General features: G+C 71.2%; 112 protein-coding genes and 2 pseudogenes (2 of these 114 cut by a window edge). 58 read left to right on the forward strand and 56 right to left on the reverse strand.

The window, feature by feature from the left end:
- Both H7827_RS12495 and mshD read right to left on the reverse strand, forming a co-directional pair.
- Nucleotides 1–50, reverse strand: the 5' end (the start) of a protein-coding gene (locus H7827_RS12495) for an RNA degradosome polyphosphate kinase (RefSeq protein ID WP_432745013.1). It extends 2,350 nt beyond the left edge of the window; the window shows 50 of its 2,400 coding nt (coding positions 1–50); the start codon lies at nt 48–50; its stop codon lies beyond the left edge, outside the window.
- A 72-nt stretch (nt 51–122) separates the two neighbouring features.
- Nucleotides 123–1,019 carry a mycothiol synthase gene (gene mshD, locus H7827_RS12500; RefSeq protein ID WP_386535786.1) on the reverse strand — a complete coding sequence of 299 codons (897 nt, stop codon included), beginning with the start codon at nt 1,017–1,019 and terminating at the stop codon, nt 123–125.
- Between the two features lie 220 nt (nt 1,020–1,239).
- Here mshD and H7827_RS12505 point away from each other — a divergent pair, with 220 nt between their 5' ends.
- Nucleotides 1,240–3,060 (forward strand): bifunctional metallophosphatase/5'-nucleotidase, encoded by a 1,821-nt coding sequence (locus H7827_RS12505; protein ID WP_432745017.1) that lies wholly within the window; start codon nt 1,240–1,242, stop codon nt 3,058–3,060.
- Nucleotides 3,061–3,085: 25 nt separating this feature from the next.
- On the opposite strand, the gene H7827_RS12510 is transcribed toward H7827_RS12505, so the two are convergent.
- Both H7827_RS12510 and H7827_RS12515 read right to left on the reverse strand, forming a co-directional pair.
- On the reverse strand, nt 3,086–3,754 hold the full coding sequence (locus tag H7827_RS12510) for a 4'-phosphopantetheinyl transferase family protein (RefSeq protein ID WP_432745019.1): 669 nt from the start codon (nt 3,752–3,754) through the stop codon (nt 3,086–3,088).
- Nucleotides 3,751–4,572: a metallophosphoesterase family protein gene (locus tag H7827_RS12515; RefSeq protein ID WP_386535794.1), complete on the reverse strand. Its 822-nt coding sequence runs from the start codon at nt 4,570–4,572 to the stop codon at nt 3,751–3,753. Before H7827_RS12515 ends, H7827_RS12510 begins: the two co-directional genes overlap by 4 nt.
- Before the next feature lie 69 nt (nt 4,573–4,641).
- On the opposite strand from H7827_RS12515, the gene soxR reads away from it, so the two are divergent.
- On the forward strand, nt 4,642–5,139 hold the full coding sequence (gene soxR / locus H7827_RS12520; protein WP_386535873.1) for a redox-sensitive transcriptional activator SoxR: 498 nt from the start codon (nt 4,642–4,644) through the stop codon (nt 5,137–5,139).
- On the opposite strand, the gene H7827_RS12525 is transcribed toward soxR, so the two are convergent.
- The 6 genes from H7827_RS12525 to H7827_RS12550 all read right to left on the reverse strand — a co-directional run bounded on the left by H7827_RS12525 (nt 5,136) and on the right by H7827_RS12550 (nt 10,937).
- The gene (locus H7827_RS12525) at nt 5,136–6,569 is read right to left on the reverse strand and encodes a HAMP domain-containing sensor histidine kinase (protein WP_432745021.1); all 1,434 of its coding nucleotides are present in this window, start codon (nt 6,567–6,569) and stop codon (nt 5,136–5,138) included. The two genes, soxR and H7827_RS12525, sit on opposite strands and share 4 nt — an antisense overlap.
- Nucleotides 6,566–7,303 carry a response regulator transcription factor gene (locus H7827_RS12530; protein WP_046724408.1) on the reverse strand — a complete coding sequence of 246 codons (738 nt, stop codon included), beginning with the start codon at nt 7,301–7,303 and terminating at the stop codon, nt 6,566–6,568. The genes H7827_RS12525 and H7827_RS12530 overlap by 4 nt, the downstream gene beginning before the upstream one ends.
- A 16-nt stretch (nt 7,304–7,319) precedes the next feature.
- On the reverse strand, nt 7,320–8,291 hold the full coding sequence (locus H7827_RS12535) for a S1C family serine protease (protein WP_432745024.1): 972 nt from the start codon (nt 8,289–8,291) through the stop codon (nt 7,320–7,322).
- Nucleotides 8,292–8,355: 64 nt separating this feature from the next.
- Nucleotides 8,356–8,868, reverse strand: coding sequence for a Uma2 family endonuclease (locus tag H7827_RS12540; protein WP_432745027.1), 513 nt, complete (start codon nt 8,866–8,868; stop codon nt 8,356–8,358).
- Nucleotides 8,869–9,073: 205 nt separating this feature from the next.
- Complete coding sequence (locus H7827_RS12545; RefSeq protein ID WP_030729699.1) at nt 9,074–10,099, reverse strand: LacI family DNA-binding transcriptional regulator; 1,026 nt, start codon at nt 10,097–10,099, stop codon at nt 9,074–9,076.
- Between the two features lie 85 nt (nt 10,100–10,184).
- On the reverse strand, nt 10,185–10,937 hold the full coding sequence (locus tag H7827_RS12550; RefSeq protein WP_364245453.1) for a winged helix-turn-helix transcriptional regulator: 753 nt from the start codon (nt 10,935–10,937) through the stop codon (nt 10,185–10,187).
- Between the two features lie 224 nt (nt 10,938–11,161).
- Here H7827_RS12550 and H7827_RS12555 point away from each other — a divergent pair, with 224 nt between their 5' ends.
- The 8 genes from H7827_RS12555 (at nt 11,162) to H7827_RS12590 (ending at nt 16,679) form a co-directional block, all read left to right on the forward strand.
- Nucleotides 11,162–11,428 carry a MoaD/ThiS family protein gene (locus H7827_RS12555; RefSeq protein ID WP_030729705.1) on the forward strand — a complete coding sequence of 89 codons (267 nt, stop codon included), beginning with the start codon at nt 11,162–11,164 and terminating at the stop codon, nt 11,426–11,428.
- A gap of 86 nt (nt 11,429–11,514) precedes the next feature.
- Nucleotides 11,515–12,318: a hypothetical protein gene (locus tag H7827_RS12560; protein WP_432745032.1), complete on the forward strand. Its 804-nt coding sequence runs from the start codon at nt 11,515–11,517 to the stop codon at nt 12,316–12,318.
- Nucleotides 12,319–12,427: 109 nt separating this feature from the next.
- A complete protein-coding gene (locus tag H7827_RS12565; protein WP_432745035.1) occupies nt 12,428–13,159 on the forward strand; it encodes an LmeA family phospholipid-binding protein in 732 nt (243 codons plus the stop codon).
- Between the two features lie 104 nt (nt 13,160–13,263).
- The gene (locus H7827_RS12570) at nt 13,264–13,362 is read left to right on the forward strand and encodes a putative leader peptide (protein ID WP_367889587.1); all 99 of its coding nucleotides are present in this window, start codon (nt 13,264–13,266) and stop codon (nt 13,360–13,362) included.
- A 160-nt stretch (nt 13,363–13,522) separates the two neighbouring features.
- Nucleotides 13,523–14,362 carry a sulfurtransferase gene (locus tag H7827_RS12575; protein ID WP_030729714.1) on the forward strand — a complete coding sequence of 280 codons (840 nt, stop codon included), beginning with the start codon at nt 13,523–13,525 and terminating at the stop codon, nt 14,360–14,362.
- A gap of 17 nt (nt 14,363–14,379) precedes the next feature.
- A complete protein-coding gene (locus tag H7827_RS12580; protein WP_030729716.1) occupies nt 14,380–14,667 on the forward strand; it encodes a DUF1416 domain-containing protein in 288 nt (95 codons plus the stop codon).
- Between the two features lie 554 nt (nt 14,668–15,221).
- Nucleotides 15,222–15,785, forward strand: a complete 564-nt coding sequence (locus H7827_RS12585) for an FABP family protein (protein ID WP_386535816.1) — start codon at nt 15,222–15,224, stop codon at nt 15,783–15,785.
- 522 nt (nt 15,786–16,307) lie between these two features.
- Nucleotides 16,308–16,679, forward strand: a complete 372-nt coding sequence (locus H7827_RS12590) for a hypothetical protein (protein WP_432745040.1) — start codon at nt 16,308–16,310, stop codon at nt 16,677–16,679.
- A gap of 64 nt (nt 16,680–16,743) precedes the next feature.
- On the opposite strand, the gene H7827_RS12595 is transcribed toward H7827_RS12590, so the two are convergent.
- Nucleotides 16,744–17,523 carry an SDR family oxidoreductase gene (locus tag H7827_RS12595; RefSeq protein WP_386535820.1) on the reverse strand — a complete coding sequence of 260 codons (780 nt, stop codon included), beginning with the start codon at nt 17,521–17,523 and terminating at the stop codon, nt 16,744–16,746.
- A gap of 176 nt (nt 17,524–17,699) precedes the next feature.
- Between H7827_RS12595 and H7827_RS12600 the strand changes: the two genes are divergently transcribed.
- Both H7827_RS12600 and H7827_RS12605 read left to right on the forward strand, forming a co-directional pair.
- On the forward strand, nt 17,700–18,140 hold the full coding sequence (locus H7827_RS12600) for a Fur family transcriptional regulator (RefSeq protein ID WP_386535823.1): 441 nt from the start codon (nt 17,700–17,702) through the stop codon (nt 18,138–18,140).
- A 9-nt stretch (nt 18,141–18,149) separates the two neighbouring features.
- Nucleotides 18,150–19,121: a YgfZ/GcvT domain-containing protein gene (locus H7827_RS12605; protein ID WP_386535826.1), complete on the forward strand. Its 972-nt coding sequence runs from the start codon at nt 18,150–18,152 to the stop codon at nt 19,119–19,121.
- A gap of 36 nt (nt 19,122–19,157) precedes the next feature.
- Here the strand turns inward: H7827_RS12605 and H7827_RS12610 are convergent, their stop codons facing one another.
- Both H7827_RS12610 and dtd read right to left on the reverse strand, forming a co-directional pair.
- A complete protein-coding gene (locus H7827_RS12610; protein ID WP_432745043.1) occupies nt 19,158–19,781 on the reverse strand; it encodes a DUF4232 domain-containing protein in 624 nt (207 codons plus the stop codon).
- Nucleotides 19,781–20,206: a D-aminoacyl-tRNA deacylase gene (gene dtd, locus H7827_RS12615; RefSeq protein ID WP_043177174.1), complete on the reverse strand. Its 426-nt coding sequence runs from the start codon at nt 20,204–20,206 to the stop codon at nt 19,781–19,783. Before dtd ends, H7827_RS12610 begins: the two co-directional genes overlap by 1 nt.
- A 152-nt stretch (nt 20,207–20,358) precedes the next feature.
- Between dtd and H7827_RS12620 the strand changes: the two genes are divergently transcribed.
- Together H7827_RS12620 and H7827_RS12625 are read left to right on the forward strand one after the other, a co-directional pair.
- On the forward strand, nt 20,359–20,964 hold the full coding sequence (locus H7827_RS12620; protein ID WP_432745046.1) for an ABC transporter substrate-binding protein: 606 nt from the start codon (nt 20,359–20,361) through the stop codon (nt 20,962–20,964).
- Between the two features lie 189 nt (nt 20,965–21,153).
- Nucleotides 21,154–22,401 carry a GNAT family N-acetyltransferase gene (locus H7827_RS12625; RefSeq protein WP_432745049.1) on the forward strand — a complete coding sequence of 416 codons (1,248 nt, stop codon included), beginning with the start codon at nt 21,154–21,156 and terminating at the stop codon, nt 22,399–22,401.
- Between the two features lie 51 nt (nt 22,402–22,452).
- Here the strand turns inward: H7827_RS12625 and H7827_RS12630 are convergent, their stop codons facing one another.
- A complete protein-coding gene (locus H7827_RS12630) occupies nt 22,453–22,638 on the reverse strand; it encodes a hypothetical protein (RefSeq protein WP_030729756.1) in 186 nt (61 codons plus the stop codon).
- Between the two features lie 164 nt (nt 22,639–22,802).
- Here H7827_RS12630 and H7827_RS12635 point away from each other — a divergent pair, with 164 nt between their 5' ends.
- The 3 genes from H7827_RS12635 (at nt 22,803) to H7827_RS12645 (ending at nt 25,576) form a co-directional block, all read left to right on the forward strand.
- Entirely contained in the window at nt 22,803–23,651 is an 849-nt protein-coding gene (locus tag H7827_RS12635; protein ID WP_234306806.1) for a winged helix-turn-helix domain-containing protein, read from the forward strand.
- Nucleotides 23,652–24,344 carry an HAD family hydrolase gene (locus tag H7827_RS12640; protein ID WP_030729762.1) on the forward strand — a complete coding sequence of 231 codons (693 nt, stop codon included), beginning with the start codon at nt 23,652–23,654 and terminating at the stop codon, nt 24,342–24,344.
- 83 nt (nt 24,345–24,427) lie between these two features.
- A complete protein-coding gene (locus H7827_RS12645; protein WP_432745054.1) occupies nt 24,428–25,576 on the forward strand; it encodes a phosphotransferase family protein in 1,149 nt (382 codons plus the stop codon).
- Here the strand turns inward: H7827_RS12645 and H7827_RS12650 are convergent.
- From H7827_RS12650 to H7827_RS12665, 4 genes are all read right to left on the reverse strand, one after another.
- Entirely contained in the window at nt 25,461–27,602 is a 2,142-nt protein-coding gene (locus H7827_RS12650) for an MMPL family transporter (protein WP_432745057.1), read from the reverse strand. The genes H7827_RS12645 and H7827_RS12650 overlap by 116 nt on opposite strands.
- 151 nt (nt 27,603–27,753) lie before the next feature.
- Complete coding sequence (locus H7827_RS12655) at nt 27,754–28,215, reverse strand: hypothetical protein (protein WP_432745059.1); 462 nt, start codon at nt 28,213–28,215, stop codon at nt 27,754–27,756.
- 118 nt (nt 28,216–28,333) lie between these two features.
- Nucleotides 28,334–29,035 (reverse strand): response regulator, encoded by a 702-nt coding sequence (locus H7827_RS12660; RefSeq protein WP_386535846.1) that lies wholly within the window; start codon nt 29,033–29,035, stop codon nt 28,334–28,336.
- Between the two features lie 161 nt (nt 29,036–29,196).
- A complete protein-coding gene (locus H7827_RS12665) occupies nt 29,197–30,039 on the reverse strand; it encodes a helix-turn-helix transcriptional regulator (protein ID WP_432745063.1) in 843 nt (280 codons plus the stop codon).
- Nucleotides 30,040–30,141: 102 nt separating this feature from the next.
- Between H7827_RS12665 and H7827_RS12670 the strand changes: the two genes are divergently transcribed.
- Entirely contained in the window at nt 30,142–31,026 is an 885-nt protein-coding gene (locus H7827_RS12670; RefSeq protein WP_432745066.1) for an oxidoreductase, read from the forward strand.
- A 154-nt stretch (nt 31,027–31,180) separates the two neighbouring features.
- Here the strand turns inward: H7827_RS12670 and H7827_RS12675 are convergent, their stop codons facing one another.
- The gene (locus H7827_RS12675; RefSeq protein WP_432745069.1) at nt 31,181–32,395 is read right to left on the reverse strand and encodes a sensor histidine kinase; all 1,215 of its coding nucleotides are present in this window, start codon (nt 32,393–32,395) and stop codon (nt 31,181–31,183) included.
- Between the two features lie 53 nt (nt 32,396–32,448).
- Here H7827_RS12675 and H7827_RS12680 point away from each other — a divergent pair, with 53 nt between their 5' ends.
- Nucleotides 32,449–32,862, forward strand: a complete 414-nt coding sequence (locus H7827_RS12680) for an ankyrin repeat domain-containing protein (RefSeq protein WP_030729783.1) — start codon at nt 32,449–32,451, stop codon at nt 32,860–32,862.
- A 111-nt stretch (nt 32,863–32,973) separates the two neighbouring features.
- On the opposite strand, the pseudogene H7827_RS12685 reads toward H7827_RS12680, so the two are convergent.
- A pseudogene (locus H7827_RS12685) lies at nt 32,974–33,180 on the reverse strand (MerR family transcriptional regulator); the annotation flags it as partial.
- 111 nt (nt 33,181–33,291) lie between these two features.
- Nucleotides 33,292–35,334 (reverse strand): NAD(+) synthase, encoded by a 2,043-nt coding sequence (locus tag H7827_RS12690; protein ID WP_432745073.1) that lies wholly within the window; start codon nt 35,332–35,334, stop codon nt 33,292–33,294.
- A 135-nt stretch (nt 35,335–35,469) separates the two neighbouring features.
- Here H7827_RS12690 and H7827_RS12695 point away from each other — a divergent pair, with 135 nt between their 5' ends.
- From H7827_RS12695 to H7827_RS12720, 6 genes are all read left to right on the forward strand, one after another.
- Nucleotides 35,470–35,832, forward strand: coding sequence for a helix-turn-helix domain-containing protein (locus tag H7827_RS12695; RefSeq protein ID WP_030729793.1), 363 nt, complete (start codon nt 35,470–35,472; stop codon nt 35,830–35,832).
- A complete protein-coding gene (locus H7827_RS12700) occupies nt 35,829–36,200 on the forward strand; it encodes a hypothetical protein (RefSeq protein WP_386535862.1) in 372 nt (123 codons plus the stop codon). Before H7827_RS12695 ends, H7827_RS12700 begins: the two co-directional genes overlap by 4 nt.
- A gap of 93 nt (nt 36,201–36,293) precedes the next feature.
- Entirely contained in the window at nt 36,294–36,644 is a 351-nt protein-coding gene (locus tag H7827_RS12705; protein ID WP_432745077.1) for a DUF2516 family protein, read from the forward strand.
- Between the two features lie 104 nt (nt 36,645–36,748).
- On the forward strand, nt 36,749–37,369 hold the full coding sequence (locus H7827_RS12710; protein WP_030729801.1) for a DUF47 domain-containing protein: 621 nt from the start codon (nt 36,749–36,751) through the stop codon (nt 37,367–37,369).
- A gap of 5 nt (nt 37,370–37,374) precedes the next feature.
- The gene (locus H7827_RS12715) at nt 37,375–38,373 is read left to right on the forward strand and encodes an inorganic phosphate transporter (RefSeq protein ID WP_262833438.1); all 999 of its coding nucleotides are present in this window, start codon (nt 37,375–37,377) and stop codon (nt 38,371–38,373) included.
- A gap of 226 nt (nt 38,374–38,599) precedes the next feature.
- Nucleotides 38,600–41,860, forward strand: coding sequence for a S8 family peptidase (locus tag H7827_RS12720; protein WP_432745080.1), 3,261 nt, complete (start codon nt 38,600–38,602; stop codon nt 41,858–41,860).
- A gap of 271 nt (nt 41,861–42,131) precedes the next feature.
- On the opposite strand, the gene pstB is transcribed toward H7827_RS12720, so the two are convergent.
- From pstB to pstS, 4 genes are all read right to left on the reverse strand, one after another.
- Nucleotides 42,132–42,908: a phosphate ABC transporter ATP-binding protein PstB gene (gene pstB / locus H7827_RS12725; protein ID WP_030729812.1), complete on the reverse strand. Its 777-nt coding sequence runs from the start codon at nt 42,906–42,908 to the stop codon at nt 42,132–42,134.
- Between the two features lie 30 nt (nt 42,909–42,938).
- A complete protein-coding gene (pstA, locus tag H7827_RS12730; protein ID WP_386534973.1) occupies nt 42,939–44,024 on the reverse strand; it encodes a phosphate ABC transporter permease PstA in 1,086 nt (361 codons plus the stop codon).
- Nucleotides 44,025–44,138: 114 nt separating this feature from the next.
- Nucleotides 44,139–45,095 (reverse strand): phosphate ABC transporter permease subunit PstC, encoded by a 957-nt coding sequence (gene pstC, locus H7827_RS12735; protein WP_386534970.1) that lies wholly within the window; start codon nt 45,093–45,095, stop codon nt 44,139–44,141.
- 114 nt (nt 45,096–45,209) lie between these two features.
- Nucleotides 45,210–46,310 (reverse strand): phosphate ABC transporter substrate-binding protein PstS, encoded by a 1,101-nt coding sequence (pstS, locus tag H7827_RS12740; RefSeq protein WP_432745083.1) that lies wholly within the window; start codon nt 46,308–46,310, stop codon nt 45,210–45,212.
- A gap of 218 nt (nt 46,311–46,528) precedes the next feature.
- Here pstS and H7827_RS12745 point away from each other — a divergent pair, with 218 nt between their 5' ends.
- On the forward strand, nt 46,529–46,852 hold the full coding sequence (locus tag H7827_RS12745) for a metal-sensitive transcriptional regulator (RefSeq protein ID WP_386534965.1): 324 nt from the start codon (nt 46,529–46,531) through the stop codon (nt 46,850–46,852).
- Between the two features lie 194 nt (nt 46,853–47,046).
- On the opposite strand, the gene H7827_RS12750 is transcribed toward H7827_RS12745, so the two are convergent.
- Nucleotides 47,047–47,847 carry a hypothetical protein gene (locus H7827_RS12750; RefSeq protein WP_432745085.1) on the reverse strand — a complete coding sequence of 267 codons (801 nt, stop codon included), beginning with the start codon at nt 47,845–47,847 and terminating at the stop codon, nt 47,047–47,049.
- A 43-nt stretch (nt 47,848–47,890) separates the two neighbouring features.
- Here H7827_RS12750 and H7827_RS12755 point away from each other — a divergent pair, with 43 nt between their 5' ends.
- The gene (locus tag H7827_RS12755; RefSeq protein WP_168222771.1) at nt 47,891–48,061 is read left to right on the forward strand and encodes a hypothetical protein; all 171 of its coding nucleotides are present in this window, start codon (nt 47,891–47,893) and stop codon (nt 48,059–48,061) included.
- Nucleotides 48,062–48,117: 56 nt separating this feature from the next.
- Here the strand turns inward: H7827_RS12755 and H7827_RS12760 are convergent, their stop codons facing one another.
- Complete coding sequence (locus H7827_RS12760; protein WP_386534957.1) at nt 48,118–48,858, reverse strand: phosphatase PAP2 family protein; 741 nt, start codon at nt 48,856–48,858, stop codon at nt 48,118–48,120.
- 170 nt (nt 48,859–49,028) lie between these two features.
- Entirely contained in the window at nt 49,029–50,012 is a 984-nt protein-coding gene (locus H7827_RS12765) for an NlpC/P60 family protein (RefSeq protein ID WP_030729826.1), read from the reverse strand.
- Between the two features lie 152 nt (nt 50,013–50,164).
- On the opposite strand from H7827_RS12765, the gene H7827_RS12770 reads away from it, so the two are divergent.
- Together H7827_RS12770 and H7827_RS12775 are read left to right on the forward strand one after the other, a co-directional pair.
- Nucleotides 50,165–50,473 carry a hypothetical protein gene (locus tag H7827_RS12770; protein ID WP_030729828.1) on the forward strand — a complete coding sequence of 103 codons (309 nt, stop codon included), beginning with the start codon at nt 50,165–50,167 and terminating at the stop codon, nt 50,471–50,473.
- A gap of 5 nt (nt 50,474–50,478) precedes the next feature.
- The gene (locus H7827_RS12775) at nt 50,479–51,498 is read left to right on the forward strand and encodes a PQQ-dependent sugar dehydrogenase (protein WP_432745089.1); all 1,020 of its coding nucleotides are present in this window, start codon (nt 50,479–50,481) and stop codon (nt 51,496–51,498) included.
- Nucleotides 51,499–51,516: 18 nt separating this feature from the next.
- On the opposite strand, the gene H7827_RS12780 is transcribed toward H7827_RS12775, so the two are convergent.
- Genes H7827_RS12780 through H7827_RS12795 form a run of 4 tightly spaced genes read right to left on the reverse strand, consistent with a single transcriptional unit; the run spans nt 51,517 to nt 57,044 of the window.
- Nucleotides 51,517–52,707 carry an MFS transporter gene (locus tag H7827_RS12780; RefSeq protein ID WP_432745091.1) on the reverse strand — a complete coding sequence of 397 codons (1,191 nt, stop codon included), beginning with the start codon at nt 52,705–52,707 and terminating at the stop codon, nt 51,517–51,519.
- 8 nt (nt 52,708–52,715) lie between these two features.
- Entirely contained in the window at nt 52,716–54,674 is a 1,959-nt protein-coding gene (locus tag H7827_RS12785) for a primary-amine oxidase (RefSeq protein ID WP_432745093.1), read from the reverse strand.
- 4 nt (nt 54,675–54,678) lie between these two features.
- Complete coding sequence (gene speB, locus H7827_RS12790; RefSeq protein WP_386534946.1) at nt 54,679–55,869, reverse strand: agmatinase; 1,191 nt, start codon at nt 55,867–55,869, stop codon at nt 54,679–54,681.
- Nucleotides 55,866–57,044, reverse strand: a complete 1,179-nt coding sequence (locus tag H7827_RS12795; protein WP_432745096.1) for an agmatinase family protein — start codon at nt 57,042–57,044, stop codon at nt 55,866–55,868. Before H7827_RS12795 ends, speB begins: the two co-directional genes overlap by 4 nt.
- 497 nt (nt 57,045–57,541) lie before the next feature.
- On the opposite strand from H7827_RS12795, the gene H7827_RS12800 reads away from it, so the two are divergent.
- From H7827_RS12800 to fabI, 10 genes are all read left to right on the forward strand, one after another.
- A complete protein-coding gene (locus tag H7827_RS12800) occupies nt 57,542–60,193 on the forward strand; it encodes an aldehyde dehydrogenase family protein (RefSeq protein WP_432745099.1) in 2,652 nt (883 codons plus the stop codon).
- Nucleotides 60,190–61,887, forward strand: a complete 1,698-nt coding sequence (locus H7827_RS12805) for a thiamine pyrophosphate-binding protein (protein WP_432745101.1) — start codon at nt 60,190–60,192, stop codon at nt 61,885–61,887. The genes H7827_RS12800 and H7827_RS12805 overlap by 4 nt, the downstream gene beginning before the upstream one ends.
- Nucleotides 61,884–63,140 (forward strand): beta-ketoacyl-ACP synthase II, encoded by a 1,257-nt coding sequence (fabF, locus tag H7827_RS12810; RefSeq protein ID WP_432745103.1) that lies wholly within the window; start codon nt 61,884–61,886, stop codon nt 63,138–63,140. The genes H7827_RS12805 and fabF overlap by 4 nt, the downstream gene beginning before the upstream one ends.
- Before the next feature lie 69 nt (nt 63,141–63,209).
- Nucleotides 63,210–63,449 (forward strand): acyl carrier protein, encoded by a 240-nt coding sequence (locus tag H7827_RS12815; RefSeq protein ID WP_030729854.1) that lies wholly within the window; start codon nt 63,210–63,212, stop codon nt 63,447–63,449.
- Between the two features lie 96 nt (nt 63,450–63,545).
- Nucleotides 63,546–64,784, forward strand: a complete 1,239-nt coding sequence (locus H7827_RS12820) for an aminotransferase class I/II-fold pyridoxal phosphate-dependent enzyme (RefSeq protein ID WP_432745106.1) — start codon at nt 63,546–63,548, stop codon at nt 64,782–64,784.
- A gap of 101 nt (nt 64,785–64,885) precedes the next feature.
- Nucleotides 64,886–65,353: a MaoC/PaaZ C-terminal domain-containing protein gene (locus H7827_RS12825; RefSeq protein ID WP_262833447.1), complete on the forward strand. Its 468-nt coding sequence runs from the start codon at nt 64,886–64,888 to the stop codon at nt 65,351–65,353.
- 32 nt (nt 65,354–65,385) lie between these two features.
- Nucleotides 65,386–66,141 (forward strand): SDR family NAD(P)-dependent oxidoreductase, encoded by a 756-nt coding sequence (locus tag H7827_RS12830; protein ID WP_432745110.1) that lies wholly within the window; start codon nt 65,386–65,388, stop codon nt 66,139–66,141.
- An 84-nt stretch (nt 66,142–66,225) separates the two neighbouring features.
- A complete protein-coding gene (locus tag H7827_RS12835; RefSeq protein ID WP_432745112.1) occupies nt 66,226–67,014 on the forward strand; it encodes a GNAT family N-acetyltransferase in 789 nt (262 codons plus the stop codon).
- 39 nt (nt 67,015–67,053) lie between these two features.
- Nucleotides 67,054–67,758, forward strand: coding sequence for a 3-oxoacyl-ACP reductase FabG (gene fabG / locus H7827_RS12840; RefSeq protein ID WP_432745114.1), 705 nt, complete (start codon nt 67,054–67,056; stop codon nt 67,756–67,758).
- A gap of 19 nt (nt 67,759–67,777) precedes the next feature.
- Entirely contained in the window at nt 67,778–68,545 is a 768-nt protein-coding gene (gene fabI, locus H7827_RS12845) for an enoyl-ACP reductase FabI (RefSeq protein ID WP_432745116.1), read from the forward strand.
- A 60-nt stretch (nt 68,546–68,605) separates the two neighbouring features.
- On the opposite strand, the gene H7827_RS12850 is transcribed toward fabI, so the two are convergent.
- A complete protein-coding gene (locus tag H7827_RS12850) occupies nt 68,606–69,286 on the reverse strand; it encodes a sigma-70 family RNA polymerase sigma factor (protein ID WP_432745118.1) in 681 nt (226 codons plus the stop codon).
- A gap of 580 nt (nt 69,287–69,866) precedes the next feature.
- Between H7827_RS12850 and H7827_RS12855 the strand changes: the two genes are divergently transcribed.
- From H7827_RS12855 to H7827_RS12870, 4 genes are all read left to right on the forward strand, one after another.
- Nucleotides 69,867–71,825, forward strand: coding sequence for a BTAD domain-containing putative transcriptional regulator (locus tag H7827_RS12855; RefSeq protein WP_432745120.1), 1,959 nt, complete (start codon nt 69,867–69,869; stop codon nt 71,823–71,825).
- A 217-nt stretch (nt 71,826–72,042) separates the two neighbouring features.
- Entirely contained in the window at nt 72,043–72,456 is a 414-nt protein-coding gene (locus H7827_RS12860; RefSeq protein WP_432745122.1) for a hypothetical protein, read from the forward strand.
- Nucleotides 72,456–74,048 carry an alpha/beta hydrolase gene (locus H7827_RS12865; RefSeq protein WP_432745125.1) on the forward strand — a complete coding sequence of 531 codons (1,593 nt, stop codon included), beginning with the start codon at nt 72,456–72,458 and terminating at the stop codon, nt 74,046–74,048. Before H7827_RS12860 ends, H7827_RS12865 begins: the two co-directional genes overlap by 1 nt.
- A 101-nt stretch (nt 74,049–74,149) precedes the next feature.
- Entirely contained in the window at nt 74,150–74,572 is a 423-nt protein-coding gene (locus H7827_RS12870) for a hypothetical protein (protein ID WP_432745127.1), read from the forward strand.
- 89 nt (nt 74,573–74,661) lie between these two features.
- Here the strand turns inward: H7827_RS12870 and H7827_RS12875 are convergent, their stop codons facing one another.
- The 3 genes from H7827_RS12875 to H7827_RS12885 all read right to left on the reverse strand — a co-directional run bounded on the left by H7827_RS12875 (nt 74,662) and on the right by H7827_RS12885 (nt 79,674).
- On the reverse strand, nt 74,662–75,861 hold the full coding sequence (locus H7827_RS12875) for a S8 family serine peptidase (protein ID WP_432745130.1): 1,200 nt from the start codon (nt 75,859–75,861) through the stop codon (nt 74,662–74,664).
- Between the two features lie 63 nt (nt 75,862–75,924).
- The gene (locus tag H7827_RS12880) at nt 75,925–77,124 is read right to left on the reverse strand and encodes a S8 family serine peptidase (protein ID WP_432745132.1); all 1,200 of its coding nucleotides are present in this window, start codon (nt 77,122–77,124) and stop codon (nt 75,925–75,927) included.
- Between the two features lie 1,638 nt (nt 77,125–78,762).
- Complete coding sequence (locus H7827_RS12885) at nt 78,763–79,674, reverse strand: SDR family oxidoreductase (protein WP_432745135.1); 912 nt, start codon at nt 79,672–79,674, stop codon at nt 78,763–78,765.
- A 101-nt stretch (nt 79,675–79,775) separates the two neighbouring features.
- Here H7827_RS12885 and H7827_RS12890 point away from each other — a divergent pair, with 101 nt between their 5' ends.
- Nucleotides 79,776–80,624 (forward strand): helix-turn-helix transcriptional regulator, encoded by an 849-nt coding sequence (locus H7827_RS12890; protein WP_432745137.1) that lies wholly within the window; start codon nt 79,776–79,778, stop codon nt 80,622–80,624.
- Between the two features lie 142 nt (nt 80,625–80,766).
- Here H7827_RS12890 and H7827_RS12895 read toward each other — a convergent pair whose 3' ends face one another.
- The gene (locus H7827_RS12895; RefSeq protein WP_432745140.1) at nt 80,767–81,477 is read right to left on the reverse strand and encodes a helix-turn-helix domain-containing protein; all 711 of its coding nucleotides are present in this window, start codon (nt 81,475–81,477) and stop codon (nt 80,767–80,769) included.
- 63 nt (nt 81,478–81,540) lie between these two features.
- Between H7827_RS12895 and H7827_RS12900 the strand changes: the two genes are divergently transcribed.
- Nucleotides 81,541–82,347 (forward strand): NAD(P)H-binding protein, encoded by an 807-nt coding sequence (locus H7827_RS12900; RefSeq protein WP_432745142.1) that lies wholly within the window; start codon nt 81,541–81,543, stop codon nt 82,345–82,347.
- 13 nt (nt 82,348–82,360) lie between these two features.
- Here the strand turns inward: H7827_RS12900 and H7827_RS12905 are convergent, their stop codons facing one another.
- The 3 genes from H7827_RS12905 to H7827_RS12915 all read right to left on the reverse strand — a co-directional run bounded on the left by H7827_RS12905 (nt 82,361) and on the right by H7827_RS12915 (nt 83,414).
- A complete protein-coding gene (locus H7827_RS12905) occupies nt 82,361–82,705 on the reverse strand; it encodes a hypothetical protein (protein ID WP_386534892.1) in 345 nt (114 codons plus the stop codon).
- A 107-nt stretch (nt 82,706–82,812) separates the two neighbouring features.
- Nucleotides 82,813–83,025, reverse strand: coding sequence for a hypothetical protein (locus tag H7827_RS12910; RefSeq protein ID WP_386534889.1), 213 nt, complete (start codon nt 83,023–83,025; stop codon nt 82,813–82,815).
- Nucleotides 83,022–83,414: a hypothetical protein gene (locus tag H7827_RS12915; protein WP_432745145.1), complete on the reverse strand. Its 393-nt coding sequence runs from the start codon at nt 83,412–83,414 to the stop codon at nt 83,022–83,024. Before H7827_RS12915 ends, H7827_RS12910 begins: the two co-directional genes overlap by 4 nt.
- Nucleotides 83,415–83,520: 106 nt before the next feature.
- Between H7827_RS12915 and H7827_RS12920 the strand changes: the two genes are divergently transcribed.
- On the forward strand, nt 83,521–84,357 hold the full coding sequence (locus H7827_RS12920) for a helix-turn-helix domain-containing protein (RefSeq protein WP_364245327.1): 837 nt from the start codon (nt 83,521–83,523) through the stop codon (nt 84,355–84,357).
- Nucleotides 84,354–84,548 carry a DUF397 domain-containing protein gene (locus tag H7827_RS12925; RefSeq protein ID WP_400013394.1) on the forward strand — a complete coding sequence of 65 codons (195 nt, stop codon included), beginning with the start codon at nt 84,354–84,356 and terminating at the stop codon, nt 84,546–84,548. Before H7827_RS12920 ends, H7827_RS12925 begins: the two co-directional genes overlap by 4 nt.
- 57 nt (nt 84,549–84,605) lie before the next feature.
- On the opposite strand, the gene H7827_RS12930 is transcribed toward H7827_RS12925, so the two are convergent.
- On the reverse strand, nt 84,606–85,760 hold the full coding sequence (locus tag H7827_RS12930; RefSeq protein ID WP_432745148.1) for an oxygenase MpaB family protein: 1,155 nt from the start codon (nt 85,758–85,760) through the stop codon (nt 84,606–84,608).
- A gap of 237 nt (nt 85,761–85,997) precedes the next feature.
- Here H7827_RS12930 and H7827_RS12935 point away from each other — a divergent pair, with 237 nt between their 5' ends.
- The 3 genes from H7827_RS12935 to H7827_RS12945 all read left to right on the forward strand — a co-directional run bounded on the left by H7827_RS12935 (nt 85,998) and on the right by H7827_RS12945 (nt 87,665).
- Nucleotides 85,998–86,231: a DUF397 domain-containing protein gene (locus H7827_RS12935; protein ID WP_046724357.1), complete on the forward strand. Its 234-nt coding sequence runs from the start codon at nt 85,998–86,000 to the stop codon at nt 86,229–86,231.
- A gap of 83 nt (nt 86,232–86,314) precedes the next feature.
- Nucleotides 86,315–86,851: a VOC family protein gene (locus H7827_RS12940; protein WP_432745150.1), complete on the forward strand. Its 537-nt coding sequence runs from the start codon at nt 86,315–86,317 to the stop codon at nt 86,849–86,851.
- Nucleotides 86,844–87,665, forward strand: a complete 822-nt coding sequence (locus tag H7827_RS12945; protein ID WP_432745152.1) for a MerR family transcriptional regulator — start codon at nt 86,844–86,846, stop codon at nt 87,663–87,665. The genes H7827_RS12940 and H7827_RS12945 overlap by 8 nt, the downstream gene beginning before the upstream one ends.
- Nucleotides 87,666–87,708: 43 nt before the next feature.
- Here H7827_RS12945 and mqnP read toward each other — a convergent pair whose 3' ends face one another.
- On the reverse strand, nt 87,709–88,635 hold the full coding sequence (gene mqnP, locus H7827_RS12950; protein WP_030729938.1) for a menaquinone biosynthesis prenyltransferase MqnP: 927 nt from the start codon (nt 88,633–88,635) through the stop codon (nt 87,709–87,711).
- Nucleotides 88,632–90,083: a menaquinone biosynthesis decarboxylase gene (locus H7827_RS12955; protein ID WP_030729942.1), complete on the reverse strand. Its 1,452-nt coding sequence runs from the start codon at nt 90,081–90,083 to the stop codon at nt 88,632–88,634. Before H7827_RS12955 ends, mqnP begins: the two co-directional genes overlap by 4 nt.
- Before the next feature lie 86 nt (nt 90,084–90,169).
- Between H7827_RS12955 and H7827_RS12960 the strand changes: the two genes are divergently transcribed.
- Nucleotides 90,170–90,598, forward strand: a complete 429-nt coding sequence (locus H7827_RS12960) for a PLD nuclease N-terminal domain-containing protein (RefSeq protein WP_432745155.1) — start codon at nt 90,170–90,172, stop codon at nt 90,596–90,598.
- A 37-nt stretch (nt 90,599–90,635) separates the two neighbouring features.
- On the opposite strand, the gene ccsB is transcribed toward H7827_RS12960, so the two are convergent.
- From ccsB to hemL, 6 genes are all read right to left on the reverse strand, one after another.
- Complete coding sequence (gene ccsB, locus H7827_RS12965) at nt 90,636–91,733, reverse strand: c-type cytochrome biogenesis protein CcsB (RefSeq protein ID WP_432745158.1); 1,098 nt, start codon at nt 91,731–91,733, stop codon at nt 90,636–90,638.
- Nucleotides 91,730–93,628: a cytochrome c biogenesis protein ResB gene (gene resB, locus H7827_RS12970; protein ID WP_432745161.1), complete on the reverse strand. Its 1,899-nt coding sequence runs from the start codon at nt 93,626–93,628 to the stop codon at nt 91,730–91,732. Before resB ends, ccsB begins: the two co-directional genes overlap by 4 nt.
- Nucleotides 93,629–93,633: 5 nt before the next feature.
- Nucleotides 93,634–94,404, reverse strand: a complete 771-nt coding sequence (locus H7827_RS12975) for a cytochrome c biogenesis CcdA family protein (RefSeq protein WP_046724349.1) — start codon at nt 94,402–94,404, stop codon at nt 93,634–93,636.
- Between the two features lie 7 nt (nt 94,405–94,411).
- Nucleotides 94,412–95,080: a TlpA family protein disulfide reductase gene (locus H7827_RS12980; protein WP_052385140.1), complete on the reverse strand. Its 669-nt coding sequence runs from the start codon at nt 95,078–95,080 to the stop codon at nt 94,412–94,414.
- A 103-nt stretch (nt 95,081–95,183) separates the two neighbouring features.
- Nucleotides 95,184–95,831 carry a histidine phosphatase family protein gene (locus tag H7827_RS12985; RefSeq protein WP_046725675.1) on the reverse strand — a complete coding sequence of 216 codons (648 nt, stop codon included), beginning with the start codon at nt 95,829–95,831 and terminating at the stop codon, nt 95,184–95,186.
- 84 nt (nt 95,832–95,915) lie between these two features.
- Nucleotides 95,916–97,241, reverse strand: a complete 1,326-nt coding sequence (gene hemL, locus H7827_RS12990; protein WP_046724345.1) for a glutamate-1-semialdehyde 2,1-aminomutase — start codon at nt 97,239–97,241, stop codon at nt 95,916–95,918.
- Between the two features lie 119 nt (nt 97,242–97,360).
- Here hemL and H7827_RS12995 point away from each other — a divergent pair, with 119 nt between their 5' ends.
- On the forward strand, nt 97,361–97,972 hold the full coding sequence (locus H7827_RS12995) for a hypothetical protein (protein ID WP_078846927.1): 612 nt from the start codon (nt 97,361–97,363) through the stop codon (nt 97,970–97,972).
- 46 nt (nt 97,973–98,018) lie between these two features.
- On the opposite strand, the gene H7827_RS13000 is transcribed toward H7827_RS12995, so the two are convergent.
- The gene (locus H7827_RS13000; protein WP_386534861.1) at nt 98,019–98,351 is read right to left on the reverse strand and encodes a rhodanese-like domain-containing protein; all 333 of its coding nucleotides are present in this window, start codon (nt 98,349–98,351) and stop codon (nt 98,019–98,021) included.
- Between the two features lie 395 nt (nt 98,352–98,746).
- On the opposite strand from H7827_RS13000, the gene H7827_RS13005 reads away from it, so the two are divergent.
- From H7827_RS13005 to H7827_RS13015, 3 genes are all read left to right on the forward strand, one after another.
- Entirely contained in the window at nt 98,747–99,586 is an 840-nt protein-coding gene (locus H7827_RS13005) for a DUF3558 domain-containing protein (RefSeq protein WP_432745167.1), read from the forward strand.
- Nucleotides 99,587–99,668: 82 nt separating this feature from the next.
- Complete coding sequence (locus H7827_RS13010) at nt 99,669–100,436, forward strand: DUF3558 domain-containing protein (RefSeq protein ID WP_386534855.1); 768 nt, start codon at nt 99,669–99,671, stop codon at nt 100,434–100,436.
- An 81-nt stretch (nt 100,437–100,517) separates the two neighbouring features.
- Complete coding sequence (locus H7827_RS13015) at nt 100,518–101,789, forward strand: DUF2637 domain-containing protein (protein WP_432745171.1); 1,272 nt, start codon at nt 100,518–100,520, stop codon at nt 101,787–101,789.
- Between the two features lie 72 nt (nt 101,790–101,861).
- Here the strand turns inward: H7827_RS13015 and lysS are convergent, their stop codons facing one another.
- Entirely contained in the window at nt 101,862–103,601 is a 1,740-nt protein-coding gene (gene lysS / locus H7827_RS13020; RefSeq protein ID WP_432745174.1) for a lysine--tRNA ligase, read from the reverse strand.
- Between the two features lie 131 nt (nt 103,602–103,732).
- Between lysS and argS the strand changes: the two genes are divergently transcribed.
- Together argS and H7827_RS13030 are read left to right on the forward strand one after the other, a co-directional pair.
- Entirely contained in the window at nt 103,733–105,502 is a 1,770-nt protein-coding gene (gene argS, locus H7827_RS13025) for an arginine--tRNA ligase (protein WP_432745177.1), read from the forward strand.
- Nucleotides 105,503–105,768: 266 nt separating this feature from the next.
- Nucleotides 105,769–106,974, forward strand: a pseudogene (locus H7827_RS13030) (S8 family serine peptidase); the annotation flags it as partial.
- A gap of 156 nt (nt 106,975–107,130) precedes the next feature.
- On the opposite strand, the gene H7827_RS13035 reads toward H7827_RS13030, so the two are convergent.
- Entirely contained in the window at nt 107,131–107,709 is a 579-nt protein-coding gene (locus H7827_RS13035) for a TetR/AcrR family transcriptional regulator (RefSeq protein ID WP_386534843.1), read from the reverse strand.
- A 118-nt stretch (nt 107,710–107,827) separates the two neighbouring features.
- Between H7827_RS13035 and H7827_RS13040 the strand changes: the two genes are divergently transcribed.
- Nucleotides 107,828–108,697, forward strand: a complete 870-nt coding sequence (locus tag H7827_RS13040; RefSeq protein ID WP_432745179.1) for an alpha/beta hydrolase — start codon at nt 107,828–107,830, stop codon at nt 108,695–108,697.
- A gap of 51 nt (nt 108,698–108,748) precedes the next feature.
- Here the strand turns inward: H7827_RS13040 and H7827_RS13045 are convergent, their stop codons facing one another.
- The 4 genes in view from H7827_RS13045 to H7827_RS13060 are tightly spaced (at most 45 nt apart) and all read right to left on the reverse strand, a layout consistent with a single transcriptional unit that may run on beyond the window.
- Nucleotides 108,749–109,786, reverse strand: a complete 1,038-nt coding sequence (locus H7827_RS13045; RefSeq protein ID WP_432745181.1) for a serine hydrolase domain-containing protein — start codon at nt 109,784–109,786, stop codon at nt 108,749–108,751.
- A complete protein-coding gene (locus H7827_RS13050; protein WP_432745184.1) occupies nt 109,786–110,568 on the reverse strand; it encodes an SDR family NAD(P)-dependent oxidoreductase in 783 nt (260 codons plus the stop codon). The genes H7827_RS13045 and H7827_RS13050 overlap by 1 nt, the downstream gene beginning before the upstream one ends.
- 45 nt (nt 110,569–110,613) lie before the next feature.
- Nucleotides 110,614–111,645 carry a porphobilinogen synthase gene (hemB, locus tag H7827_RS13055; protein WP_432747980.1) on the reverse strand — a complete coding sequence of 344 codons (1,032 nt, stop codon included), beginning with the start codon at nt 111,643–111,645 and terminating at the stop codon, nt 110,614–110,616.
- 8 nt (nt 111,646–111,653) lie between these two features.
- A protein-coding gene (locus H7827_RS13060) for a uroporphyrinogen-III synthase (RefSeq protein ID WP_386534828.1) crosses the window boundary here: on the reverse strand, nt 111,654–111,964 show its 3' portion. Its footprint extends 1,357 nt past the window's final position; 311 of the gene's 1,668 nt are visible here — the last part of the coding sequence; the start codon falls outside the window, past its right edge; the stop codon is at nt 111,654–111,656.

Genomic DNA, 111,964 nt, shown 5'->3' on the forward strand with positions numbered 1-111,964 from the left:
GCGTCCGGGCCGACCCGCGCGCTCCGCGCTCCCCGCACCTCAGGACTCATGCCCCCATTCTCCCGCCAAGAGTGCGAACAGAGCACGTCAGCGTCGTGACCGGGAGGTGGCCGGGATGCGGATCAGGTTTCCGTGCGGTACATCAGGTCGGTCTCGTGGGTCTGGAACCCCAGGCCCTCGTACACCCGCAGCGCCGCCACGTTGTCGGCGTCCACGTACAGCATCGCGGTGGGCAGGGCCCGGTCGGCCGCCAGGTAGCGCAGGCCGATCAGGGTGAGCGCCTTGCCGAGCCCCAGGTTCTGGGCGTCCGGCGAGACCCCCACGACGTAGACCTCGCCCAGCGACTCGGCGCTGTGCACCTTCGTCCAGTGGAAGCCGAGCAGGCGGTCGCCGCGCACCGCGAGAAAGAACCCGGATGGGTCGAACCAGGGCTCCTTCTTCCGGGCGTCCAGGTCCACCTGGGTGAGGCCGCCCTGCTCGGGGTGGTGGGCGAAGGCGGCGGCGTTCAGCTCCAGCCAGGCGGCGTCGTCCTGGCCGGGCACGAAGCCGCGCACCGTCACCCCTTCGGGCAGTACGGGGTCGACGTCGCGCAGTCCCCCCAGCGGGCGACGCAGCTGCCGCAGCTCACGGAAGAGGGTCAGCCCCAGGACCTGGGCCAGGTGCCGGGCCGCCGGGTGGCCGCCGTGCGCCCACAGTCGCAGCCGGTGGCCGGACTCGGCGAGCAGCGCCTCGCCCAGCAGCCGGCCGTAGCGCAGGCCGCGGTGGTCGGGGTGCACCACCAGTTCGCCGGAGGGGGCTTCGACCGGGTCGGTGCCGTCCAGCTGTGCGTAGCCCACGAGTTGGCCGTGGTGCCGCATGAGCAGGTGTTTCACGCCGGTGCGCCGGCCGCCGCGCAGCAGCAGCCTGCCCTGTTCCGATACGGCGCTCTGCCCGTCGGTGCGGGCTGCCGCGTCGATCAGCCGCTCGGCCTCACGCAGCTGGGGGCCCGTCACCTCGTCGACCACGATGACGTCACTCATGACGAAGACTCTATGCCCATATCGCCCGGACCCTTCATCCGCTTGTTACCCCCAGCCCCCTGACACGCTACGCGCGTAGCCGTAGGCTGCCGTCGCACTGTCATGTCATCTCCCTGACATCTGTCCCCTTTTGTCCGCTACGGCCGACCGGGATGCCGATCGGGCCGTCGCCCCCTCTTCCTTGCTTGTCCCCTGATTCCACGAGAGGCAATCTCCGCTGATGCGCACCTTGGCCACCCGGCGTTCGCGCCGGTTCAGACTGACGGCGGGCGCGGTCACCCTCGCCGCCGCCGGCGCCCTCGCCGTCGGGGTACCCGCCGCCCAGGCCGGTACCGGCAACGGCAACGGCAACGGCAACGGGAACGGCAACAGCCGCCCCGGCCCCGCCCTCGACCTCCAGATCCTCGCCATCAACGACCTGCACGGCGCCCTGGAACCCCCGGAGGGCTCCAACGGCCAGGTCACCCACCGGCACGAGGACGGCACCACCGAGCAGTTGGCCGCCGGCGGCGTCGAATACCTGGCCACCGGGCTGCGCGACGCCCGCAAGGGCAATCAGCGCTCGGTGACCGTCGCCGCCGGTGACCTCGTCGGCGCCACCCCGCTGCTGTCCGGCCTCTTCCACGACGAGCCGACCATCGAGGCGCTCAACAAGCTGGGCATGGACGTCGCGGGCGTCGGCAACCACGAGTTCGACGAGGGCTGGGAGGAACTCCAGCGCCTCCAGGACGGCGGCTGCCACCCGGTCGACGGCTGCTACGCCGATGACCGCACCTTCGAGGGCTCCGACTTCCCCTACCTCGCCGCCAACGTCGTCCGCGAGGACAGCGGCGAACCGATCCTCGCCCCGTACAGCGTCCAGAACATCAAGGGCGTCAAGGTCGGGTTCATCGGCGTCACCCTGGAGGGCACGGCGAACATCGTCACCCAGGACGGCATCGAGGGCCTGGAGTTCCTCGACGAGGCCGAGACCATCAACCGCTACACCGCCGAGCTGGAGTCCCAGGGTGTCAACGCGATCATCGCGCTGATCCACGAGGGCGGCTACCCGGCCGACCCGGCGTACAACGCCGACTGCGACGCGGGCGCCGACGGCATCTCGGGGCCGATCGTGGAGATCGCCGGGGCCATCGACTCCAACGTGGACGCGCTGATCACCGGCCACACCCACCAGCCGTACGTGTGCACCATCCCCGACCCGGACGGCAACGACCGCCTGGTCACCTCCGCCGCCTCCAACGGCCGGCTGTTCACCGAGCTGAACATGCGGTACGACCCGCGCACCAAGGACATCGTGCGCACCTCGGTCGAGGGCACCAACCGGGTCGTGGACCGCGACCAGAAGCCGGCCCGCGACCTCACCCGGCTGATCGACTACTGGAACGAGCTGGCGGCCCCGGTCGCCAACGCCCCCATCGGCTACATCTCCGAGGACATCCGGGGCCGCGGCGCCGGCACCCCCGAGTTCCCGCTCGGTGACCTGATCGCCGACGCCCAGCTGGCCCACGCGGTCGAGCTGGAGGGCACCGCCGACCTCGCCCTGATGAACCCCGGCGGGGTGCGCGCCGACCTGGTGTACGCCGCCTCGGGCGACGAGGGCGACGGCGTGGTGACGTACGGCGAGGGCTTCACCGTCCAGCCGTTCTCCAACACCGTCAATCTGCTGAGCATCACCGGCGAACAGCTGCTCCAGGTGCTGCGCGAGCAGGTCAGCGGCCCCAACGCCGCCACGCCCAAGATCCTCCAGCCCTCCGAGGGGCTCACCTACACCCTGGACCTGAGCCGCTCCGGCGCCGACCGGATCGTGGCGGACACGGTGCTGCTGAACGGTGAGCCGATCGATGCGGAGCGCGTCTACCGGGTCGCGGTCAACTCCTTCCTGGCGGGCGGCGGCGACGGGTTCCCGACCCTGGCCGAGGGCACCGACCCGCGCGTCGGCAACGACGACATGCGGGTGCTGGCGGACTACCTGCTGGCGCACTCCTCCGCCGACGCCCCGCTGGCGGCGCCGGCGGCCGACCGGATCACGGTCCTTCCGTAACACCCGGCACGATGGCCGGTACGGGTCAGGGGCGCGGCACGGTGATCGCCGTCAGCAGCACCCCATCCCGTACCAGCCACCGTCCGCCGAACCGGCCCACGCGCACCCCGTCCACCACCGGCCCCGGCACCAGCAGTTCGGCCTCGAACGTGCCGGCCCCGGGGTCAAAGGTCACCCGCGCCTGCTCGAAGCCCAGCCACTGCCCGGTCAGCGGGAACCACGCCTTGTACACGCTCTCCTTGGCGCTGAACAGCAGCCGTTCCCAGCGCACCCGCGGATGGCCGGCCGCCAGCTTGGCCAGGTGTTCGCGCTCCCCGGGCAGCGACACCAGCTCCAGCACGCCGTCGTCGCGCAGCGGTTCGTGCGGCTCCGCGTCCAGGCCGATGGACGCCAGCGCCCCGCCGGTGCGGGCCACCGCCGCCGCCCGGTAGCCGGCGCAGTGCGTCATGGAGCCCAGGAACCCCGCCGGCCACCGGGGCGCCCCGCGCTCGCCGGGCAGCAGCGGCACCCGGGGCCCGCCGAGCCGCTCCAGGGCGGTACGGGCGCAGCCGCGCACGGTGGCGAACTCGGTGCGGCGCTTGGCCACCGCCCGCGCCACCACCGCCTCCTCCTCCGGGAACAGCTCGGGCAGCCGTTCCGGGTCCCCGAACATCTCGACCGCGCTCACCGGCGGCGGCAGGAGTTCCCCGATCACGCGCGGATCACCACCGGCCGGCCCGGCGTGCCGCCGCGCGGGCGCCACTCGCGCGGGTAGCCCAGCGACACCTCGTGGTGCGGCACCCCGTCCCGGGTGATGCGCCGCGGGATGTGCAGATGCCCGTACACGACGGCGGCGGCCCGGAACCGTACCGGCCAGTCGTCGGTCGCCTCGGTCCCGCACCACAGCGCGAACTCGGGGTAGCGCAGCACCCGGGTGGGCTGCCGGATGAGCGGGTGGTGGTTGATCAGCACGGTGGGCAGGTCCTCGGGCAGGGCGGCGAGCCGCTCCTCGGTGCTCTCCAGCCGGGCCCGGCACCACGCCTGCCGGCTGGGGTACGGGTCCGGGTGCAGCAGGTACTCGTCGGTGCACACCACCCCGGCCGCCTCCGCCACCGCGAGCGCCTCGGCGGTGGTGCGGGTACCGGGCGGCCGGAAGGTGTAGTCGTACAGCAGGAACAGCGGCGCGATCGCGACCGGTCCGCGCTCACCCTGCCACACGGCGTACGGGTCCTCGGGGGTGAGCACCCCCAGGCCGCGGCACAGCTCCACCAGCCGCTCGTAGCGCCGTTCGCCGCGCAGCTGCACGGGGTCGGCGGCGGGGGTCCACAACTCGTGGTTGCCCGGCGTCCACACCACCTGGGCGAAACGGGAGGCGAGCAGCGTCAGCGCCCACTCGATGTCCGAGAACGTCTCCCCCACGTCGCCCGCCACCAGCAGCCAGTCGTCGTCCGACTCGGGACGTAACTCCTCGGTGATCTTGCGGTTCTCGTCGTAGGCCACGTGCAGATCGCTGATGGCCAGCAGTTTCCCCATGAGCTGTGTCCTCCCACCGGGTGCGGCCGGCGAAACGCGAACCTCAATCAAGATTGAGCTATGCGTACGATGGCGGGCGTGCCTCCCACCATCACCAAGGAACTCACCATCGGACAGCTGGCCGAACGCAGCGGGGTCGCCACCTCGGCGCTGCGCTTCTACGAGGAGCAGCGCCTCATCAGCAGCCGCCGCACCTCGGGCAACCAGCGCCGCTACCACCGCGACACACTGCGCCGGGTGGCGTTCATCAAGGTCTCGCAGAACGTCGGGATGCCGCTGAACGCCATCCGCGACGCCCTGCACGAACTGCCCGAGGGCCGCACCCCCACCAAGCAGGACTGGGCCCGGCTGTCCGAGTTCTGGAAGGCCGATCTCAACGCGCGGATCTGGCAGCTGACCCGGATCAGGGACGATCTGACCGAGTGCATCGGCTGCGGCTGCCTGTCCCTGGAGAGCTGCACGCTGGCCAACCCGTCCGACGTGTGCGGGCAGCGCGGCCCCGGCCCGGTGCGGCTGCTGGAGAACGCCCCCGAGGGCGCCCCCGGCTGCGGAACGGCGTGTTCCTAACGGCCGGCCGGTGTCCGTAAGGAGGCGGGCGGCGGGGTCGGGGCGCCGGGCAGCCGCAGCACCGCCTCCGTACCGCCGCCGGGCGCCGGGTGCAGGGCGATCGCGCCGCCGCTCTCGCGCACGGTGCGGGCCACGATCGACAGGCCGAGCCCGGAGCCCGGCAGCCCGCGCGCGCCCGGGGAGCGCCAGAACCGCTCGAAGACGTGCGGGAGTTCGTCGGGCGGGATGCCGGGGCCGTGGTCGCGGATGCGCAGCAGCCCGCCGCGCAGCGTCACCTCCACCACCTCGCCCTCGCCGCTGAACTTCACCGCGTTGTCCAGGAGATTGACCAGCGCCCGCTCCAGCGCGGACGGTTCGGCGCGCACGAACCACGGATCGAGTTCGGCGTCGATGGCGAGCCCGCGCGCCCGGCCGCGCAGCCGCACCCGGTCCACCGCGCGGCGCGTCACCTCGTGCAGCCCCACCACTTCCAGCCGCCCGCCGCCGGCGGGCCGCTCCGGGCGGGACAGCTCCTGGAGGTCCCCGATCAGCGCGGCCAGTTCGCTCAGCTGATCGGTCACCGACTCCAGCAGCCGCCGCCGGTCATCGGGCGGCAGCGGGCGGCCCGTCTGCTCGCTGCGCACCAGCAGCTCGATGTTGGTGCGCAGCGAGGTGAGCGGGGTGCGCAGCTCGTGCCCGGCGTCGGCGATCAACTGCTGCTGGAGCTCGCGGGAGGAGGCCAGCGCGGCGGTCATGGAGTTGAAGGCGGCGGACAGCCGGGCGATCTCGTCGTCGCCGGCCACCGGGATGCGGGTGGTGAGGTCCTCGGTCCTGGCCACGTGCTCGGCGGCGGCGGTCAGCCGGTCCACGGGCCGCAGCCCGGCCCGGGCCAGGACGACCCCGGCCCCGGCGGCGGTTACCGCGCCGGCCGCGGCGACCAGCGCGAGGACGACGACGAGGGAGCGCAGCGGGTCGGTCACCTCGTCCAGCGGGCGGGCCACGGTGACGGCGCCGTTGGTGGTGGTCTGCAGCGGACGGGTGAGCACCCGGTAGGTGACGCCGTCCGAGCCGGTGGCGTTGTGGAAGGACTCGACGGCCCTGCGGCCCGCGACGGCGGTGTCGGAGGGCGCGACCTCCAGGGTCGCCGCCCCGGAGATGATGCAGCTCGATCCGTCGGAGTTGACCACCTGGATCGTGGAGTCGAACGGCATGGGCACGTTCTGCGGGACGTCGGCCGGTTCCGGGTAGCACTGGCCGTTCTCCCACATGTGGTAGATCACCACCGGGTCGGCCCGGTTGTCCCGCAGGGTGTCGTCGAGGGACCTGATCAGCTGGTCGCGGACCAGGAACCAGGCCGCGATCGCGCAGACCGCGACCGCCGCGGCCACCGCGACGGCCGTCAGCAGGGCGAGCCGGGAGCGCAGCGACAGACCACCGCCGCCGGACGTCACTGGCCGTCCCGCAGCACGTAGCCGACGCCGCGCACGGTGTGCACCAGACGCGGTTCGCCGCCGGCCTCGGTCTTGCGGCGCAGATACATGACGTAGACGTCCAGCGAGTTGGACGACGGCTCGTAGTCGAAGCCCCAGACGGCGTGCAGGATCTGCTCGCGGGTGAGGACCTGGCGGGGGTGGGTGAGGAACAGCTCCAGCAGGGTGTACTCGGTGCGGGTCAGCTCGACGGGGCGGGGGCCGCGCCGCACCTCCCGGGTGGTGGGGTCCATCCGCAGTTCGCCGAAGACCAGCAGCCCGGCGTCCGGGTCGGGGGCGCCGTCGCGGCCGTCCCCGGCGCCGGCGCCGCCCGGGCGGGCGTAGCCGCTGCGGCGCAGCAGCGCCCGCAGCCGGGCGAGCAGCTCATCGAGTTCGAAGGGCTTGACGAGGTAGTCGTCCGCCCCGGCGTCGAGGCCGCTGACCCGGTCGCCGATCGTGTCCCGGGCGGTCAGCATCAGGATCGGCACCCGGTCCCCGGCGGCGCGCAGCCGGCGGGCGGCGGTGAGCCCGTCCATGCGGGGCATGAGCACGTCGAGGACGATCGCGTCCGGGTGGTAGCGCTCGGCCGTGGCGAGAGCGTCCAGGCCGTCGACGGCGGTCTCGGTGGCGTACCCCTCGAAGGCGAGGGAGCGCTGGAGGGCGTCCCGTACGGCCGGCTCGTCGTCGACGATGAGCACGCGCGAACCATCACTCATGCGCGTCAGTCTCGCATCAGACGGTGTGGGAGGAACCGGAGCTTCCGCCGTCGAGCGCGCTGAGCACACTCTTGACGGTGTTGACGGGGATGGCGAAGCCGAGACCGGCGCTGCCGGATGCGGCGGACGCGCTGTACATGGCGGAGTTGATGCCGATGACCTCGCCGTTCATGTTGACGAGGGCGCCGCCGGAGTTCCCGGGGTTGAGGGAGGCGTCGGTCTGGATGGCCTGGTAGGTGGTGGTGGAGTCGCCCGTGTCGCCGTTGTAGCGGCCACCGCCGTACTCGAAGGGCCACTGCTGCTGTGACTGCTGCGGGGAGCTGTCGCCCGTGCTGACGGTGACGTCCCGGTCGAGTGCGGAAACGATCCCGCTGGTGACGGTGCCGGACAGCCCTTCGGGCGAACCGATGGCCACGACCTGGTCGCCCACGGCCACCGCGTCGGAGTCGCCGAGCGTGGCGGCGGTGAGCCCGGAGACGTCCTGGGCCTGGATGACGGCGAGGTCGGTGTCCGGGTCGGAGCCGGTGACGGTCGCGGTGGCGGTGGAGCCGTCCGCGAAGGTGACCCGCACCTGGCCGGCGCCGGAGACGACGTGGTTGTTGGTGAGGATCTCGCCGTCGGAGGAGAGGATCACCCCGGAGCCGGTGGCGCTCCCGGTGGAGATCTCCACGACGGACGGCGACACGGCGGCGGCCACGGAGGCCACGGTGCCGTCGGTGTGGACCGAGACGTTGGTGCCGGTGACGCTGGAGCCGCCCCCGGCGACGGCCGACCCGGCGTCCCCGAGCAGTGCGGCGGTCCCGCCCCCCACCCCGGCCGCGACGACGGCCACGGCGGCCAGCAGCGCCACGGACTTCCCGGCGCGGCGGCGCCCCCGGTGCGAGGCCGGCCGGGCCGGCGGAGCAAGACCTTCAGCTACGGCCTCCGGCGCCTGCCCGGGCTGCGGAGGGTAGGAGTGGAACGGCTGACTCCCCTGGTTTTCGCTCATGCACCGACAGTGGGCCCGGAAGATGAGAAGCGGCTGAGAACGGCCTCAGAGTTCCCCTGTGTTTTCAGCCGGGGAAGTCGCTGGTGTCCAGTGAGGTCTCGAAGGGGGCGGGCAGCGGGACCGGGTCACCGAACTTCCCGGTCCACAGGGTCTGGTACACGCCGCCCTGCGGTTCGCCGAACAGCGTGATGACGGGCCCCATCGGAGGTACGCGATCCACGAGCAGGTAGAGGGGGACACCGGCGCGGGCGTACCCGGCGAGCTTCTCGACACGGTCCCGGCTCGCGTTGCCGGGTGAGGTGACCTCCACGACCAGGGCGGCGTCTCCCGCCTGGGTCTCGGGCACGCCATCCAGCATCAGGGCTTCCGGCAGCACCACCAAGTCGGGCTGGAAGACGCCCGAGCGCAGCGGAATCCGCACGTCGACGTTCTGGTAGACGTCCCAGCCATCGGGAATCGCTGGATGCAGTCGCCATTGCAGCTTGGTCGCGATAAAGGTGTGTGGCTTCGACGGCGCGGGCGACATGACGATGGACCCCTCGATGATCTCCGCCTTCCAGCCCGCGGGGACATCCATCTCCTCCCAGACCCTGACGAGCTCATCCCAGGTCTCTCCCCGGACATACGGGGGTTCAACAGCAGGCACACTCACAGCGGACTCCTTGCATTGCCGACACCCACTCCAGCATGCACGGAGCACCCAAACCAGGTCTACCGACCCACTTCACCCGAACGTATGACCGCAGGCCATCAGGGTGACGCCGGGTGGTGGCCAGCGGGTGTCAGACCGGTTCCGCCGGGCAGCCGCAGGAGCGGCGGACGCGCAGGGAGGCCGGGAACTGGCGGTGCCGCTCCAGGGCCGGGCCGTCCTGGTCGTTGATCGCCAGCTCGACCGCCGCGCGGGCCATCCCCACCCGGTCGGAGCCGACCGTCGTCAGCGGCGGGTCGGTCAGGGCCGCTTCCTTGACGTCGTCGAAGCCCGCCACCGCCAGCTCCTGCGGCACCTCGATGCGCAGCTCGCGGGCCGCCCGCAGCACGCCGATCGCCTGGTCGTCCGTGGCGCACACCAGCGCCGGCGGCCGGTCGGGGCCCGCCAGCAGGTCCAGCGCCACCCGGTAGGCGTCGTACCGGTTGTAGGGGGCCTGGAAGAGCCGGCCCTCCGTCGACAGGCCGGCCTCGTCCATCGCCCGGCGCCAGCCGGTGACGTGGTCGGTGACCGGGTCGCCCGACTCCGGTGTGGAGGCCACGCCGCCCAGGCAGGCCACGTAGGGGTGGCCGTGGTCCAGCAGGTGCCTCGTCAGCCGCTGTGCGCCGGCGATGTCGTCCAGCACCACCGTCACGTCGTCGATCGCGTCGGGCCGCCGGTGCAGCAGCACCACCCGGGCGTCCCAGGCGTCGATCTCGGCCGCGGCGTGCTCGCTGGGGCCCGAGCTGATGAGGATCAGGCCCGAGACCCGCATGCCCAGGAACGCCCGCAGATAGTGGACCTCGCGCTCGTCCCGGTAGTCGGAGTTGCCGACCAGCACCATCTTTCCGCGCTCGGCGGCCGCCTGTTCCACCGCGTGCGCCATCTCCGCGAAGAACGCCTGCCGGGCGTCGGGCACGATCAGACCTATGAGGTCGGTGCGTTGGGAGGCCATCGCCTGCGCCACCCGGTCCGGGCGGTACCCGAGTTCCTTGATCGCGGCGAGCACCCGCTCGCGCGTACCGGCCGCGACGGGGCGCGGTCCGTTGTTGATGACATAGCTCACGACCGCGGTCGACGTACCCGCCAGTCGCGCCACATCGTCCCGCGTCACCTTGGCCACCTCGGCAGTCTACGCGCGCAACCGCCCCCGGAACACAGGTCCCAGGGGCGGAAGACGAAGCGAAGGTGAACGTGTGGTGCGGCGTTCACGCGCGCCGCGCGGCCTCCTTGATCAGCTGCTCGGCCTCGCGGGTCACCGCACGCGCGTGGTCGTCGGCCGGCTTCTCCTTCTCCGGAACGACGAAGCGGTAACCGACGTTGCGCACGGTGCCGATCAGCGACTCGTGCTCGGGGCCCAGTTTGGCGCGCAGCCGCCGCACATGGACGTCCACGGTGCGGGTGCCGCCGAAGTAGTCGTAGCCCCAGACCTCCTGGAGGAGCTGGGCGCGGGTGAAGACCCGGCCCGGGTGCTGCGCCAGGTACTTCAGCAGCTCGAACTCCTTGAAGGTGAGGTCCAGGACCCGGCCCTTGAGCTTGGCGCTGTAGGTGGCCTCGTCGACCGACAGGTCGCCGTTGCGGATCTCCATCGGGCTGTCGTCGCTCACCAGCTGCTGGCGGCCGGTGGCCAGCCGCAGCCGCGCCTCGACCTCGGCGGGACCTGCGGTGTCCAGGACCACGTCGTCCACGCCCCAGTCGGCGGTGACGGCGGCGAGCCCGCCCTCGGTGACGATCAGCAGCAGCGGGCAGCCCGGCCCGGTGGAGCGCAGCAGCTGGCACAGGGAGCGGACCTGGGGGAGGTCCTTGCGGCCGTCGATGAGGATGACGTCGGCGCTGGGGGCGTCGACCAGGGCGGGGCCCTCGGCCGGGGCCACGCGGACGTTGTGCAGCAGCAGTTCGAGGGCGGGGAGCACTTGCGACGACGGCTGGAGGGCGTTGGTCAGCAGAAGCAGGGAACTCATCGGGGGCGTTCCTTCCTCGGTCCTGGCGGCGGGGCTGCTGTGCGACGGGACGATTCGAGCGGCTCTGCCCTGAAAGCACAAAAGGACCCGGTATGGCGCCATCGCCCGGATCCTTTACGTGCCCAGCAGCATAACCGAAACAGTTCATCTTGCGCAGGGGCCGTCTTAAGGAGCGGGACGGACAAGCGCCATCATGGGTGCGACAGCGACGCGGGAGGATTGTGATGGCGAGCGGCACCATCCGGTACTGGGCGGCGGCGAAAGCCGCGGCCGGTACGGCGGAGGAGGGGTACGAGGCCGCCACCCTGGCCGGGGTCCTGGCGGGGGCGCGGGAGCGGCACGCGGCCAGGCCGGAGTTCGCGCGGGTGCTGGCCCGCTGCTCCTTCCTGGTGAACGGCGAGCAGGTGGGCAAGCGCGGCCATGACACGGTGACGCTGCCGGAGGGCGCGACCGTCGAGGTGCTGCCGCCCTTCGCGGGCGGGGCGCGGTGAGCGCCGGGCCCGGTCGCGGGCGCGGCGCGGAGCACCCGGAGGGGGAGGCGGCCCGGCCCGCCGTCCATCCGTACGAAAATAGCGCCGTGAGTGAGATCTCTGACCCCACCCGTAACCCCGGCGACACGCGCGCGGCAGGCGCCTCGCACCGGGCCACCTCGCCGATCATCCCGCCCGGGATCCAGCCCGCCCTGCTGACCGCCGTGCTCGCGGCGCTGTTCGCCGTCACCGCCCCGCACGGGCAGTGGGCGCTGCTGGGGCCGGTCATCGTGCTCCAGGCGGTGACCGCCGCCGGCTGGTTCCGGCTGAACGGGATGTGGCCGGCCCGGCAGGGCATCCTGCTGGCGTTCGCGGGCGGCCTGGCGGCCGACATCGTGCTGCTGTCCACCTCCCGCGAGCACGGCATCACCGCCATGGTCGGCACCCTGGGGGTCTGGTTCCTGCTGGTGGTGCTGCTCCAGCTGCGGCACCGCGGCTCGGGCGACGAGCGCCTGGACTCGCTGACCGCGACGGCTGCCTCCACGCTGCTGACGGTGGTGGCCGCCGGTCATCTTGCGGCGGTGGAGTTCTCCTCCACGGCGGTCGTGGTCGCCTCGGCGGCGGTCGCGGTGGCGGCGGTGGCGCGCGGTCTGGTGACGGCGGCGTTCGTGGCGCCCGTCCTGGCCTTCGTGCTGGCGACGGCCGCCGGGGCCGGGGCCGCGCAGCTGGCCGATCTCGACCTGTGGAAGGGCGCGGCGCTGGGCGCGGCCGCCGGGGCGTGCGCGCTGGCCGGCCTGCGCGTGGCCTCCTACGACTTCCCCTCCCGCTTCGTGCACTTCACCGCGGGGGTCGCACTGCCGCTGACCGCCGCCGCCCCGGCGGTGTATCCGCTGGCCCGGGCGCTGCTGTGAGCCCGCACGTGTAACGGAGCTGCTGCAAGGCTCCGGCCGGACCGCCGCGAAACGGAACCCCGGGTTACGCTCGCGGCAGTCCGGCCACTCCATGGGGGATAGAACCCGAATGCGCGCTCTGCGAATATCACTGATCGTGCTCGTCGTCCTCGGCGTGCTCTTCACCGTGGCCGACCGGCTCTCGGTGTCCTGGGCGGAGAACGAGGTCGCCTCCCGCGCCCAGACCTCCCTGGGTCTGTCGGAGACGCCGGACGTCTCGATCAAGGGTTTCCCCTTCCTCACCCAGATCGCGGGCAAGAACCTCAGCCGGGTCGATGTCGGGGTCAGCTCGTACCCCGCGCAGGTGGACGGCACCGCCGTCACCGTGGAGCAGCTGGACATCGAGCTGCGCGACCTGAAGCTGGGCTCCAACTTCTCCACCGCCACCGCGCGGCACGCGGACGGCACCGGCCTGATCACGTACGAGGAGCTGAGCCGCGCGTACGGCGAGCTGCTCGGCTCGGAGAGCACGGGCCTGGGGGTCTCCTTCGGCCCCGCCGAGGACGGGCGGCTGCTGATCACCCTCCAGGCGTCGGTGATGGGGCAGCGCATCAATGTCGGGGACGTGCCCGGTGACATCACGCTGGGGGGCGACCGGGTGCGGGTCGAGGTGGACACCGAGGCGCTGACGGGGATCCCCGATTCCGTGCTGCCGCAGGTGGAGACCCTGATCCAGGAGCAGGCGGGCGTGGAGCGGACGATCTCCGGGCTGCCCAACGGCCTGGCGCTCTCGTCGGTGACCCCGGGCCCGGAGGGTCTGGAGCTGACGGTCACGGGCAGCGATCTGAGCCTGGTCGGCTGAGCGCGCGCCCCACCCGTCCGCGTTTCATATAGCGGACATCACCGTCTCAGCATCCGGAAGCCCCGTGACAGGGCGGGGACCGTATCCGTACGATCACGGACATGATGCGTCAGGCTGCGGGCACCCCCGCCGGGGGACTCACCAAGCGGCGGGCAGTGGACCTCTGCCGCGTCGCCGCCATGCTCTGTCGCCGCGCCGGCTGACAGCCGCGCCACCCCCCGTACCGCCGTACCACCGCGAACCTCCGCGCCCCTGGCGCGCCCTGCCCCGCTCCGTCTCGGCACGCGTGTACGCCGGTACGTGTCCGGTCATCCCGATCCGGTACGACTCCCCCCCGCTCACCACAGCCGAAGGAGAACGAGCATGAGCCGCAGTGACGTCCTCGTGGACGCCGACTGGGTCCAGCAGCACATCGACGACCCCAAGGTCGTCATCGTCGAGGTGGACGAGGACACCTCCGCCTACGAGAAGAACCACATCAAGAACGCCGTCCGGATCGACTGGAAGCAGGATCTCCAGGACCCGGTGCGCCGTGACTTCGTCGACCGGGCCGGCTTCGAGAAGCTGCTGTCCGCCAAGGGCATCGCCAACGACGACACGGTGGTGCTGTACGGCGGCAACAACAACTGGTTCGCGGCGTACGCGTACTGGTACTTCAAGCTGTACGGCCACGGCGACGTCAAGCTGCTGGACGGCGGCCGCAAGAAGTGGGAGCTGGACTCCCGCGACCTGGTGGCCGAGGTGCCCGAGCGCGCCGCCACCGAGTACCGGGCGCAGGAGCAGGACCTGTCCATCCGCGCCTTCCGCGACGAGGTCGTGGCGGCCATCGGCGCGCAGAACCTGGTGGACGTGCGCTCCCCCGACGAGTTCAGCGGCAAGCTGCTGGCCCCCGCGCACCTGCCGCAGGAGCAGTCGCAGGTGGCCGGGCACGTGCCCTCCGCCCGCAACATCCCGTGGTCGAAGTCCGCGAACGACGACGGCACCTTCCGTTCCGACGAGGAACTGACGGAGCTGTACGAGGGCGAGGGCGTCGACCTGGGCAAGGACACCATCGCGTACTGCCGCATCGGTGAGCGCTCCGCGCACACCTGGTTCGTGCTGCACGAGCTGCTGGGCCAGCAGAACGTCAAGAACTACGACGGTTCGTGGACCGAGTACGGCTCGCTGGTGGGCGTCCCGGTCGAGACCGGCCCGGCCAAGTAAGAGGAGATCGAGGAATCATGTGCGGAGCGAAGTCCGGCGGCCCCGACGCCGCCGCCACGGCGGGCCAGACGACCATCCAGGGCGTCCTCACACGTGACGGGGTCCCGGTGAGCGGGTACGTCCGACTGCTGGACGGCACCGGCGAGTTCACGGCGGAGGTGCCGACCTCGGCGACCGGCCAGTTCCGCTTCTTCGCGGCCGAGGGCACCTGGACCGTCCGCGCGCTGGTCCCCGGCGCGAGTGCGGACCGCACGGTGGTGCTGGCCGAGCGCGGTGCGCTGGCCGAGGTGGCGATCGCGCTGTAACGGCCTTGGCGGTGACGGCGGGGCGACGGTGAACGGCCTGCCCGGCCCGGCCCGCGAATGCCAGACCGCGCCCTTTCCGGTGATCGCCGGAGGGGGCGCGGTCTTCGTGTATCAGGGGGTTCGGATTCCTGGGATTCCTGGTTGGACGGTGTCGTTTCCAAGATCAGCGACTGGGTCGGTCAGCTCACCGTCCCGCAGTTGCCACAGACCCAGTCACCCGCGGGTCCTTGATGCATGTTACCGCCACAGTTCGGACAATTCATGATCACATCCTCTCCACGCCGTTAGACGCACGAGCCGCCGAACCCGTTCAGTCCGGCGTGATCACAAAACGGTCAATGGGCGCGGCAGGCGGGGAAGCCGGCTGGCCTACCTCACTCCGCTTCCCCGCCGGGGGGCCAGCTAGACTCGGCAGAGCACCGTATTTTTCCCGCCGACGCACTAGGAGCACCCGTGCTCGAGGCATTCTTCATCACCCTGATGGTTCTGGTCGGGGTGGGTACCGCCGCGTTCACCGGCCTGGTCGTGAAGAAGCTCTACCAGGGCCAGCGCTGATGATCGAGATCCCCTCAGATCTGCACCCCGACCTGGTACCCCTGGTCTTCCTGCTCGGCGACTGGACCGGCGCCGGCGTGGCCGAGTTCACCGGCGAGGAGTCCATGAACTTCGGCCAGGAAGTCACGTTCTCGCACGACGGCCGGGACTTCCTGGAGTTCTCCTCGCACACCTGGCAGCTGGACGACAAGGGCGAGAAGGTGCGCCCGCTGGAGTCCGAGCACGGCTTCTGGCGGGTCACCGGCGAGCGCAAGGTCGAGGCGGTCCTCATCCGCCAGGACGGCGTCGCCGAGGTCTGGTACGGAGAACTGGCCGAGGGCAAGCCGCGGATCGAGCTGGTCACCGATGCGATCGCGCGTACGCCGTCCGCAGGCGCCTACACCGGCGGCAAGCGGCTGTACGGCTACGTCAACAGCGATCTGATGTGGGTCGGCGAAAAGGCGACCCCCGAGGTGCCGCTGCGCCCCTACATGTCGGCACACCTGAAGAAGGTCGTGGACCCGAGCACCTGGGCCAAGGACCTCAAGGACCTGCCGGACGACGGCATCGCCTTCTTCCGCTGACCGGCGCGCGGGCGGCGGGATCCGGAACGGAACAGCGGAATGCCCCCGGCCGCTCGCGCGGCACCGGGGGCATCCGGTGAAGCCTTGCCTCGGGCGGCATGTCAGTCAGAGGCGGACCCGAGGCTCACTTCTCGAACGTACCACGGGGGGCAGGGCCCGGCGAGGAGACCCGAACACGCATGACCCAGGAGCCACCCGCGCCCCCGGCGTGGATGACCCAAGCTCCCCCAGACTTCGTCCGGGGGTACCCCCATCTCCAGGCCCCGGCTGGCCGGCTGTCTGCGGGCGAGCGGCGGTGATCCCGGGCAGGCCGAACGGCTCTACTGGTGGAACGTCGAGGCCTCGGCCGCGCTGTACGGGCCGCTGCACTGCCTGGAGATCTCCTTACGCAACGCCCTGCGCCAGCAGCTGCGCGCCGCCTACGGGCGGCCCGACTGGTGGCTGGCGGCCCCGCTGAACGAGGGCGGGCGGCGGCTCACCCGCGAGGCGGGCCGCAAGGGCAGGCGGCGCGGGCCGGGGCCGGTGGCCCCGGACCATGTGGTGGCCGAGCTGAACTTCGGCTTCTGGGTCTCGCTGCTCAGCAAGGGCGGCCGGGGTGGGCAGTACGACCGGCAGCTGTGGGTGCCCGCGCTGCACAAGGCGTTCCCGCACTACGCGGGGCGCCGCGACGAGCTGCACGGCGTGCTGGACGCGCTGCGGCTGCTGCGGAACCGGGTCATGCACCACGAGCCGATACACCACCGCGACCTGGCGCTGGACCACCGGATGATCTACCGCGTGCTGGGGTGGATCAGCACGGAGGCGGCCAAGGAGATACAGGTCCTGGACCGCTTCCCCGCCGTCCTGACGCACCGCGCCGCCACCTGCGGCGGCGGCCGCAGCCCGCGCTTCTGACCGCGTGTGCCCCTCCCTTGCGGCCTCTGCCGCAGGAGGGGCCACGGGCCGCCGCGCGGGAGCGTCAGATCGCCCGCAGGGAGCCGCCGTCCACCGCGATGACCGAGCCGGTGATGTACGAGGCCGCCGGGGAGAGCAGGAAGGCGGCGGCGCGGCCGAACTCGGCGGGCTCGCCGTAGCGGCCCAGCGGGATGCCCGCCACGGCCGCCGCGCGGGCGTCGGGGAACGCCGCGTCCAGCTGGGTCATCCGGTCGGTGGCGATCCGGCCGGGCAGCAGGCCCAGCACCCGCACCCCGCGCGGGCCGAACTCGTCCGCCATGTCCTTGGCCACCATCGCCAGCCCCGGGCGCAGCCCGTTGGAGATGCCCAGGCCCCCGACCGGCTGGCGCACCGAGGTGGACAGCACCATGCCGATCGCGCCGTCACCGGTCAGCCGCCCGGCCAGGGTGCGCACCGCGCGCACCGAGCCGAGGAAGACGGACTCGAAGGCGGCGCGCCACTGCTCGTCGGTGGCGGAGGCCGCGGTGCCGGGCGGCGGGCCGCCGACGGAGATGAGGGCGCCGTCCAGCCGCCCGTACCGCTCCAGCGCCGTTCGCGCGAGCCGCTCGGCGGCCTCCGGGTCGGCGAGGTCGGCGGCGACGCCCGTTACGTTCCCCCAGCCTTCGGCCGGGGGTTCCCCCATGGGTGCCGACAGCCGCTCCACGGCCGCCTCGACGTTCGCCGCGTCCCGGGAGGCCAGCACCACCTTCGCGCCGTCCGCGACCAGCGCGGCGGCCGTGGCGTGGCCGAGCCCCTTGCTGCCTCCGGTGACGACATAGACCCGATCGGCCAGTCCCAGATCCATCGCTGCGCTTCCTCCCAGGCTCCGCGAGCCATCAGCCTTATACCGGTTTGACACACCCTGCGGCAGGGTGGGAACCGCCTCCCCGCACGGGGGTCGCCGATCCCCTCCGGCCGCCTCCGTGCGGAGGCGCTAACGCGCGACCCTACGCCCCCGCCGATTCCTCCTACACTGGCCTCGTGGTGAGCACCGACTGGCAGACCTCGCTCCGCGACCGTGGATACCGGCTGACCCCGCAGCGGCAGCTGGTGCTGGAGGCTGTGGACAGGCTGGAGCACTCCACGCCCGAGGACATCCTCACCGAGGTGCGCCGCACGGCGGGCGGGGTCAACATCTCCACCGTCTACCGCACGCTGGAGCTGCTGGAGGAGCTGGGCCTGGTCTCCCACGCCCACCTGGGGCACGGGGCGCCCACGTACCACCTCGCCGAGCGCCACCACCACCTGCATCTGATGTGCCGGGACTGCGGCACCGTGCTGGAGGCCGATCTGGAGGTGGCCGAGCCGTTCGCGGAGCGGCTGCGCGAGGGCTTCGGCTTCGAGACCGATCTGCGGCACTTCGCGATCTTCGGCCGCTGCCGGGAGTGCGCGGCCGGGCCGGACGGTCCGCCCGCGCCGTAGGCTGGGGGCATGTCGTACGCCAGTCCTCTGCTGTCCCTGCCCGGCGCGGTCGCCGCGGACGCCCCGGATGCCGGGGTCGCCGCGCACTACGGTGATCTCTTCCGCGAACAACGGGCGTTGGACCGCGGGCAGGGCCTGGTGGACCTGTCGCACCGCGAGGTCCTCTCGGTGACCGGCCCCGACCGGCTGAGCTGGCTGCATCTGCTGCTCACCCAGCACGTGTCCGAGCTGCCGGCCGGGCAGGCGACCGAGGCGCTGATCCTGACCGCCCAGGGGCGCATCGAGCACGCGCTCTACCTGGTGGACGACGGCACCACCACCTGGCTGCACACCGAGCCGGGCCGGGGGGCCGCGCTGCTCGGCTACCTGGAGTCGATGAAGTTCTTCTACCGGGTGGAAACCGCCGACCGGACCGGGGAGTTCGCGGTGGTCTTCCTGCCGGCCGGCTCGATCGCCGAGGCCGGCCCGGAGTGGGTGGTGCGCGAGACGCCGTACGGGCGGGACGTGTTCGTCCCGCGCGCCGCGCTGGAGTCCTTCGCGGCGCAGGCGGGGCCGGCCGCCGGTGTGCTGGCGTACGAGGCGCTGCGGGTGGCCGGGCACCGGCCGCGGCTGGGCCGTGAGACGGACGAGCGGACCATCCCGCACGAGCTGGGCTGGCTGGAGAGCGCGGTGCACCTGGCCAAGGGCTGCTACCGGGGGCAGGAGACGGTGGCCAAGGTGCACAACCTGGGCAAGCCGCCGCGCCGCCTGGTGTTCCTGCACCTGGACGGCAGCGAGGTGAAGATCCCCGAGCACGGCGCTCCGGTACGGCTGGCGGCGGACGGCACGGAGGGCAGGCAGCTGGGCGTCGTCACCACCTCGGCCCGTCACCACGAACTGGGGCCGATCGCGCTGGCCGTGGTGAAGCGCGGTGTGCCGGCGGATGCCCCGCTGCTGGCGGGCGACACCCCGGCGGCCCAGGAGACGATCGTCCAGCCGTAGCCCTGCGGTGCCCCGGGGAGAGGTGGCCGGGCCCGGTCACGGCTCCTGGGGCGGGTGCCAGGGGCTGACGCCGAGGACTCCGGTGGTGCCGAGGTCCACCGGGTACGTGGGGGCCAGCCGCTGGGCGGCGACGCCGTCGGCGGGCCGGACGCTCAACCGCTCGCCGTTGGCGATGGTCCGGCTGAGGTCATCGACGGTGTTGCGCCACACCATCCCGGACAGGGCGTGCTCGCCCGGCTGGAGCGTGAGGGGAGCGGGCGGGTCGTCGAAGCCGGTGAGGCCCGCCGTGATGTCGCCCGTGCCGTGCAGCACCTTGATGTCGTACGGGTCGCCGTCCTCGTCCAGGACGGCGACGGTGGGGTAGCCGTTCAGTTCGTACGGTTCGGTGCCGCAGTTGGTCAGGCGCAGGCCCATCACCCGCAGCCCCATCGCCGCGTCGCCGCCGTCCTCGGTGACGCGCACCCCGGATTCGGGGCAGTCGGGGCGTTCGGGCTCGGGGGACGGCGGGCGCGGTGGGGCGGCGGCGTCCGGCTCCGTTTCGGGGGGCGCGGTCTGGGTGCCGCAGCCGGCCAGGGTCAGGGCCGCCAGGGCGGCCGGGACGGCCCACCGGGTGAGGACGGCGGCGCGGCGTCGGGCGGGGCGTCGGGCCGGGTGTGCCATCAGACCTCCAGCCAGACGGTGAACGGTCCGTCATTGGTCAGGTTGACCCGCATCTTCGCGCCGAACCGGCCCGTCTCCACGTGCGCCCCCAGCGCGCGCAGATGAGCGCACAACCCCTCGACCAGTGGCTCCGCGATCTCGCCCGGTGCGGCGGCGTTCCATGTGGGCCGTCTGCCCTTCCTGGCGTCACCGTAGAGTGTGAATTGCGAAACAATCAGCAACGGAGCGCCCACATCCGAACAGGACTTCTCACCGTCGAGCACGCGCAGCGTCCACAGCTTGTTCGCCAGCCGCGCCGCCTGCTCATCCGTGTCCTCGTGGGTGGCGCCCACCAGCACACACAGTCCTTGGCCAACGATTTCGCCGACCGTTTCGCCGTCCACGGTGACACTCGCCCCGTCGACCCTCTGCACCACTGCTCGCATGGCGGCCATCATGCCGGAACGTTCCCTCGTACTGAATGACGGCCGGATGCATGCGAAGTCGCTGCGTCAGCTGGGTACACAGTGACACGATGCGTGGCACGGGGTACGTACCGCGCCAGCACACCGAAATGGGGATGAGGGGACAATTCCGCATGATCACACCGGGCTCCGGCTCACAGCCGGCCGCCGCTGCCACCACCACCGTCGCCGACGCCGCGCCCGCCCGGTGGGGCAGCGGCCCACGGGTAGGGCGCGGTGGCGAGCCACGCGGAGACGAGACCCCCTCCGGGCTGCGCCGGCTGCGGCTGACCGAGCTGCGGGAGCTGCGCCGCGGCGCCCAGCGCGAGGAGGCCGACCTCAGCTTCGTCCGCAGGCTGCTCCAGGGCCGCATCGACATCCTGGAGGCGGAACGGCGCAGACGCCTGGACCCGGAGGCCGATCTGCTGGACCGGTTGCCGCAGATCCTGGCGGACAGCCCCTCCCCCCACCGCTCCTCGGCCCGCCATGTGACGGTGGGCCCGCCGGCCGGGCGGGAGTACCGGGAGCTGGCAGAGGAGATGCTGGCGGAGGTCGAGCTGTCGGATCTGCTGGCCCGTACCGACGACGAACTGCATGACGCGCTGGGCCGCCTCGCCCGGTACGAGGCGCAGGTCTCCCGCCGCCGCCAGGCGCTCCAGCGCACCGCCGACGGGTGCAGCGGGGAGATCGCCCGCCGTTACCGGGAGGGCGAGGCCCAGGTAGATGATCTGCTCGCCTGAGCGGTGAATTCCGGGCGATCTTCCTTACGGTCCGCCGGTCGCTCCCCCGGTCGGCCCGTGGGGGCACACGCGGCCCTCGGGGCCAGCGGGGCACTCCGGCCGCCGCCGGCCCCGCGCCACGGCCCCACGCCGCACGCCGCTCGGAAAATCCTTGGCCCAGGGTCGGGGCGCCCGGATAGCCTCGGGGCCATGGCCCTGAACACCCGTTTTGTCACCGGCAGTGACGCCGACATCGACGCCTGGAACCGCGCCGTACTGCTCGGCTTCCAGGATCCGTTCCCCCTCAGCGAGGACGAGCTGCGGCTGCGCCGCGAGAAGCTGCAGTACGACCGGGCCCGCGGGGTGTTCGAGGGCGACCGGTGCGTGGCCACCTTCACCAGCTTCGACCAGCAGCTGACCGTGCCCGGCGGTGCCCTCGTCGACGTCAACGCCGTCTCCGCCGTGTCGGTCACCGCCACCCACCGCCGGCAGGGCCTGCTGAGCCAACTGATGGGCGCGGACCTCGCCGAGGCGAAGGAGCGCGGCGCCCTGGCGGCCACGCTGATCGCCGCCGAGTACCGGATTTATGGCCGGTTCGGGTACGGTCCGGCGGCCTCGCTCGCCGACTTCACCGTCAAGGGCCTGCGTTCCGGGCTCGGGTCGCGCTGGTCGGCACCCGAGGACGGGGGCTCCGTGGCGTACATCGACGGGGCCGAGGTACGCAAGATCGGCCCGGAACTGCACGAGCGTTTCCGGCGGGGCCAGGTGGGCGCGATCGACCGCAAACCGCTGTGGTGGGAGAAGTTCACCGGTGAGGTGCGCTTCGGCCACCAGACCTGGGAGGAGCCGTTCTACGTGCTCTACCGGGACGGCGCCGGGGTGCCGCAGGGCCTGGTCAAGTACACGACGGACAAGAAGTGGGACGGCGAACTGCCGGACAACACCCTGACCGTGCAGGAGCTGATCGCCACCACCACGGCGGCGCAGCGGGCGCTGTGGTCGTTCCTGGTGTCCATCGACTGGGTCACCACGCTGCGCGGCCCGAACCGCGGCCCGGACGAGCTGCTGCCGCTGCTGCTGCCCGACGCGCGCGCCGCCGTGCTGAACGGGATCAGTGACTTCCTGTGGCTGCGGCCGCTGGATGTGCCGGCCCTGCTGGCCTCCCGCTCGTACGCCACCACCGGTGACCTGGTGCTGGAGGTCCACGATCCCATGGGTCTCGCCGGTGGGCGCTTCGCGCTGAGTGCCTCGCCGGAGGGCGCCGAGTGCGCGCCGACCTCGCGCGGTGCCGATCTCACGATGGGGGTGGGCGCGTTGGGTTCGCTGTATCTGGGGGATGCGACCGCGACCCGGCTGGCGGGTGCGGGGCTGCTCACCGAGGAGACGCCGGGGGCCGTGTCCCGGGCGAACGCGCTGCTGACCACGGGAGCGCGCCCCTGGTGCCCGGACGGTTTCTGACGGGACCTCCACCGGTCCCGGTCGTCGCGTCCGAACGCCCAGGGGCGCTTCTCACAGCGTGTTCAGTCCCAGCATCACCAGCACTGTGATTCCCACACAGATGCAGGTGAAGTTGCGCTTGCGCAGGCCGGTCCGCAGGATCAGCAAGCCGATCACGCCCGGCAGTCCGAACTGAACCTCCACTGCCTCATCGACCACGATGGCGAGGGCAGCGGCGATGATGGTTGAAACGATCATGTTCCCTCCCTACATCGACACATCCGGCGACAACTGGCAGGTATCTTTTGGATAGTTGGTGGAGTTGGCGACCAACTCTAGGATTGTTATCCCCAGTTGGTCGAACTGGCCAAACTCTTTCCCGCCAACCTCTCGGATCGGATGTCAAGTTGTAAGGTGTGCGCGTGAGCGAGGAGATCGCCCCAGAACGCATCGCCGAGACCCTGCGCGGCCGGATACGCTCCGGCGAGCTGCGACGGAACACCCGGCTGCCCACTCAGCGCGCCCTCGCCGAGGAGTTCGGCGTGAACCGCGGCATCGTCCGCCAGGTTCTCGCCGTCCTCGAACGCGAGGGCTTTGTCAGCGCGCGCGGCAGGGGGGCGCCGGCCGTGGTGTCGGCGCCCGCCTCCGACCATCCACGGCCCGCCGGAGTGGAGGTCGCCGACCGCATCGCCCTGGCCTTCCAGGCCGAACGGGTGTCCATCGACGCGTTCACCCTCACCACCGAGACGCTCAGCTCCGCCCTGGCCGGGCCGTTGATAGCGATCTCGGCCGGCGAGCTGAAGCCGCGCTCCATCACGGTGCGCGTGCTGCTCCCCTCCTGGGACGCGCCGCTCGCCTACCCCCGGCTGGTCACCGACCCCACCGACCCGCGCCCCATCGCGCGGCTGCGGGAACTCACCCGCACCTTCTCCACCTCGCTGCGGCACCAGCTCAACTCCCTCGCCGAGATGAACCTGGTCCCCGAGGTCAGCGTGGAGATCCGCACCGTGGCCGTCACCCCGCTCCAGAAGCTCTACCTCCTGAACGGTTCCGAGGCGCTCACCGCGTACTACACCGTCGTGCCGCGCACCGTCGAGTACGAGAAGGAACAGCTGGAGATCTACGACGTCCTGGGCCTGTCCTCCAAGATCTTCCGCTCCTCGTCCGACAAGGACAGCCGCGACGAACAGGAGGCCGCCTACGTCACCGAGTCCCGTCTGTGGTTCGAGTCCCTCTGGTCAACGATCTCGCGACCACTCACACTCGGTTAGATGAGGAGACTTCTCAGTAACGCCCGCTGTGTTCTCTTCGACTTCGACGGCCCCATCTGCCGTCTGTTCGCCGCCCGGCCCGCCGACGGCATCGCGCACCGCTTGCGGGCGCTGGCCGTCGAGCTGGGGGCCGCCTCGCTGCTGACCCCGCAGTTACGGGCCTCCCCCGACCCCCAGCAGGTGCTGCGCGGCATCGCGCATCACCACCCCTCCCCCACCGTGGTCCACCGCATCGAGGCGGCCCTCACCCGCGAGGAGATCTCCGCGGCGGCGACCGCGTCCCCCACCCCCTACGCCGCCTCGCTGATCGCCGCGCTGTCCACCCGGGGCCGCCAGGTGGCCATCGTGACCAACAACTCGCCCCTGGCCGCCGAGTTCTATCTGCGCCGGCAGCAGCTGACCGGCTACGTCGGCGGCCGGGTGCACGGCCGCACCCGCGACATCACCCTGCTCAAGCCGCACCCCGACCCCGTCCTGCGGGCGCTGCGCTCCACCGGGACAGCCGCCGGGCGGGCGCTGATGATCGGGGACACCAGCACGGATCTGGCCGCCGCCCGCTCCGCCGGAGTGGAGTTCCTCGGCTACGCGATGGACGACGCCCAGGCCGAGGCCTTCCGCCGGGCGGGCGCCGATTATGTCACCCGCTCCCTGGAGCATGTCCTGACTGCGCTTATTGCCCCAACTCACGGGTGATTTGAGTGCTTTGCCTCATGTCATGAGACTCTGGGGGCGTACGGTGCTGCTACCTCGCGACCGTACAGCTCTCGGAGCCGATCATGACGAGACCGACGATGCCCCTGCTCGGTGGTCACCACCGGGTCTGGCATGTACTCAGCCCGCAAGGCCAGTTGGCCGGACTGGGCCGGCTGAAGGCCGGCCGACCGCGTCCTGGCGTGGCGCACTTCGACCCGCGCTGCTTCACCGCGGAGGAGGACGTACTGATCGAACTGTCCCTGCTCGGCATGGAGCACATCCCGCCCGTGCACCACGTGGGCGAGGACGGGCTGCGTGTCCACGGATACATCGAGGGGGAGACCCTCTCCCGCCCGCACCCCCCGGGCACCCCACTGCCGGAGCCGTACCTGGCGCAGCTCATGGACCAGTTCGGGCGACTGGCGGCGATCCCGCCCAGCGCGCTCGAACTCGTCCACCGGTGCCCGCCGGGCCGCAGACCCCGCACCAGCCGGGACTTCCTGCGGCGGCTGATCAGCTTCACCCGCACCCGGGTGTACGCCGTGCACCGGCCGGAGCTGCACCGGCTGTTCGCGGCGCTGCGGATCGACGGCGACGCGGTACTCGGCCCGTACGGCGTACTGGCCAGGGAGGCCGACCAGTTGACGCAGCGGCCGTTCTCCCTGCTGCACGGCGACCTGCACCGCGACAACCTCATCATCGCCGAGTCGGACGGGGCGTTGTGGACCATCGACTGGGAACTCGCCCTGCTCGGTGACCCCGTCTACGATCTCGCGACGCACCTGCATCTGATGGGATACCCGGCCGGCTGGCAGCGCGGGCTGACCCACCGCTGGTCGGCGGCCGTCTCGGCGGCGCTGCCCGGCGCGGCGGCCGGAGTCTCCAAGGACCTCCCACGCTATCTGGCGTACAAACGGGTGCAGTCCGTCTTCACCGATGTCGTACGACAGGCCCAGATAGTGCGGCACACCTCCGCCGCCGATCTGCCGGAGCAGCTGGAACGCACCGCAGGCACCGTCAACACCGTACTGAGACGGGCGGCCAAACCGCTGGGGCTGGGCCGTGTGCCCAGCCCCAGCGCCGTAGAGGCCGCCTACGCCGGATACGCGGCGCTGGTCAGGAGCTCCGGTCCGCCGGCTGCGGCCGCTGGTGCCTCTCCAGCTCCACCGTCGGCAGCAGGCGTGCCAGCGGGGCCGGCAGCCACCACGCTCGGCGGCCCATCAACCGCATGACCGCCGGCACGATCAGACACCTGATGACCACCGCGTCCATGAAGATCGCCACGGCCATCCCGAACCCGAACTGCTGGAGCATCCGGTCAGCGCTCAGCATGAACGCCGAGAAGACCACGATCATGATGGCGCCGGCCGCGGTGATCACCGCCCCGGTGTGCGCCAGCCCCTCCCGGACCGCCAGCCGGTGGTCCCCGGTACGCGTCCACTCCTCGTGGATGCGGGAGACGAGGAAGATCTCGTAGTCCATGGACAGCCCGAAGACGATGGCGAAGATCAGCACCGGGATGAACGCCTCGATCGGGCCCGGCTCGAAGCCCAGCAGGCCGTGCTGGAACACCAGCGTGACCGCACCCAGCGCGGCCCCGATCGACAGCAGGTTCAGCAGCGCCGCCTTGAGCGGGATGAGGAGGGAGCGGAAGACCACCATCAGCAGGATCACGGAGAGACCGACGACGATCGCCACGAACAGCGGCATGCGGGAGGCGACCGTGTCGGAGAAGTCCTCGACGGCGGCCGTCGCACCGCCGACGAGGTAGGTGGCGCCGGTCCGCTCCGCGAGCGCGGGCAGGACCTCGGTGCGCAGCGCCGCCACCAGCTCGGAGGTCGCCTCGTCCTGCGGCGCGGAGACGGGGAAGACGATCACCGTGGCCACGGCGCCGTCACTGGTGGGGATCGGCGGGGTGGTGGCGGCGACCCCGGCCGTGCCCTCCAGGACGGCGGCGGCCTCCCCCGCGGCCTGCGTCGCGGTGCCGTCGGCCGCTGCGGCGACCACGACCAGCGGCCCGTTGAAACCGGGCCCGAACCCGTCCGACAGCAGGTCGTACGCCTCCCGGCTGGTGGACCCGGCCGGATCGTTGCCCGCATCGGCGAACCCCAGCCGCAGCTGCGCGGCGGGCACCGCCAGCGCACCCAGCGCGGCCACCGAGACCAGCAGCACGGCCACGGGGCGGCGCTGGACGAAGGCCCCCCAGCGGCGCCAGCCCGCACCGGTGGCCGGCTTGCCCCGGGCGGCGCGCCTGCCCGCGCGGGCCGGGAACTGGCGGGCGAAGCGGGCGCCGAAGATGCCCAGCAGGGCGGGCAGCAGGGTGAGTGAGGCGATCATGGTCACCAGCACGGTGAGCGCCACGCCCAGCGCCATCCCCTGGAGCGGGCCCAGGCCCAGGGCCACCAGGCCCAGCAGCGCCAGGATGACGGTGCAGCCGGCGAAGAAGACGGTACGTCCGGCCGCGTCCAGCGCCCTGCGGCCGGCCTCCTCGGGGCCCGCGCCGGCCACGAGTTCGGAACGGTAGCGGGCGAAGACCAGCAGCGCGTAGTCGATGCCGACGCCCAGGCCGACCAGCATCATCACGTACGGGGTGTAGTCCGGGATGGTGAACACGTGCGAGGCCAGCACGATCACGGCCATCGTGGAGCCGACCGCGAAGACGGCGGTGACGACCGGGAGTCCGGCGGCTATCACGGTGCCGAACATGAACACCAGGATGACCAGGGCCGCCATGATGCCCGCGCCCTCGGCGCCGCCGCCGTCCTCCTGCGCCAGCTGCCGGGCCGCGTCGCCGCCCAGGGCGACCCGCAGCCCGTCCCCGGCGACGGCGGTGGCCGCCTCCAGGACACGCTCGGTGTCGGCCGGGTCCATCCGCTCGGACGGTACGTCCAGGACGACGGTGGCGTAGCCGATGGTGCCGTCCGCCGACAGCGTCGTCTCGTGCACCTGGGCCACCGCGGGCAGCCCGGCGACCTCGGCGAGCATCGTCTCCAGCCGCTCGCGGGTGGCGGGTGCCTCAAGACCCGCCGGATCCTGGAAGACGATCTCCAGGCTGTCGCCCGCCTGGTGCGAGCCATGCTCGGTGAGCAGTTCCAGGGCGCGCTGGGACTCGGTCCCGGGCAGCGCGTAGTCCTGCCGGTAGTCGTCCCCGGCCACCGAGGCGCCGGCCCAGACCCCGACGAGGACGATCACCCACACGATGAGGGCGGTCCAGCGGTGCCGGTGGGAGAACCCGGCGAGCCGTTCGAAGACGGTCATGACATGTCTCTTTCTCGCGTGGATGAACCGGGGAGGCCCGGCGGGGGCACCCGGCGGAACGTTCAGAAGAAGAAGGGGGTGCGGCGGCCGGGATCGCGCAGCGCGCGCCACAGCCACCACTGGGCGGCCACCAGCACCGGGACGAACGCCGTCAGCACGGGCACCAGCAGCCCCAGCACCGGTCCTTGCGCGGCGTTCTCGCGCAGCGGCAGCCCCGCCCCTGCCAGCAGCGGCAGCGCCGCCGGAACGCCACCGGCACCCTCGCCATCAGCACCAGGTGCCAGGGCCGTGAGCGGTACACCGCGCGGCGGAAGCAGGCGAGCACCACCGCGGCCGGCACCCCGTACATCAGCAGGGCGAACGCCGGCACCATGAGCGGTCCCGCGCCCCGGGTCAGCGCCTCGTTCCGCAGGTGGTCGCCGGGTCCGAAACGCGCGGTCGGTTCGGCCTGGTGGCGGGCCAGCTCCTCGGCCCCCCGCCGGGAGACGGCCGACTTCACGGGCTGGAGCGTGGCCGGCGACTCCAGTTGGAGACCGCCGAGGACGACGGTGACGAACAGCGCGGCCGTCAGGCCGAACTGCCACCGGGCGAGGTCGAGGGTCTGGGGATCCACGCCCCCACCGTCGCGGCAGGGCAAGGGCGGGCGCGTCGGCCCGTGGCGTACACCCCGGGTACGGCACCGGTACCGCACGGAGCCCGGTGCCGTACTCCGGTGGTGCTCAGGGTGACCCCTAGGAGAGCCAGCCGGGGGTGATCATCCCGGTCTCGTAGGCGAGGATCACCAGCTGCGCGCGGTCGCGGACGTCCAGTTTGGTCATGACGCGCGAGACATGGGTCTTGGCCGTGGAAGGGCTCAGCACCAGACGGCGGGCGATCTCGTCGTTCGTCAGGCCCGCCCCGACCAGGCCCAGGACCTCGCGTTCGCGCTCGGTGAGGGCGTTGAGGCGGGGGGCGGGGTCGGGCTGCTTGACGCGGCCGGCGAACTCGGCGATGAGGCGGCGGGTGATGGCGGGGGCGATCAGCGCGTCGCCGCGGGCGCACACCCGTACCGCGCGCAGCAGTTCCTCCGGCTCGGTGTCCTTGACGAGGAACCCGGAGGCACCGGCGCGCAGCGCCCCGTAGACGTAGTCGTCCATGTCGAAGGTGGTGAGGATGACGACCTTGGTACCGGCCAGGCGCGGGTCGCGGGCGATGTCGCCGGTGGCGGCGAGGCCGTCGCGGTCGGGCATCCGGATGTCCATCAGCACCACGTCGGGCCGCAGTTCGCGGGCCAGGCGCAGCGCCTGGTGGCCGTCGCCCGCCTCGCCGACCACCTCGATGTCGTCCTCGTCGTCCAGGATCGAGCGGAACCCCGCTCGTACCAGCCGCTGGTCGTCGGCGAGGAGGACTCTTACCCGACTCACGCGGGGGTCACCGGAGGGCACATCGGTCATGGCCAAAGCGTAGGCGGGGTGAGCAGTCAACGGCCTCAGGGTGTTCACGCGTCCGGGCCCGGCCCTCGTACGGCGTTGAAACCGGTGCCCTGCGCGACGGCAGGAATCGCGTCACCGGGCGCGGTGCCGCTCACGCGGACGGCGCCGGCGGGGGACGGACGTCACGGGGCAGCCGTGTGGACGGCACTGACCCGCAGGAACTCCAGTCGTTCGGCGTCGGGGCTGCCTGCCGCGGCGGTGTAGACGGTGATCTTGAGGTCGGAGCCGGGAACGGTCAGAACGTCGCAGTCCAGGGTGAGTTCGCCGGCGAGCCGGTGGTGCATCACCTTGCGTGAGGTGACGTGCCGCCCCGCTGCTCCCGAGTTCCACAGGTCCCGGAACCGCGGACTGGCCTCGCCGACTTCGGCGATGAGGGAACGAAGGTTCTCATCCTCCGGATAGGTGGTCACGGCCTGGCGCAGGTCGGCAACGAGGGCGCGCTCGTTGCCCGCGTCGGGCCCATGCGTGTTCGCCCATGCCGGTGCCTGGCAGAAGGCGGCCCGGATCACGTTGAGGTCGGCCGCCGGCCGTCCGGCCGGGTCGCCGTTCAGGGCGCTCCAGAGCGCGTTCCACGTGATGAGGGTCCAGTCCGCGGCGAAGACGGCCACCGGATAGTCGGCCATGCGGGTGACGAGGCGCTGGACACCAGGGGGGACATGCACCGGTACGGCGCGGCCGGACGGCACCGGGAGCCCGGCGGCCTGGTGGAGGACGGCGGTCTCCTGCTCGTCGAGTTGCAGGGCCCTGGCCAGCGCGGCCGCGACCGGCGGACTGGGACGCCGGGACCGGCCCTGCTCCAGGCGCACGAGATAGTCGACGCTGACCCCGGCCAGGCCCGCGAGTTCCTCACGACGCAGTCCCCGGGCACGGCGCCTGCCGTGTGCGGTCAGGCCGACGTCGGCGGGTGAGCATCGGTCACGCCAGGCGCGCAGCAGGCCACCCAGATCATTCTCCGCAGACGACATGTCCCCATGATGGGCGCGGCGCCGCCGGTTTACCTGGTAACGCCGTTCCTACCGTGGCGGCGGGCACTGGCTACCCGGTTCCGGCCGCACGAGCCTTGACGTATGACGAACCCTCTTACCGGTCGCACCGCCATCATCACCGGATCCAACAGCGGAATCGGCCGTGCCACCGCCCGTTCCCTCGCCGAACAGGGCGTCCGCGTCATCCTCGCGGTCCGCGACCTCGACAAGGGCCGCGCCGCCGCGGCGCGGATGGACGGTCCGACCGAGGTGCGCCGGCTCGACCTCGCCGACCTGTCCTCGGTGCGGGACTTCGCCGAAACGTGCACCGCTCCCGTCGATCTGCTGATCAACAACGCCGGCGTCATGATGCAGCCGCTGGGGCATACGGCCGACGGCTTCGAACTCCACTTCGGCATCAACCACTTGGGTCACTTCGCACTCACCAACCTGCTCCTGCCACAGATCAGGGGGCGAGTCGTCACCGTCGCGGCGGGCGGCCACCGGGTCGGAACGCTGGACCTGGACGACCCCAACTGGGAGCGCCGGCCGTACAAGCCGTTCGCCGGCTACGCGCAGTCCAAGCTCGCCAACATGCTCTTCACCGCCGAACTCCAGCGCCGCCTCACCGCGGCCCGCTCCGATGTCATCGCCACCGTCGCCAACCCGGGCCTGGCCGACACGAACCTGATCAGCCACGCCGCCACCGCACGTACCCGCATCATGAACGCCCTTCTGCGGCCCCTGTCACAGGACGAGGACGGTGGCGCGCGGACCACGCTCCACGCGGCCACCGCCGACATCCCGGGCAACAGTTACATCTCCCCCAGCGGCTTCCTGGAGGCCCGCGGTCTGCCCGAGATCGCCGACCGCTCCAAGGCGGCCCAGGATCCCGAACTCGCCCGCCGCCTCTGGGCCCTCTCCGAAGAACTGACCGGCACCACGTTTCCCCTGACCATGCCGGAACACCCCCGCGGACAGAGGTGATCACACGGCAACACCCAACCCTGGGGACCCGGCAAGTGCTGTGTGGGGGCCATCGCTGGTGACCAGGGTTCCGGTCAGTCCGGCGACGGCGCCCAACGATGCGCCCTGCGCGAAGGGTTCCCGGGACCGGAGAACCGCACGTCAGGCACGCGGATCAGGACTGCCCTTCAAGGGCGGTGGGCCGGTCCGCCATGAGCGGCAGCCGGGCGGTCACCCGGAACCCGGAGTCAGTGTGAGCGGCGGTCAGTTCGCCGCCCAGCGCGCGGCACCGCTCGCGCATCCCCCCGATGCCGCTGCCCGTGCCGGGCTCCCCGGAGCGGGAACCGGGGCCGTGGCCGTGGCCCGGGCCGCCGTTCCCGCCGTTCCCGGCCTTCCCGTCGTCCTCGACGCTCACCCGCAGCGCCCCGTCCTCGTACCGCGCCTCGATGAGCACCGTGGTGGCTCCGGCCGCGTGCCGGGCGATGTTGGTCAGCGCTTCCTGCACGATGCGGTAGGCGGCCAGCGACACCCCGGCCCCGACCCCGCCGGGCGGCAGCCCCTCCCGGCCGGTGCGGACCGTGACCGTCAGGCCCGTGGCACGCGCCCGGTCGGCGAGGTCGCCGATGCGCTCCCAGCCGGGGGTGGGCGAGGTCGGCGCGCCCGCCGCTTCCTCGTCCACCTGGCGCAGCATGCCGAGCGTGCCGCGCAGCTCGCGCAGCGCGTCCTTGCTGGTGTCGCGGACGAACTCCAGTGCCCGGGTCAGCTCCGCCGTCTCGCCGGGCCGCTTGGCGCTGCGGTGCAGGGCGGCCCCGGCCTGCACGTTGATGAGGGAGATGCTGTGCCCGAGCACGTCGTGGATCTCGCGGGCGATCCGCAGCCGCTCGGCGACGGCGGCGCGCCGCTCGCTCTCCTCCTGGTAGGCGTGCCGCACCCGCATGGCGTGGCCGAAGGCGATCACCGCGAGGAACCAGCCCTCGAACAGCACCATCGACATGTTGTCGACATGCCGCTGCTCGCTGGTGGAGGCGACGAACTCGCCGTAGGTCATCGCCAGCATCGAGGTCACGGCGAGCGTGACGGCCGCGACGAGATGGCCGGCGCGGGACATGGTGTAGACGGCGACGACGAAGGCGACCACCGGGGTGATCCCGTCCAGGCTGGACAGCGGGTAGTAGACGACCGCCGCGATCATGGTGAGGACGCCGACCGGGATGGGCAGCCGGTGCCGCAGTCCCAGCAGCGCCCAGGCGGCGGCGCCCAGCAGCCAGGTGAGCCACAGGTGGACGAGCGACGCCTCGGCGCGGCGCACCGCGAAGAGGACCGAGTCGGCGAGCAGCGGCAGCCCGGCGATCAGCGTCACCCGGTCCATGCGGTACATCGGCGGGGTCATGTCCGCCAGAGTACGTAGGCTGGAAGCCCCCCGTCCCCAGGAGGCATACCGCCATGACGTCCCCAGAGCGCCACGAACCCGCGCACGACCCCGAGGTGCTCCAGCTCGCGGCGAAGATCTTCGATCTCGCCCGGGACGGGGACACGGACACGGTGGCGGCGTACGTGGACGCGGGTGTTCCCCCGAACCTCAGCAACGACAAGGGCGACACCCTGCTGATGCTGGCCGCCTACCACGGCCACGCCAGAACGGTGGAGGCGCTGCTCCAGCGCGGCGCCGACCCCGGCCGGGCCAATGACCGGGGCCAGACGCCGCTGGCGGGAGCGGTGTTCAAGGGCGAGACGGAGGTGGTCCGCACGCTGGTGGCGGCGGGCGCCGACCCGGCGGCCGGGCAGCCCTCCGCCATCGACACCGCCCGGATGTTCGCGAAGGCCGATCTGCTGGAGCTGTTCGGCGCCGCCGGCTAGGAGGCCGTGTCCGGGCCGGGGCGTCCGACCGGCTCCTGGAGTTCGGTCACCCAGGCGCTCTCGTTCCCGGGCGGGCACTCCAGGTACAGCTCGCGCGCGTACCCGTCGGAGACGTACCCGTGGGACGCGATCCAGTGGGCTGCCGCTCACCCGCTCGCCGGGGATCTCCCTGACCTGCTGGAGTGCGAAGCCGAGCCCCTTGAGCGCGACGATGCGGTGGAGCCGGGCCGGCTGACCGGCCTCGTACCAGCGGTAGCCGCTGTGGGGGTCGGTGCGGGCGGGCACGAGGAGGCCGAGGGCGTCGTAGTGGCGCAGCATGCGCACCGACACCCGGCCGTCATGGGGGCACCTCCCGGCCGGAGGCTGGGGGAAAAGTCTCCGATACTGATCATGGCGTCTCCCACCACACGGCCTGCCACGGTGTGAGGGTCAAGCCCGCGGCCACTCCCAGCGGTCGAGGTCGCGCAGCCAGGCGTCGGCGGTGGTGTCGGAGGGGGCGCGCCAGTCGCCGCGCGGGGAGAGCGAGCCGCCGGCCAGGACCTTGGGGCCGTTGGGCATCGCGGAGCGCTTGAACTGGGCGAAGCCGAAGAAGCGGCGGGCGAAGGTGTCCAGCCAGTGCCGGATCTCGGGCAGGTCGTACGCCACCCGCTCGGCCTCGGGGAACATCGGCGGCCAGCCGCCGGTGCGCGGGTCGCGCCAGGCGTGCCAGGCCAGGAAGGCGATCTTCGAGGGCCGGAAGCCGTACCGCAGGATGTGGAAGAGCGTGAAGTCGTGCAGCGCGTACGGGCCGATCTTCGACTCGGTGGACTGGAGTTCCTCGCCCGGCACCAGCTCGGGGCTGATCTCGGTGTCGAGGATGGCGGTCAGCGTCTCGTTCGTCTCGGCGCCGAACTGGTCGGTGCTGATCACCCAGCGGATGAGGTGCTGGATGAGCGTCTTGGGCACGCCGGAGTTGACGTTGTAGTGGCTCATCTGGTCGCCGACGCCGTACGTGCACCAGCCCAGGGCCAGTTCGGACAGGTCGCCGGTGCCGAGCACGATGCCGCCGCGCTGGTTGGCCAGCCGGAACAGGTAGTCGGTGCGCAGCCCGGCCTGCACGTTCTCGAAGGTGATGTCGTAGACGGGCTCGCCCTGGGAGAAGGGGTGGCCCAGCTCCTCCAGCATCAGGCGGGCGGTGGGGCTGATGTCGAGTTCGGCGGCGGTGATGCCCAGGGCGCGCATGAGCTTGTGCGCGTTGTGCTTGGTGTGGTCGCTGGTGGCGAAGCCGGGCAGGGTGAAGCCGAGGATGTCGCTGCGCGGGCGGCCCGCCTGGTCCATGGCGCGGGCGGCGACGATGAGCGCGTGGGTGGAGTCCAGGCCGCCCGAGACGCCGATGACGATCTTGGGGCCGCCGATCGCGGCGAGCCGCCGCTGGAGCCCGGCGACCTGGATGTTGTACGCCTCGTAGCAGTCCTGGGCGAGCCGGCCGGGGTCGGCGGGGACGAAGGGGAAGCGTTCGAGGCGGCGGCGCAGTCCCAGGTCCCCGGCGGGCGGGTCGAGGGTGAACGGGATCTGCCGGTAGCCGCCGGTGCGGGCGGCGTGGGTGCGCCGGTTGTCGTCGAAGGTGCCCATCCGCTGCCGTTCCTGGCGCAGCAGGTCGAGGTCGATGTCGGCGACCGCGTACTGGTCGCCCTGCGGGAAGCGGTCGCTCTCGGCGAGCAGCGTGCCGTTCTCGTAGATCATGGTCTGCCCGTCCCAGGACAGATCGGTGGTCGACTCGCCCAGCCCGGCGGCGGCGTAGACGTACGCGGCCAGGCAGCGGGCGGAGGCGGAGCGGCACAGCAGCGTGCGGTCCTCGGCGCGGCCGACGGTGATGGGGCTGCCGGAGAGGTTGACCAGGACGGTGGCGCCGGCCAGCGCGGCCTCGGCGCTGGGCGGCACCGGCACCCACATGTCCTCGCAGATCTCCGCGTGCAGGACGAGGCCGGGGACGTCCTCGGCCGCGAACAGCAGGTCGGTGCCGAAGGGGACGGTGGCGCCGCCGATCCGCAAGGTGCCGCCGCGCTCGTCGTCGCCGGCCGCGATCTGGCGGCGCTCGTAGAACTCGCGGTAGTTCGGCACGTACGACTTGGGCGCGATGCCGAGGATCCGGCCGCGGTGCACAAGCACCGCGCAGTTGTAGATCCGGTGGCGGTGGCGCAGCGGGGCGCCGACGACCAGGACCGGCAGCAGGTCCGCGGAAGCGGCGACCACGGTGGCGAGCGCGGCCTCGACCTCGTCGAGCACGGCGTCCTGGAGCAGCAGGTCCTCGATGGAGTAGCCGGACAGGCACAGCTCGGGGAAGACGGCGACGGCCGCGCCGTCCTCGGCGCAGCGGCGGGCCTGGCGCAGGACGGCCTCGGCGTTGGCGGGCGGGTCGGCGATGGCGGCGTGGCCGGTACAGGCGGCGACCCGGGCGAATCCGTGCTGGTAGATCGACCCGAAGTCGGTCATGCGTGCGGCCCCTTTCCGGCGACAGGATGCAGTGGAATCGTATGCCGTGACCCTGGGCGGAGGACGGGGAGCACTGCTGCACATCTGCTAGCGAATGTGCTTGCAGAAGTTAGCAGCATGCGGCACGCTGGAGGCATGGCGTCACTCGGAGAGTTTCTGCGGGAGCAGCGGCGGCAGGCGAAATTGTCGCTGCGGCAGCTCGCGGATGTCGCCGGGGTGTCGAATCCCTACCTCAGCCAGATCGAGCGCGGGCTGCGCAAGCCCAGTGCGGAGATCCTGCAGCAGATCGCCAAGGGCCTGCGGATCTCCGCGGAGACGCTGTACGTCCAGGCCGGGATTCTCGACGCCGACGCCGTCAAGGAGCAGACGGAGGCCGGCGGGGTGCCGGCGGCGGTGCTCGCCGACCCGGACCTCTCCGACGAACAGAAGCAGGCACTGCTACAGATCTACACCTCGTTCCGCAACGACCGGAGCAGGCAGGAAAAGGAGAAGCCGTGACCATCACCGACGAGATCCGCAAGACCGTGACCACCGCGAGCTACGCGGCCGCCGGCACCGCCGACCTGGCCGCCGAAAAGCTGCGGGAGCTGCGCACCCACGCCCCCGAGCTGCGGGAGCAGGCGCAGAGCACCTTCCGGGTGTACGCGGCGAAGGCCAAGGAGACCTACGACGAGCTGTCCGAGCGTGGCAAGGGCGCCGTGGAGACCTGGCGCGCCGAGCGGGCCGCCGCGGCGCGCGAGGAGGAGGAGCGGGACGCCGAGACCCCCGAGGTGATCGTGGAGCGCGCGGAGCCCGAGGTCACCCCGCTCGCCAAGGGCGACCCGAAGGACGACACGAAGAGTGACACGGAGTCCCCGCGGGCATGAGGTGACTTTCAGCACCTTTCAGCACTACGCGCCCGGCGCCGCGCCCGGTAGCGTGGAAGTGGACGGCCGGCGCGGACCATGGTGGTGGACGGAATGTTGTTGAACGGGTTCTACTCCCTGTGGGGGCTTCTCACCCTCGCGCTGCTCATCCTGAGCATTTACGCCCTGGTGCACGCCGCGCTCCAGCGTGAGGACGCCTTCCGGGCCGCCGGCAAGCAGACGAAGCCGTTCTGGCTGATCATCCTGGGCCTGGCCGTCGTCGTGCAGCTGCTCCCGCTCGGGTTCCTGCTGCTGAACCTGGTCGGCCTCGTGGCCGCCATCGTCTACATCGTGGACGTGAAGCCCGCCATCGCCGCCGTCACCGGGCGCGGCGGCCGGGGCGGCCGGGGCGGTGGCTGGAGCAGCAGCGACGGGCCGTACGGTCCGTACAACGGAAACCGCTGATCGGCTGCCAAGAGGTAACGAGTCAGGTCGCATGGTTAGCCGTGGCCGGAATCAGCACTTAGCATCATCGGGTACACCCGTTGATGAACCCCAGAGGAACTCCAGTGCGATTTCGCCTGACGCCCCGGGAGACGAGCTTCTACGACCTGTTCGCCATCTCCGCCGACAACGTCCTCAGTGGCTCGAAGCTGCTGATGGAACTGCTGGCGGCCGAGCCCGCCACGCGCGTAGAAATCGCCGACCGGATGCGCGCGGCGGAGCATGCCGGGGATGACGCGACCCATGCGATCTTCCACCAGCTGAACTCCTCGTTCATCACCCCGTTCGACCGCGAGGACATCTACCGGCTGGCCTCCCGGCTGGACGACATCATGGACTTCATGGAGGAGGCCGTCGATCTCGTCGTCCTCTATGAGCTCCAGGAGCTGCCCAAGGGCGTGGCCCAGCAGATCGAGGTGCTGCACCGCGCGGCGGAGCTGACCGCCGAGGCCATGCCGCACCTGCGCACCATGGAGCACCTCAACGAGTACTGGATCGAGGTCAACCGGCTGGAGAACCAGGCGGACCAGATCCACCGCAAGCTGCTCGCGCACCTCTTCAACGGCACCTACGAGGCCATAGAGGTCATGAAGCTCAAGCAGGTCGTGGACGTCCTTGAGGAGGCGGCCGACGCCTTCGAGGCCGTCGCCAACACGGTGGAGACCATCGTGGTCAAGGAGTCCTGACCCACGTGGACACGTTCGCCCTTCTCGTCGTCATCGGTGCGGCGCTCTTCTTCACCTACACCAACGGCTTCCACGACTCGGCGAACGCCATCGCCACCTCCATCTCCACCCGGGCGCTGACCCCGCGGGTCGCGCTGGGCATGGCCGCCGTGATGAACCTGGCCGGCGCCTTCCTCGGCAGCGGCGTCGCCAAGACGGTGAGCGAAGGGCTGATCGACACCCCCACCGGCAAACAAGGCATGATCATCTTGTTCGCCGGGCTGCTCGGGGCGATCACCTGGAACATGATCTCCTGGTATTTCGGCCTCCCCTCGTCCTCCTCGCACGCCCTGTTCGGCGGCCTGGTCGGGGCGGCGCTGGCCGGGGCGAGCACCGTCCACTGGAACGGTGTGCTCTCCAAGATCGTCATCCCGATGTTCGTCTCGCCCCTCATCGGCCTGCTGCTGGGCTATCTGGTGATGGTGGCCATCCTGTGGCTGTTCCGGCGCGCCAACCCGCACCGGGCCCAGCGCGGCTTCCGGATAGCGCAGACCGTCTCGGCCGCCGGCATGGCGCTCGGGCACGGACTCCAGGACGCGCAGAAGACCATGGGCGTGGTCTTCATGGCGCTGGTCATCGCCGACGTGGAACCGGAGGGCGGCGCCATCCCGGTGTGGGTGAAGATCGCCTGCGCCGGCATGCTGTCGCTGGGCACGTACGCGGGGGGCTGGCGCATCATGCGCACGCTGGGCCGCCGGATCATCGAGCTGGACCCGCCGCGCGGGTTCGCCGCCGAGACGACCGCCGCCTCCGTGCTGTACTCCGCCTCGTACATCTTCAACGCCCCGATCTCCACCACTCACGTGATCACCTCGGCGATCATGGGCGCGGGGGCCACCAAGCGGGTCAGCGCGGTGCGCTGGGGGGTGGCCAAGTCGATCGTCAAGGGATGGTTCATCACGATGCCGGCGGCCGGCGCCGTGGCGGCGATCACGTACTGGGTGATCCACCTCTTCTTCGGCTGAACCTCGATCAGCAACGGCTGAAAACCCGGGAACCACATAAGATCCGCACGCTTCTTTCACCGCTTCTCCCAGGACGGCTGTCGCACGACCCCTCTGACCCGGACATGATCTGGGCGGCGCGGGGGGCAGCGGACGCCTCCCGCCATCGGTACACCACCGACATGTGGGGGCACAGTTGCGGAAGAAATTCCATCGATCCCTTGCTGCCGGGGCCATCGCCGTCGCGATGGCCGCGGGCGCGGCCGTTCCGGCCGTCGCCACACCGGGCGGCTCCCAGGGGGGCATCGACTCCATCACCTCCGACGGCTCAGGGCTGCGCGTCACCCTCATCACGGGTGACCAGGTCGTCGTCGGGCAGGACGGCCAGGTCAGAGGCCTGATACGGGCCGAGGGCCGGGAGTCCATACCCGTCCAGCACCTCACCATCGCCGGCGACTCCTACGTCATCCCGCAGGACGCCCGCTCACTCATCCGGGCCGGGAGCCTGGACCAGCGGCTGTTCAACGTCAGCCGGTTGGCGACCGAGCGCTACCAGCAGGCCGGCGGGCTGCCGCTGATCGTCACCTACGGCGGCCAGGCCCGTACCCAGGACAGCGCCGCCTCCCTGCTCGCGGACGCCGCGCCACAGGGCTCCGAGGACAGCACCGTCCTGGAGTCCCTCAACGGCGAGGCGCTCGTCGTCACCGCCGAGGAGACCGCGGACGTGTGGGCCGCGCTCACCCGCACCACCGGCGGCGGGGAGGCGTTCGCGCTGACCGCCACGCCGGGCATCACCGCCATCGCCCTGGACGGCGTGGCGCACAAGACGCTGGCCGAGTCGGTGCCGCAGATCGGCGCGCCCGAGGCGTGGGAGGCCGGGTACGACGGCGAGGGCGTGAAGGTCGCCGTCGTCGACACCGGTGTCAGCGACGCCCACCCCGACCTCGCCGACGGCAAGGTCACCGCCGCCGAGAACTTCTCCGACTCGCCCGACGCCGTCGACCGCGACGGCCACGGCACCCACGTCGCCTCCACGGTGGCCGGCACCGGCGCGCACTCCGGCGGTACGTACACCGGTGTCGCCCCCGGCGCGGAGATCATCAGCGCCAAGGTGCTGGACGACAACGGCGGCGGCTGGGAGTCGGACATCATCGAGGGCATGGAGTGGGCCGTCGACCAGGGCGCCGACATCATCTCCATGAGCCTGGGCGGCCCGGCCGGCTTCGAGATCGACCCGATGGAGGAGGCCGTCAACCGGCTCTCCGCCGAGTCCGACGCGCTGTTCATCATCGCGGCCGGCAACTCCGGTCCGTTCGCCGGCAGCATCGGCTCGCCGGGCACCGCGGACGCCGCCCTCACCATCGGCGCCGTCGACAAGTCCGACCAGCTCGCCGACTTCTCCTCGGTCGGCCCGCGCACCCGCGACGGCGCGCTGAAGCCCGACGTCACCGCCCCCGGCGTCGACATCGCCGCCGCCGGTGCCCCCGACGCCGCCATCTGGCAGTACGGGGACCCGGTCGCCGACGGCTACGTCGCCATCTCCGGCACCTCGATGGCCACCCCGCACGCCTCGGGCGCCGCCGCGCTGCTCAAGCAGCAGCACCCCGAGTGGACCGGCGAGCAGCTCAAGGCCGTGCTCACCGGCTCCACCATCGGCGGCGAGGGCCTCTCGGCCACCCAGCAGGGCTCGGGCCGCATCGACGTGCCGTCCGCGATGGACGCCACGGTCATCGCCGAGACCACCTCGCTCAGCTTCGGCGTCGTGCCCTTCCCGCACGAGGAGGCCGACCCGGTCACCCAGGAGCTGACGTACCGCAACCTCGGTGACACCGAGGTCACCCTGGACCTCGCTCTGGAGACCCTCGACACGGAGGGCGGCGCCGCGCCGGAGGGCTTCTACACGCTCTCCGCCGACCAGGTGACCGTCCCGGCCGGGGGCACCGCCACCGTCGAGGTCACCGCACACACCGCGCTGGGCGACCAGTACGGCATCTACAGCGCGTACATCACCGCCACGGGTGACAACGGGCAGAGCGTCCGCACCGCCGGGGTCGTCGAGCGCGAGGCGGAGAAGTTCGACATCGCCCTGGACGTCACGGGCCGGGGCGGCGAGGCCGCCGAGTTCTACTTCGGCGACCTGTACAACCTGGACACCGATGAGTGGTTCGACATCTACGGCACCGCGCGGGTGCCCGAGGGCGAGTACGCCATCGCCGTCTCGGTGCTCGATGTCGACGACGCCCAGGAGAACATCAACGGCATCGACTGGCTGGTGGTCCCCGGTCTGACGGTGACCGAGGACACCGCCGTCAGCGTGGACGCCCGCGAGGCCGAGGAAGTGGTGTACGCCTCCCCGGACGACGCCGCCACGCAGCTCGACCTCGCGGCCGGCTTCCTGCTGGAGGGAGACGACTTCTCCCTGAACTCCGGCTGGTCCGCCAGCGGTCTGCCGGAGGGCTTCGGCACCGCGCAGCTGGGCGAGCCGGGCGAGGGCAACCGGATCTCCGGGTACGCCGGCACGGGCTGGGAGCGGGACGACGTCCAGTACCAGGGCGCGTACCTCCACGACGAGGGCTTCTTCACCGGGCTCCAGCTGCGGATCAAGCCCGAGGACCTCGCGGAGATCGTCACCCACCAGGGTTCCCCGGTCGAGGGCGACACCGGCGTGTTGTTCACCTGGGCCGATGCCGTGGGCTCGGCCAGCGGCTTCGAGAGGGAACTGCCCCGCACCACGCGCGTGTTCGTCGAGACCACCCACAGCGGCTGGGGGCAGGACCTGTGGACCTTCGGGTCCGACAGTTTCTACGAGGCCGAGGCACGCGACTACGAGGCCGGTGAGACCGTCGAACGCACCTTCAACGTCGGGGTGTTCGGCCCGATCGTGGACGGGGAGTACGGCGGCCTGGTCCGGGACGGCGACACCCTGTACGGCGCGCTGGTTCCCTTCGCGGACGGCGACGGCAACTTCGGCTACTCCTCGTACGACGAGGACAACGCCCGTACCGTCCTGTACCGCGACGGTGAGGAGTTCGCGGTCTTCGACGACATGCTGGACTACTCCTCCTTCGACCTGCCCGCCGAAGAGGCCGACTACGAGCTGGTGACCACCGTCAGCCGTGACCCGGCCCTCTTCCCGGTCACCACGGAGATCACCGCGTCCTTCACCTTCACCTCGGCGGGCGGCGCGGACGACGAGGTCGTCACCCTGCCGGCCTCCGGGGTCCGCTACTCCCCCGCCCTGGCGCTGGACTCCACCGCCCCGGCCGGTGAGAGCGGCTTCGCGGTGCCCTTCACCGTGCAGGGCTCGGGCGCCGGTGACGGGTCCTCCGTGGTGATCTCGTACTCCACCGACGGTGGCGAGACCTGGCTGGACGCGGCCGTCGCCGACGGCGCGATCACCGTGGACAACCCGGCGGCCGGCGGCTCCGTGTCACTGCGCGCCGAGGTCACCGACGCGGACGGCAACACCAGCACGCAGACGATCACCGACGCCTACCGCACCGCCTGATCGTCCCGCACCACGCAGGAAGGGGCGGCCCCCACCGGAGAGTTCCGGTGGGGGCCGCCCTTCGCCGACCGGCGAGGAGGGTTCCGGCGACCGCGACGACGGGTTTCCGGCACCCGGCCGGGGAGAGCTTCCGCGTTCCGCTGGTGATCCGGGGCGCGGCGCTGGACAATGGCGGTGGACTCGCTCACCGGCCTGACCGCCCCATGACCTGAGCGGCCCGCCCGGCTGGGGGCGGGCCGCTCAGCCAGGTCCGGGCTCACGGTCGCGCGGCTCAGCCGAAGCGGCCGGAGATGTAGTCCTCGGTGGCGCGCACGGTCGGGTTGGAGAAGATCCGGTCGGTGTCGCCGATCTCGATCAGCTTGCCCGGCTGGCCCACGGCCGCCAGGTTGAAGAACGCGGTACGGTCCGACACCCGCGCCGCCTGCTGCATGTTGTGGGTGACGATCACGATGGTGAAGGTCGACTTCAGCTGCCCGATGAGGTCCTCGATGGCGAGGGTGGAGATGGGGTCGAGCGCCGAGCACGGCTCGTCCATCAGCAGCACCTCGGGCTCCACCGCGGTGGCGCGGGCGATGCACAGCCGCTGCTGCTGACCGCCGGACAGGCCGGAACCGGGCTTGTTCAGCCGGTCCTTGACCTCGTTCCACAGGTTGGCGCCGCGCAGGTTCTTCTCCACGATCTCGTCCAGCTCGGACTTGCGGTACGAGCCGTTCAGCCGCAGCCCGGCCGCCACGTTGTCGTAGATGGACATGGTGGGGAACGGGTTGGGCCGCTGGAAGACCATGCCGACCGTACGGCGCACCGACACCGGGTCGACGCCGGGACCGTACAGATCCTCGTCGTCCAGCAGGACCTTGCCCTCGACCCGGCCGCCGGGGGTGACCTCGTGCATGCGGTTGAGGGTGCGCAGGAAGGTGGACTTGCCGCAGCCGGAGGGGCCGATGAACGCGGTCACCGACTTGGGCTCGACGTGCATGGAGATGTCGTCGATCGCCTTGTGGGCGCCGTAGTACGCGGTCAGGCCGGTGACATCGATGCGCTTGGCCATGGGGTGTACCTCCTACTCTCGGGTGGCCGGTCAGCGGCCGGTCTTCGGGGCCTTCCAGCGGGCGATGGCCCGGGCGACCAGGTTGAGGATCATGACGAAGGCGATCAGTACCAGGGCGGCGGCCCAGGCCCGGTCGTACGCGGACTCCGTGCCGAACGCCCACTGCTCGTAGACGAACAGCGGCAGCGAGGACTGGGCGCCTTCGAAGGGGTTGCCGTTGATCATGTTGTTGCCGAAGACCAGCAGGATGATCGGGGCGGTCTCGCCCGCGATCCGGGCCAGGGCCAGCATGATGCCGGTGGTGATGCCGCCGATGGCGGTGGGCAGCACGACCTTGAGGATGGTGCGCCACTTGGGGATGCCGAGCGCCAGGGAGGCTTCGCGCAGTTCGTTGGGGACGAGCTTGAGCATCTCCTCGGTGGAGCGGACGACGATCGGCATCATCAGGATCGACAGGGCGAGGGCGCCGGCGAAGCCGGAGTAGCCGAAGCCCATCATCATGATCCACATGGAGAGGATGAACAGACCGGCCACGATGGAGGGGATGCCGGTCATCACGTCCACGAAGAAGGTGATGGCGCGGGCGAGCCGGCCGGAGCCGTACTCCACGAGGTAGACGGCGGTGAGCAGGCCGATCGGTATGGCGATGACGGAGGCGAGCAGCACCTGTTCGACGGTGCCGAGCAGCGCGTGGTAGACGCCGCCGCCGTCCTGCCAGCTGAGCACGCCGTTCATGGAGTGGGTGAGGAAGTACCAGCTGACGCCGGGGATGCCGCGCGCGATGGTCTCCCACAGGAGGGAGGCGAGCGGGATGACGGCGACCAGGAAGCTGGTCCACACCAGGGAGGCGGCGAGCCGGTCGACGGCCTGGCGGCGGCCCTCGACGGCGGAGGTGACCGCGAAGCCGGCGGCGACGAAGACGAGGGCGGCGATCAGGCCCCACTGGGTCCGGCTGTCGAGCCCGGCGACCAGGCCGGTGGCGATGCCGATGGCGGCCGAGCCGAGCAGCAGCGCGCCGCGCGACCAGGCCGGCAGCCGGGGCTGCCGCAGGGTGGCGGGGCGTACGGAGCGGCGCGGGCGCGGCTCCTCGATCAGGGTGGTCTGGCTGTCACTCATGTCGCTGCCCTTTATTCGCTTCTCCGCCCGCGCGGCAACCTGCGGGCATCGCTGTCGACTGCGGCACGGCAGCCTCCCCCGGCCTCCGGCCGGGAGGTGCCCCCAATGCGTCACTCATGCGTTGGCCCCCGAGTACTCCTTGCGCCGGGCGATGATCAGCCGGGCGGCGCCGTTGACCAGCAGGGTCAGGATGAACAGCACCAGGCCGGAGGCGATCAGCGCGTCGCGGCCCATGGAGCCGGCCTCCTTGAACTGGCTGGCGATGTTCTGGGCGAAGGTGCCGCCGCCGGACTCCAGCAGGCTGGCGTTGATGAGGAAGCTGGGCGACAGGACGGTGGCCACGGCCATCGTCTCGCCCAGGGCCCGGCCCAGGCCGAGCATGGAGGCGCTGATGATCCCGGAGCGGCCGAAGGGCAGCACCGTCATCCGGATGACCTCCCAGCGGGTGGCGCCCAGCGCCAGGGCGGCTTCCTCGTGGGCCTTGGGGGTCTGCTTGAAGACTTCCCGGGTGACGCTGGTGATGATCGGCAGGATCATGATCGCCAGCAGGATGCCGACCGTCATCAGTGAGCGGGCGGGGGTGCCGTTGTACGCGAAGATCCCGGTCCAGCCGAAGAACTGGTCGAGCCAGTCGAACAGGCCGGTCATGTGCGGCACCAGGAACAGCGCGCCCCACAGGCCGTAGATGATGCTGGGCACGGCGGCCAGCAGGTCGACCACGTAGCCGATGGGGCCGGCGAGCCGGCGCGGCGCGTAGTGCGAGATGAACAGCGCGATCCCTATGGCCACCGGGACGGCGAGCGTCATGGCGATGACCGAGGAGACGACGGTGCCGAACAGCAGCACCGCGATGCCGAAGACCGGCGGCGAGTCGTTGGCGTTCCACTGGAAGGTGGTGAGGAAGTTGCCCTCGTTGTTCGAGATGGCGACGGCCGCGCGGATGGTGAGGAAGACGGCGATGGCCGCCATGATCACCAGGAGGGCGATCCCGGATCCCTTGGAGAGGTTGCTGAAGACCCGGTCACCGAGGCGCACCGTGTTCTTCCTGGGGGCGGCTTCGGGCATTCCCATGAGTTTTCCGCTCATATCGGCATCGGCTCACACGTCTCGGGTATCTCGGAGGTCGCACGGGGTCCGCGGGTCCCGGCGGTGGCGGGCGTACGTACAGCGTCGGCGGCGTTCACGTCAGGACATCCCCGCGACACGGTCGCGCACCTGCGCGATGATCCGGTCGGGGATCGGCGCGTAGTCGATCTCCGCGAGGGCGCCCTGTCCCTCGTCTCCGGCGGCGTAGCCGAGGAAGGCCTTGGTCAGATCGAGCGTGCCGGGGTTGTTCCCCTTGTCACAGATGATCTCGTACGTGACGAGAACGATCGGGTAGGCACCTGGCTCGCGAGTGGCGTAGTCGAGTTCGAGCGCGAGGTCGCCGCCCTCGCCGACGACCTCACCGGCGGCGATGGCGCTGGAGGCGTTCTCCACGGAGACCGCGACCGGCTCGGGCGCGCCGGTGTCGATGCTGACCGTGCTGATGTTGTTCTGGTGCGCGTAGGACAGCTCGAAGTACGAGATGGCCCCGGCGTTCTGCTGCACCATGCCGACCAGGCCCGAGGAGCCGTCGGCGGCCTGGCCGCCCTTGCCCTTCCAGTTCTTGCCCGGCTCGTAGGGCCACTGCTGGGGCGCGGAGCCGTTCAGGTACTGGGTCAGGTTGTCGGTGGTGCCCGAGCCGTCCGACCGGTGGAAGGGGGTGATCGGGAGGTCGGGCAGGGTGACGCCCGGGTTGAGCGCGGCGATCGCCGGGTCGTTCCAGCGGGTGATGCCGGAGTCGAAGACGCGCGCCAGGGTGGGGGCGTCCAGCACGAGGTCCTCGACGCCCGGCAGGTTGTAGCCGATGGCGATGGGGCCGGCGGCCATCGGCAGGTGGATGCCCTGCCCGCCGTCCGCGCACACCGCGCGGGAGGCGGCCAGCTCCTCGTCGCTCATGACCGAGTCGGAGCCGGCGAAGGCGGTGCGGCCCTGGAGGAACTCCTGGATGCCGGCGCCGGAACCGGTCGCCTTGTAGTTGATCTGGCTGTCGTCACAATTCGCCTGGTAGGTGTTCACCCACACCTCCATGGCGTTGGCCTGCGCACTGGAGCCCGAGGCGAGCAGCGAGCCGCGGGGCCCGCACTCGAGATGATCGGCCGAGAAGTCCACCGCGCCCGGCAGCCCGGAGTTGTCATCGGTACCGCAGGCGGCAGTGAGGAGCAGAGCGCTGGTGACCAGGGCCGCTGCGGCGCCAAGCTTCACTGTCGTTCAGTCCTTCCGGGAGACGTCCGAGACCGAAAGTAAGCAGAGCAGATGAAGCGACTGAAGGTCATAAGTGAACAGAAAATGAACCCCACAGGGCAGCCCGGTGGACCGGACGCCACCCCATGTCACCCGGGAGGTGCACGATACTGCCAGGCAGACGGCGCATTCGTTACGCTATACCCATCGGGGGTATACGGCCGCAGGGAAGGACGATCATGACCACGACCGAGGAGACGCCCGTACCGGCCACCGTGGGTCCCCATGGCTACAGCAAGGACAAGGACGCCCACCTCAAACGGCTGCGCCGCATCGAGGGCCAGGTCCGCGGCCTGCAGCGGATGGTCGACGAGGACGTCTACTGCATCGACATACTGACGCAGGTCTCCGCCTCCACCAAGGCGCTCCAGTCCTTCGCGCTCCAGCTGCTGGAGGAGCACCTGCGGCACTGCGTGGCGCACGCCGCCCAGGAGGGCGGGCCCGAGATCGACGCCAAGGTCGAGGAGGCCACCGCCGCGATCGCCCGTCTGCTGCGCACCTGACACCTGACACCGGAACGCGGTGCCACCGGCGGCGCCGCTCCCGGCCGCGCGCCGCACGGCATGCCCGTACCCCGCCGCGTAGCTCCCCTACGTCACCTTGGCGGTGGCGCCGTTCACCTTCGCGGGCCCATGCCCCGGCCGGGCGGGGCCCCAGACCGGGACTCCGCGTCCGGGCCGGCCCCGACGGGCTCCGCTCAGCCCACCGCGCCCGTGTAGAGGTCCTCCGGCACCGGCAGGGACACCGTCACCGGCGTCCCGAAGCCGGAGAACTCCACCGTGGACGCCACATCGACCCCCTCCAGGCCCCGCTCACTCCCCAGACTGAACTGATGCCGGATCTTGCGCGGCAGCCCGTCCGCGCCCAGATACGCGTCGAACGGCACCACCGGGTCCGCGAACCCCGCCAGCGCGGCCACCAGCTGCTCGCCCGCGGGACCCGACGCCTCCCGCGCGGCCACCACCAGATCCGTCACCCCCCGCAGGTGCCGCACCCACTCACCGTTCAGCTCCAGCTCCGGCAGCTCCCGCACGCTCACCACCCCGCGCAGCAGCTCGGCCGCCAGCAGCGGATCCGTGGCGCCGTTGGCCACCAGATTGCCGTCCGTGAGCGTGGTGACATCGACCCGCACCCACTTGTCGGCCGGCACCCCGGCGCCCCGGTTCTTCATGTACAGCGCGCCCGGGGTGAACACCTCCGTCACCGGAGGCACCGCACCGGCCGGAATCTCCAGCGGCAGCGTCACCCGCAGTTCACCGGAGCGCGTCACGAAGTCATAGCCGCCCTCGCCGCGGATCGTCACCCGGGTACCGCCCGAGGTCATCTCCATCGCCGTCGCCACCAGCGAGCTGCCCGCGCCCGCCAGCACCTCCGGCAGCTGCCGCACCGTCTCCCGGGCCTGCCGCGTCCCGGCGTCTTCCTCCGCCGCCTCACCCGTCCCCGTGCACCCGCAGACCGCGAGCAGCAGGGCGGCCAGCGAGGCGATTCTGCCCACCATGGCCTGCCTAACGACGCGGACGGCCACTCGTTACCGTGGGAAGGTGCACGAAGCGAGCCAGAACGATCAGGTCCGGCACGAGGTCACCCTGAACGAACGCGGACCGTTCGTCGCCCCCCGATGCAGCTGCGGCTGGTACGGCCCGGCCCGGCGCTCCCGGCCACTGGCACGCGACGAGGCCGCCGCCCACACGGCGACGGCCCGTTCCGCCTGAGAGATCAGGTGGAACGGGCCGTCGAAAACCTTCGGCAGCGGACGCAAAGGCCCCGGCTAGGCGGCGGTCACCCCGCGCCGGGCCCGCGCCCGGTGCCTGCCACCCCCGTCGTCCCCGCCCTGCTCGCCACCGGAACCGTCGGCACCGTCGGAGCTCCCCTGTTCCCGCTCCCGGTCCGGTCGTACGTCCTCGCCGACCGCGATCCAGCCGAGCAGCCTGGTACCGGCCAGCACCCGCACCAGCGGGGTCAGCGCGTACAGCGCCAGCGGCGACAGCAGCAGCGCCACCGCCGTGGCCAGCGCGAAACCGGCCAGCACATCGGTGGGGTAGTGGACGGCGGTGAAGACCCGGCCGAAGCCCTGGACGAAGGCCAGCACGATCGCCGCGATCCCGATCTTGCGGTGTACCAGCAGCAGCCCCACGGCGATCGCCATGGCGCCGGCGGAGTGGTCACTGACGAACGACCAGCCCGTCTTGCCCTCGACCAGCACATGCAGGTCCGGATGGTCGATGAACGGCCTCGGCCGCGCCACGAAACTGCTGATCGGCTGGTTGATCAGCCAGGAGACCCCGGCCGCGCCCAGCGCCCAGGAGACCCCGGCCACCGCCTGCGCGGAGCCGGCCCTGGAGCGCACCAGGAACCAGGTGCCCAGCACCGCGAGCACCAGGCCGATGGCGAAGCCGTACTCCACCAGGAAGGTCACGGCGTCGGATACCCAGCCGGGCAGGCTGTCGGCATAGCCGTTGATCTTGTAGAGAAGATCGACATCGATGTCGGGGTTGTCGAGTCCAGCCATGTGCCGTTACGGCCCCTTCATGATGTCGTCGTGGGGGTGGAGGGGAGAGCCCGCGTACCCGTCCAGGAAACGGCATGTTCCGCGCCTGGAGTTCCGATGTCCCCGAAAGAGCACCACAGCGTTACCGAAGAGAGACGCCCGTGGTGTGACGGAGCGCGACCGTAAGACTACTACCCGGCCGTGGGCCGCGTCGCGCCGAAATAATCGGCCGAATCGATGGGGTCGAAGCGGATCTCGGCGCCAGTGTACGGGGCGTCGATCATGTAGCCGCCGCCCACATAGATCCCCACATGGTGGATGCTGCGCGAGTCCGTCAGGTCGTTGGCGAAGAACACCAGGTCACCCGGCAACAGCTCGTCGCGTTCCGGATGCGGGCCGCTGGCCCACTGGTCGTTGGCCACCCGCGGCAGCTCGATCCCCACCGCCTCGTAGGCCGCCTTCGTCAGCCCCGAGCAGTCGAACCGCCCGTCGTGCTCCGGGGTGCCGTTGCCGCCCCACAGATAGGGGGTGCCGAGCTGCTCCTGCGCGAAGTGCACCGCCCCGGCCGCCAGCTCGGACGGCGCGAGCCGCCGCTGGTCCTCCGGCGGCGCCGCGAAGCTCTCCTCGGCGGCGCGGATGATCCGCACGTAGTTCTGCGTCTCCGTGTACGGGGGCACGCCGCCGTACTGGATCACCGCGTACGGGCCGGCGTTGTAGGCGGCGAGCATGTTCTCGACCGGATCGCCGGGCACATCGCGCACGTAGGAGGCCAGCGAGCAGTTGTAGGTGGCGGCCGACGGGATGGCGTCCTCGGGGTCCCACACATCGGCGACCCCGTCACCGTTGGCGTCGATGCCGTGCACCGCCCAGGTGCCCGGGATGAACTGCGCTATCCCCTGCGCCGCCGCGTGGGACTGGGCGCTCGGATTCCAGCCACTTTCCTGGTTGAGCTGGGCGGCGAGCAGCGCGGGCGACAGTTCGTCGCACAGGTTCCCCCACTCCTGCACCAGATCCTCGTACGCGGCCGGCACAGCGTTCTTGGCGAGCTTCCCGCCGTTCTTGCCCGCGCCCCCGACGATCCCGGCAGCGGCGCTGTACACCCCGACCACCAGCAGCGCCACGAACAACGCCAGGCCCCCCAGCCCCAGCCCGCCGACCAGCGCGACCTTGCGCATCTCCCACCGCTCCCCTCGATCTCCCCCCAGTCTGCCCGGCGTTTCCCCGAACACAACCGCCATGGAACGTACTTCGGTCAGTGTGGCGTGGCACAATCGCAAGCGGAGAGCGAGTATCGAACAGCACAGAGCCAGTTGGGCGGTGAACCCGGATGTTCCTTGCGGCGGACTCAGAGGACATCACTGAACTCATCGGCGGAATCGCCCCGGACTGGGGCCCGTTCGCCACGGTCGGTGATGAGGCACGGACGATGGTCCAGGTCATCATGGCGCTCGCCATCCTGATCTGCCTGGGCATCGCGATCTGGGGGGCGGCCAAGCAGCGGATCGGATCCACCGCCATGCGGGACTCCTTCAGCGCCGAACAGGGCAAGGGCCTGATCGTGGCCGGACTGACCGGGGTGTTCATCATCGGATCCCTCGGCACCCTGTTCACCATCATCTACGGCATGGCGGTCTAGCCGCGATGCTCCGTGCGCCGGCCGTGGCGGCGGCCCTGGCTCTCGCCCTGGCCGCCCTGACCACGGCCTGCGCCGGCGGCCCGGCCCAGAACCGGGCCGAACAGGTCGCACGGGCCCAGCCCGCGCCCCAGGAGCCGCCACCGGACGACGGGGCCCCCGGCGAAGGCCCGGACGGCGGGCCCGGCGGGGAACAGCCGGAGGATCCCCCGGTCGTCATAGCCCCGCCCCACGGCTCGGTGGCGATAGCGGAGACGATCGCCGAGGACCTCCCCGAGGGCCTGCGCCACGCCGCCCCCCTCCCGGACGGCTCCCTGCTGCTGACACCGGACACGGGCGGCACCGTCTACCACCTGAACCCGGTCAGCGGCACCGTGACACAGGCCGGCGAGATAGAGACCACCGCGGACGAGACGACCATCGTCGACATCGCCACGTGGGAGGAGTCCGTCTACATCGCCTACGAGGGCGCCGAGAACAACCGCATCTCCCGCTACACCTACGAGGCGGGCACCCTGCGCCCCAGCGGCTCCGCCGCCGCCCGCGACCTGCCGCGCGGCGCGGGCCTGATGGCCTTCGGCCCGGACGGCATGCTGTACACCAGCACCGGACCGGCCGGCGAGATCCTGCGCATCGACCCCGCCCGCCCCGCGGCCACCGCCGCCATCTCCACCGGCCACACCGACCTGCGCGGCCTGGCCTGGGACCTGATGGGCCAGCTGTGGACGATCGACCCCGGCAACGGCACCACCACCGACGTGCTGCCCATCACCCCCGAGAACCCCCTCCCCCCGGCCGACACCACGGTCCCGGCCACGGAGAACCCCACCGACCTCACCCAGATCGCCGGCTCCCTGTGGATGACCACCGAAACCGGCACCCTGTGGCGCTACCCCCTCCCCAACGCCACCCCCGAGCCCTTCCTCACCAACGACCTGGGCGCCCTGCACGCCATCCTCCCCACCCCGGACGGCGAGGACCTCTACCTGCTCACCGAGACCAGCGTGCTGCGCCTGACCGTCACCTGACGGAAGGCACCGGGGGGTTCACGTCACCCGGGCGTCGCGGGACCGGCCCCGCCCCGGGTGGGTGCGCCGGGCGGCGGAGGATTCGGGAGCGGTGATGAGGACCACCGCGATGACGCCGAGAGCGAGTAGCGCCGCGCTGGGGGCGAGCCACAGCGGGCCGGCGCCGGCGAGGACGGCACCGCCGATTCCGGCGCCCATCGCGGCGCCGATGTGGTTCATCGCCCCGCTGAGGCTCAGGGCGATCACGGCGACGTCGCCGCCCGCGACGAAGACCCGGTTCTGCTGGGGGATGACCAGGGACAGGGCCGTCATGCCCAGGATGAACAGGACGGCCAGGGTGGGCAGGAACCAGTGCTGTACCGCGGCGAGGAGCAGGGAGTTCAGGGCGACGACGCCGAGACCGGCGACGATCACCGCGACCGCCGTGAAGCGGTCGGCGAACCGGCCGATCACCCGGGTGCCGGCGAAGACCCCGGCTCCGTAGAGCAGCAGGGCGATCATGATGGCCGTGCCGTCGCCGGGCGAGCTGATGCCCACCACCGCCGAGACGTACGAGCCGAGGAGGTACTGCGGCGCGATCAGCAGCGCGCTGACCACGAGCAGCGCCAGGATGCGCGGATTCACCAGCACCGCGAGCCGGGCGCGCATCGTGGTGGCCGGCAAGGTCACCGACGGCACGAACAGGCCGGCCAGCACCGCCGCGACCGCGGCCATCGCGGCGATGGTCCACAACGTTCCGCGCCACCCCCACAGCTGGCCGATCAAAAGCCCGATGGGCATGCCGAGGACGGCGGCCAGGCCGGCGCCCGCGGCGATCATGGCGAAGGCCCGGGAGCGGCGGCCGGGCGGCGCGAGGACTCCGGCGACGGCGAAGGCGTTGGCCTGGAAGGCGGCGGCGCCGAGCGCGGCGACGATCTGCCCGGTCATGACGACGCCGTAGGTGGGCCCGGCGGCTTGGAGCACCATGCCGAGCAGGAACACCACCATGCCCGTACAGATGACGAGGCGGCGGTCCAGCTGCCCGGTGAGGGTCGCGATGATCGGCGAGCCGACGGCGTAGGCGACGCCGAACGCGGTCATCAGCTGTCCCGCCGCCGCCACGCTCACCGAGAGATCCGCGGCCACCTCGGGCAGCAGACCGGGCAGCACGAACCCGTCGATGGCGAGCACGAACGCGCCCACGGACAGGATCACCAGGCGCGAGGTCACGGACGGGTTCATGGATGGCAGACCGGGTCCGCGCCGGTTCCGGCGTCCGGGGTGGGGTGGCATCCGCTGGTGGTGTCGCGGGGCAGCGGCAGGTCGAGCGCCGGGTTCCGGTCGAAGAACCCGGCCGGCCGCAGGTGCACCGAGGCCGTCGTCACCGGCATGACGGGCCAGTCCTCGGGCCGGACGACATGGTGGGCGATGAAGGTGTGCCAGACCACGATGTCGGTGTCGCGGACGTTCTCGTCGCCGGCGGTGTAGCGGGGCAGCCCTTCACCCGGCGGGCTCTGGAACGGGTAGTCCCCGGCGGCGAACAGCTCCCCCTCCCGGTAGGGCGTCACCCACAGGTGCTTGGTCGCGAACCGGGCCCGGCCGAGCATGGGGCTGTCGGGGTGCAGCAGCGGCAGCACCCCGGACTGGGGGATCAACTGGTAGCCGACCGGCTGGCCGTGGGCGTTGCGCACACCCTCGTTCTGGATCGTCCAGGTTCGCGCGACCGAGGCGTCGGCGACGCGCTGGGCCCCCAGTTCGCGCTCCAGGTGGGTGGTGTGCACGGTCCAGGCGTTCCCGAGGGGATTGTCCGGGCCGAGCGGGGCGGGCCGGGAGTCGCACTCCACGACGGAGTTGAGGTCGCCGTCCACGGCCATGTCCAGCCGCACGTTGAACGCGTGCTGATGGTGCGGCCCGTAGACCCCGGGCGCGACCACGGTGCCCGAGGAGGGCACCTGGCCGGCTGACACGCCGCCCGTGGAGATGATGCCGGTGAGCTTGACCTCGAACTCCACGCTGCCGTCGGTGTGGAAGTACCAGAAGAATCCGTAGTCGTAGTTCTCCAGTGTGGAGAACGAGGAGACGACCAGGCGGCGGCCGCGGCGGACATCGGTGGTGGTCTCCTGGAAGCCCTCGCTGTGCCCGGTGTGCTTCCAGGCGATGCCGGTGTCCTCCTCGTGGATGCAGATCGCGTTCTCGATGACGGAGGGGCTGCCGTCCCAGTCGGCGCAGACTCCGTCGAGGTAACGGATCTCTCCGAGGCAGTCGCAGCCCAGCACCAGGGAGTTCGCGAGCTTCCCCAGACCCGCCTCGCCCTCGTCGAACACCGCCTTGTTGCGGTGCAGGGGCGCGGGGTCGCCGTAGGGGACCCACATCTCCGAGAGCGAGGCGCGGTGGATGACCGAACGCCGGCGGCCCCGGTCGTCGTAGCCGATCTGGTGGAGCACCAGTCCCTCACGGTCGTTGAAGCCGACCCGCATCGACCAGTTCTGCCACCGCAGCAGATGACCGTCCAGGGTAAAACTGGGGCCGTCGGGCTGGGTGATGTCCAGCCGGCGTACGCCTTCGCGGGTGGCCTGCCGCGGGCCGTGGCGCCCGTCGTCCTCGCCGACCGGTACCCGGGCGACATCCTCGACCCGCAGGACCTCGGCGGTATCGAGATCGGCCGTGACGACCACCCCTTCCAGCGGGCGGGCGAACGGATTGTCGTCCTGGGTGGGACGCAGGAACGTCAGCGCCTTGGTCACCCGGCGGTGCGCGTAGTCGTCGCGCTCGTCGTGGTAACCCGGCGGCCACGGATGGACCTCGATCACGGCGGGGTCGGTCAGACCGCGGCGGCTCATGGCGGCCAGCCACTCGGGGTCCTTCTTGATGGCGGCGACGACATCCTGGAAGTCCGCGCTCTGCATGCGCGGGCGCTGCCCGATCCGGTCCACCGTGGAGACCACCGTGCCGCCGGTCAGCGACACCCGCGCCTCGCGGACCAGACGGTGCTCGCGGTCGTAGAGCACGACCTGTGCCTCCCGGTCGGGAAGCGCGCCGCCGCCGGCGTGGTCCTTGAGCACCTGCTTGCCCGGCTCGGCCAGCGCGATGGACGAGAAGTGCGTCCGGTCGGTGAAAACGGGGTGTGCGCGGACGATCTCGCCGACCCGGGTGATCTCCTCGGCGGTCAGCGGGTCGAGGGGATGCTGCGGGCTCACGCGGTCACCCTTCCGTGCTCGGGGCGGCGGGCGCCAGGTGATCGGGGCCGGTGATGCCCAGGCGGCGCATCGCGGTCCCGGTCAGTGCTTCGCGGGCGGCGCGGTTGGCCAGCAGGCAGGTGATCTCGCTCTTGTCGTCGAAGGGCGGGGAGACCTCGACGATGTCCATGCCGACGATGCCGACCTCGGAGGACAGCCGGCGGACCGCGCGCAGGATCTCGTTGCTGGTCAGTCCGCCCGGTTCCGGTGTGCCGGTACCCGGGGCGTAGGCGGGGTCGGCGACGTCGATGTCCAGCGAGAGGTAGAGGTGGTCGGCCTGGTCGAGGGCCTCGTCCACGGCGCGCTGCAGGACGTGGTCGAACCCGAAGCGCTCGATCTCGGCCATGAAGTGCGTGCGCATCCGCTGTTCCTTCATCCAGTCCAGGGTCTCCGGGTCGGGCCAGTAGCCGCGCAGGCCGACCTGAACGAAGTTCGAGCCGGGCACGGCTCCGGACTCGATGAGCTTGCGCATGGGGGTGGCGTGGCTGGCCAGGCTCTGCGGGGCGTCGGCGCCGGTGTCAGCGTGGGCGTCGAAGTGGACGATGCCGACCTTGCCGTAACCCCAGTGGTCGGCGACGGCCGTGGCACAGGGCCAGGTGATCGCGTGGTCCCCGCCCAGGATGAGGGGAATCGCGCCGGATTCGACGATGGTGCCGACGAACTTGCGGATGCCCTCGAAGGTGACGGGGGTGTTCCCGACGCTGATCGGCGCGTCGCCGTAGTCGCAGCAGTTGAGCACCTCGAACGCGTCCACGCCGGTTTCCAGGCTCAGTTGGGGCCGGCCGTAGCCGGCCTGGTGATCCGCCGAGCGGATCACCATCGGGCCGTGGTTGGTGCCGCTGCGACCACTGGTGGTCGAGTCCCACGGCACGCCGCAGACCGCGACATCGATCTCGCCGGCGGCGAGGTCCTCGGGGGTCAGGCAGACCGGGAGCTTGGCGAAGGTCTGGATGCCCGAGTAGCCGCCCTCGTAGCGCCGGTTGACGTGGATGGGTCCGGGCTTGCGGTCCTTGTTGTAGTCGTCGACGGCCTCATGTCCTTCGAGGCCCGCCCCCAGTCGCGGCGGCTGCGACCAGAACCCTTCGGGCCACCTCGCGTGGTGGTGGTCGTGGGCGTGCTGGTCGGCGTGGTCGGGGCTGTCGTGTGTGCCGGTCATGAGGGGTCTCCGGGACGGTCGGTGCGGCCGTGGTCGAGGGCGTCGGGGTGGAGCCAGTCGCGCTGGGTCAGGCCCAGACGTCGCATGGCCATTCCGGTCAGGGTGTGGTGCAGGGTGCGGTGGGCCAGCAGCGTGGTGATCTGGCCCGAGTTGTCGTACTGCGGGCTGAGTTCGACGAGTTCGACGCCGGCGAGATCGACCTCGGCACCGATGCGGCGGGCAGCGCGCAGCAGGGCGGTGCTGCGCAGCCCGCCCGGTTCGGGGCTGCTCGTGCCGGGGGCGTACATCGGGTCGGCCACGTCGATGGAGATCGACAGGTAGTGGCGGGCGGGTGCTCCGGGAGCGGTGGCCCCGGCGATCACCCGGTCGATGACGGTGTCGATGCCGTGCTGATCGACCGCTGCCGCCGGGTGGACGCGTACCCCGTTGTCGTGCAGCCAGGACCGCAGCCCCGCGCTGGTGTCGAAGCCGCGGGCGCCGAGCTGGATCACGTGCTCGGCACGGATCACGCCCGCGGCGACGGCGCGGCGCAGCGCGCTGCGGGCGGCGCCCATCTGCCAGCCCTGGACCGGTTCCATGGCGGTGTGCGCGCCCAGGTGGATGACCCCGACCTCGCCGTGGCCGAGGTGGTCGGCCACCGCGGTCAGGCAGGGCCAGGTGATGCCGTGGTCGCCACCCAGCACCAGCGGGCGGGCACCGGCCTCAAGGATGGTGGTGACGAACTTGCGGATGTCCTCGAAGGTCTCCGGGGTGTTGCCCGAGGCGGTCGGGGCGTCGCCGTAGTCCGCGCAGCGCAGCACTTTGAAGGGGTCCACCCGGGTGTGCAGGTCGGGCAGGGCGAACTCCTGGGTGGAGTTCATCCCGCTGGTGCGCAGCGCGACGGGCCCGCGCCGGGCCCCGCTGCGACCGGTGCCGGTGGCGTCCCAGGGCACCCCGCACGCGGCGATGTCGATCTCGCCGGCCACCAGGTCCTCGGGGGTCAGGCAGAGCGGGAGGCCCATGTAGCTCTGCACGCCCGACCGGCCGTACTCGTAGGCCCGTTGCACATAGATGGGCCCGGGCGGCCGGTCCTGGTTGTAGTGGTCGACCGCGCCGTGGTCCTCGGTGCCCGTGCCGAGGTACGGCCGGGCCGCCCGCATAGAGGCGCCCCATTCGGGCGCGCCCGGCTCTGTCATGCCGGGGCCGAACGCCGCTGGGCCCCGGGGCAGAACATGCCGGAGCCTCGTTTCGCGCGCATGGACAGCCGGCCGGCCACGGTTTCGCGGCCGGTGCTTTGCGGCTCCGTCCAACTCGCTTTGGATACTTGCCGGTAAGGGTGCGCGAAGCCTGAATGAGATGGGGTCACGTACTGAACACGCACCGGCGGCCGTCCACGGTTCATCGGGGCTCCGCACACGGATCGGCCGCATTTTCTCGCGGTGCTCGGTTCCACCGCGAATGAACCACCGCGGCGGTCCGCGCCGTGTTCTCGGTAGAGGATGCGACACCCTCCACGCCGTCGCACCTCCCGTGCACACAGGGCGGATGTGCGGTACCAGGAGGTGTTCGCGCCTTGTTGTGAGCCGGAGTTCGCGCCTTCCGCGCTGCGGAAACCCCTGAAAAGCGCCACAGTTGACCGAGAATTCCGCGCCTATTCGGCGATGTCCATGCGCCGGCACCCTGGAGGGGCCCGATGTTTCTTTTCAGGCGATTACTGGTGCCTGATGGAACCACGTGGGAAACCGACGAGATCATCACTCGCGTGCGTTCCGAGGCGCATTCCCTGGCCCGTCGGGGAATCGGGCCGGGGTCGCGGGTGATGCTGTCCGGTCCGAATTCGCCGGAATGGGTCGTGGCATTGCTGGCCCTGGCCCACCTGGACGCCTCGGTGGTGCTGTGCGACCACCGCGCCACGGCGGCGCACCGCGCCTCGGTCCGGGAACGCGCCCGGGTCGTGCTGGAGATCGAGGGTGCGTCGGCGCCGCCCGGGGCCGTCCCGGGGCCACGCGGCCGGCACGAGCAGGTGCCGGATCTCACGGCCTGGTCACGCAGGACGGACGCGGTCATCTCGTGGTCCTCGGGCACCACCGGGGCGCCGAAGGGCATCGTGCGCTCGGGACGGTCGATCCTGGACAACCTCACCCTCAGCGCCGAGCGGATGGGCTACCGCGCCGACGACGTTCTGCTGCCGGTCCTGCCCTACTCCCATCAGTACGGCCTGTCCCTGGTGCTGTGCTGGTGGCTGGGCGGCGGCACGCTGGTGGTCTACGGGCCGACGACGCGCCTGGACCGCGCGCTGGAGGCCGGCGCGGCCCACGGGCTCTCGATCGTCGACGCCACCCCGCCGACCTATCACAGCCTGCTCAACCTGTTCGGCAGCCGGCCGGCGCTGCGGGGCGCGCTGAGCGGGGTCCGCGCGTGGTGTGTCGGGGGCGCCCCGCTCGGGCAGTCGCTGGCCGCCCGCTTCGCGGCCGACACCGGCCGGCCCCTGCTGGACGGCTACGGGGCGACCGAGGTCGGCAACATCGCCCTCGCCCCGCCGTCCGACCCCGTCCGATGCGGGACCCCGCTGCCCGGCGTGATCGTCGAGGTCCATGACGAGGCCGGCCGGCCACTGCCGCCCGGCCGGCTCGGCGAACTGGTGGTGCGCAGCGCGGGCCTGATGACCGGTCACCTCGGCCCGGACGGCGAGATCGTCCCCGTGCCCGGCCCCGTGCACCACACCGGTGACATCGGCCTGATCGACGACGAGGGGCGGGTGGTCCCGATCGGCCGCAAACGCGCGGTGCACCGCGACGGCCACACGCTCTACCCCGACCATCTCGCCGAGCTGGCCGAGGCTGCCGGGGCCCCGACCCAGGTCGTCGCGCTGGAGGACGAACGCCGTGGCGTCCGCCTGGTCTTCGTGGTGGCCGACGCGCAGGGTCGCCAACGCGCGTACTGGAAGCGGGCGTTCCGCGCGGTGCTCGCCCGCTACGAGCAGCCCGACGACGTCCTCGTGGTCCGTGACTTCCCCCTGAACAGCACCGGAAAGCCCGACCCCGCCGCACTGGAGTCCCTTGCCATGACATTACCGTCCACATCCGCCGGCCAACCCGGTGGCGACACCTCCGCGTCCCGCCCCGCCGGGGAGCACATCCCCTTCCCGGAGCGCCTGGAGGCGCTGCGCGCGGTCCGCCGCTGGGCGCACGACAACGAGGACGCCGTGCTGGAGATCCTCACCGAGGTCTCGCCGCACCGCACTGCCGTCGCGGAGTTGCAGTCGTTCCTGGCCACCCTCGACGGGGCCGAGGAGGAGATCCGCCACTTCCGGCCCGGCCGGGTGCCCCGCGCCGCGGTGTTCATGCCGTCGAACATCCCGCTGTACGCCTACGCGCTCTATCTGCTGGTGGCGTCGCTCTACACCGACACCGTCACCTTCCGGCCGTCCGCACAGATCGCGAACCAGGCGCGGCGGCTGCACGCTCTGCTCGCCCCGGTGCACGGCCTGCCGATCGAGCTGTCGGACCTGTCCCAGCGCAAGTTCGTCACCGGGCCGGTCCGTGAGGCCGATCTCATCGTGTTCACCGGCAGCTACGCCAACGCCGAGACGGTGCGCGAGGAGCTGACCGCGGACCAGCTGTTCCTGTTCTTCGGCCAGGGCCTCAACCCGTTCGTCGTCGCGCCCGACGCCGACTTCGAGCACGCCGTGCACGACCTCGCGGCCATCCGGCTCTACAACTCCGGGCAGGACTGCTACGGCCCCGACGTCGTCTTCGTACCGCAGGAACGCTCGCGCGAGTTCATCGACCTGCTCTCGGCGAAGCTCTCCTCGCTGCGCTACGGAGCCAACTCCGACCCCGACTGCGACTACGGGCCGATGTACTACGACGCGGCCCTCAGCCAGTGCTCGGAGTACCTCCTGCGGTACGCGGACCACATCCGGCACGGCGGCGGAATCGACCTTCGGACACGGCGGGTCGAACCGACCGTTCTGGCATGGGACTTCGACGACAAGATGCCCCTCGACGAGATGTTCGCGCCGGTGTTCAACATCGTCGCCTATCCCGACGGGGAGCGGCTGCGCGAGCGGCTGTCGAGCCCGTACGTCGGCGAGCGCGCGCTGGGCGCCATGGTGTACGGAAACGACCCGGAGACGGTCGAGGTGCTCTCCAGGCGGCACCGCGTCTGTGTCGACCAGACGCTGCTGGACGCCGAGAACGGCAACAGGCCGTTCGGAGGGCTCGGAATGATGGCGAACTACCTCTCCGTCGGCGGGCGGCGGCGCTCCGAGCCGCTGCTGATGTCCAAGTCGGCGGCCGAGTACCTGCCCTCCGTCGGTCCGGTCACGGCGGGCCGGTCGTGACCGGGGACGGGGCGCGTTACGACGGCGCCTGGCCGGCCGTCGTCGACCTGCTCGTACGGTCCGGCGTGGACACCTGCTTCGGGCTGCCGGGCGACGACATGGAGTTGCTGCGCGCGCTCGACGCCGCGGGCGTGGACGTCGTGCCGTGCCGCGACCAGCGCAACGCGGTGTACATGGCGGCCGGTTACGCGCTCCAGTCCGGCCGGCCCGGAGTGTGCGCGCTGGGCAAGGGCCCGGCGGTCACGCACGCCGCGACCGGGCTGCTGGAGGCGCGCGAGTCCGGGGCACCGGTCCTGCTGCTCGCCGCGGGCACCCCGGAGCGCGGCCGGGGCAGCGGCGGATTCCAGGAGCTGGACCAGGTCGCCGCGGTGGCGCCACTGGTCCGGTGGGCCCACCGGGTGGCCCATCCCGACCGCGTCGTGCCCGCCGCCGCGAAGGCGCTCGCCCTGACCTCCGGGCCGCCGCCGGGCCCGGTCTACCTGGAGATCGCCGACGACGTCCGCACGGCGGAGATCGTGCGGACGGGCCCGTGGCCGCGCATGCCCGAGCCGTTGGAGGACGAGTCCTTCCCTCTCACCGGCGGCCCGACGACGGCGGCGGTCCTCGCGAGCCGCCGCCCGGTGGTCCTGGTCGGGGGCGGGATGCGCCACCTCAACGCGGACGGGGCGATCGAGGGTTTCGCCGGACGCCTGGACGCGGCCCTGTTCACCACCGCGTCCGGCCGGGGCACCGTCGACGAGCGCCATCCGCTGTTCTGCGGGGTGGCCGGTCTCTACGCCTCGGCGCCCGCCCGTGAACTGTTCGCCGGCTGCGACCTGGTGATCTCCCTGGCCGGCCGGCTGGAGGAGACCGTCACCGAGGGCGGGACGCCCTGGCCGCCGGTGCCCGTCCTCCAGGTCAACATCGACCCGGCCGGCCTGTCCGCCGAGTTCCCGGGCCCGCGCGTGCTCGGCGACGCGCGGCGCGCCGTGCTCGCCTGGTCGCGGGCGCTGAGCGACGCCCACGCGGAAGGGCTCCGGGGGCACACCGAGCCGTGGGCGCGCGAGATCGCCGTCGCCCGCAAGGCCATGGCCGCCGAGGCCGACGACGAGCGCGCCCGGGCGGCGGAGCTGCCGGGGGTACGCATCGCCGAACTGCTGGCCGCGCTGGACGCCACGTCGAGCGAACCCCGGGTGCTGGTTGCCGAGAACGGCCTGCAGGACATGTGGTCCTACTGCTACCCCTTCCACTCCGGCGGCGGCTCGATCGTGCCCTCCGAGCAGACCCCGCTGGGCTTCGGCGCGGCCGCGGCGATCGGGGTCAGGCGCGCCGCCCCGCACCACGAGGTGACGGCGTTCATCGGGGACGGCGCCTTCGTCGCGGCGCGCGGTGACATCGCGGCGACGGCCGGCTCCCACGGCGGCGTCCTCTACGTGGTGCTGTGCAACGGCGGTTACGGATGGCTGGACGCCCAGCGCGCCCGCCTGGGCCTCGACGGCGAACGCTACGCCTTCGCCCGGCCCGGCACGCCGCCGCCCGCGTTCGACGAGGCGGGCATCCACCACCGGGTGCTGCGCGACAAGGAGGCGCTGACCGACGAACTGCGCACCGCGCGGGAGGTCTGCGCGCAGGGCGGCACGGCCGTCCTCATGGTGCCGGTCGATCCCGACGACATCCCCCCGCCCATCCGCGACGCGGAGGTGATCCCGCAGTGAGCGACACGCCACGCAAGGTCGTCGTCACCGGCTACGGCGCGGTGACCCCGCTGGGCCACACCGCCGGCGCCACCTGGGACGCGATGCTCGCCGGCCGCAGCGGCATCGACACCCTGGAGGGCATCGACCTCACCGGACTGGGGGTGCGCATCGGTGGTCAGGTCCGCGGCTTCGACGCGGCCCGCCACATGCCCTCGCCGGTCCGGCGGCGCACCGACCCCTACGCCCAGTACGCCCTGGCGGCGGCGCTGGAGGCGAGCGAGCACGCCAAGCTCGTCGTCGACGAGGAGCTGGCCCCGCGGGTCGCCGTCGTCATCGGCAGCGGCTACGGCCCGGTCGCCTCCTTCGCCCGTTCCGTGAACACCCTGCGCGACAAGGGCGCGGCGGCGATCAGCCCGTTCACCCCGATCACCACCGCCATCGACGGTGCCGTCGGCGAGATCAGCATGCGTCTGGGCGCGCAGGGCCCCAGCCGGGCCCAGAGCACGGCGTGCGCCAGCGGCTCGGACGCGGTGGGCGCCGCGCTGCGGATGATCCGCGCCGGGGACGCCGACACGGTCGTGGCCGGCGGCGCCGACGCCTGCGTCACCAGGATCGACCTCGCCGGCAGCGGCAACGCCCGCGCCCTCTCGACGCGCAACGACGACCCGGCCGCGGCCTGCCGTCCGTTCGACGCCGACCGCGACGGGTTCGTCATGAGCGAGGGCGCCGCGGTCCTCGTGCTGGAGGCGGCCGAGACCGCCGCCGCCCGGGGCGCGACGGTCCTCGCCGAACTCATCGGCTACGGGGCGAGTTCCGACGCCCACCACTGGACCGCGCCGCACCCGCAGGGCCGGGGCGCGCGCGTGGCGGTCGAGGCCGCGCTGCGCGACGCCGGGGTGGCGCCGGGCGAGGTGGACTACGTCAACGCCCACGGCACCGGGACCGTGCTGAACGACGCCGTCGAGACGGCGGTCCTGCGCGAAGTGCTCGGCGAGCGGGTCACCCGCATCCCGGTCAGCTCCACCAAGTCGATGACCGGGCACATGATCGGGGCGGCCGGGGCGGTGGAGCTGGTCACCGCGATCCAGGTCCTGCGCACCGGGACCGTGCCCCCCACGGTGAACTGCCACCGTCCGATCGACCCGCGGATCAACTTCGTGCCGCACGAGGCGCAGACCCACGCCGGCATGCGGGTGGCCCTCAGCAACTCCTTCGGCTTCGGCGGGCACAACGCGGCCCTCGTCGTCCGTACGGATCCCGGCGCGCGGTGACATCGGCGCACGGGGCGACCCGTCCGTGACCGCAATGCGCATCAGGCAACTCAGGAAAGGACACAGCAGGTGGCGACGAACGAGGAAATCCTGGCCGATCTCCGCGAAATCATCGAGGAGATCGCCGATGTGGTGGCGGCTGACGTGACCTTGGAGAAGTCCTTCGTGGACGACCTGGACATCGACTCGCTGTCGTTGCTGGAGATCGTGGTCCAGGCCGAGGACAAGTTCGGGGTCAAGATCCCGGACGACGAGATGGCCGGCACGGTCGATGACGCGGTCCGCTACATCGCGGCCCACCAGAGCTGACGTCAGGGGGTGCGGGAGGTCCGGCCGGTAACCCGGCCGGACCTCCGGCCGCCGTACTTTCTCCCCTCCCGCCCCGCCCTCAGGAGACAGCACACCATGACCAGTACCTCGCCCCCCACCGACCGTCTCGCCCCGTGGTCCTTCGCGGAGTTCGTCGACGCGAACGGCCACGAGATGGTCACCCGGCCGCCGGTGATCGACGGCGTCGTCGGGCCCACGATCGTCCGCGACGGCCGCGAGCTGGTGAACTTCGCGAGCATCAACTTCCTCGACCTGGAGCAGCGTCTCTCGCTGACCCGCGAGTTCACCGACGCGGCCCACACCTACGGCCTGACCACCGGCGGCTCCCGGATGACCCAGGGGGTCTGCCGCCCGCACCAGGTGCTGGAGGAGTCCATCGCCCGCCAGACCGGCAAGGAGCGGGCCCTCACCTTCGCGACCGGGCTGCTGGCCAACATCGGCTTCGTGCATGCCATGAGCCACTCCGCCCGGTTCGACGACGCGCTCCAGGTGCACAACCGCGACACCGTCTTCGTCCTCGACCGGGACTCCCACTGGAGCCTGTGGAAAGCCGTCGAGGGCCTTGAGTACGGGCGCTCCGTCCACGCGTTCCGGCACAACGACGTCGCCGACCTGGCCCGCGTCCTGGGCCGCGTACGGTCGCGGAAGGTCGTGGTGATCATCGAGAGCGTCTACTCGGCCGACGGATCGATGGCACCGGTCATCGACCTGCTCGACGAGTGCGACCGGCACGGCGCGATCAGCATGGTCGACGACGCGAACGGCTTCATGCTGTACGGGCCCTCCCACCGGCCGTTCGCCGCGGAGTACGCGGCGATCCGGGAGCGGGCCGACTTCGTCATGGTCTCGCTGTCCAAGGCCGTCGGTCTGGAAGGCGGCGCCCTGGCCGGCCCGGCCCACGCCATCGACGCCTTCGAAGTGCTCTCCGGCACCTCGATGTTCACCGCGGCCATGCAGCCACCCACCGCCCACGTCGCGGGGCGCACCATCGAGGCGCTGGCGAACGACCCGTCGATCGTCGACGACTACCTGGCACGGGCCGACCGGCTGCGCGCCGGCATGCACGAGATGGGCATGCCGACCACCCCGGCCGCCTCCTACATGCTCTCGGTGCCGATCGGCGACGACGACGCCGCGATGACGATGCGGGAGTGGTTCGTCAAGGACGGCTATCTCGTGCCGGTCTTCTGCTACCCGGCGGTCCCCCGCAATCAGGCGCTGCTGCGCCTGATCCCGCACGCCGGCCACACCGAGGAGCAGGTCGACGGCTTCCTGCACACCCTCGCGAGCTACCGCCGCCGCCTGGGCCTGTGACGTCCACGGAACGGGACCGCGCAGCGCGTGACGCCGTCGGGGGCCTCGGGGGCGCCGCGCCACCGGTGGGCGCGCCCGGGGGCCGTCACCATGGTGGCCGCGTGAACGGGGCCGGCCCTCCCCGGGCGTTCACGACCGCGGAACTGCCCGATCACGTGGGCCGTGTGCTGGGCACCAGCGCGGACCACCGGATCGACCAGGAGCGGGTGGACGCGTTCGCCCGGGTCACCGGGGACGACCAGTGGATCCACGTCGACCCCGGGCGGGCCCGTGCCGCCGGGGGCACGATCGTCCACGGACATCTGCTGCTGTCGCTGATCCCGGTCATGTCCACGGAGGCGTTCACCGTCACCGACGCGGTCCGCACGGTGAACCACCGTCTCGACGGCGTGCGGTTCCGCGCACCCGTCCCCACTGGCGAGGGGGTCCGCGGCCGCTTCCGGCTCACCGGCGCGCGGCCCCGGGTCCGCGACTGGTACGAGCTCGTCCTCGGGGTCGAGATCGAGCTGCTCGACGGGCCGGTGGTGTGCCGGGCCGTCCAGACCTATCTGTGCGCGCTGCGCACCTGACCGCTCCCCGGGCGGGGAGTCAGGAGGACTTCATGGAATCGTCGGACGCCCCGGTGGCCCTGGTCACCGGCGGAACCAGCGGGATCGGTCTGGCCACGGCCCGTGTGCTGAGCGAGCACGGGCACCGCGTCGCGGTGTGCGGGCGCGACCAGCGGCGCCTGGACCACGCGGCCCGTGAACTCCCCGGCGTGCGTGCCGTCCGCGCGGACCTGTCCACGTGGGAGGCGGCCGCGGCGGCGGTGGCCGAGGTGGTGTCCGCGTTCGGGCGGCTCGACGTACTGGTGACCGCGCACGGTGGGGTCGGCGAGCCCGGCCCCGTGGCGGAGTTGCCGGCCGCCGCGTGGGATCACGTACTGGGCACGAACCTGATCGGACCGATCGCGACGACCGTCGCCGCGGTCCCCGCGCTGCGGCGGACCCGGGGGGCCGTGGTGCACGTGGGGTCCATCAGCGCGATCCAGGCGACGCCCCAGACGGCGCCCTACGGAGTGTCGAAGGCGGGTCTGGTCGCGTTCACCAAGCACGCGGCGGCCGATCTCGCCGAGTTCGGCATCCGGGTCAACGCGGTGCTGCCGGGGTGGGTCAGGACCCCGCCGGCCATCGCGTACTTCGAGCAGATCGGCCGGCCCGAGGGCCCCAGGGACGGCAACTTCCTGGGCCGGGTCGCCGAGCCCGCCGAGATCGCTGAGGTGATCGCGTTCCTGGCCTCGCGGAAGGCCAGCTTCATCACCGGGGAGGCCGTCGTCGCCGACGGCGGTGAGTGGATCAAGATGTCCGACCCCGAGTGAGCGCGCCCCGTCCACCCCGCGCTCCCCGAACGGCGGTCAGGTCAGCCATGTACACCATGCGCACGACAATCCAGGGAGGATCGGATGAAGAATTCCGAGATCCGTACGCTGCTCGGACTGCACCACACCTTCCTGCTGAGCACATTCTGCTCCGAACGGCATCCGATGGCGCACGGGGAGCTGATGCTGAGCGATCTCATCGCGGACCCCTACTACAACTTCTTCTGTCCCGACGCCGATTTCGCGTGGTCCGCCCTCGGTTCCCCCAGCGACGCGTTGCGCGATCGGGATCGGCTGCCTGCCCTGTACACGACACCTCTCTCGCCGGTGGGGAAAGACGGTCCGGCCGGCTTCTCCCCGCACGCGTGCGACTCCTGGATGCTTCGTGAGGCGAGTCCGCGGGACACCGGGATCACACCCGGTATCGAGGTGCGGAGCGTCACCGGGGACACACGGGAAGAATTCCTTTCCGCGTTCTCCTCGGCATACTCCAGCGATGACGCCGTGGATCTGTACGGGCCGCTGGAGGAGAGCCATATCCAGGCGCTACGGCGCAGCTTCGAGATCACCGGGCCGGAGTACGAGAAGTTCTATCTGATCGCCCGGTCCGGCGGCAGGGCCGTCGGTGTCGCCGTTTTGCTGGTGGCCGGCTCACACGCGGGGGTGTACGCGGTCGGCACGGTGGCCGACGCGCGACGCCGGGGCGTGGGCCGTGCGCTGCTGAACGAATGTTCCGGCCTTGCCTTCGACACCGGCGCCGGCTTCCTGTTTCTTCAGGTGGAAGCGGGAACCGCGACGGAGAAGTGGTACGGAAAACTCGGCTACCGGCACGCGTTCCACGGCACCTGTTACGCGTCCGAGGTGCCTCGGTGAAAGTCACCCCAACACGTCGGGGGAATGGAGGAATCGAACGTGGCACGGTCGGTATTGGTGACAGGCGGCAACCGCGGCATCGGTCTGGCGATCGCGCGAAGATTCGCCGAACAGGGGGACAGCGTCGCGGTGACCCACCGCGGCGCGCGTGTACCGGACGGATTGCTGGGCGTCACCTGCGACGTGACCGACTCCGGACAGGTCGACGCGGCGTTCACCGAGATCGAGGAGGCGCACGGTCCGGTCGAGATCCTGGTGTCCAATGCCGGTATCAACGACGACTCCTTGCTGCTGAGGATGAGCGAGGAACAATTCAGCCGCGTCCTGGACGCGAATCTGACCGGATCATTTCGCGTCGCCAAGCGCGCCACCCGCGGCATGCTCCGCGAACGCTGGGGCCGACTGGTCTTCATTTCTTCGGAGGTGGGCCTTTCCGGCGGCGCGGGTCAGGCGAACTACGCGGCGAGCAAGGCCGGCCTGGTCGGCTTCGCCCGGTCACTCGCCCGCGAACTCGGCAGCCGCAACATCACCGCGAACGTGATCAGCCCCGGGTTCGTGACCACGGACATGACCGCGGTCCTGCCGGACGAACGCAAGCGGGACATCCTGAGCCAGGTCCCTCTGGGCCGCGGCGCGGACACCACGGAGATCGCCGCGGCCGCGACGTTCCTCGCCTCCGGGGCGGCGGCCTACATCACCGGCGCGGTGCTGCCGGTCGACGGCGGCCTCGGAATGGGCCACTGAGTCAGCAAAGGGAGAGATCGTGACGGGACTGCTCGACGGCAAACGACTGCTGATCACCGGGGTACTCACGGACGCCTCACTCGCGTTCCACGTCGCGCGCGTCGCGCAGGAGCAGGGTGCCGACGTGGTGCTCACCGGGTTCGGCCGGCTCAGCCTGGTCGAACGGGTCGCCAGGCGGCTGCCCGCGCCGGCTCCGGTGATCGAACTGGATGTCACCAACTCCGAGCACCTGGACGCCTTGTCCGGCAAGGTGTCCGAGCATGTGTCCGGCCTTGACGGGGTGGTGCACTCGATCGGGTTCGCTCCGCCCTCCTGCCTCGGCAACCCCTTCCTGGAGGCACCGTGGGAGGACGTCGCCACCACGGTCCAGGTCTCCGCCTATTCGTTCATGTCGCTGACGCGCGCCGTGCTTCCGCTGCTGAGCGAACGGGCCTCGGTGGTCGGCATGGACTTCGACGCACGCCAGGCCTGGCCCGATTACAACTGGATGGGGGTCGCCAAAGCGGGTCTGGAGTCCGTCACCCGCTACCTCGCCAAGGAACTGGGCCCCCGCGGGATCCGGGTGAACCTGGTCGCCGCGGGCCCGGTCCGGACCATGGCCGCTCGGTCCATCCCCGGATCCGGGGACATCGAGGCGCAGTGGGACTCCCGGGCCCCGCTCGGGTGGAAGGTCGATGACCCCGAACCCGTGGGCAGGTCCGTGTGCACATTGCTGTCCGACTGGCTGCCCGCCACGACGGGGTCCATGGTGTGGGTGGACGGCGGCTTTCACGCCGTCGGCGCGTAGCGCTCCATGAGGCCGGATTCCTCTGCCCGGCAGAGGAATCCGGCCTTCTGGACGGTGTCCCTACGCCGCCATGGGCGACTTCGCCTCGACACGGAAGACCTGCTGGAGCTGTCGTATCGCCTTATGGCATCGGGATTTGACGGTGCCGGGTGGAATGCCCAGCATGGTCGCCACATCATTCACGTGGTGGCCCTGCACATAGACCGCCAGGACAGCGGCACGGTGCTTCGGTGAAAGACACGACAACATGTCGGCGACGACCGTCTCCGATTCGATGGTCTCGAACGCACGGTGACCATCCAGAACGTTGCTGGCGGTGGCCTGCGGCCCCTCCACGTCCAGTTCGGTGGCCAGATTCACCTCGGTCGGCCTGGCCCGCACCCGACGGTGCCGATCGACCACAATGTTCCGGGCCACGGTCCGCAGCCACGGCCTCAGCGACCGCCCGGACTTGAGCACCTCGGGATGCAGCCATAACCGGATGGCCGTCTCCTGGGCCACGTCCTCGGCGGCGTGGATGTCGCCGTCCAGCAGATGCCTGACATAGTGCACGATCTCGGCCCGGTGAATGATCCATTGTTCGGCCGACAACTCGGCGGCCCCTTCCGGATCGGAATCCTGATCCCGCTCGGCGATCTCAGAACCCCTTGGGACATCGCGTGATCTCTTGATGAAAAGGCTGCCGGCCTGGCGGTGAACGTCAGAAGACCTCTGTGCCTGTGCTGGGGGGCGCGTCGCCACGAAGAGCTCCCTTGAGATGTCGCTACCGTCGGATGTCCCTGGCCACTTCTCGGACTTGGCGCAGAAAAGGATTTCTGCGCCAAGCGGAACGAGTGATTCCGTGCGCTGCACATGAGAGGCCCCGGCCGTCGGCGGATTTCACCGTCCCGGACGTCCGGAACATGTCGGGATCTTTGAATGCGGACAAGGCGCTGTCCCGTCGCCCCATGGGTGAATGAGCGACGGTTCGTCACGGCCGGCCGAAGGCATGACGGTATGCGTGTACGGCCGGCAACGGGGCCGGTTTTCAGTTTTCGGGCGCTGAGAACCGGCGAGGGCAGTGCTTTGACCATCTCACCCGTGACTTGCGAACCGTTTGCCGCACACTTGCCAAATGCTTGCGCAGGGTGCGCAGGGCGAGTGGCGTGCCGAACGACGCCACCGGAGGGAACAGCCGGCACACCCCCCGGCGTTCACACTCGACACGCTCAACGCGTCAAGCGGGAACCGCACGGCGACGGTCTAGCATGATCAACAACCGTCCCCCCCAGTTCAACGGCGGACGGGACATCCTCAGCGGGGGGGATTGGAAAGCCGCCTGGTGGTAGAAATCGACATACGGGTCTCCATGCTCGGCCCGCTGGCCATCGGCCGCAAAGGGCAGGATCTCAACCTCGGGCCACACCTGCGGCGCGTCCTGCTGATCCGGCTGCTTCTGGAGAACAGCCGCTCCGTTCCCGTCGATGTGCTGTGCGAGGATGTCTGGCAGGGGAGACCGCCACCCAGCGCGGTCACGACCCTGTATTCGCATGTGAGCAGACTACGCGACGTCCTCGAACCCTCACGCTCGCGCCGAGCGGGCCACGAGGTCCTCGCCCGGGAGTCCACGGGCTATGCCCTGTTGCTGCCCGAAGAAGTCCGCGACACCGCGCGCTTCGAGCGATTGGTCGTGAGTGCCCGGCAGCTGCTGGCGGACGGCCGGGCCGCGCAGGCCCGGTCGGAGATCGACCGTGCGCTGGCCCTGTGGCGGGGCACGGCGCTCGCGGACGTCGAGCATCACAGATTCGCGATGCGCGAGTCGGCCCGATTGACGGAACTGCGCCTGCAAGCGGTGGAGCTGCGCACGGAAGCGCTGCTGAACGAGGGGGAGTTCGAACAGGCCGTGCTGGTGGCCGAGGACCTGACGGCTCGCCATCCCCTGCGGGAGAGGACCTGGAACCTCTTACTCCGGTCCCTCTACCTGTCCGGACGTCCCGCCGACGCCCTGCAGCGCTTCGACGAAGTACGCCGACGGCTCGGTGAGGAACTCGGCGTCGACCCGGGTCCCGAACTGCGCGGCACGCACCAGGCGATCCTGAACCACGACATCCGGCTGGAGCATCCGGCTCCACGCGGGCCGACCCGTGACGGGAGCCGGCCCCAGGGTGAGCGCATACCCCGGCGCGAAACGCACGACGTCCTGTCGCGGCCCGCACAACTCCCCGCCGACCTGTCCACGTTCGTCGGAAGGTCGGCCCAACTGGCCCGGCTGCGGAAGTCGGTCGACGAGGAGCAGGCCGGAACGACCACCCGGGCGGTACAGATCGACGGGGCGGCCGGCAGTGGAAAGACCGCCCTCGCCGTCCACTGGGCCCACCGGGCCGCCGACACCTTCCCCGACGGACAGCTCTTCGTCAATCTGCGCGGCTACGACCAGTCCGACCGGCCTTTGAACCCGGCCGATGCCCTGGACGACTTCCTGGGTGCGTTCGACGTGCCGCAGGCCCGCGTCCCGGCGGGCCTCGACGCGAAGATCGCCATGTTCCGCAGCCTGCTGGCCCGCCGCCGTGTGCTGGTCGTCCTGGACAACGGACTCGACGAAGGCCAGGTCCGGCCGCTGCTGCCGAGCACCCGCGGTTCCATGGCTCTGGTGACCAGCCGTGCCCAGTTGCCCGGCCTGATCGTCACGCACGACGTCCGTCCGATGACCCTGGGCGTCTTCTCCCCGGAAGAGGCACGTCAGGCCATGGCCCAACGCCTCGGCGCGGATCAGATCGAGGCCCATCCCGAAGCGGTGCGGGACATCATCGACCTCTGCGGGCGGCTGCCCCTGGCGCTGGCCATCGTCGCCACGGTCGCACAGACCCGCCCGAACCACGCGCTGCCCCACATAGCGGACGAGCTGCGCCGGGCCGGCGGAAGCCTGGACCTGTTCACCGGGGCCGATGCCAACACCGACCTGCGGACGGTCCTCTCGTGGTCCTACCGGGTCCTGAGCGCGGACGCGGCGCGCCTGTTCCGCCTGCTCTCCCTTTCCGACACGGCCTGGATATCCGCGCCGGCGGCCGCGAGCCTCGCGGGAGTGACGACCTCGACGGTGCGGCCCCTGCTGGAGGAGCTGACCCGCCAGCATCTCCTCGGCGTGCAGCGCCCCGACCGGTACGTCCTGACCGGTCTCAACCGCGCCTACGCCTCGGAGCTGGCTCGCCGTCATGACAGCGCTGTCGACCGCCGCGCGGCACGAGCCCGGCTCACGCGGCAGTTCCCTCCGGCGAACGGACGCCTGGGCACCAGCAGGTGAGGCGGGGGATGGCCTCGCGATACGTCCCCGCGGGAAGACCTTCGTCTCCCTCCGCCGCACCCTCGCCCCCAGGTCACGGCCCGAGCGCGCCGCCGTCGCACGGACCCCCCGTCCCGGCGCCCCGCGCCGGTGGTGCGCCCGGACCCCGACCGCCGGCCGACCGATGGCCGTATCGTGGCCTCCGGCACGGACCGTACGGGGGAGGTCACCGGTCACGATGACATGGGAAGAAGAATGGGCGGCGGCGAAGCAGACCGCCCGCGAGGACATGACGCGCACCCGTCTGAACTCCGACGAGGCGGGCAACGGCGGCTCCGCCCCGGGACGCACCGACCTGAGCGTCCCGCTGGACGTCCTGCGCTCGGCGTCGAGCGCGTCCCGCGATGTGGAGAGCGACCTGCGGCCCGTCATCGACGACGCCATCGCCAAGGCCCACGCGGCCGGGGAGTCCCTCCAGGGGTGGGACCTCGGCCCGCGGCTGACCATCACGGCGGACAAGTGGGGCGACAAGCTGTGTGAGACCTCCGACCGGCTCATCGGCCACGCCGACGGGCTCGACATGCTCTCGTACGGCATGTCCGAGACCGACATGGAAATCGGCCGCCAGTTCCGCAAGTGGGGCACGGTCTGATGCCCGAGAAGTTCCGCGAACTGATGACCCAGGACTTCAGCGCCCTCGCGGAGGTCGCCACCGCGTGGACCCGCATGGCCGAGGCGCTGCTGGAGGCCCAGGAGGAGTCGTACCAGCGGGTCTCGGCCCCGCTGATCGCCGCCGACTGGACCGGCCAGGCGGCGACCAGCGGGCTGCGCTCCATGGAGGTGGCCCAGAGCATCCTGCACACCGCCGCGATCAACATGACCCTCATGGCGACCGCGCTGCGCCGGGCCAACCGCACAATGCAGATCGCCCAGGTGAAGCTGCGCAGCGCGGTCGAGGGCGCGGAGGCCGACGGCTTCACGGTCCGCGAGGACGGCTGGGTCGAACCCCGCGAGCTGGACCCCGAGATGCGCAACGACCCGGACTACGAGCGGCTTTCCCAGGCGGCGAACGCCGGTCTGGGCGAGTACCGGCGGCAGATCGAACAGGCGGTCGCGGACGCCACGAGCGCCGCGGCTGCGGCCGCCGGGGTACTCCGGGATGTCGACTGGTTCACCTTCGACAAGGAGTACGGGCGCGAGGCTGCCCTGGAACTGGCGGCGCGGATGGGCGCACGGCTCGACATCGGCGCGAACGTGGAGGACATCCCCGAGGACGGGACCCCCGACGCCAACGCCCGCTGGTGGAACGGCATGAGCCAGAGCCAGCGCGAGGCGTACCTGCTCTACTTCCCGGCCGAGGTCGGCGCCTTGGACGGCCTCCCGACCGCCGACCGGGACATCGCCAACCGGCGGGCATTGGACGCCCTGCTGGAGGAGTACGCGGCGAGAGAGCACACCCACGGCATCCACGACGGCATGGCCTACGCGGGCCTGACCCACCTTCGCGAACAACTCGACCTGGCGGCGGGCGCGGAGGGCGACAAGCAGCTCTACCTGCTGGGCTTCGACACCTCCCACGACGGCCAGTACGTCCTCGCCCAGGGCAACCCGGACACGGCGGCCCACACGGCGATCCTGGTCCCGGGCACGGGCACGGACATGACCTCGGCAGGCGGCCAGATCGCACGGATCGACCGGATGCAGACGGCAGCGCAGGAATTCACCGATGAAGAAGTGGCCGTGGTCTCCTGGCTCGGGTATGACGCACCTGAGATTCCCAGCGGCGTGGCCACGACAGGTCGCGCCGATGCAGGTGCAGCTGACCTGCGAGAATTCACCGCTGGGCTCGACGCGGCCCACACGACCGGGAACAACCATCTCACTGTGATGGGACACAGCTACGGCTCCACGATGGTGGGTGCCGCCGACAAGGGCGGCGAAGGGCTGGGGGCCGATGACGTCATCGTCGTCGGAAGTCCCGGCATGTCGGTGAGCAAGGCACGAGACCTTCACATCGACCCGGAACACCTGTGGGTCGGCACGGCGGATGACGACCCCATCCCCCGCCACCTCAGCGAACAGACACTGGGCGTCGGCCCCCACAAGAGCTACTTCGGAGCGCAGGAGATGTACGTCGACACATCGGGCCACAGCGGCTACTGGGACGAGGGAAGCGAAAGCTTGAGGAACATCGGCCGTATCGTCGCCGGGGACAAGCCCGTAACTGGAGATGCCGGCCGGTGAGGCAGATGAAGTGCGCTGCGCGCATTCTGGTTGCGACTATGGCTGTCGCGTTCGCGCTGGGAGGTTGCATGTCGAGCGGTGCCAATGACCCACTTCCGCGCATGAGCCAAGAGGACGCCGAGGCCTGGTCCAGACACTGGATCGAGTCCATGGCCCGCACCGCTGGCGGAGAGATCGCGGAAGACACCAAGAAGGTCAATTTCTACGCGTGCCTCGGCAGGAACGGCGAGGTCGCGGAGGACGGACGTTTCGAGCATTCCTATTCTGCTCGCATCGAACTCCCTCCGGAGGACCACGCGCAGGCGGTTCTCGACATCCGCGAAATCCTGGAGGAGAAGGGTTTCGAGATCAGCGGTTACCGTTCAGACCCGACGGTATCCCCTGCGAACGCTCTTGATGCCCGGCACCCGGAAGAGGGCCAGTCGGTCACCGCCCAGGATTTCACCGGAAACGAGAACCATCTGCTCCTTATCGTCTCCACCCCCTGTCTCCTCCCGCCGGACGTCGAGCAGCAGCAGTTCTGACCGTCTCGCGATACGCCGGGACTGAAGCACAACCCATCGCTGTCACCTCGAAGAGGGGGGTGACGCGCACGTGGGTGCGTGATCGGTGTTCAGGCGCGTCGCCGGAGCAGCAACCATCCGGTCAGGCCGACGAGCAGGACGACGGCGGTGCCACCGAGGATCCAGGGCAGAGGGCTACTGTCGTCGCTAGTGGCGGCGGCTTCCGCCTCCGGTCCGGGGGCGGGCTCGGCACTGTCGTCCGGCGCCGTTTCGGGTGTCGGCTCGGGCGTGGCCGGGGGCACGAGGGCGGCTTCCCAGTCGCGGAAGATCGGCGGACTGTCGGGGTCTCCCGGGTTGCCCTCCCCATCGATGATGACGCGGTCCGGCCGCACAATGCCGTACCCGGTGAAGTCATCCCGCCGCTGATCGTCCGACCGGCCGGCAGTGTTGAGCATCACCCGCAACACCTGGTTCTTCGTCCAGTCCGGGTGCTGCGACCAGATCAGCGCGGCAGAGGCCGACGCCAAGGCGGCAGCTGCGCTCGTCCCCCCACCCTCGATCAGACAGAGGGAGCCGCCCAGATCGCCGCAGTACGCGGGAACACCGTTGCCGGGAGCGGCGATGGCTACGTGCGCGCCGGACGTGGAGTAGGAGGACCTCTCACCGTCACTCTTCACGGCGCCGACACCCACGACACCGTCAAGGCTCGCCGGCGGTTGAACCGTGTTCGCCCTCTCCCCTTCGTTACCAACAGAAGCGAAGAAAAGTATGCCCTGCCTGGCCGCTTCTTCTGCCATTTCAGACAGTGGCCCCGCCGCGCCAATGATGTCTTCCCGTGTACCGGAGATGTTGATAGTGTCCACCTCCGAATCAATGGCGTATTGAATACCCTCTACCCATCGAGCGACACCACTGATGGAGAAATCGCCACTTTCAACGATGCGAACGGGAAGAATTTTGACACCTGGAGCAATGCCTCGAATTCCGTTTCCATCTCCCGTTCCAGCGATGAGCGCTGCCATGTGAGTACCGTGTCCGTCGGTGTCCACGTGTGCACCTTCGGCACGCCCAGTGAGATCGGCGCCTTCGAGGACTCGGCCTTCCAGCTCGGGGAGCGAGCTGTCGACACCACTGTCGATGACGGCGACAGTGATGCCTTCACCCTTCGCGTGTTCCCACATCTCTTCGACTCGCAGGGTGTCGAAGTACCAAGGGTGTTGGGGAGTGTCGGCTGCTTGGGCCGCCGGCGCGGTAGCGAGTAGGGCGGTGAGGGCAAGAGTGATGGCGAGGGCCCGGCGGGTGGGGATCATGGCTGCTGCCTGTCGTCCTTGCTCTCGTCTTTCGATGGGGCGACAAATGGGCCCGAGCGGGGATCAGGCGCGTCGCCGGAGCAGCAACCATCCGGTCAGGCCGACGAGCACAACTGCGGCGGTGCCGCCGAGGATCCAGGGTAGAGGGCTGCCGTCGTCGCTAGTGGCGGCGGCTTCCGCCTCGGGTCCCGGGGCGGGTTCGGCACTGTCGTCCGGCGTCGTTTCGGGTGTCGGCTCGGGCGTGGCGGGCGGGACAAGGCCCGCTTCCCAGTCGCGGAAGATCGGCGGGCTGTCGGGGTCTCCCGGGTCGCCCTCCCCATCCACGATGACGCGGTCGGGTCGGACAATGCCGTACCCGGTGTAGTCATCCCGCCGCTGGTCATCGGACCGCTCGGCGGTGTTGAGCATCACCCGAAGGACCTGGTTCTTCGTCCAGTCCGGGTGCTGCGACCAGATCAGCGCGGCGGAGGCGGAGGCGAGAGCGGTGGCGGAACTCGTTCCACCTTCCTCGCGGACACACGCCGGCCCGGAGAGACCGTCGCAATGGCCGGGAACGTCGTTCCCGGGGGCGGCAAGGGTCACCTGCGGACCGTAGGTCGAGTACGGAATGTGTTCCCCGGTCCTGTCCACCGCGCCGACGCTCACGACGCCTTCGAGAGAGTTGGGGGCGGAGGGGTTGTTCAGTCCCTCACCGTCGTTTCCGCTCCCCGCGAAGATGAGTACATCGTTGCGGGCCGCGGTGGCGAGTGCCGCAGCCATGGCCTGGCGAGTCGGGTCATCGTGTGGGCTGGCCTGAGAAATATTGATCACCTGGGCACCGGACTCAACCGCGTATTCGATGGCCGCAGCCCATCTGGCCGGCAGTTCTGTCGTCATGCCCCCGTTGGTCACCCGGATGGGCAGGACCTGAGCTTCCGGCGCGAGACCCTGGATGCCCTGTCCTTCGCCGGTGCCCGCGATGAGTGCGGCCATGTCGGTGCCATGTCCGTCGGTGTCGACATGGGCGCCCTGTGGGGAGGCGGTGAGGTCGGTGCCATCGAGGACCTGGCCTTGCAGTTCGGGGAGGGTGAGGTCGACGCCGCTGTCGATGACGGCGACGGTGATGCCTTCACCCTTCGTGTGTTCCCAGATGTCATCGACGCGGAGGGTGTCGAAGTACCAGGGGTGTTGGGGGGTGCCGGCTGCTTGTGCGGTGGTGGGTGCGGTGGCGAGTAGGGCGGTGAGGGCAAGGGTGGTGGCGAGGGCCCGGCGGGTGGGGGTCATGGCTGCTGCCTGTCGTCCTTGCTTTCGTTCTTCTTTTTCTTCTTCTTGCTCTTGTTCTTGGGGCCCTGGCCAGGGAGTCCGATGACGCCGGTGGGTTTGGGCAAGGACCGTGCGCGCCCACGGCCGGTGGTAGGTCCGTCAACGGTCGCCTTCCCATAAGTGGGACGCGGAGTTGCGGGCTGGTCGCCTTTGGAAGGGGTGAGACGGGAATTGGCGGCGTTCATGCCGGGCTGGATCACCCCACCCGGCGGGATCCGCGATGCCACGGTCGGCTTCGCGTTCGGCACCGGTTTCCCCCCGAGCAGACCGTAGTTGTTCGCCCGGCCCCAGGGATTACCCCCGCCCGAGCCAGCACTGGGGCCTCCACCCGTCATGGGTGGGCGGCCTAGCGGAGTTTGCTGGCCACCAGGCGTTCCGAGACCGGCAGGACGACCCACGTGCGGCGGCTGCGAACCCGGCCCCATGGGCGGGCCGGACGGCCGCACCGGCGGAACCTGGCCCGCCCCACCACCCCGAGCCGGACCCTGCTGACCGGGCGCCGGCCATCCCGGCATCGGCCCGGTAACCGGCTGCTGAGAAACGCCGCCACCTGGCACCGGCCGTTCCGGGGCCATCGCAGCAGGAGGCGTGGACGGAGCCACAGGAGGAGCACCGCCGTTCGTCACTGTCGCCACCGAATCCAACGATGTACCAATGTCGGAAACTTCCCTCTCCGGCACACGCGGGATGACTGCTCCCGTTGCCGCTTGAGAGGGCGCATCGGCTGGTGAGGGAACAGCGTTGAAGGACCCACGGGAGGGGGTAACGTCCGGCTGGGGCACGGGATGTGTCACGTTCCACGCGGGTGGCGACCCTGAACCGACTTGCGGCGAAGGGCTGGTAGGGAACGGGCTGATGCCAGGACCTACATCGAACCTCTCAAAGACGGGCTCCGGTGCACCGTTGATACTCGTCGCCGATGCCCGGTACACCCCACCCAGCCGACTGATGACGCGGATGGCCTCTTGACGCGAGGTCTCGTCGACACCCTGCCCCATGGGGAGAATCGACCGATACTCCGGGTCTGCATTCTGCTCGAGGAAGATCTCCGGTACTGGAGGCATCTCGCTCTGGGCCTGGCGCAGGGCGACACCAGCGTTCGTCATCGCCGAGCTGACAAGGGATGCATACGTCTTGAGGTTGTCGGAGTCCTGATAGAAACGGATGACCCAGTCACGAAACGCATCCGCCGTCTGCCCCTCCCACTGCAGTGCCTTGGCGGCCGACCAGATCTGACGTCCCAGATCGGATACCTGTTCAGCCGCATTGTTCAAGGCCTCACCGCGCTGGATCAACGCATCGGGGTTTGCTCCCCTCAGCATCGCCGCCAGGTCTCGGTGGGACATGGCCTGCAATTGCGCTTCCGAGTGGTCCTCAGACCCATGGCCCCAGTACGTCCCCTGGTACCCCCCAGAATCCTCCACGACCGATCCCCTCCCCAACTACCCCTTCGCCGGGCAAGACGCCTGGCGCCCAGGATACGTTCCGCTGCCGACGCGCTCCGGTGTGCCACCGTTTCCACAGCTGGACATCCGGTGCGGAGGAGCGGGCGCCGTCAGCGGGGCGGCCGATACGGCGGGGTTCGCCCCCCGTCTGGGCTCATGCCCGGCTGGGGAACGTGACGTCGGCCAGGTCGCAGGAGAGGTCCCACAGCCGGGAGGCGTCCTCCGGGTTGCGGGCCGAGCGATAGATCTTCTCCTCGGTCGCCGCGCCCGTGAGGTGTCCCAATCCGCGCGGGCCGTAGAAGCATCCACCCCCGGCATCGGGGCTGGTCGCCGCGTGGAGCGCGGGGCGCAGCCCGCCCTCCACGCGCTGGACGGGCCAGCCGAGCGGCGCGAACAGCCGGAACCCGGCATCGAAGGGTGCCCTGCCGCCACCCATCCTCGGCCCCGCGCTCTGCAAGTTGGTCCGGGTGAACCCGGGATGGGCGACGTTGCTGGTGATGCCCCAGCCGTTGGCCCGGCTGCGGCGGTCCAGTTCCAGGCCGAAGAGCATGGTGGCCAGCTTCGACTGGCTGTACACGGGCCAGGGCTTGTAGCCGCGCTGGAACTGGAGGTCCGGCCAGTTCATCGTCCTGGCCAGGGCGGCGGCCAGGGCGGACTGGGTGGTGACCCGGGCGCGGCCGGCGATGAGCAGCGGCAGGATGCGGGCCACCAGGGCGAAGTGCCCCAGGTAGTTGGTGGCGAATTGCAGTTCCAGGCCGTCGGCGGTGGTGTGCCGGGTGGGGGGTGTCATGACGGCCGCGTTGTTGATCAGGATGTGGATCGGCCGCCCTTCGTCGTTCAGGCGGTCCGCCAGCGCCGCGACCGACGTGAGCGATGCCAGGTCCAGCGCGCGCAGGGAGGAGTTGCCGCCGATCCGTTCCAGAGCGGCCCGGCCCTTGGCCTCGTTGCGCACCGGGATGATGACCTCGGCGCCGGCCAGGGCGAGGCGGTGTGCCAGCCCGAGCCCGATGCCGTCGCTGCCGCCGGTGACGACGGCGAGCTTCCCTTGCAGATCCAGTGTGTCCATGACCCGATCGTCAGTGGTCCGCCGCCACGGGGGCAGAGAGCGTTCATCGGGGGATCGGCGGTCCCTGGCTCGCCCACCCGCACCAACGGATACTCGCTCGCATGGACCGTGCAGCTCTGGCCGATTTCCTGCGCCGCCGCCGTGAGGCCCTCCGGCCGGAGGATGTCGCGCTGCCCCCCGGAGTACGCCGACGCACCCGGGGCCTGCGGCGTGAGGAGGTCGCGTCCCTCGCCGTGATGTCGACGGACTACTACACGCGGCTGGAACAGCGGCGCGGTCCGCAGCCCAGCAAGCACATGCTGGCCTCGCTCGCCCGGGCCCTGCGGCTGACGGGCGACGAACGCGACTACCTGTACCGGGTGTCCGGCCACAACGCCCCGGCCTCGCTGTCGGCCTCCCCGCACGTCGCCCCCGCCCTGCTGCGGGTCCTGGACCGCCTCGACGACACTCCGGCGCTCATCCTGACGGAGTTGGGCGAGACGCTGGTGCAGAACGCGATGGCCGTCGCCCTGTTCGGGGACGCGTCGCGGCACACGGGTCCGGCCCGCAGCGCGATCTACCGCTGGTTCACCGATCCCGCCGAACGATCCGTCTATCCCGAGGCCGACCGTCACCGGCAGAGCCGCGCCCAGGTGGCGAACCTGCGTGCCGCCCACGGACTGCGCGGCCCCCGGTCGCAGGCCGGTGAGTTGGTGCGCGCCCTGGGGGCGGCGAGCGAGGAGTTCGCCGCGCTGTGGGAGCGGCACGAGGTCGCGCAGCGCTTCGAGGACCACAAGACGCTCCTCCACCCCGAGGTCGGCCCGATCGAACTGGACTGTCAGGCCCTGTTCACCGAGGACCAGTCCCAGACGCTGCTCGTGCTCACCGCGCCGCCACGGTCTCCCGGGGACGAGAAGCTGCAACTCCTCGCCGTGCTCGGGCTGGACCGCTTCAGCGACGCGGAGCGGTAGCCGCTCCCGTCCGGGAGGAGCGGGCGACGTGAACGGAGGTCGGTCTCACGACCAAGGGCCCGCGTTGCGCGGCCACCCGTACCTCCGCCGCAGCGTTGGGAAGGCCCGTCCGGTCGGCGGGCGACGGCGCGCCGTGGCGCTGTCAGGGGTGTCCCTGCCGCTCCGTGCAGGAGGTCGCGGCGGGGAAGCGGCCGGCGGTGAACGCGGCCGGTGGGACGCCCATGAGGCGGCGGAACTCCCCCGTCATGTGGGACTGGTCGTAGTACCCCGCCGACGCCGCGATGTCCGCCCACCGTCCCGGCACCGCACCCGCCGCCAGTACGGTCCGCAGCCGGTCGATGCGCGCGAAGCGCTTCGGGGACAGGCCGGTGCCGTCCAGGAACAGGGTGTGCAGGCGGCGCTCACTCAGGTTCAGCCGGGCCGCCGCCGCGGCGACCGTGCCACCGGCCAGCAGCCGCGCGGCCTCGTCCAGCCGGGCAGCGGGCCCCGGCAGGCCGGACCACGCCCCGTCGAGCGCGGTCACCGGGTCGGTGGCGAGCTGGTCGATGTCCAGTCCCGGCAGGGCGCGCAGGGGCAGGACGCGGTCCGCGAGATCGCGCAGCGGACGCCCGAGCAGGGCTTGCGCGCGCCCCGGCCGCATGCGGACCCGCACGCACGAGTGGCCGGCCCCGCCCGCGTGATAGGCGGCCCGGGTACGGGGCCCCATCACGATCAGCTCGCGCCGTTCGACGCGCAGCAGAAGGGTGGTGGCATGGTCGGGCACGTCGACCGCTGTCGGCCCGGCCGTCGCCGTGGCGACATCGATCCCGGACACCCAACGCAGCAGAGCGGGCGGCACGTTGAGGGAACCCACCGCTCCACGATAGTGCCGAAACTTCCTATCCGGAGGTGTGGAGGCGCTGCCATCGTCGGATGCATGATCCTGATCACCGGTGCCACGGGCACCATCGGCAGCCATGTCGTACGCCTCCTCTCCGAACAGGGCGTACCGTTCCGGGCGATGTCCCGCCGCGCCCAACCGGGTCACGTGCGGGCGGACTTCGAGGACCCGGCCTCGCTGGAACGAGCGCTCACGGGCGTCGACACGGTCTTCCTGGTGACCGTGCCGCCCCAGCCGACGGCGGACCACGACCTCGCCCTGGTGCGAGCCGCACACGCGGCCGGGGTCCGGAAGATCGTCAAGCTGTCGGCGATCGGCAGCGGCGGGATCTTCGGCGGACAGACCATCGGCGCGTGGCACGTCGCCGCCGAGGAGGCGATCGAGTCCGGCGGGTTCGCGTGGACGATGCTCCGCCCCGGGACCTTCGCCTCGAACGTCCTGCCCCACCGGGCCCTGATCCTGGCCGGGGAACCCGTCCCGAACCTGGCCGGTGACGCCCGGCAGGCCGTCATCGACCCGAGAGAGGTGGCCGCGGTCGCCGTCGCCGCCCTGACCGGCGACGCACACGACGGACAGCGGTACGACCTGACCGGCCCGGAGTTGCTGACGTTCGCCGACCAGGCGTCGATCCTGGGGCGGGTGCTGGGGCGGACGGTGCGGATCACGGACGGCACGGACCTCCTCGGCCGGTTGCCGGCCGAGGTCGTCACCGGCATCGACTGGGCCCGCGCGGGCGGCACGGCCTACCTCACGGACCATGTACGACGGATACTCGGCCGCCCGGCGGGCACCTTCGAGCAGTGGGTACGCGACCACCGGGCGGCCTTCGCGGGAACACCCTGATCCGGCACGGCGGTCAGGCGACCGGAGCCGAGGGTCTTTCGCGGCCGGTGATGAGGCGGTGCCACAGGCGGCCGAGGGCCGTGCGGGGGCGGCGGGTACGGGTGCCGGGGCGGCGGTAGTTGATCGGTTCGGGGCGGGGCGGGTCCTCGGGCGCTATGTACAGCGGGACCTTGAATCCCGTGGCATCCGTGGGTGCGTCCCGCATCGCCTCGGCGTAGTCGATGATCGTGTGGTGCAGCCGGGCGAGGCACGGTTCGCAGACGTAGAACTGGGCGTAGTGCCCGGCGGTTGATGCAGAGCCGAGCCACAGCACCCAGGTGCAGCGGTTCCCGCACCACAGCCAGCACCGGCCCAGCACCCATTCCGAGCCTCCCCCGGCCGCCGGACGGGAGGCACCCGCAGGCAGGCGCGGTGGCAGGGGCCGGATCTCGGCGAACCTGAGATCGGGAAGCCGGGGAACGGACCTCACCTCGTCCTCCCACGACTGCTCAGCCGGGTGCCGGTCAGCCGGGAACGGGCGTGCAAGGTCAGCGCCTCCCCCGTCGCGAACTCCAGCCGGCGCCCACCCCGGGTGGTCAGCACCAGATCCGCGACGACCAGCGCCTGGCCCCCGACCTGGATCACATCGCCGACCAGCACCGTCTCGGCGGTGATCTCCACAACCTCCGGAACGCTCATCCGGACACCGCCCGCGTCACGGCCGCCAACTGCCGTACGGTCGCGGGCCGCAAGTCGGCGGCCGGGGCGTGCGTCTCGAACGACGGATCGTCGTACGCCCGCACCCGGATCAACGCCCCGACTGTGTAGACGACGACCACGACGCGCTCCAGTTCGGCGCTCCACACCACCGCCCCCGGCGACAAGTGCTGGCGGGCGAGCCCGCAGACCAGGTCAGGAACGAGCCGCCGCACGATGCCCAGAGACATCCGGTGGACCGAGATCGTGGGCGAGAGCCCGGGGTTGAGGCTGATCTGCGTGGTGGACACACCCAGCAGAGCGAGGGCCTCGCGCAGTTGAAGGAGTTCCATGGGGACTTGGGGAAGTTCCAGCCGTTCGGTCGTACGCACGACCGCTCCTCTCCGTAGTGAATCCACTACCAGCGAGGTTCAGCGTTGCGCAGGCCAGGGCATCGTTCAACGTGTCGAACGTGAACGGAAGGTTGGTACGGGTCAATTGAATCGCAAGGAACTCAATCCGGACAGCAGTCCACAGGCTGCATTCGGAGCGCGATTGCGCAGTTCGCGGGAGGCTCGCGGCTGGAAGCAGGAAGATCTCGCTGCCCAGATGGGATATTCGAGCACACATATCTCCGCTGTCGAAACCGGTCGGAAGGTTCCGACCTTGCGTTTTTCGCGCAGCCTGGACCAGGCCCTCGGTACCCAGGGAACCATCGACACCTTCGAGCGCCAGTGGCGGGAGATCCGACAGGGCTCATTGCTGGAGGGCTTCCCCGAGTACGTCGGGTACGAAGGCCGGGCGGCGGAGATCCGGTTGTACGAGGTAGGTGTCATCCCGGGGCTTCTCCAGACGCCTGACTATGCAGCGGCGCTCGAAGCGGACGCCGTTCGCCGAGGAGCCATCACCGCAGAGCAGGCGGACGAGCGCGTAGCCCTGGCGATGGAGCGACAAGCCACACTTGCTCGTTCGCCTGCCCCACTTCTGTGCGCGGTCCTTGATGAGGGTTGTGTGCTTCGGCCCATGGGCGATCCGAGCATCATGGATGCTCAGTTTGCGCGACTGCTTGAGTTCGCCGAACTGCCGAACACGATCTTGCAGATCGCCCCATTCAGCATGGGAGCCCGTAGGCCGTTCAGCCTGCCCATCACCCTACTGACGTTGCCTGACCGATCACTTATGACCTATGCCGAGTCATCTCAGAGGGGTCATCTGGAGCGGGAAAGTACCTTCGTGTTGCCCATAATGACCGCCTACCATCAGTTGCAGGCTGAAGCGCTGTCTCAGGCAGCGTCCGTGGCCATGATCGAGCAGTTGCGAAAGGGCATACAGTGACGACCGAGTCTCCCCGTTGGCACACGTCCTCGTACAGCGGCAACGGCGGCCAGTGCATCGAGGTCGCCGCCAACCTCGCCGCCTCGCGCGGCATCGTTCCCGTCCGGGACACCAAGCACCGTGACAACGGCCCCGTAGTGGCCTTCTCCGCCCCCGCGTGGTCCGTGTTCGTCGGCTCCTTGAAGCCGTGACGCGTGCGGTCGCCCCCTGCCGGGTCCGGCAGGGGGCGATGTGCCGGCACGCGGTGGTCACCGGTTGTCGTCCAGTTCCTGGTGCATCTGCGGCTGGTCGTCCTGGTCGTGGGTCAGGGCGTACTTCTCGACCTCGTTGAACGCCTTGGAGGCGATACCGAGCGTCTCCTTGTACGGGTTGACGCCGACGGTCTTCTCCGCCGCGCCGCCGAACAGGCCGCCGCCCAGACCACTGGCGATCTTGTGGCCCGCGGCCAGCGGCTTGCCCGCCTCGTCCAGAAGGTTCTTGGCGAGCCCGGCCATGTCGGCGTACGTGTCGGTCAGCGCCACCCGGACCATCGCCACGAACGCGTCGTGGAAGCCCGGCGGGAAGAACTTCTTGTAGAACTCGACCGCCTGCGCCGTCATGAAGACGCCGTCCTCGGTCTTCTTCCACTCCTTGTCCCGTTCCTGGTTCCACAGCCGCTCGACCTCGTCGGCGTCCTTCGGCAGCAGCCACTTCTCCGGGGTGCCCAGGTAGTGGCTGACGTAGTGCCAGGCGCACATGAAGCCGTCCGCGTCGGAGCGGGAGACATCGACGCCGAGGTTCCGCATGGCCTGGACGATCTGCGTGCTGAACACGCAGGCCGCGCCGGTGGTGTACTTCTGGGAGACGGGCTCGCCCCACTTGGCGTAGTCCCACTCGCCGCTCTTCTTGTGGAGCTGCCGCACGGAGGCGTGCACCAGACGCACCTTGGTCACGTTCGCGGCGAGGGTGCCGTCGCGCAGGGCGTCCTTGTCCCCCATGTCGATGAACAGCCGCGAGGACTGCGACAGGCGCCGCCCTGGCCCCTCGACCCCGCCGAGGCGGCCGGTGGAGCGCAGGGTGAAGGCGCCGGTCGGCGACAGGTACGTGCCGATGAGGCCCACCGTGCCCTGGAGCATGGAGACTTCGCCGTGGTGCCGGCCGAAGAAGCTCTCGGCGGCCCGGACATCGGCCTCGCTCCAGTCCGGCGGCGGGGCCGTGGCCCCGCGCAGGAACTCCGCGAGCCGCTCGGGCAGCGTCGACAGGTCCTGGCCGGGCTTCAGGGTCCCGATGGTGCGGAACAGCGCGTTGACTCCGTCCACTTCGCGCTTCTCGATCAGCTCGGCCACCAGTTCGTCGGCCTCGGGGTCGCCGACCTGGTTCGCGGCTTCCAGTTCCGACGCGACCGTTGCCGCATTGAGTGTCACAGCGCTTTCCTCATTCCGCACGGGGTCATGGCACCGCGCGCGTGCCGTCCGGCCGGCGCGCGGACCGGATGTCGATCGCGATCTTGTACCGGCCGAAAGGGCGCGACCATAACCCGCAGGGAGTACAGCGGAGCACGCTCCCCGGCGCGAACGGGGGCGCACGCGGGCGGCGTCGCCCTGTGCCGTTCCGACGGGTACCGTAAGCACCGCTCAGGTCACGCTCAGGAGAGGTCTGTCATGGCGGAGAGCCGCAATCTCGATCATCTCGACTGGATTCAGGCCCCCGTCGAGGACGGGAGCGACGAGCACTGCTTCGAGGTCGCCGCAGGGGACGGGGACCTGATCCACATCCGGCAGACCGACGAGCCGGAGAAGGTGGTCACCACCACCCGCGCGAAGTGGGACGCGTTCGTCCTGGGGGTCCAGAACAACGAGTTCGACCACTTCGTCGAGGACGTCCCGCGCTCCTGACCCGGCGCCCCCAGCCTCCGCGCCACCGGCGGCGGGCATCCGGACTTGACCCTCACGTTGCGTGAGGCTGCACCGTGGTGCTCATGAGCGACTACTACAACGCGTTCGAGATCAGCCCCGTACCCGCCCCCGGCCCGGACGCCGTGCCGCCGGAACCGTTCCGCGGCATCTACGGCATGCCCGCCTTCGTCACCATCCCCACCACCGACCTGGCGGGCTCCGCCGACTTCTGGGTGCGCGGGCTCGGCTTCTTCGAACTGTTCAGCATCCCCGGCACGCTGACGCACCTGCGCCGCTGGGCCTTCCAGGACGTCCTGCTGGTCGCCGCGCCGAACGCGGCGGAGCGGCCACCGGCCATGAGCGTCAGTTTCGCGTGCGTGCTGGGCCAGCTCGACGGGCTCGCCGAGGCATGCCGCGCGCTGCGCCCGGAGTCGGTCGAGGGCCCGCGGGACACGCCCTGGAACACCCGCGACGTGGAGGTGATCACCCCCGAGAACGCCCGGGTCGTGCTCACCGCCGCGAAGCCGTTCGATCCGGACAGCCAGGAGGCGCGCAACCTGGCGGACATGGGGATCACCGCGCCCGAGCCCATCGGCGCCGATCATGGGCACCATGCCTGACACCACGGACGCCGACGCCCACGCCGACGCCGAGGGCCTGACCGTCGGTCAGGTCTCGGCGCGGCTGGACGTGACGGTCCGCGCCCTGCACCACTGGGACGAGATCGGTCTCGCCCGCCCGTCGCTGCGCACCGCCGCCGGGTACCGGCTCTACACCGCCGGTGACCTGGAACGCCTGCACCGCATCATCGTCTACCGCGAGATCGGCCTGGGCCTGGACCGGATCCGGGCCGTACTGGACGACCCGTCCACCGACGTGCCCGACGCGCTGCGCGCGCAGCGGGCCCAGGTCGCCGAGCGGATCGAGCGTCTGAAGCGGCTCGACACCGGTCTTGAGCGGATGATCGAGGCGCACGAGCGCGGTCTGCTGCTGACCGTCGAGCAGCAGGCGGCGGTCTTCGGCCCCCGCTGGGACCCGTCGTGGCCCGACGAGGCGCGGCAGCGCTACGGGGACACCCCGCAGTGGCGGCAGTACGCCGAGCGTTCGGCGGCGCGCGGCCCACGCGAGTGGCAGGCCGTCGCCGACGCCGTCGCCGGGCTCGACCGGGAGCTGGGCGAGGCGATGGACGCCGGTGTCGCGCCGGGCAGCGACCGGGCCGGCCGGCTCGTCGAGCGGCACCGTGAGGTGTTCGCGGCGTACTTTCCGCTCACCCGGCAGATGCAGGTCTGCCTGGCCCGCATGTACGAGACCGACCCGGCCTTCACCGCGCACTACGACGCCGTGCGGCCCGGCCTCGCGGGCTGGTTCCGGCGTCTGGTGGACGCCGACGCGCGGGCCCACGGCATCGACCCGGACACCGCCACGTGGGAGTAGCGGGGCAAGGGGTGGGCCCCGGCAGAAGGGCGGACCAAGCGGGTTAGAAGACGATCAGGCCGCGGGTCAGCAGGTCGGTCAGCGCGAAGGCGAACAGGGTGATGCCCACGAAGCCGTTGACCGTGAAGAAGGCCCGGTTCAGGCGGGACAGATCGTCCGCCTTGACCAGCGAGTGCTCGTAGACGAACGCGCCCGCGACCACCGCCAGGCCGACCCACAGGAAGGGGCCCGCGCCGGTGGCCGCCGCGTACCAGACGAGCAGGGCCATCGTCACGGCGTGGCACACCCGCGCCGTGCGCAGGGACGTGGCGATACCGAAGCGGGCCGGGAAGGACCGTACGCCCGTCTCCCGGTCCGTGGCGATGTCCTGGCAGGCGTAGATCAGGTCGAAGCCGCCGATCCAGATGCCCACCGCCAGGCCCAGCAGGACCGCGTCCCACGACCAGGTGCCGGTGACCGCCAGCCAGGCGCCGACCGGCCCGGCCGCCTGGGCCAGGCCCAGGATGGCGTGCGGGAAGTCCGTGAACCGCTTGCCGTAGGGGTAGACGACCATCGGCACCACGGCCACCGGCGCCAGCACCAGGCACAGCGGGTTCAGCAGCGCCGCGGCTCCCAGGAACAGGGCCAGGGTGAGGGCCGCGCCGATCCAGCCGGCCCGCACCGACAGCGCGCCCGTCACCATCTCGCGGCCCCGGGTGCGCGGGTTACGCGCGTCAATCTCGCGGTCGATGATCCGGTTGGCGGCCATCGCGAAGGACCGCAGCCCCACCATGGCGGCCGTGACCAGGCCCAGGGTGTCCCACTCGATCCGCCGGCCCTCGGACAGGAACATCGCCGTCAGGGAGGCGGTGTACGCGAAGGGCAGGGCGAAGATCGAGTGCTCGAACATCACCACGTTCAAGAACGCGCGGAGCCGGCCCGGCACCGCCGCGGGGGCGGGCCGGCCGGCTGAGGCGGGGAGGGCGGTCATAGTCCGTATTCCTTCCAGCGGCGGTCGACCAGGGCCGCCGTATCCGGGTCCGAGACCACCATGTGCGGCCAGCCGCCGTCGCGGGTGTAGCCCTCCTCGGGCCACTTCGCGGTGGCGTCGATGCCGGCCTTGCCGCCCCAGAACTGCTGGTAGGAGGCGTGGTCCAGGTGATCGACCGGGCCCTCGGTGAGCAGCAGGTCGCGGGCGTAGTCCGTGTTGCCCAGCGCCCGCCACGCCACCTCGTGCAGGTCGTGCACATCGCAGTCGGCGTCCACGACGATGATCAGTTTGGTCAGGGACATCATGTGGGCCCCCCACACCGCCGACATCACCTTCTGCGCGTGTTTCGGGTACTTCTTGTCGATCGAGATGATCGCGCAGTTGTGGAAGCCGCCCGCCTCGGGCAGGTGGTAGTCCACGATGTCCGGGATGATGATCTTCAGCAGCGGCAGGAAGAAGCGTTCCGTCGCCCGCCCCAGCGGCCCGTCCTCGGTCGGCGGCCGGCCCACCACGATCGACTGGAACATCGGCTTCTTCCGCATCGTCACGCAGTCGATGGTCAGCGCCGGGAACGGCTCCTGCGGGGTGTAGAAGCCGGTGTGGTCCCCGTACGGGCCCTCCGGCAGCATCTCCCCCGGCTCCAGCCACCCCTCCAGGACGACCTCGGCGTGCGCGGGCACCTGGAGCGGCACCGTCACGCAGTCCACCATCTCCACCCGCTTGCCCTGGAGGAAACCGGCGAAGAGGTACTCGTCGATGTCGCCGGGCAGCGGCGCGGTGGAGGAGTACGTGACGGCCGGCGGGCAGCCGAAGGCGATCGCGACCGGCAGCCGCTCACCGCGCCGGGCCGCCACCTGGTAGTGGTTGCGGCTGTCCTTGTGGATCTGCCAGTGCATGCCGATGGTGCGCTTGTCGTGCCGCTGGAGCCGGTACAGGCCCAGGTTGCGCACGCCGCTGTCGGGGTCCTTGGTGTGGGTCAGCCCCAGGTTGAAGAAGGAGCCGCCGTCCTCGGGCCAGGTGAACAGCGCGGGCAGCGCCTCCAGGTCCACCTGGTCGCCCTTGAGGACGACCTCCTGCACCGGGCCGCTCTTGACCTTCTTCGGCGGCACGTGCGTCATGGCGCCGAGCTTGCCGAACGCCTCCCGCACCCCGGTGAAGCCGTGCGGCAGCTCCGGCTTCAGCAGGCCGCCGATCTTCTCGCTGATCTCGTTGTACGAGGACAGGCCCAGCGCCTTCAGCAGCCGGCGGTCCGTGCCGTACACGTTCATGGCCAGCGGCATCGTCGAGCCCTTGACGTTCTCGAAGAGCAGCGCGGGGCCGCCGGCCTTGTTGACGCGGTCGGTGATCTCGCCCACTTCGAGGTGCGGATCGACCTCCGCCCTCACCCGCTTCAGCTCCCCGTCCTTCTCCAGGGCCTTCAGCAGTGCGCGCAGGTCGTCGTATGCCATGCGCCTCAGTATTGCCGACGCATTACCCTGGCCTTAGTCAGGGGGCCCCGCCCCGACCGTGGCCACACTTCCCCAGGGGGACCACAATGCTCAGGGTGCTGATGTTTCTGGTACCGATCGCGCTCGCCATCTACGCCCTGGTGGACTGCATCAGCACCAAGGACGAGGATGTCAAGCATCTTCCGAAGCTGGTCTGGCTGCTGCTGATCGTCTTCGCCTGGCTGATCGGCCCGATCGCGTGGATCTTCGTGGGGCGCCAGCGCGGTGCCGCGGCCGTCGGCAACGGCGGCGGGCAGGCCAGGGGCCGCAGGTCCGGCGGTGGCGGCTGGGTCGCCCCCGACGACAACCCCGACTTCCTGCGCTCGCTGAACGACGAGAAGCAGCGCGAGGAGAACGCCAAGGACAAGGAACTCCTGGAGAACTGGGAGGAGGACCTGCGGCGCCGCGAGGAGGACCTCCGCAAGGAGGACAAGAACTCCGACGACGGCGGCCCGCAGGACCCTCCGGCCAAGTGACGGCGGGTTCCCGCCCCGCCGTCCGGCCCGGCCGGGCTCAGACGCCCGAGTACGAGTGCAGACTGTTCACGAACATGTTCACACCGTAGTAGTTGATCAGGTAGCAGACGAAGCCGGCGATGCCCAGGTAGGCGGCCTTGCGCCCCTTCCAGCCGGCCGTGGCGCGCGCGTGCAGGTACGCGGCGTAGGCGACCCAGGTGATGAACGCCCAGACCTCCTTGGGGTCCCAGCCCCAGTAGCGGCCCCAGGCGTTCTCGGCCCAGATGGCGCCCGCCACGATCGTGAAGGTCCACACCGGGAAGACGGCGGCCGTGATCCGGTAGGCGAACTTGTCCAGCGAGACGGACGCCGGGAGCCGCTCCATCACCGAGGTCGCCAGGCGCCCGGGGGTGCCGCCGGAGGCGATCTTGTTCTCGTAGGAGTCGCGGAACAGGAACAGCACGGTGGAGACCACCGCCAGGTACATCAGCGCCCCGCAGGTGATGGCCAGCGCGACGTGGATCCACAGCCACACCGAGTCCAGCGCGGGCACCAGCTGGGTGCTCTCGGTGTAGAGCACCGCCACGGCCAGGCCCAGGTCCAGCAGCACGGTGGTGACCAGCGGCAGGCCCAGCCAGCCGACGTTCTTCTTCGCCAGCAGGAACAGCAGGTACGCGGCCACCGCCGTCATGGAGAAGGCGGTGGAGAACTCGTACATGTTGGCCCACGGGGCCCGCTCCACGGCGATGGCCCGCACCAGGACCGCCGAGAAGTGCATGAGGAAGGCCAGCACCGTCAGCGAGAGGGCGATCCGGCCGTACAGGTCGCCCTTCTCGTCCCCGCCGGAGGGGCCGGGGCCGTCCGGGACGGCGTCGCGCCGCGGGCTCGCGGAACGGGTGATGACCGCGGGCCGCTCCAGGACGTCGGTGGCGCCGCCCTTGCCGCGTACGGTCACGCTGATCGTGGACCGCTGCGCCGGTACGGCCGCCGCCTCGCTGTCCTCGGTCAGGGCCGCCGCCGTTCTGGCGACCTTGGAGCGGCTGCCGAAGAGCCACTCGGCGATGTGGGCGAGGAAGGCGAGGGAGTAGACCGCCATCGCCGAATAGATCAGGTAGTTGCTGAGGTCGGCGAGCTCCTCGCTCATGGCGAGATTCATGCGCGCGCTCCTTGGTCGTCAGAGGACTCGGAAGACTTCGGAGACTTGGCGGTCGTGGCGGACCCGGAGGACTCGGAGGACTCGGGGGAGTCGGCGGAATCCGCGGCGTCGGAGGACTCGGAAGTCTCGGAGGTCTCGGGGATCAGGGGGGCGTCCGGTTGCAGGGCGGCGGCGAGGTCGGCCAGCTCGTGCGGGATCCTCGCCGACTCGGTGCGGCCGAGCGACGCCAGCTCGACCACGGTACGGCCCGCGCCGTCGGTGGTGGCCCGTACCCACACCCGGCGGCGCTGGAGCATCAGCGACCCGGCCAGGCCCACCACGGCGGCCAGCGAGCCGGCGAGCGCCCAGCCGTTGCCGGCCTTGGTGGTGATCTGGAAGGTGGCCCAGCGCTGGTAGCTCTCGTAGGTGAGGGTGCCCTTGCCCTCCGGCAGGTCGATGGACTCACCGGGCAGCAGGTCGAAGCGGAACGGCTCGCCGTCCTCGGACGTGAACTGCTCCAGCTTGCGGGTGTTGAGCTGGTAGACGTTCTGCGGGATGCCGGAGTCCAGGCCCAGGTCGCCGTGGTAGGCGGTGAGGGTGAGCACCGGCAGGTCGGGGTCGGGGAAGGTGGAGTGCGGGCCGCGCTCCGCGTCGATGGCGTAGCTGGGGTTGAAGAAGCCCTGGAAGCCCAGCTGCTCGGGGTCGCCGTTCTCGTCGAGGTAGTCGGTCACCTTGACCACGCCGGTGGAGGTGAGCCCGGTGTCCTGCGGGAGGAACGGCACCGGCCCGGAGAAGGCGGTGCGGCCCTGTCCGTCGGTGACGGTGATGACCGGGGCGAAGCCGTGGCCCAGCAGATAGACCTTGGAGTCACCGATGTGGACGGGGTTGTTGGGCTGGACGGTGGCGTCGGTCTCGGTGCCGTCCGGCAGCCAGTAGGTGATGTCGGCCCGGAACTCGGTGGGGGTGCCCAGGTCGGGGCCCTCGCGGGAGAACTCGGCCGTGAACTCGTTCAGCGTGAAACCGAACTGGTCCAGGTCGTGGTCCACGTCGAACATCGACCCGGAGGAGAAGTCGTCGTACTGGGGCAGCGTGTTGGAGAACCCGTCGCCCTGGATGACCAGCTTGCCGCCCTCGGAGTAGAACAGCTGGCCGGTGCCGAAGGCGACCAGCAGCACGATCAGCGAGATGTGGAAGAGCAGGTTGCCGGCCTCGCGCAGATAGCCCTTCTCCGCGGCGACCGAGCCCCCGTCCGGGGCGGGGGCGGTACGGAACCAGCGGCGCTTCAGCAGCCGCTGCGCCGAGTCCAGCACCGTGGCCGGCTCGGCGTCGGTGCGCCAGGTGGTGTACGCGGGCATCCGGTCCAGGCGGCGCGGGGCGCGCGGCGGACGGCCGCGCAGCTGGCCCACGAACTGCCAGGTGCGCGGGACGATGCAGCCGATGAGCGAGATGAACAGCAGGATGTAGATCGCCGAGAACCACACCGAGGAGTACACCTCGAACAGCTGGAGCCGCTCGTAGAGCGAGCCCAGTGTCGGGTTGTCGGCCTTGAACTGCTCGACGAGGAGCGCGTTCACGTCGCTCTGCGGGATGAGGGAGCCGGGGATGGCGCCGAGCGCGAGCAGGAACAGCAGGATCAGCGCGACCCGCATCGAGGTGAGCTGGCGCCACATCCAGCGCGTCCAGCCCACCGCCTCGCGTCCCAGCCACCGGGCCGTGCCGGCGGCGCCCGGGCCCCGTACGCCGCCGAACGAGCCGTGCACGGCGGTGCTCTCGCCGGGCCGCTCCGCGGCCGTGCCCTCCTCGTCCTGGGCGGGGGCGGTGGACAGGCCGGCGGTGGCCGCGGCCTCGTCCGTTCCGTCCCGGCCGTCCGTACGGGTGCGGTCGTCGCGGTCGTCGTTCAGGTTGTCGCTGGCCATGGTGTTCAGATCCAAACGTCGAACTCGGACGACCACACCTGAAGGTCGTACACCAGACGGTCCCAGGTGCCGGTGAACAGCAGCACGCCCGTCACGATCATCATCAGCCCGCCCAGGCGCATGACCCACACGTAGTGGCGCTTGAACCAGGCGAAGGCGCCCAGCGCCCGGCGGAAGAACAGCGCGGCCAGGATGAACGGCGCGCCCAGGCCCAGGCAGTAGAAGACGGTGAGCAGCGCGCCGCGCCCGGCGGTGGCCTCGTTGAAGGCCAGGAACTGCACGGAGGCGAGGGTGGGGCCGATGCACGGGGTCCAGCCGATGCCGAACACCACGCCCAGCAGGGGCGCGCCGGCCAGACCGACCCCGGGCTTGACCGGCAGCTTGAACTGTCGCCCTGACAGCCGGGGCAGCAGGCCCATGAACAGCAGGCCCATGATCACCATGAGCACGCCGGCGATCTTGTTGAGGAGTTCGCGGTGCTCCAGCAGGGTGCGGCCGAACTCGCCGAACAGCGCGCCGGTGGAGACGAAGACCGCGGTGAAGCCGAGAACGAAGAGCAAGGTGCCCACGAACATCCGGCCGCGCCGCGCGTCCTTGAGGTCGGCGCCGCTCGCCCCGGTGACATAGGAGAGGTAGCCGGGGACCAGCGGCAGGACGCAGGGCGAGAAGAACGAGACGAGGCCGCCGAACAGGGCGAGGGGTATGGCCAGCAGCAGGGCGCCGGTCAGTATCGTCTCGTTGGAGTCGGTGACGGCGGCGAGGGTGACGGAGTGCATGTCCGGGTCACTTCTCGGTGGTGTCGTCGGTCCCGGTGTCCTCGCCGGTCCCGGCTGTGCCCGCGGCGTCGGCGGTCTCCGCCAGCACCGGCTCGATGGCCGCCCGCAGTTCCTCCTCGGTCAGCGGCTTCAGCGCGCGGGCCGCGATGTTGCCCTCCGGGTCGATGACCAGGGTGGAGGGGATCGCCTGCGGGTTGAGGCTGCCCTTGGGGAACTGGAGCAGCAGCTTGCCCTGCGGGTCGTAGAGGCTGGGGTACGGCACGCCGAACCGCTCGTCGAAGGAGCGGGCGTTCGCCGCACTGTGATCACGGGTGTTGATGCCGACGAACTGCACCCCGTCATCGGCGAGGTCCTCGGCGACCGCCACCAGGTTCGGCGCCTCGGCGCGGCAGGGGGCGCACCACGATCCCCAGACGTTGACCACCACGATCTGGCCCCGGTAGTCGGCCAGGTCGAGCTGCTCGCCCTCGGTGGTCTCCCCGCTGAGGTCGGGCAGCGGCTGCCGGTCACCGGCCGCGACATGGGTGATCTGGCCGGTGCCCTGCACAATGTTGCTGTCGCCACCGGAGGGCCCGGCCGAAGCACCGGAGCAGGCGGTGAGGGCGGCGGTCAGGGCCACTGCGGCGGCGCTGAACCCGAGGTGTCGACGGCGCAGGGATGTGCGGCTCTCGATCATGTGAAAAGTTTCCCATGCGCCCCGAGGCGATCTTCCGCGCCCCCCTTGTCCCGAATCCAGCCCCGTTGAGCTGGGAGAACACCCCTGCTCCGGCGGGCGTCGGCTACGCGCCGAAGCCCTTGCTCGCGCCCTTCTTCGGCTTGCCGCCCGCCCGCAGATGCGGCGGGACCAGCTCCAGCGCGGGCTCCGAGTACCGCACCGAGACGATGTGGTCGCCCTCGTAGGTGAAACTCGTCAGCGAGGCGAGCGTGCACTGCCGGTTGCGCGGGTCGTGCCACAGCCTGCGGTGCTCGACGAAGCTGCGGACGATCCAGATCGGCAGCTGGTGGCTGACGCACACCGCCTCGTGGCCGCGCGCCGCGTCGCGGGCCGCGTCCAGGGCGCTCTTCATCCGCACCACCTGCTCGACGTACGGCTCGCCCCAGGACGGCCGGAACGGGTTGCGCAGGTGTTTCCAGTTGCCCGGGTGGCGCAGTGAGCCGTCCCCGACGCCGAAGCTCTTGCCCTGGAAGACGTTGGCGGCCTCGATCAGCCGCCCGTCGGTGGCCACCGGCAGTCCGTGCGCCTTGGCGACCGGCTCGGCGGTCTCCTGCGCGCGCTCCAGCGGGGAGGCCACCACGTGGGTGATGTCGTGCCCGGTCAGGGACTCGGCCACCACCTCGGCCATCCGCTCCCCCAGTTCGGACAGGTGGTAGCCGGGCAGGCGCCCGTACAGCAGCCCGTCGGGGTTGTGGACCTCACCGTGGCGCATCAGGTGGACGGTGGTGCGCACTCTGTCGCCGCTGTCGCTCTTCTCGCTGTTCTCGCTGCTCACTAGGTAACGCTCCAGATCGGTTTATGCGGTGGCGGTGGCCTCGGCGGCGGCGCGGGCGGCGCCCGGCAGGGCGTCGGCGATGCGTTCCAGGGCGCGCTCGTCGTGGGCCGTGGACAGGAACCACGCCTCGAAGGCCGACGGCGGCAGGTAGACCCCCTGGTCCAGCATGGCGTGGAAGAAGGCCGTGAACCGGAAGGTCTGCTGAGCGCGTGCCGCCGCGTAGTCGGGGACGGACGCCTCGGTGAAGAAGACGGAGAACATGCTTCCCGCGCACTGGATGGTGTGCGGGACGCCCTCCTTGGCGAGCGCGGCGGTCACCAGCGCCCGTACCTTGGCCGCGGCGTCGTCGACGACGGCGTACGCGGCGTCGTCCAGCAGCCGCAGCTGGGCGAGCCCGGCGGCGGTGGCCACCGGGTTCCCGGACAGGGTGCCCGCCTGGTAGACGGGACCGGCCGGGGCCAGGCGCTCCATGACGTCCGCGCGCCCGCCGAAGGCCGCGGCCGGGAAGCCGCCGCCCATCACCTTGCCGAACGTCATCAGGTCGGGGGTCACCCCGTCCAGGCCGTACCACCCCTGGCGGCTGACCCGGAAGCCGGTCATCACCTCGTCCGAGATGTACAGCGCGCCGTGCTCGGCGCACAGGTCCTTCAGGCCCTGGTTGAAGCCGGGCAGCGGCGGCACGACGCCCATGTTGCCGGGGGCGGCCTCGGTGATGACGCAGGCGATCTCGCCGGGGTGACGCGCGAAGGCGGCGCGCACCGCCTCCAGATCGTTGTACGGCAGCACCACCGTCTCGCCGGCGGCGGCGCCGGTGACGCCGGGGGTGTCGGGCAGCGCGAAGGTCGCGACGCCGGAGCCGGCCTGGGCCAGCAGCGCGTCGACGTGGCCGTGGTAGCAGCCGGCGAACTTGATGATCTTCTCGCGGCCGGTGAAGCCCCTGGCCAGCCGGATCGCGGACATGGTGGCCTCCGTACCCGAGGAGACCAGACGTACGCGCTCCACCGGGGGAATCCTGGCGACGATCTCCTCGGCCAGGGCCACCTCGCCCTCGGTGGGGGTACCGAAGGAGGTGCCCTTGGCCACGGCCGCCTGGACCGCGTCGATGACGGCCGGGTGCGCGTGGCCGAGGATCATCGGCCCCCAGGAGCACACCAGATCGACGTACTCCCGCCCGTCCGCGTCGGTCACGTACGGACCGGACCCGGATGCCATGAACCGGGGCACTCCGCCCACCGCGCCGAAGGCGCGCACCGGAGAGTTCACGCCGCCGGGGGTCACACTGGCTGCGCGGGAGAAGAGTGTCTGCGAAACTGGGGTGGCCTCAGAGGTGTGCGTCACGCGTTCCATGGTGGCAGAGCCTCCAGACAGCTGTGCGTTCGGGCGTTTCGCGAGCGCCTGTCGGGGGAGGTCCTCTGAGACGATGATCGGGTTGCGCGGCGGGGACCGCGCCGAGGCGGGGCGGTGGCATGCAGCGCGGAGGCGGACTGGGCGAAGGGGACCTCGGTCCCGAGCCTGCCCCGCGCCCGCGCTCACGCCGTGGCCGGCACCGCCGCAAGGGTGAGGGCGGCGCCCCAGGAGGCACCGGTGTCCCGGCGCCCGGCGCGGGCGGCGGTGAGAGCGAGATCCGGCTCGGCAACGGCAGGCTGTCCGTGACCTACAAATACTTCGGTGCCCCCGACGGCGCCACCGCGGCCCGCGTGCCGCTGTCGATGCGCCCCGAGGAGCTGGGCGGCGACGAACTGGGCCAGGGCATGTTCACCCGCATCAAGCCCGAGACGATGGCCGCCATGGTGCTCACCGGCATCGAGGGCATACCCCTGCACCGGGTCCCGCCGCTGGAACTGGTGGTGCTGCACCCGGACTACGCCGTGGTCAAGCTCCCCACCACCGCCGTGGACCCGCTGCGCGCGATCGGCGACGAGACGGTGGGCGCGGCGGCCTTCATCTGGTCCACGGTCCCCGACCGGCGCGGCCCCAGCGACGCCTTCGGCGTCTACCGGCTGCTGAACGAGTGGCAGGACTTCTCCCGCCGCCTCCACGAGGCCGGCCACCAGCCGTACTGCCTGGTCTGGCCCTGAGCACCTGACCCGGTCCGCCCGGGCGGATCTCGCCCGCGCGGGCGCGTCACCGGGTGGTGAGCGGACCGCCCGCGGCGCGCCAGTCGACGAGGCCCCGGCTCATGTTGACGGCCTCGAAGCCGTTTTCGACCAGCAGGTTCGCGGCGCCCGCCGACCGGATGCCACCGGTGCAGAACGTGATCAGCAGCCGGTCCTCGGGGAGTTCCGGGCAGCGTTCGGGCAGGACTTCGAGCGGCAGGTGCACGGCGCCCGGGATGTGGGTCCGATTCCACTCGAAAGCACGGCGTACGTCCACGACGAGGGCGCCGTCCGCGACGAGGCGGATCGCCTCGGCCGCGCTCACGGCCGGTGGGCGGCGGAGGTAGTGGCGCAGGCTCACGCGGTCACGCTCCCGCAGGCGCCTGCGTGCAGGACCTCGAAGGGGGCGACGGCAGCGAGCGGTTCGAAGCCGTCGGACAGGACGATCTGAACGGGCATGGCGCTTCCTCAACATCGCGGAACGGAGCCGGAGCACCCTCGACGCTAGGCGGGCGGCACCGCACCGCACAGCGGCGTGATTGCCAGGTTCCGACGGATGGCCGCCATCCGGGACCGCTTCGAACGCACCGCCGGTGTCAGCCCGCACACCTACCGCCGTGCCTTCCGCCGACCCCCTGGCCACCAGAAATAAGACAAACTACCTTATTGCGGCAACCGGACGGGCGCCCGGCCGGGGTGTGCGGTAGACATGACCCCCTGACCACGTCAGCGCGACACACGGACCGGGAGACAGCCATGCGCAGTGCGGCAGCAGTGGTACGCACCACCCTCGCCGCCGTGGCGCTGTGCGCGCTCGCCGCCGGGTGCGGCGGCGACTCCGGCACCCAGAGCGGCACCGGCGGCTCCGGCCCCAGCGGCAGCGCCTCGGGGCCCGGCAAGCCCGGACGGTACTCGGCGCTCCCCGAACCCTGCGGCTCCGTCAGCGAGAGCACCCTGCAACGGCTGCTGCCCGACGCGGCACCCGAGGTGTACCGGGGCACGCCCACCGAGACGTACGACTCCGGCCGCCGCAGCGGCTGCACCTGGCAGGGCACGGACCCGGAGAGCGGCAACACCCTGCGGCTCACCGTCGACTTCGAACGGGTCATCTCCTACGACCCACAGGTCAGCGACGACGACCAGGCGGAACTCGACTTCGCCGACCGCGCCACCGAGGCCGGCCTCCCCTCCCCCGACGCTCCCGAGGACCCGGACGCACCCGGGTCACCCGACGCCCCGCAGGACGGCGACGACACCGGCGATGACACCGGTGACGGCGACGCGGACGGCGACGCGGACAGCGACGACACCGAGAGCGGTACCGACGCCGGAGCCGCCACCGGCACCGACAGCGACGGCAACCCCGTCCCGCGCGACATCGGCATCGGCCACGACGCCTACCTCGACGACCGGCTCAGCACCACCACCACCGGAGCACACCGCGAGGTGACCGTGGCGTTCCGCAGCGCGAACGTCATCGCCACCGTCCACTACACCGAGATCACCACCCGCACCGGCGCACCACCCGAGAGCGGACCACTCCAGGACGGCGCCCAGCGGGTGGGCCGGCACCTGGCGGGCGGGTTCGACGATTAGCACCCCCGGCGGGCCGAGGGCGTACCGTGCTGTGCGGCGCACCGTCCCGAGCGCCCCCTGGATTAACGGAAGCGAAGAGATCATGCACCCCACCGCGACTCCCCGAGGCGCCCTGCGCGCGCTGGCCTGGGCCGCCGTTCCGGCCCTGCTGATCGCCGGCTGCTCCTCCTCCCCCTCCGGCGACGACGCCAAGGACGACTCCGCGGCCGGCGAGGAGCAGAGCGCTCCGGAGCCCGAGCCCGTACGGTTCACCGACCTGCCCAACCCCTGCGCCACGATCAGCGCGGACACCGCCGGTGACCTGGTGCCCAAGGCCGACCCCGAGGGCGGCTCGGCGCTGACCTCGAACGACACCTCGCTCTCCGGCACCTGCCTGTGGAGCGGGCTCAAGGAGTACCAGTACCGCTCGCTGACCGTCTCGCTGCGCCGCTTCGAGTCGGACCTGTCGCTGGGCAGCGGCGACGACCGGGCGCAGGGCTTCATCGCGCAGCAGATCGAGGAGATCACCGGCGACGGCGCCAACAGCGACGTCGACCAGGAGGAGCTGGCCGGCACCGGCGACTCGGCGGTCACCCTCGCGTACAACGCCGAGAAGGACATCGACGACGACCAGCAGGACTTCCGCCAGCAGCGGGTCGTCGTGCGCACGGGCAACGTCGTGATCACGGTCGACTACGCGGGCACCGGCCTGGAGGGCGATGACCTGCCGGGCGCCAAGGGCATCAAGGAGCGCGCCGAGACGGCGGCGGCCGAGGCCGTGGAGCGGCTCGGCGCGACGGCGGCGGACGAGGGCCAGGACGCGGACGGCGCGGAGGATGGCGCGGACACGGACAAGAAGGACGACGAGTAACCGAGCCACGGCAGCCGGATCCGCGGTGTGCGAGTCTTGCCCCGCGAGGGAACACCAGTTTCATTACGGGGAGGCCCGCGGGTGGCCGCGATCAAACTCACACGCGCACACCGCGTCCTGGTCGGCATCATCCTGGCCGGGGCGGTCGTCATCGCCGCCATCGGCTTTGTCGGCTCGTACACGGCGGTCCGTGATCTGGCCGAGAAGAAAGGATTCGGCGCGTTCTCGCCGTTCTTTCCGATCGGCATCGACGCGGGCATCGTCGTCCTGCTCGCCCTGGACCTGCTGCTGACCTGGCTGCGCATCCCGTTCCCCCTGCTGCGCCAGACCGCCTGGCTGCTCACCGCCGCCACCATCGCCTTCAACGGCGCCGCCGCGTGGGGCGACCCGCTGGGCGTCGGCATGCACGCGATCATCCCCGTGCTCTTCGTCATCACCGTGGAGGCGGCCCGGCACGCCATCGGGCGGGTCGCCGACATCACGGCGGACAAGCACATGGAGGGCGTCCGCATGTGGCGCTGGCTGCTCTCCCCCATCCCCACCTTCCGGCTGTGGCGCCGCATGAAGCTGTGGGAACTGCGGTCCTACGACGAGGTCATCACCATGGAACGGGACCGCCTCGTCTACCAGACGCGGCTGCGCGCCGAATACGGCCGCGCCTGGCGCCGCCGCGCACCGGTCGAGGAACTCATGCCGCTGAAGCTGGCCCGCTTCGGCGTCCCGCTCTCGGAGACGGCCCTCCCCGCCACCGCCCGGCGCACCGAGACCGACGAACAGGCCCCCCGGGCCGTGCAGCCGCCCCGCATCCCGCTGCCCGAACTGCCGGTGCTCCAGCCCCGGCCGGAGCGCGAGGAGTGGTACGACCCCCGGACGCAGCACGCGCGGGAGCCGGAACCGTCCGGAATGGGGACGCCGGAACACGCGGAGCCCGCCCCCGTACCGGAGGACGCCGGACAGGCCGCGCCCGAGTACGCGCCCGAGCCGGACCCGGACCCGTACCCCGACGCCACCGTCCCGGTCGCCCCGGGCCGCCGCCGCACCCTCGGCCAGGCACCGGCCCCCGGGCTGCTGCCGGCCCAGCGCAGCGGCGCCGGCGGCGAGGAGCCCCCGCAGGAGCCCGTCGAACTGCCGGACGACCTGGCCCAGGACGAGCTGTACTACCAGGCGTTCCACCAGTACGTCGTCGAACACGACGCCTTCCCCACCGCCCGCCAGCTCTCCCTCATGCTGAACGACCGCTACAACGTCACCGACCCGCACGGCAATCTGCTGACCGAGCAGCACGTGCGCGACTTCATGCGCAACCACGGCTTCAAGGAGCGCTACAACGCCGACATGGGCACCAGCGTCTGAGCCGGCCGCGGCAGGGCGGCGCGGGCGCGCGGCGATGGCCTCCGGGCCGCCCGACGGGCGGCCCGGCCCGGCCTAACCGCCCAGCAGGACGCGCACCCGCTCCGCCCCCACCGCCAGCAGCAGCGTGGGCAGCCGCGGACCGGTCTCCTTGCCGATCAGCAGCCGGTACAGCAGCGCGAAGAAACTCCGCTGCGCCACCTTCAGTTCGGGCGTCGGCTTCGCCTCCGGGTCGAGCCCGGCCTGGATCTTCGGCACCCCGTAGACGAGCGTCGTCAGTCCGTCCAGCGACCAGTGGTCGGCCAGGCCCTCCCGCAGCAGCCGCAGCGACTCGCGCTGCGTCTCGTCCAGCGAGCCGAGCAGTTCGGTGTCGGGCTCGGCGCGCACCTGGGTACGGGCCTCGGCCGGCATCTGGGTGGCCACCCAGCGCGCCGCCCGGTCAAGACGCGGCCGGGTCTGTGCCAGGTCGGTGACCGGGTGCTCCGGGTCGAGCTCGCTCAGGATGCGCAGGGTCTGCTCGTCGTCGCCGGTGGTGATGTCCACCACGGAGGCCAGCATCCGGTACGGCAGCCGGCGCGGCGTGGTGGGCAGTTCGCCCGCCGCGGTGCCGATCGCCCGCCGGTACGCGGCGACGTCCGCCGGCTGGGCCGTGCCGTCCGCGACCTTCTTCGCCAGCGCGTCCCACTCGTCGTAGGTGCGCTGGATCTCGCCGTCGAAGGCGATCTTGAACGACTGGTTGGGCTTGCGCCGCGCGTACAGCCAGCGCAGCAGCGGCGCTTCCATGATCTCCAGCGCGTCGGCCGCGATCGGCACCCCGCCCTTGGAGCTGGACATCTTCGCCATGCCGCTGATGCCGACGAACGCGTACATCGGGCCGATGGGCTGCTTGCCGCCGAAGATCTCGGAGACCAGCTGGCCGCCGACCACCCACGAGGAGCCGGGCGAGTGGTGGTCCACGCCGGAGGGCTCGAAGACGACGCCCTCGTACGCCCAGCGCATCGGCCAGTCGACCTTCCACACCAGCTTGCCGTGGTCGAACTCGCTGAGCTTCACCGTGTCGCCGTGCCCGCACGCCTCGCAGCGGTAGGTCAGCTCGGTGGTCTCCTCGTCGTAGGCGGTGACCGTGGTCATGTCCCGCTCGCAGACGGTGCAGTACGGCTTGTACGGGTAGTAGTCGCCGCTGCCCGCGCTGCCGTCGTCCTCGGCGGCGGCGCCCGAACCCTCGGCGGCGGCCAGCTCGGCCTCGTCGACGGCCTTCTGCGAGGGCTTGCCGCCCCCGGCCTTCGCCGCCTTCGCCTTGGTGCGGTACCGCTCCAGCACGGCGTCGATCCGCCGCCGCTCGCGCATCGCGAACAGGATCTGCTCGCGGTAGACGCCCGAGGTGTACTGCTCGGTCTGGCTGATCGCGCGGACCTCGATGCCCATCTCGGCCAGGGCGGTGAGCATCGGGGCCTTGAAGTGCTCGGCCCAGCTGCCGTACGGGCTGCCGGCCGGTGCCGGGACGGAGGTCAGCGGCTTGCCGATGTGCTCGGACCAGGACGCGTCGACCCCGTCGACCCCGGCCGGGACCTTGCGGAACCGGTCGTAGTCGTCCCAGGAGAGCAGGTGGACGCACTCGACGCCGCGCCGCTTGATCTCGTCCGCGACCAGGTGGGGCACCATGACCTCGCGCAGGTTGCCCAGGTGGATCGGTCCGGACGGGCTGAGCCCCGAGGCGCAGACAACGGGTTTGCCGGGCGCGCGCTGCTCCGCCTCGGCGATGACCTCGTCCGCGAGCCGGGAGACCCAGTCGGTCTCCGGGGTGGTCCGATCCACTGCTGTGCACTTCCTTCTGCCGCGCTTGCGCTGAAACCGGGTGGCGGTCCGCGTGGGATACTGACGAAGATTCTCAGAATCCGCGTTGACTCCGCGAATCCATTGTCTCCTACGGAATGGCTCGCCCTCCCATGTCCTCGGTTCCCGCCCTTGCCACCGTCGTCGACCAGCGCCTCGCCGAGGCTCTCGGGGCCGCCCGGCCCGAGGCCGCCGGTGCGGACCCGCTGCTGCGACGAAGTGACCGGGCGGACTTCCAGGCGAACGGGATGCTGGCGCTGGCCAAGCGGCTGAAGTCCAACCCGAGAGAGCTGGCCACCGAGGTGGTGGCGGCGATCACCACCGGCGGGGACGGGCCGATCAGGGATGTCGAGGTGTCGGGTCCCGGCTTCCTCAACATCACGGTCACCGACGAGGCCATCTCCGCCAACCTCGCCGCACGTGCCGCCGACGACCGCCTCGGGGTGCCGTTCGCCACGGACCCGGGCACGACGGTCATCGACTACTCGCAGCCGAACGTCGCCAAGGAGATGCACGTCGGCCACCTGCGCTCCACGGTGATCGGGGACGCGCTGGTGCGGCTGATGGAGCACCGGGGCGAGAAGGTCGTCCGGCGCAACCACATCGGCGACTGGGGCACCCAGTTCGGGATGCTGATCCAGTACTTGATCGAGCACCCCGACGAGCTGGACCACCAGGGCGGCACGGAGGCCGGCGAGGCGGCGATCTCGCGGCTGAACCACCTCTACCGGGCCTCGCGCGCCGTCTTCGACTCGGACGCCGAGTTCAAGGAGCGCGCCCGGCGCCGGGTGTCGGCGCTCCAGACCGGCGACGCGCAGACGCTGGCGCTGTGGCAGCGGATCGTCGACGAGTCGAAGCTGTACTTCAACGCCGTGTACGACCGGCTGGACGTGCTGCTGACCGACGAGGACGCGGTGGGCGAGTCCGCCTACAACAGCGATCTGCCCACGCTGGCGCGTCAGCTGGAGGAGTCCGGGGTGGCCGTCCGCTCGGACGGCGCGCTGTGCGTGTTCTTCGACGACGTCAAGGGCCCCGACGACCGGCCGGTCCCGCTGATCGTGCAGAAGGCGGACGGCGGCTTCGGGTACGCGGCCACCGACCTCGCCGCGATCCGCGACCGGGTGGGGGTGCTGGGCGCCGAGACCCTGCTCTACATCGTGGACGCGCGGCAGGCGCTGCACTTCAAGATGGTCTTCGAGACGGCCCGCCGGGCCGGCTGGCTGCCGGACGGGGTGGCGCACCACCTGCCGTTCGGCTCCGTGCTGGGCAAGGACGGCAAGCCGTTCAAGACCCGGGCGGGCGAGACCGTACGCCTGATGGACCTGCTGGACGAGGCGGTGGAGCGGGCCGGTTCGGTCGTCCGCGAGAAGGCGCCGGAGCTGCCCGAGGCGGAGATCGCCGAACGCGCCACCCAGGTGGGCATCGGCGCCGTGAAGTACGCGGACCTGTCGACCTCCCGTTCGCGGGACTACATCTTCGACCTGGACCGGATGGTCTCGCTCAACGGCGACACCAGCGTGTACCTCCAGTACGCCTACGCCCGTATCCAGTCGATCCTGCGGCGCGGGCGTGAGCAGGGCATCACGCGGGCGGTGGCGCACCCCGAACTGCCGCTGGCCCCGGCCGAGCGGGCGCTGGGGCTGCACCTGGACGAGTTCGGGCAGACCCTGGACGAGGTGGCGCGGCACTACGAGCCGCACCGGCTGACGGGGTATCTGTACGCACTGGCCTCGCACTACGCGACGTTCTACGAGAACTGCCCGGTGCTGAAGGCGGAGTCGCCCGCCATGGTGGAGAACCGGCTGCTGCTGTGCGAGCTGACGGCACGCACGCTGCGCCAGGGCATGTCGCTGCTGGGCATCGAGACGCCCGAACGCCTGTAGGACACAGCGTCGGCACCCCCGGTGGGGGCGGAGGAAGCTGCCAGAATTCTGGCGTTTCCCCGCCCCCTTTGTGGTTTGAGTTGCCGAATACCCCTTCGACATCACGCCTGTTGTGTCATTACGTGACCGCCGCATGACATATACGTGACAAACACCGACGCCCCCTTGCCGGTCTCCTCTGCCGGGGCGAATGATTTCGGCTGAGCGATCGCGGGTGTCATGCCCACGATCGCCATGCATCGGTTCACCCCCACCGCAGCACCTCTATGAGGAGGACCCCTCAGATGGCAGCGATGCGCAAGACCGTTCTGGCCACCGCCGCAGTCGTGGCACTCGGCATCGGCGTTGCACTTCCCGCCTCGGCCAACACGGGCGCAGCCGACCAGCCCCTGGGCTTCATCGCCAACGCGGACGCCCCGGGCACGATAGAGGACAGCTACATCGTCATACTTGAGGACAGCACGTTCTCCGCGGCCTCCGTCGCCGCCGAGAACCTGGCCGACAAGTTCGACGCGGAGATCGTCACCACCTACGAGCACGCCCTCAACGGCTACGAGATCGAGGCCAGTGAGGCCGACGCGCTCGCCCTGGCCGCGCACCCGTCGGTCAAGGAAGTGGTGCAGAACCAGCGGGTGTCTCTCGACGCCACCCAGGTCAACCCCCCCTCCTGGGGCCTGGACCGCATCGACCAGCCGAGCCTCCCGCTGAACCAGACGTACAACTACCCGGACTCCGCCGGTGACGGCGTGACCATCTACGTCGTCGACACCGGCATCCGCCACAGCCACGCGGACTTCGGCGGCCGGGCCAGCTTCGGCTACGACTACTGGAACCAGGGCGGCGCGGACGGCAACGGCCACGGCACCCACGTCGCCTCCACCGCCGCCGGCACCGCCTACGGCGTGGCCAAGCAGGCCGACCTGGTCTCCGTCCGCGTCCTGGACAACAGCGGCGGCGGCACCACCGCCTCCGTCATCGGCGGCGTGGACTGGGTGACCGCCAACGCCTCCGGCCCCTCCGTCGCCAACCTCAGCCTGGGCGGCGGCGCCAACACGGCGCTGGACGCGGCCGTCCGCAACTCCATCGCCTCCGGCGTGACCTACGCCGTCGCCGCGGGCAACAGCAACGCGAACGCCGCCAACTACTCGCCGGCCCGGGTCGCCGAGGCCATCACGGTGGGCGCCACCCAGAACAACGACGCCCGCGCGAGCTACTCCAACTGGGGTGCGACCGTGGACATCTTCGCCCCGGGCACCAGCATCACCGCCGCGTGGCGCACCAGTGACACCGCCACCAACACCATCTCCGGCACCTCGATGGCCAGCCCGCACGTGGCCGGTGTCGCCGCCCTCTACCTCGCCGGCAGCCCCAGCGCCAGCCCCGCCCAGGTCTGGTCCGCCCTGGACTCGGCCTCCGTCACCGGCCAGGTCGGCAGCCCCGGCACCGGTTCGCCGAACAAGCTCCTCCAGGTCCCGTAACCCCCAGGGCCCGACAGCACGTCATCGCCCCGCCCGCCGCACCCGCGGCGGGCGGGGCACCGCCGTCTCCGGGCCCGGGCACGGCCGTACGATGCGACGCGGGGGCGGCGCCGGGTCGAGCGCGGGCGCGGGCACGACCCACGGACCGGTCTACGACGCGCGGCTTTCGCCCTCGAACGCCACCAGCGAGGTGATGAAGCGCTCGGCCGCGGCGTCGACCTCGGCGCCCGGGGTCAGCAGCCGCTGCAGCAGGAGTCCTCGCAGGCACGCGGTCGCGATGATGCTCTGCCGCCTGGCGCCGGTCGCCGTGGCGCCGTCGCGACGAGCCGCCGCTTCGAGCAGGTGCGCCAGGCCATCGATGTCGACGACGAGTTCCTGGAACGCGTCGCGTTCGTAGACGGCGAGCCCGACCAGGTGGAAGAAGGCGTGCGTGCGGTCTTCGTGCGCGGGGTCCGAGTAGAAGTCCCAGATCGCTCTGCACAGGGCCTCGAAGCCGAGTTCGGTGCCGGTCGCGGCGATGACGAGGTTGTCGCGGCGGCGCGCCTCCGCCAGCACGGCACGCAGCAGCCCCGGCCGCGACCCGAAGTGGTACGTCAGCAGCGTGTGGTGCACGCCGAGCCGCTCCGCCACTTGGCGCATCGACAGGTTCGGGCTGGGGCCGTTCTCGCCGAACTCCTCGAACAGCGCCTCCAGGAGACGCTTCTTCCCTTCCCCCACCGGCGATCTCACATGGCCTCCGTTGACAGTTTCACCACTGTTGAGTACATTACCGCAAGATCAATTCACCACTGTTGAGTACAGCTACAGCCCTGCGCGTGCACCACGGCCGCAGGAGGGGAGAAACCCGATGAGCGAGATGTGGCACGGCTGCCTGCCGGACACCGAGTACCTGGAGATCACCGCCCGCTCGGGGCACCGCTACGGCGTCTGGGTGACCACACCCCCCGGTTACACGGAGTCCACGGATCCGCTGCCGCTGATCTACGTGCTGGACGGCAACTGGACTGTCGGCCTCACCGCGCCCCTCATCGTCAGCCAGGCCGACCCGTACCTGACGATCGCCCCCTACATCCAGGTCACCATCGGCTACACCGGCGAGGAGGCCGCAGCCTGGGCACAGATCCGCAACCGCGACCTCGTGCCGCCGGGCGAACCCATCGGTGACGACACGCTGGCCACCCTCGCCGCCGCCCGCGAGTCGGGGACGATGACCCAGGAGCAGATCGACGCCTACCTCGCTGAGCTGAAGGAAGCCCACGCCGACGTCTTCCTCGACTTCCTGACCGACGAACTCCACCCCCACCTGCGGTCGAAGCTGCGGGTCAGCGAGTCCGGGCACGGCCTCTTCGGCTACTCCTACGGAGGTCTCTTCGCCCTCTACTCCTGGCTGCGCGAGACAGGGGTCTTCGCCAGCGTCGGTGCGGGCAGCCCCGGTGTGGCCAGTAAGGACAGCCAGATCTTCACCCTCCTCGACGCCCTCCCGGAACCGGACGGGGACGCCGCCGCCCCACGGCTGCACATCACCCTGAACGAAGCCGAAGTGCTGGGCGACATCCCGTTCTACCGCGGAATGGCCCGCCACGTCCTCACGGCGGTGGAACAACTGCACACCCGGGGAAGGTCGGAGCAGGTGACACACGTCCTGCTGCGGGAGACCCACGTCACCGGGCTCCAGGCGTCCTTCCTCAGCTACCTGAAGACCTGCCACCTGCGCTGACCCGGCCCCGGCCGCGAGCGATCCGCCGGCCCGTCCCACCCGGGACGGGCCTCACAGCGCCGAGGCCACCGCCGCCCGGACCCCGGCCACCGGCCGCTCCCGCCCCGGATGCACCCGGTTCGTCAGCAGCACCAGCACGGTGCCGCTCCGGCTGTCCGCCACCACACTCGTCCCGGTGAAACCGGTGTGGCCGTACGTACGGGGCGAGGCCAGCGCGCCCATGTACGCGGGCCGGTCCCGCTCCCAGCCCGGCCACCGCGCCGCCCGCTCCTCGCTCAGCACCCGCACGCCCCCGTACCGGCCGCCGTTCAGCAGCACCTGGGCCAGCACGGCCACCTCCCGCGCCGTACCGAACACCCCCGCGTGCCCGGCCACCCCGCCCAGCAGAAACGCCTTCTCGTCGTGCACCTCACCGCGCACCACCCCGCGCCCCGTCCACGGCTGGTACTCGGTGGCCGCACACCGCGCCACCCGCTCAGCGGAAGGCCGGAACCCGGTGTCCACCAGCCCCAGCGGCCCGGTGAACCAGCGCTCCAGCAGGACATCCAGCGCGGCGCCCGCCGCCCGCTCCACCGCCACCCCGGCCGTGATCAGCCCGAGGTCGGAGTACCGCTCACCCTCCCCCGGCACATACACCGGCGGCTCCCCGAACACCGCCGCCAGCCGCAGCGCGCGCGTACCGTACGGGGCCAGGTCCAGGTCGGCCGCCATCCCACCGCGGTGCGCCAGCAGAAGACGCAACGTCACCCGCGCGTCCGTCACCTCCGGCACATACCGGCCCACCGGCGCGTCCAGATCCAGCAGCCCCTCGTCCGCCGCCCGCGCCACCAGCAGCGCCGTGTACAGCTTCGTCAGCGACGCCAGATCGAACACCGTGTCCACGGTCATCGGCACCCTCCCCCGGCCTTCCGCCTGGGGGACCCCCCTGCCCACCGGCAGCTCGACCGGCCCCTCGGGGCCCGCGCCCCAGCGCACCGCCCACCCGCCGGCACCCTCGGCCAGCACCACGCCGTCCCGCACCGCCAGCACCACGAACCCGGGGCGGGCCAGGGCCCGCGCCACCGCCACCACCCCGGGCCGTGCCGGCATCAGCTCTCCCGGTGCACCTTGGTGTTGGAAACCTGCGCGCGCGGCCGGAGCACCAGCAGGTCCACGTTCACGTGCGCCGGACGGGTCACCGTCCACGCGATGGTGTCGGCCACGTCATCGGCGGTCAGCGGCTGCGCCACCCCCGCGTACACCTGCGCCGCCCGCTCCGCGTCGCCGCCGAAGCGGTTCAGCGAGAACTCCTCGGTCGCCACCATCCCCGGCGCGATCTCGATCACCCGCACCGGCTCCCCCGCCAGCTCCAGCCGCAGCGTCCCGGTCAGCGCGTGCGCCCCGTGCTTGGCCGCCACGTAGCCGCCACCGCCCTCGTACGTGTCGAGCCCGGCCGTCGAGGACACCACCAGCACCGTGCCGGCCCCGCTCGCGACCAGCGCCGGCAGCAGCGCCTGCGTCATGTGCAGCACACCCAGCACGTTGACCTCGTACATGGCGCGCCAGTCCGCCGGATCACCCTGCGCGACGCTGTCCATGCCGTACGCCCCGCCGGCGTTGTTGATCAGGACGTCCACCCGCTCCAGCGAGGCCGCGAACGCGTCCACCGCCGCCCGGTCGGTGACATCCAGCGGGTACGCCAGGGCCGCGTGCCCGGCCTGGGTCAACTCCCCCGCCAGCGCCTCGATCCGCTCGGCGCGGCGCGCCGTGAGCACCACCCGGTACCCGGCCGCCGCGAGCCGGCGCGCCGTGGCGGCGCCGATCCCGCTGCTCGCCCCGCTCACCACGGCGGTGGGCGCGGCGGTGGGTTCCTGTATGGCGGTGCTGCTCATGGCGCCTTCTCTCCTGCGTCGTTCCGCGTACCGGTGCTGCGGCCCTCAGCCTGCCAGCCGCCGGGCCGCCTCGGTGGCCCAGTAGGTGAGGATCACATCCGCGCCCGCCCGCTTGAACGCCATCAGGGTCTCGTCGATCGCGCGTTCCCGCTCGATCCAGCCCCTCTCGGCCGCCGCCTCGACCATCGCGTACTCACCGGAGATCTGGTAGGCGGCCACCGGCACGTCCACCGCGTCCGCCACCCGGCGCAGCACGTCCAGGTACGGCATGCCCGGCTTCACCATCACCAGGTCGGCGCCCTCGGCCAGGTCGAGCGCCAGCTCGCGCATCGACTCCCGCCCGTTCGCCGGGTCCTGCTGGTACGTCTTGCGGTCCCCGCGCAGCGAGGAGTTCACCGCCTCCCGGAACGGGCCGTAGAACGCCGAGGCGTACTTCGCGGTGTACGCCAGCAGCGACACGTCCTGGTGCCCGGCCGCGTCCAGCGCCGCCCGGATCACCCCGATCTGACCGTCCATCATCCCGGAGGGGCCGAGCATGTGGGCGCCGGCGTCCGCCTGCACCAGCGCCATCTCGGCGTACCGGGCGAGCGTGGCGTCGTTGTCGACCCGGCCGCGCGCGTCCAGCACCCCGCAGTGGCCGTGGTCGGTGACCTCGTCCAGGCAGGTGTCCGCCATCACGACCAGCTCGTCGCCGACCTCGGCCCGCACCGCGCGCAGCGCCCGCTGCAGGATGCCGTCCGGGTCGGTGCCGGCCGAACCGACCGCGTCCTTGACCAGCGGCACCCCGAACAGCATGATCCCGCTCACCCCGGCCGCCACCGCGTCGGCGGCGGCCTTCCGCAGCGAGTCCAGGGTGTGCTGGACGACGCCCGGCATCGAGGAGATCGGCACCGGCTCCGCGACGCCCTCCCGCACGAACGCGGGCAGCACCAGATCGGCCGGACGCACCTGGTGCTCGGCCACCATCCGGCGCATCGCCGCGGTGGTCCGCAGCCGCCGGGGCCGCGCCGCCGGGAAGGCCGGCCCGGCGGACGGCGCGGCAGGCGCGACCGGTGCAGAACCGTATCCGCTGCTCACTGGCTCACTCACGAGGTACGGGCCCTCCGACGCTGCGGACGCTTCTCGCTCGGCCGCTTCAGCACCTCGCCGGAGGCGACGGCCGCCGCCCGGCGCTCCTCACCGTACTGGGCGAGCGCCTCGGCCAGCGCGTGCACCGACGGCTCGGGCGAGAGCACGTCCACCCGCAGCCCGTGCTCCTGCGCGGTCTTGGCCGTCGCCGGCCCGATACACGCGATCACCGTCACGTTGTGCGGCTTGCCGGCGATGCCGACCAGGTTCCGCACCGTGGACGACGAGGTGAACAGCACCGCGTCGAAGCCACCGCCCTTGATCGCCT

This window comes from Streptomyces sp. JH002 (assembly GCF_050916115.1).
Lineage (GTDB): Bacteria > Actinomycetota > Actinomycetes > Streptomycetales > Streptomycetaceae > Streptomyces > Streptomyces xiamenensis.

Bases quoted from the DNA above. Each gene is read 5' to 3' on its own strand.
- mshD (WP_386535786.1), bottom strand. From the start codon at position 1,019: ATGAGTGACGTCATCGTGGTCGACGAGGTGACGGGCCCCCAGCTGCGT.
- H7827_RS12505 (WP_432745017.1), top strand. From the start codon at position 1,240: ATGCGCACCTTGGCCACCCGGCGTTCGCGCCGGTTCAGACTGACGGCG.
- H7827_RS12515 (WP_386535794.1), bottom strand. From the start codon at position 4,572: ATGGGGAAACTGCTGGCCATCAGCGATCTGCACGTGGCCTACGACGAG.
- soxR (WP_386535873.1), top strand. From the start codon at position 4,642: ATGGCGGGCGTGCCTCCCACCATCACCAAGGAACTCACCATCGGACAG.
- H7827_RS12530 (WP_046724408.1), bottom strand. From the start codon at position 7,303: ATGAGTGATGGTTCGCGCGTGCTCATCGTCGACGACGAGCCGGCCGTA.
- H7827_RS12535 (WP_432745024.1), bottom strand. From the start codon at position 8,291: ATGAGCGAAAACCAGGGGAGTCAGCCGTTCCACTCCTACCCTCCGCAG.
- H7827_RS12540 (WP_432745027.1), bottom strand. From the start codon at position 8,868: ATGGATGTCCCCGCGGGCTGGAAGGCGGAGATCATCGAGGGGTCCATC.
- H7827_RS12550 (WP_364245453.1), bottom strand. From the start codon at position 10,937: ATGAGTTCCCTGCTTCTGCTGACCAACGCCCTCCAGCCGTCGTCGCAA.
- H7827_RS12555 (WP_030729705.1), top strand. From the start codon at position 11,162: ATGGCGAGCGGCACCATCCGGTACTGGGCGGCGGCGAAAGCCGCGGCC.
- H7827_RS12565 (WP_432745035.1), top strand. From the start codon at position 12,428: ATGCGCGCTCTGCGAATATCACTGATCGTGCTCGTCGTCCTCGGCGTG.
- H7827_RS12570 (WP_367889587.1), top strand. From the start codon at position 13,264: ATGCGTCAGGCTGCGGGCACCCCCGCCGGGGGACTCACCAAGCGGCGG.
- H7827_RS12575 (WP_030729714.1), top strand. From the start codon at position 13,523: ATGAGCCGCAGTGACGTCCTCGTGGACGCCGACTGGGTCCAGCAGCAC.
- H7827_RS12580 (WP_030729716.1), top strand. From the start codon at position 14,380: ATGTGCGGAGCGAAGTCCGGCGGCCCCGACGCCGCCGCCACGGCGGGC.
- H7827_RS12585 (WP_386535816.1), top strand. From the start codon at position 15,222: ATGATCGAGATCCCCTCAGATCTGCACCCCGACCTGGTACCCCTGGTC.
- H7827_RS12595 (WP_386535820.1), bottom strand. From the start codon at position 17,523: ATGGATCTGGGACTGGCCGATCGGGTCTATGTCGTCACCGGAGGCAGC.
- H7827_RS12605 (WP_386535826.1), top strand. From the start codon at position 18,150: ATGTCGTACGCCAGTCCTCTGCTGTCCCTGCCCGGCGCGGTCGCCGCG.
- H7827_RS12610 (WP_432745043.1), bottom strand. From the start codon at position 19,781: ATGGCACACCCGGCCCGACGCCCCGCCCGACGCCGCGCCGCCGTCCTC.
- dtd (WP_043177174.1), bottom strand. From the start codon at position 20,206: ATGCGAGCAGTGGTGCAGAGGGTCGACGGGGCGAGTGTCACCGTGGAC.
- H7827_RS12620 (WP_432745046.1), top strand. From the start codon at position 20,359: ATGATCACACCGGGCTCCGGCTCACAGCCGGCCGCCGCTGCCACCACC.
- H7827_RS12625 (WP_432745049.1), top strand. From the start codon at position 21,154: ATGGCCCTGAACACCCGTTTTGTCACCGGCAGTGACGCCGACATCGAC.
- H7827_RS12630 (WP_030729756.1), bottom strand. From the start codon at position 22,638: ATGATCGTTTCAACCATCATCGCCGCTGCCCTCGCCATCGTGGTCGAT.
- H7827_RS12640 (WP_030729762.1), top strand. From the start codon at position 23,652: ATGAGGAGACTTCTCAGTAACGCCCGCTGTGTTCTCTTCGACTTCGAC.
- H7827_RS12645 (WP_432745054.1), top strand. From the start codon at position 24,428: ATGACGAGACCGACGATGCCCCTGCTCGGTGGTCACCACCGGGTCTGG.
- H7827_RS12650 (WP_432745057.1), bottom strand. From the start codon at position 27,602: ATGACCGTCTTCGAACGGCTCGCCGGGTTCTCCCACCGGCACCGCTGG.
- H7827_RS12660 (WP_386535846.1), bottom strand. From the start codon at position 29,035: ATGACCGATGTGCCCTCCGGTGACCCCCGCGTGAGTCGGGTAAGAGTC.
- H7827_RS12665 (WP_432745063.1), bottom strand. From the start codon at position 30,039: ATGTCGTCTGCGGAGAATGATCTGGGTGGCCTGCTGCGCGCCTGGCGT.
- H7827_RS12670 (WP_432745066.1), top strand. From the start codon at position 30,142: ATGACGAACCCTCTTACCGGTCGCACCGCCATCATCACCGGATCCAAC.
- H7827_RS12675 (WP_432745069.1), bottom strand. From the start codon at position 32,395: ATGACCCCGCCGATGTACCGCATGGACCGGGTGACGCTGATCGCCGGG.
- H7827_RS12680 (WP_030729783.1), top strand. From the start codon at position 32,449: ATGACGTCCCCAGAGCGCCACGAACCCGCGCACGACCCCGAGGTGCTC.
- H7827_RS12690 (WP_432745073.1), bottom strand. From the start codon at position 35,334: ATGACCGACTTCGGGTCGATCTACCAGCACGGATTCGCCCGGGTCGCC.
- H7827_RS12695 (WP_030729793.1), top strand. From the start codon at position 35,470: ATGGCGTCACTCGGAGAGTTTCTGCGGGAGCAGCGGCGGCAGGCGAAA.
- H7827_RS12705 (WP_432745077.1), top strand. From the start codon at position 36,294: ATGTTGTTGAACGGGTTCTACTCCCTGTGGGGGCTTCTCACCCTCGCG.
- H7827_RS12720 (WP_432745080.1), top strand. From the start codon at position 38,600: ATGGCCGCGGGCGCGGCCGTTCCGGCCGTCGCCACACCGGGCGGCTCC.
- pstB (WP_030729812.1), bottom strand. From the start codon at position 42,908: ATGGCCAAGCGCATCGATGTCACCGGCCTGACCGCGTACTACGGCGCC.
- pstA (WP_386534973.1), bottom strand. From the start codon at position 44,024: ATGAGTGACAGCCAGACCACCCTGATCGAGGAGCCGCGCCCGCGCCGC.
- pstC (WP_386534970.1), bottom strand. From the start codon at position 45,095: ATGGGAATGCCCGAAGCCGCCCCCAGGAAGAACACGGTGCGCCTCGGT.
- H7827_RS12745 (WP_386534965.1), top strand. From the start codon at position 46,529: ATGACCACGACCGAGGAGACGCCCGTACCGGCCACCGTGGGTCCCCAT.
- H7827_RS12750 (WP_432745085.1), bottom strand. From the start codon at position 47,847: ATGGTGGGCAGAATCGCCTCGCTGGCCGCCCTGCTGCTCGCGGTCTGC.
- H7827_RS12760 (WP_386534957.1), bottom strand. From the start codon at position 48,858: ATGGCTGGACTCGACAACCCCGACATCGATGTCGATCTTCTCTACAAG.
- H7827_RS12765 (WP_030729826.1), bottom strand. From the start codon at position 50,012: ATGCGCAAGGTCGCGCTGGTCGGCGGGCTGGGGCTGGGGGGCCTGGCG.
- H7827_RS12770 (WP_030729828.1), top strand. From the start codon at position 50,165: ATGTTCCTTGCGGCGGACTCAGAGGACATCACTGAACTCATCGGCGGA.
- H7827_RS12775 (WP_432745089.1), top strand. From the start codon at position 50,479: ATGCTCCGTGCGCCGGCCGTGGCGGCGGCCCTGGCTCTCGCCCTGGCC.
- speB (WP_386534946.1), bottom strand. From the start codon at position 55,869: ATGACCGGCACACACGACAGCCCCGACCACGCCGACCAGCACGCCCAC.
- H7827_RS12795 (WP_432745096.1), bottom strand. From the start codon at position 57,044: ATGACAGAGCCGGGCGCGCCCGAATGGGGCGCCTCTATGCGGGCGGCC.
- H7827_RS12800 (WP_432745099.1), top strand. From the start codon at position 57,542: ATGTTTCTTTTCAGGCGATTACTGGTGCCTGATGGAACCACGTGGGAA.
- H7827_RS12820 (WP_432745106.1), top strand. From the start codon at position 63,546: ATGACCAGTACCTCGCCCCCCACCGACCGTCTCGCCCCGTGGTCCTTC.
- H7827_RS12830 (WP_432745110.1), top strand. From the start codon at position 65,386: ATGGAATCGTCGGACGCCCCGGTGGCCCTGGTCACCGGCGGAACCAGC.
- H7827_RS12835 (WP_432745112.1), top strand. From the start codon at position 66,226: ATGAAGAATTCCGAGATCCGTACGCTGCTCGGACTGCACCACACCTTC.
- H7827_RS12860 (WP_432745122.1), top strand. From the start codon at position 72,043: ATGACATGGGAAGAAGAATGGGCGGCGGCGAAGCAGACCGCCCGCGAG.
- H7827_RS12865 (WP_432745125.1), top strand. From the start codon at position 72,456: ATGCCCGAGAAGTTCCGCGAACTGATGACCCAGGACTTCAGCGCCCTC.
- H7827_RS12870 (WP_432745127.1), top strand. From the start codon at position 74,150: ATGAGCCAAGAGGACGCCGAGGCCTGGTCCAGACACTGGATCGAGTCC.
- H7827_RS12875 (WP_432745130.1), bottom strand. From the start codon at position 75,861: ATGATCCCCACCCGCCGGGCCCTCGCCATCACTCTTGCCCTCACCGCC.
- H7827_RS12880 (WP_432745132.1), bottom strand. From the start codon at position 77,124: ATGACCCCCACCCGCCGGGCCCTCGCCACCACCCTTGCCCTCACCGCC.
- H7827_RS12885 (WP_432745135.1), bottom strand. From the start codon at position 79,674: ATGGACACACTGGATCTGCAAGGGAAGCTCGCCGTCGTCACCGGCGGC.
- H7827_RS12890 (WP_432745137.1), top strand. From the start codon at position 79,776: ATGGACCGTGCAGCTCTGGCCGATTTCCTGCGCCGCCGCCGTGAGGCC.
- H7827_RS12900 (WP_432745142.1), top strand. From the start codon at position 81,541: ATGATCCTGATCACCGGTGCCACGGGCACCATCGGCAGCCATGTCGTA.
- H7827_RS12910 (WP_386534889.1), bottom strand. From the start codon at position 83,025: ATGAGCGTTCCGGAGGTTGTGGAGATCACCGCCGAGACGGTGCTGGTC.
- H7827_RS12935 (WP_046724357.1), top strand. From the start codon at position 85,998: ATGGCGGAGAGCCGCAATCTCGATCATCTCGACTGGATTCAGGCCCCC.
- H7827_RS12940 (WP_432745150.1), top strand. From the start codon at position 86,315: ATGAGCGACTACTACAACGCGTTCGAGATCAGCCCCGTACCCGCCCCC.
- H7827_RS12945 (WP_432745152.1), top strand. From the start codon at position 86,844: ATGCCTGACACCACGGACGCCGACGCCCACGCCGACGCCGAGGGCCTG.
- mqnP (WP_030729938.1), bottom strand. From the start codon at position 88,635: ATGACCGCCCTCCCCGCCTCAGCCGGCCGGCCCGCCCCCGCGGCGGTG.
- H7827_RS12955 (WP_030729942.1), bottom strand. From the start codon at position 90,083: ATGGCATACGACGACCTGCGCGCACTGCTGAAGGCCCTGGAGAAGGAC.
- H7827_RS12960 (WP_432745155.1), top strand. From the start codon at position 90,170: ATGCTCAGGGTGCTGATGTTTCTGGTACCGATCGCGCTCGCCATCTAC.
- ccsB (WP_432745158.1), bottom strand. From the start codon at position 91,733: ATGAATCTCGCCATGAGCGAGGAGCTCGCCGACCTCAGCAACTACCTG.
- resB (WP_432745161.1), bottom strand. From the start codon at position 93,628: ATGGCCAGCGACAACCTGAACGACGACCGCGACGACCGCACCCGTACG.
- H7827_RS12975 (WP_046724349.1), bottom strand. From the start codon at position 94,404: ATGCACTCCGTCACCCTCGCCGCCGTCACCGACTCCAACGAGACGATA.
- H7827_RS12980 (WP_052385140.1), bottom strand. From the start codon at position 95,080: ATGATCGAGAGCCGCACATCCCTGCGCCGTCGACACCTCGGGTTCAGC.
- H7827_RS12985 (WP_046725675.1), bottom strand. From the start codon at position 95,831: ATGCGCCACGGTGAGGTCCACAACCCCGACGGGCTGCTGTACGGGCGC.
- hemL (WP_046724345.1), bottom strand. From the start codon at position 97,241: ATGGAACGCGTGACGCACACCTCTGAGGCCACCCCAGTTTCGCAGACA.
- H7827_RS12995 (WP_078846927.1), top strand. From the start codon at position 97,361: ATGCAGCGCGGAGGCGGACTGGGCGAAGGGGACCTCGGTCCCGAGCCT.
- H7827_RS13005 (WP_432745167.1), top strand. From the start codon at position 98,747: ATGCGCAGTGCGGCAGCAGTGGTACGCACCACCCTCGCCGCCGTGGCG.
- H7827_RS13010 (WP_386534855.1), top strand. From the start codon at position 99,669: ATGCACCCCACCGCGACTCCCCGAGGCGCCCTGCGCGCGCTGGCCTGG.
- argS (WP_432745177.1), top strand. From the start codon at position 103,733: ATGTCCTCGGTTCCCGCCCTTGCCACCGTCGTCGACCAGCGCCTCGCC.
- H7827_RS13040 (WP_432745179.1), top strand. From the start codon at position 107,828: ATGAGCGAGATGTGGCACGGCTGCCTGCCGGACACCGAGTACCTGGAG.
- H7827_RS13045 (WP_432745181.1), bottom strand. From the start codon at position 109,786: ATGCCGGCACGGCCCGGGGTGGTGGCGGTGGCGCGGGCCCTGGCCCGC.
- H7827_RS13050 (WP_432745184.1), bottom strand. From the start codon at position 110,568: ATGAGCAGCACCGCCATACAGGAACCCACCGCCGCGCCCACCGCCGTG.